Genomic DNA, 113,001 nt, shown 5'->3' on the forward strand with positions numbered 1-113,001 from the left:
GGTCGTACACCTCGTGGGCCGGCGGGGGCGGCGGCGTGGGCGGCCGCGCGGACCGCGCGCCCGGCGTGCGTGGCACCTTCACCGGGGGTACGCCGAAGGCGGCGCAGCTGGCCCAGCGGCTCGGTGTGGACGCCAGCCGGCTGACCACGGCCAGCGAGCTGCCGCAGGGGCCGAAGGTGGCCGCGGGCGACCGGGTCAACCACCAGCGGTACGGCCTGGGGCGGGTGCTCGCCGTCGAGGGGCACGGTCCGGGTGCCCGTGCGCAGATCGACTTCGGCGACCAGACGATGTGGCTGGTGCTCCGGCACGCCCCGGTCGACAAGCTCTGACCCGTCACGCGGGGTGACGCGCGCCCAGCTCGCTGCCCGCCACGATTTCGCTTGATCATGCAAAGAGTGGCCTTCAGGAGTGCTCACCGCGCCGCTGCTCGCGGCCGCGTCTACGGTGTGCAGCTCGCCGCCAGCGCGGCGTGGATGGCCCGGTTCCGGTACGGGCCGATGGAGTGGTTGTTGCGGGCCTGGACCGAGCAGCGGTGGCCACGGCTGCGCGCCGCGAGCCCGGCGTAGGTCTCCTGGTTGCTCCTGGGCCTGGCACCGGCGCCAGGCCCAGGAGAAAGTGAACCTACAGCGGTCTCAGCAGCCCAGGTCCACGCCGTGGGCCCGCATGTACGGGGCCGGGTCGATCTGGTTCCACATGCCCTGGTGCACCTCGAAGTGCAGGTGCGGGCCGGTGGCGTCGCCGGTGGCGCCCTCGTACCCGATGATCTGGCCGGCCTTGACCTTCTGGCCGACCGTCACCGCGATCCGGCTCTGGTGGGCGTAGTGGGTCAGGTACCCGTTGCCGTGGTCGATGAAGACGGAGTTGCCGTAGCCGTCGGCGGCGTCGCCGGCCTGGGTGACCGTGCCCGCCGCGGCGGCGTGGATCGGGGTGCCGGAGGGCAGAGCGAGGTCGATACCGGCGTGCAGGGTGCCCCAGCGCTGGCCGTAGCAGGAGGTGACCGCCGCGCCCGGCATCGGATCGACCCAGGCGGGGGTGGGTTTGGTGGTCTTCTTCGGCTTCGGCTTCGGCTTGGCGGTGGCCGTCTTCGCCGGTGTGGGGCTGGCGCTGGTCGTCGACGGGCTCACGCTCGGGGCGGCCGAGGGGGAGGCCGGCGCGGTCGACTCACGGGCGGAGCGGTCGGCCCGGCTGGCGGCCTCGGCCCGGGACTGCGCGTCGAGCGAGACGGCGGTGGGCGACGGGCGGTCCGGGCCGGTGGTGGCGACGGCGACTCCGCCCAGGCCGAGCGCCACCAGGGCGGCCGCGCCGAGCACGATGAGGCGGTTCCGCCGACGGGCGCGCTGCGGCTGCTCGACGGTGGTGTCGGGGGTGTTCTCGTTCTGGACGGGGCTGTCTTCCTGCACGGCGGACCTTCACAGTCGAGGGGCACTTGACCTCGAAATACTGGTGTCGGGTCGAGTCCGGCCGGGTACCGGGACCGCATCCGGGCCTGGCAGGTTGGCAGCGCTCTGCCCGGATACCTCCCGACCTGCGGTGATCCGTCCTTAAATATGATCATGGCGGCTCGTGTCGTCGGTCACAGTCGGCGGTGTGGCCCAGGTGACATCCGGCACGAAAAACCGCCCGGATCTGTCGATCCGGGCGGTCAACGGTCGTTACGCACCGTCAGGAGGCGGCTACCTCGCTGTAGATTGCCTCGACTTGCAGCTTGATGTCCACTCCGTGGTCCTGGAGGAACGTCACCGGGTCGACCGGCTGGCCCTTGACATGGATCTCAAGGTGCAGGTGGACGCCGTAGGCGTGGCCGGTCTGGCCCACGAGGCCGAGCTGGTCACCCGCCTTGATCTGCTGCCCCTCCTTGACGCTGACCGCGGCGGAGTGGCCGTAGATCGCCTCGCTGCCGTCGGCGTGCTGGACGATCACCGCGTTGCCGTACCCGCCGAACCAACCGGCCTTGGTGACCACGCCGTCGTGGACCGCCACGTACGGCGTGCCCTCGGGGACGACCAGGTCGACGCCGGTGTGCATCTTGCCCCAGCGGACCCCGTAGGGAGAGTTGAAGTCGTAGCCCTGCAACGGCAGCAGCCAGACCTCGGGCTCGGCGGCGTCCTTGCCACGGCCGTCCCGGGAGGCGCGGTCGGCGTTGTCCGCACGGGCCGCGGCGTCCTGGCTGGTGACCGACGCCTGCTTGAGCTCGTCGAGAACCGACGGGCTGACGTCCTTGGCGTCCGGCAGGGCGCTCGCGCCGAGCGCGACGATGCCGGCTCCGACGAACGCCGTGGTGACGACCGCGGCGTAGCGGCTGCGGGGTGGGGTGGGTACGCGGCGGCGACCGCGATATCGATCGGGCTCAGACGACAGGCGCTGGCGCACGCACACCCTCCGTTGTCGGGGTTCCGAGGCGGCCGGTGGACGTTCGTGAAGCTCCGGTGAACGTCCGCTGATCGCGTCATCACCCGTCCATGGACCTGATGACAACCGAGGACACGTTAGCCAACCACCAGGCGAGTCACAAGCCAGAGCGCCGAATTGGCGTGTCGATCTGTCCGTTTGCGTCCATGATTGTCATGCATCGCGACGTCGAACGGTGCCCTCGTTACTGCCCGTTCGTCGCCGAGCGTGACCGGTCCGGCGGAGTCGTCCGGCTTGACGGCGCGGTCTGTCGGGCCCCGCTCGGAGTCGACCGGGTCGAGCGGGTTGCCGGCCCGGATTTCCCGGGCCCGGTCGGCCGGGTTACCGTTCGTTCAGGTGAAGGCCGTGGAGCCGGTGAAAGGTGTGCGCTGATGAGCTCTCGTATTCGGGTCGTCGTCGCCAAGCCAGGCCTGGACGGCCACGACCGGGGCGCCAAGGTTGTCGCGCGTGCCCTTCGTGACGCCGGCATGGAGGTCGTCTACACCGGCCTGCACCAGACCCCCGAGCAGATCGTGGAGACCGCGATCCAGGAGGACGCCGACGCGGTCGGCCTCTCCGTGCTGTCCGGTGCGCACATGACGCTCTTCCGCCGGGTCCTGGAACTGCTCGGCGAGCGGGACGCCCGCGACATCGTCGTGTTCGGTGGCGGCATCATCCCGAACGACGACATCCCCGAGCTGGAGAAGCTGGGCGTCGCCAAGATCTTCACGCCGGGGGCCACCACGCAGGCGATCGTCGAGTGGGTCCGGCAGAACGTGGCGCAGCCGGTCGCCTGAGGCGTACCGGCTCGGGTCGTCGGGCGAGTCCGGGCACGGGGGAGGGGCCGGACGCACCCCTCACACGTCCGGCCCCTCTATGCACGATGCCCCGCCGCCACCCCTCGACCGACAGGGCATCGGCCGTCTCCCGTCATCACGCTGAATCAGCGCTCCGACACCTGACTCAACGACGCCCCGACGGGCGGGTTACGCACCCCCGGCAACATCGCCCGGACGGTTGACGCGGCACGTGCCGCGCCCGAAACCGGCCCCACGGGCTGCCGGGTTGTGCATTACCGCACACCGCGCACCCGCTCGGTTGCCGGCGGTGCCCACCTCGCTAGGCTGCGGCCAATGGCCTGTGTCAAGTGATGGCAGGCGTCAAACTGTTTTTCTGAACGCTGGTGGCGGCGCGACGGCGCGCCGCGGAGACGGGACGGGACGCGCAATCGTGGACCTGTACGAGTACCAGGGGCGGGACCTGTTCGAGCGGCACGGCTTGCCCGTGCTTGCCGGCGGCGTCGCCACTACCCCCCAGGAGGCCCGCGCGATCGCCGAACGCCTCGGCGGTCGAGTGGTCGTCAAGGCGCAGGTGAAGGTCGGCGGCCGAGGTAAGGCCGGCGGCGTCAAGCTGGCCGAAGGCCCGGATGAGGCGGTGGCCAGGGCCACCGACATCCTCGGCATGGACATCAAGGGTCACACCGTCCACAAGGTCATGATCACGGTGACGGCGGACGTGGCCGAGGAGTACTACTTCTCGTACCTGCTCGACCGGGCGAACCGCACCTTCCTCTGCATCGCCAGCGTGGCCGGCGGTATGGACATCGAGCAGGTCGCCGCCGAGACCCCGGACCGTGTGGTCAAGGCTCCGATCGACGCGAACACCGGTGTCGACGAGGCCAAGGCGCGGGAGATCGTCGCCGCCGCCGGGTTCCCGGCCGAGGTCGCCGACCAGGTGGTCGAGATCGCCGTGGGCCTGTGGCAGGCGTTCGTCGCCGAGGATGCCACCCTGGTCGAGGTCAACCCGCTCGCCAAGAACGGCGACGGGCGGATGCTGCTGCTCGACGCCAAGATCAGTCTGGACGAGAACGCCGCGTTCCGGCACCCGGACCACGAGGCCCTGGTCGACCAGGCCGCCGTGGACCCGCTGGAGCAGGCCGCCAAGGCCAAGGACCTCAACTACGTCAAGCTCGACGGCGAGGTCGGCATCATCGGCAACGGCGCGGGTCTGGTCATGTCGACCCTCGACGTGGTCGCGTACGCCGGTGAGCGGCACGGCAACGTCAAGCCGGCCAACTTCCTCGACATCGGCGGCGGCGCGAGCGCCGCGGTCATGGCGAACGGGCTGGAGATCGTGCTCTCCGACCCGGCCGTGAAGAGCGTCTTCGTCAACGTCTTCGGCGGCATCACCGCCTGCGACGAGGTCGCCAACGGCATCATCCAGGCGCTGGCCCTGCTGGAGCAGCGCGGCGAGCAGGTCACCAAGCCGCTCGTCGTCCGGCTCGACGGCAACAACGCCGAAGCCGGCCGGGCGATCCTGGACGGCGCGAACAACCCGCTCGTGCAGCGGGTGGACACCATGGACGGCGCGGCCGAGCGGGCCGCCGAGCTGGCAGCTGCGGGGGTCTGATCATGGCTATCTGGCTGACCAAGGACTCGAAGGTCATCGTCCAGGGGATGACCGGTTCCGAGGGTTCCAAGCACACCCGGCGGATGCTCGCCGCCGGCACCAACGTGGTGGGCGGCGTCAACCCGCGCAAGGCGGGCCAGAAGGTCGACTTCGACGGCACCGAGCTGCCGGTCTTCGCGTCCGTGGCGGACGCCATGGCCGAGACCGGGGCCGACGTCACGGTCATCTTCGTGCCGCCGCAGTTCACCAGGGCAGCCGTGGTCGAGGCGATCGACGCCGCGATCGGCCTGGCCGTGGTGATCACCGAGGGCGTGCCGGTGCACGACACCGCCGCGTTCTGGGCGTACAACCTGGCGCAGGGCGAGCGGACCCGGATCATCGGGCCGAACTGCCCGGGCATCGCCTCGCCGGGCGCGTCCAACGCCGGCATCATCCCGGCCGACATCACCGGCTCCGGCCGGATCGGCCTGGTCAGCAAGAGTGGCACGCTGACCTACCAGATGATGTACGAGCTGCGGGACATCGGCTTCTCCACCTGCGTCGGCATCGGCGGTGACCCGATCATCGGGACCACCCACATCGACGCCCTGGCGGCGTTCGAGGCCGACCCGGAGACCGACGCGATCGTGATGATCGGCGAGATCGGCGGCGACGCCGAGGAGCGGGCCGCCGAGTTCATCAAGGCGAACGTCACCAAGCCGGTCGTCGGCTACATCGCCGGCTTCACCGCGCCCCCCGGCAAGACCATGGGCCACGCCGGTGCGATCATCTCCGGCTCAGCCGGCACCGCGGAGGCGAAGCAGGCGGCCCTCGAAGCCGTCGGCGTCAAGGTCGGCAAGACGCCGACCGAGACCGCGAAGCTGATGCGGGAGATCATGTCCGGCAACTGAGCCGGCCAGGCGGCATCGAAGAGGGGGTCGACCGGAGACGGTCGGCCCCCTCTCGTCGTGCCGCACCCGCTCAGTCGTTGTTCCAGAACGGGTAGTTGCCGGTGAGACGCAGGATCGAGCCGCCGATGATATTGATCACGCCGAACACGATGGCGAGGTATCCGAGCACCGGCGACTGGCCGTAACGGCGGGCGTCGCGGATGGACAGGTAGCCGAAGACGATGCCGAGGATGCCGCAGCAGATCAGGCCCAGCACGATGCCCAGCACGCCCCAGAGCGTCGTCCGGTCCCGTCCCTGGGCCGGTGGCGGCGGGGGCGGCGGGTATGCGGTCGTCACAGCTACCTCCGGACGGTCGTGAGCGGCGGGCTGACCCGGGCCGACCCGGATGGCGGCGACGGCCACCCCCTCTGGGCCGACGCTAGACCGGAGCAGGCGTCCCGGACCGAGGTTCGTTCAACTCGCCGCCTTTCGGGGCGGGTTAACGGACTGCTCCCGCCCGCGCGACGTGCCAGAGTAGAGCGGATGTCCCCCGTCACCCCTGACCGTCCCAGCCGTCCCGGCGGTGTGCGCGCCGACGACCGGCCGGTCGACCGCGCCACACCGGGCCGACGGGTGCCCGCGCAGCGCCTCGGCGGGCCGCCGCGTGGGCGGGCGCCGCTGCCGGTCGCCGCGGGGGTGGCCGCCGGCTGGGCCGCCCTCACGTCGTACCTGCCGGTCGCCATCGTGCTCGCCCTGGTCCAGTTCGGCGCGGACGGCGCGACCCTCGGTGGTGCCCTGCGCACCGCGCTGGCCGGCTGGCTGGTCGGGCACGGCGTGCCGCTGCGCACCGAGGCCGGCCCGTTCGGGCTCGCCCCGCTCGCGCTCACCGTCCTCGCGATCTGGCGGCTCACCCGGGCCGGCGTGCACGTGAGCCGCGCGATAGGCGCCCGGGACACCCGCTCACCGCGCCGGGCGCTGCTCGCCGCGGGCGCGGTCGGCATCGCGTACGCGCTGCTCGGCACACTCGCGGCCGTGCTGGTCGGCGCGGGCGGCCCGGACGCGTCCCTGGTCCGTGCGGCGGCCACCTTCGCGGCGGTCGGCACGCTCGCCGCGCTGGTCGGCGCGACCCGGATCACCGCCGTCACCGGTGTGCTCGCCGCCCGGATGCCGACCCGGCTGCGCGACGGCGTACGCACCGGGCTGGTGGCCGGGCTCCTGCTGCTCGGCGCGGGCGCCGGTGCGGCCGGGCTGGCCGTGGCCACCGGCGGCGGGGACGCGGCCGACATGATCGGGGCGTACCGCACCGGGGTGGCCGGGCAGGCCGGGATCACCCTGGTCAGTGTGGCGTACGCGCCGAACGCGGCGATCTGGTCGAGCAGTTACCTGCTCGGGCCGGGCTTCGCGGTCGGCACCGACACCGCGATCCGGACGAGTGAGGTGTCGGTCGGCGCGCTGCCGGCCGTACCGCTGCTCGCCGGCCTGCCGCGCGGCCCGGTGGACGGCCTCGGTGCCCTGCTGCTCGCGGTGCCGGTGCTGGCCGGGATGGTGGCCGGCTGGCTGCTGGCCCGTCGGACGGCCCGGCACGTCGGGCCGGAGCGGGTCCGCAGTGGTCGGGTCGACGCCGAGCACGGCCGCGAGCGCGCCCCGAGGCGTTGGGCCGACCTGCTGGTGCCGGCGGCGCTGGCCGGGCCGGTGGCCGGCGTGCTGCTCGGCGTGGCCGCCGAGGTCTCCGGCGGCCCGCTCGGCGCCGGCCGACTCGCGCAGCTCGGGCCGGTGGCCTGGCAGGTCGCCGCCGTGGCCACCGGTGTCATCGCGGTCGGTGCGCTGCTCGGCGCCGCCGCGACCCGGGCGCTCACCCGGTCTCCCGCTTAGTAGACGAGCGCGGGGCGCCCCGAGACGATCCGGAGCGCCCCGTCGGTACCGAGCCCGTCAGGGCTGGGTCGGCAGCGCGACGTTCGCCACGATGCTCAGGATGATCAGCAGGATGCCCAGTCCGACGCCGACCGCACCGCAGATCAGGCCGGCCTTGGCCTGCCCGGCGTTGCTGGCCTGGCCCTGGGTGACCTTCTGCCGGGCGAGGTAACCGGTCACCACGCCCGCGATGCCGACCGGGATGCCCAGGTAGAGGCAGCAGACCAGCGGGATCGACGCGATGCCGAGGATCATCGACACCAGGCCGAGGGTGTTGTTCTGGCCCTGGGCCTGCGGGTAGCCGGCGTTCGGGTACGTCGGAGCGCCGTACGGGGGCTGCTGCTGGCCGTACGGGTCCTGGTACGGCTGCTGCTGACCGTACGGCTGACCCGAGGTGGGCTGCTGGCCGTACGGCGCCTGCGGTGCCGCGTACGGGTCCTGCGGCTGCTGACCGTAGGGCTGCCCGGAGATCGGCTGCTGGCCATACGGGGCGGCCGGCGGCTGGCCATACGGGGCGGCCGGCGGCTGGCCGTACGGCGCGGCCGGCGGCGGGGCGTACGGGTCGTGCGGCGGCTGGGGCGCGGTCGGGTCCTGGTTGGGCTGCTGGCCGTACGGGTCCTGACCGGGGTTACCGGGCTGCATTCGAAAAGCTCCTTGGACTGGTTCCGTCAGTTACTGCTGCTGTTCCCACCCATGATCGCGCCCAGACCACCCAACGCACAGCACAGCAACACGACGACATACCACCCGATGCCCACGATAAGGGCCCACTTCGACCATTTCCGCGACTCCGCGGCGGCGGCCTGGGCACCGGCGTAGTCACCCTGCTGAAGCAGCGGGTTGACCTTCGACGCGCTGATGATGGCCGGGATGGCCAGCGGCCAGAAGAGGAAGATGGCGACGATCGACATCGTCATGTTGTTGTTGATCGGCGGCTGCTGCTGGGGGTGGGTACCGGGCTGCATGGGGGTGCTCCTCATTCCGACGGCACGGCCGCCGTGCCGGATCAGTGACAGGGGTGCGGGCCGGCACGGTGTCCAGCCCGAGCGAGCGGCAGCGTATCGGGTCGATGCCCGCCGGCACTGTCAAAGATCGGCACCGCCCAGCCGGAGGGCGTCCTGACCTGCCCGATAGGGTGGCCCGGTGACCGAGCCCGCGTCCGCCGCCCGCATCGTCGTCCTCATCTCCGGCTCCGGGAGCAACCTCCAGGCGTTGCTGGACGCCGCCGCCGACCCCGCGTACGGCGCGCAGGTGGTCGCGGTCGGCGCGGACCGCGACGGCATCGCGGGCCTGGACCGGGCCGAGGCCGCCGGCGTGCCGACGTTCGTCGAGCGGGTCCGCGACCACGACACCCGGGACGACTGGGATGTGGCGCTCACCGCGCACGTCGCGAAGCACCAACCCGACCTGGTCATCTCCGCCGGGTTCCTCAAGCTGGTCGGCCCGCACTTCCTCACCGCGTTCGGCGACCGCTACCTGAATACCCACAACACGTTGCTGCCGGCGTTTCCCGGCATCCACGGCCCACGGGACGCCCTCGCCTACGGCGTGAAGCTCACCGGGGCCACCCTCTTCTTCGTCGACGCGGGCATGGACACCGGGCCGATCGTCGCGCAGGTCGCGGTGCCGGTGCTCGACGACGACGACGTGGACGCGCTCACCGAGCGCATCAAGGAAGCCGAGCGCCGCCAGCTCGTCGAGCAGGTCGGTCGCCTGGTCCGCGAAGGCTGGACCATCACCGGAAGGAAGGTCACGGTTCCGTGAGTCCCACTCAGGACGGGCGCCGCCCGATCAGGCGGGCGCTGGTCAGCGTCTACGACAAGACCGGGCTGGTCGAGCTGGCCCAGGCCCTGCACGCGGCCGGCGTGGAGATCGTGTCCACCGGCAGCACGGCGGGCACCATCGCCGCCGCCGGTGTGCCGGTGACGCCGGTGGAGACGGTGACCGGCTTTCCCGAGGTGCTCGACGGCCGGGTGAAGACGCTGCACCCGAAGGTGCACGCGGGCCTGCTCGCCGACCTGCGCAAGGACACCCACGTGGCGCAGCTCGACGAGCTGGGTGTGGCGGCGTTCGACCTGCTGGTCTCCAACCTCTACCCGTTCCAGGCGACCGTGGCCTCCGGCGCCGGCGTCGAGGAGTGCGTGGAGCAGATCGACATCGGCGGGCCGGCCATGGTGCGGGCCGCCGCCAAGAACCACGCCTCGGTCGCCGTGCTCACCGACCCGGCCGGGTACCCGGCGCTGCTCGCCGCGCTCGGCGAGGGTGGCTTCACCCTGGCCCAGCGTCGCGCGCTGGCCGCCCGGGCGTTCGCCGACATCGCCGAGTACGACGTGGCGGTCGCCCGGTGGTGCGCCCAGGAACTGGCTCCCGCCGACGACTCGTGGCCGCAGTTCGCGGGGCTGGCGCTGCGCAAGTCGACCGGGCTGCGCTACGGCGAGAACCCGCACCAGCCGGCCGCGCTCTACACCGACCCGGACGCCCCGGCGGGGCTGGCCCAGGCCGAACAGCTGCACGGCAAGGAGATGTCGTACAACAACTACGTCGACGCGGACGCCGCCTGGCGGGCCGCGAACGACTTCGCCGACCAGCCGGCAGTGGCGATCATCAAGCACGCCAACCCGTGCGGCATCGCGGTCGGCGCGGACGTGGCCGAGGCACACCGCAGGGCGCACGCCTGCGACCCGGTGTCGGCATTCGGCGGCGTGATCGCGGTCAACCGGCCGGTGTCGGTCGAGATGGCCCGGCAGGTGGCCGACATCTTCACCGAGGTGGTGGTCGCCCCCGGCTTCGACGAGGGCGCGGTCGAGGTGCTGCAGGGCAAGAAGAACATCCGGCTGCTGCGCGCGCCCGCGTGGACCCCGGCGCTGGTGGAGCTGCGGCAGGTGACCGGGGGTGTGCTGGCCCAGGTCGCCGACCGGGTGAACGCCCCCGGCGACGACCCGGCGAACTGGCGGCTGGCGACCGGCGAGGCCGCGGACGAGGAACTGCTGCGCGACCTCGCGTTCGCCTGGCGGGCGGTCCGCGCGGTGAAGAGCAACGCGATCCTGCTGGCCCGCGACGGTGCCACCGTCGGCGTCGGCATGGGTCAGGTCAACCGGGTCGACTCGGCGCGGCTCGCGGTCAGCCGCGCCGGCGCCGACCGGGCGAGGGGTTCGGTCGCGGCGTCGGACGCGTTCTTCCCGTTCGCCGACGGCCCGCAGATCCTCATCGACGCCGGCGTCCGCGCCATCGTGCAACCCGGCGGCTCGATCCGCGACGAGGAGGTCATCGCAGCGGCCAAAAAAGCCAACGTGACGATGTACCTAACGGAAACCCGCCACTTCTTCCACTAACGAAGTCCCCCGTCGATCATGGAGTTGTGGTGCCTCACAAAAGGGGCTCCAGCGGCTGAACCGCCCACCACAACTCCATGATCGACGCGAACGTGCGGGCCTACGCCGCGGGGGTTGCCGGGCGGAGTTCGGCGAAGTGGCAGGCGGACGGGTGGGGGTCCGCGGCGCGGGGCACCGTCTGCGGGTCTTCCTTGGCGCAGATGTCCTGGGCCTTCCAGCAGCGGGTGCGGAAGTGGCAGCCGGACGGCGGGTCGGCCGGGCTGGGCACGTCCCCGACCAAACGGATCATGTTGCGCTGGTCGCGGACCTCCGGGTCCGGCACCGGCACGGCCGAGAGCAGAGCCTGGGTGTACGGGTGGGTGGCCCGCTCGTAGATCTCGTCCTCGGTGCCGATCTCGACGATCCGGCCCAGGTACATGACCGCGACGCGGTCGGCGATGTGGCGCACCACGGACAGGTCGTGGGCGATGAAGATGTACGACAGCCCGAACTCGTCCTGCAACTGCTCCAGCAGGTTGATCACCTGGGCCTGGATGGAGACGTCGAGGGCGGACACCGGCTCGTCGCAGACGATCACCTCCGGGCGTAGCGCGAGGGCGCGGGCGATGCCGATGCGCTGGCGCTGACCGCCGGAGAACTGGTGCGGGTACCGGTTGATGTGCTCCGGGTTGAGCCCGACGACGTCCAGCAGCTCCTGGACCCGCTTCTGCTTGCTGCCCTTCGGCGCCGCGTCGGGGTGGATCTCGAACGGCTCGCCGATGATGTCGCCGACGGTCATCCGCGGGTTCAGCGAGGTGTACGGGTCCTGCATGACCATCTGCATGTTGCGGCGCAGCCGGCGCAGCTCGGACCCGGAGGCCTTGAACAGGTCCTTGCCCTCCAGGGTGGCCCGCCCGGAGGTGGGCGTCTCCAGGCGCATCAGCAGCCGGGCGAGGGTGGACTTCCCGCAGCCGGACTCGCCGACCACGCCGAGCGTCTCGCCCCGGCGCAGCTCGAAGCTCACCCCGTCGACGGCCTTGACCGCGCCGATCTGCCGCTGGAACAGCACGCCCTGACTGATCGGGAAGTGCTTCACCAGGTTGTCGACGGAGAGGATGGTCTCGCCCCGGACCTTGGTGGAGCTAGCGGGCGCTGTCATCACGGACCTCCTGCGCGAAGTGGCAAGCGCTGGTCCGGCCATCGCCGAGGACCAGGTCGTGCGGTACCACGTCCACGCAGACCTGCTGGACGTACGGGCACCGGGGGTGGAACGGGCAGCCGGACGGGATGCGCATCAGGTTCGGCGGCAACCCCTTGATCGTGGACAGCTCCTGGCCGCGCACGTCCATCCGCGGGATCGACTCCAGCAACCCCTTGGTGTACGGGTGGGCGGGCGCCTTGTACAGCGAGCGGACGTCGGCGTGCTCGACGATCCGGCCGGCGTACATGACGGCGATCCGGTCCGCGACGCCGGCGACGACTCCCAGGTCGTGGGTGATCAGGATCATCGCCATGTTGAGGTCCCGGCGCAGGTCGGCCAGCAGGTCCATGATCTGGGCCTGCACGGTGACGTCGAGCGCGGTGGTGGGCTCGTCGGCGATCAGCACCTTCGGGTCCAGGGCCAACGCCATGGCGATCATGACGCGTTGCCGCATGCCGCCGGAGAACTGGTGCGGGTAGTCGCCGATCCGCTTCGCGGCGCCCGGGATCTTGACCAGGTCCATCAGCTCGATCGCACGACGGCGGGCGTCGCCACGGGACATGCCGGCGCGCTGGCGTAGCGTCTCGCCGATCTGCCAGCCGACCGGGAACACCGGGTTCAGTGCGGAGAGCGCGTCCTGGAAGATCATCGCGATCTCCTTGCCGCGGACCTGCCGGCGCTGCTCCTCGGAGCCGGTGAGCAGGTCCTGACCCCGGTAGAGGATCTGGCCGGAGCGGACGAACGCGGGCGGCGTGTCCAGGATGCCCATGATCGCCTGGGCGGTGACGGACTTGCCGGAGCCGGACTCACCGAGCACCGCCAGGGTCTCCCCGGCATCCAGGTGGTACGACACGCCGTTGATCACCCGGGCGACACCCTCGTTGGTCCGGAACTCGACGTGCAGGTCCCGCAGCTCCAGCAGGTGGCCGTCCGCCGGGGTGGCGGAGGCGGGCGTGGGTTCGACGGTCATGGCTGTGCCTGCCTTTCGCTCACGACTGCGGGGCTCGCTTCGCTCACTCCTCGCGCTCGCATGGAGTTGATCACCGCAGCTTCGGGTCGAAGGCGTCACGGATCGCGTCGCCGAGCATGATGAACGCCAGCACGGTCAGCGCGAGGAAGGCCGACGGGACGATCAGCGGTGTCGCCGCCTCCCGCATGTGGATGCGACCGGTGTCGATGTCCTGGCCCCACGAGATCGTCGGGGACTTCAGGCCGATGCCCAGGAAGGACAGCGTCGCCTCGGCGGCGATGAACGAGCCGAGCGCGATGGTCAGCACGACGATGGCCGGGGCCAGCGAGTTCGGCAGGATGTGCCGCCACATGATCCGGCCGTTGCCGGCGCCGAGCATCCGGGCCGCCGCCACGTAGTCCTGCTCCTTGGCGGTGATCACCGAGGACCGCACCACCCGGGCGGCGGTGGTCCAGCCCAGGATGGCCAGAACGAAGATCACCGCGGCGATCCGGGCGCTCGTGCTGTCGCTGGACACCCGCTTGAGCAGCACGATCGCGGCCAGCAGCAGCGGGATGCCGAGCACCACGTCGATCACCCGGGAGAGCACGGCATCGACCCAGCGGCCGAAGTACCCGGCCAGCATGCCGACCACCAGCGCGATGATGCCGGTGCCCAGCGCGGCGAGCGCGCCGACCAACAGCGAGGCCCGCGTGCCGTAGACCGCCCGGGAGTACGTGTCGCAGCCCTGGAAGTCGTACCCGAAGATGGCCCCGCCGGACGGCCCGGCGTGCTGCCGGGAGAGCAGGCAGTCGTTCGGGTTGTTGGCGGTGAACACGCCCGGGGCCAGTGCCATCAGCGTGAAGATGACGACCAGCGTCAGCGAGATCCAAAAGATCGGGTTGCGGCGCAGGTCGCGCCAGGCGTCGCCGGCCAAGCTGCGCGGCTTGTGCGGTGCGCCGACCTGGTTGGGTGTCCCCGGCTCGCCCGAGGGGCCCCGCCGTGCGGCCTGGTTCTCGCTGGCCGCCACAGTCTCGAAATCACTCATGCCGGCACCTCGCTGCGCGCGATGCTGGCCTGCGAGCCCAAGCACGCTGCGCTGATGATTCGTTCGCTGCGCTCACTCATAGCGGATCCTCGGGTCGAGTACGGCGTACAGGACGTCCACCACCAGGTTCGAGACCAGGTAGACCACGACCAGCACGCTGACGATGCCCACCACCAGGGGGCCGTCCTCGGTGCGGATGCCGCGGAAGAGGTTGAAGCCCACGCCGGGGATGTTGAAGACGCCCTCGGTGATGATCGCGCCGCTCATCAGGTTGCCCAGTTCCACACCGAGGAAGGTGACCACCGGGATGAGCGAGTTGCGCAGCACGTGGACGGTGACGATGCGGCGCTTGACCAGGCCCTTGGACCGGGCGGTCCGGACGTAGTCGGCGCGCAGGTTCTCCGCCACCGAGGTACGGGTCAGCCGCAGCGCGGTGGCCAGCGACAGCGAGCCGAGCACGATGCCCGGCAGCAGCAGCGCGTAGAACGTCGGCTGGGAGCCGGCGGTGGGCGGGAAGAGTTGCCATTTGACGCCTAGCAGGTACTGAGCCAGCGGCGCCAGCACGATGGTCGGGATGCCCAGCACCAGCAGGGTCAGCACCAGGGTCGAGTTGTCGAAGATGCTGGCCCGCCGGATGCCGGCGACCACGCCGGCGGTGACCCCGAAGATGATCGCCACGGCGAGCGCGATGAGCGCGAGCTTGACGGTGACCGGCCAGGCCGCCTGCAGGATGTCGCCGATCTGGCGGCCGGTCAGGGACTGGCCGAGGTCGCCCTGGAGCAGGCTCTTGACGTAGTCCAAGTAGCGGTAGAAGAACCCGCCGACGCCGGTCGCGTCGAGGTGGTACTTCTCCGTCAGGTAGGCCCGTTGGGCCGCCGTCACCGGGCGTTCGCCCGCGAGGGCCTGGATGGGGTCGCCCTGGCCGGCGAACATCAGCGCGTAAACGATCAGGGTGGTCCCGAAGAACGCCAGGACCATCTGCAGTAGGCGCCGCAGGATGTAGCGGAACATGCTTAGCAGTCTCTCCGGAAATGTGCGAAAGGGTCGCAGGACGGCATCTCTGGTCGTACCCGAAATGTCTGGCACGTGCCGTCCGGCCCGGGGGAGGCCGGCACCACTCGTTCCGGGCCCCGCCTGCGCGGGACCCGGCCGGGACAGCGCGGTCCGGGCCACCCGGGGCGTCGTCGCCCCGGGTGGCCCGAAATCCGTAGGTCAGCTCAGCTGGCCGCTTCGATCTTGATGAGGTTGACCCGCTGGAACAGGTCCATCTCCACGTTCTTGACCTTGGTCGAGTGGCCGAACACGTTCTGGCCGAAGCGCAGCGGGATCGTCGGCATGTCCTTGGCCAGGATGTCCTCCGCCTGCTGGTACTTGGCGATCGCCTCGGCCTGCGTCTTGGCGGCGGAACCCTCCTTGACGAGCTTGTCGAACTCCGGGTTGCTGTAGCCGTAGTAGTTCGACGAGCCGTTGGTGCTGTACAGCGGGCCGAGGTAGTTCTCCATGCTCGGGTAGTCCATCACCCAACCCAGCCGGAAGGCGCCCACCGGCTGCTTGGCCTTGACCTTGGTCAGCAGGTCGGCGAACTTCGGCTCGGCGACACCGACGGCGTCGACACCCAGGTTGGCCTTGAGCTGGTTGACCGTGGCGTCGACCCAGTCCTTGTGGCCGCCGTCGCCGTTGTAGGAGATGAGAATCTTGGACGGGCCGCCGGCGGCCTGGTAGAGCTTCTTGGCCTCGGTCGGGTTGAACTCGCCCGCCTTGCCCGTGGTGTTCTCCCGGTAGCCCGGCAGGACCGGCGAGACGAAGGAACGCGCCGGCGTCTGCGAGCCCTTGAAGACCGACTTGGTGATCTCGTCACGGTCGATCGCCATCGAGATCGCCTTGCGCACGTCCGGGTTCGCGAAGTTCTTGTCGAACGTCGGGAACGCCAGGAACTGGAACGACGACATCGGACTGGTCTGGTACCGGTCGCCCAGGTCGGTCGGCGCGCTGCTCAGGCTCTCCGTCGGCAGGATCGGCAGCACGTCCAGGTTGTCCGCCAGGACGTCCGCGTAGGCCGCGGTGAGCTGCTGGTAGATCCGGAACTCGATCTCCTTCACCTTGGGCTTCTCGCCCGGGTACGCGTCGTAGCGCTCGACGTTGATCTTGCTGTCGTGCTGCCACGTGCCCTTCATCTTGAACGGGCCCTGCCCGATCGGCGCCTGCTCGTAGGAGTCCTTGAGCACGCCCGGCGCGGAGAACGCGGCGTCCGGCATCGGCAGGAACGCGTTGTAACCGAGCATCGACCGGAAGTCGATGTACGGGTCGGAGAGCGTCACGGTGAAGGTGAGGTCGTCGACCTTCTTCAGGCCGGACATCTCCTTGGCCTTCGGCTTATCGCCCTGCAGGTCGGCGTAGCCAGCGATCTTCTCGAAGAAGTAGTTGCTGTCCTGGCCGTTCGGGGCGTACGCGCCGTAGTTCCACGCGTTGATGTAGTCCTCGGACGTGACCTTCTCGCCGTTGTGGAAGGTGTAGCCGTCCTTGAGCTTGATCGTCCAGACCTTGTTGTCGGACGAGGTGACCGACTGCGCGGCGACCTCGAACGGCTTGTTCTGGGCGTCGTAGTCGACGAGCGGGGCGAACAGGCCAGCGAGCACCTGCGCACCGTTCGTCTCGGCGGTGTTGGTGGGAACCAGGTGCTTCGGCTCGCCGATCTGGATGCTGACCGCCGAACTGGTGCTGCCGCCGGATCCACCGTCTCCGCCGCTGCCGCAGGCCGCGAGGCCCAGCGTCACCGCGAGCGGGAGGGCGGTCCAGGCGGCGAGTCTACGAACTCGCATTGGAACCTCCTCATCTCCTCACGCTGCGCAGTCAGGCCCGACGCTGGGTTTACGCTGCGCAACAGGGGGCAAGGGTATGTTGATGTCCCGGCCGTCGACAACGGCCGGGTTGCGGATGCGTTGGTTCGGCAGGCGCCGTGCTTGCGCGGTGCCGCAGTGCCGTGCTATCGCAAGCCGCATTGCATTCTCTGAGCTGCCAGATTGGCGGCAAGTAGGGGGCTCATTGTGCTCTGCTGGGCCGGACTCAGCGCCCACTGCCGCATCGCCCGATCTCAGCCCCTCGCGCACCGTCTGACCGTTTCGACGGTGACCGGTCACACAGGTATATCACTCATAGTGATGAAGCGCACTTCACTCTGAGTTACCGATTGGCGTGTGGCTGGGGTCTCGCAAGGCATCCAGAGTGAGGTCGTCGGAACGTTAGGCGCTGGACATGAGACGATCGGGTCGTGACGGCGACGCTTCTGGACGGCAAGGCAACCGCGGCGGAGATCAAGGACGAGCTGCGGATACGCGTGAAGGCACTCGCGGAACGCGGCATCGTCCCCGGGCTGGGCACGGTCCTGGTCGGTGCGGACCCGGGCAGTCAGGCGTACGTCAACGGCAAGCACCGCGACTGCGCCGAGGTGGGCATCGCCTCGATCCGCCGGGAGCTGCCCGCCGACGCCACCCAGCAGCAGGTCGACGACGTGATCGCCGAGCTGAACGCCGACCCGGCCTGCCACGGATACATCGTCCAGCTGCCACTGCCCGCCCACCTGGACACCCAGCGCGTGCTCGAGCTGATCGACCCGGACAAGGACGCCGACGGCCTGCACCCGGTCAACCTGGGCCGGCTCGTCCTCGGCTACGACGGTCCGCTGCCCTGCACCCCGCGCGGCATCGTCGAGCTGCTCCGCCGCCACGACGTCGCCCTGCGCGGCGCCACCGTGGCAGTCGTCGGCCGGGGCAACACCGTCGGCCGCCCGCTCGGCCTGCTGCTCACCCGGCGCAGCGAGAACGCCACCGTCACCCTGTGCCACACCGGCACCCTCGACCTCGCCTCGCACACCCGTGCCGCCGACATCGTCATCGTCGCGGCCGGCGTACCGGGCCTGCTCACCGCCGACATGATCAACCCGGGCGCGGTGGTGGTGGACGTCGGCATCACCCGGGTGATCGGCCCGGACGGCAAGGGCCGCTACACCGGCGACGTCGACCCGGAGGTGGCCGAGACGGCCGGCGCGCTGGTGCCGATGCCCGGCGGTGTCGGTCCGATGACCCGCGCCATGCTCCTCACCAACGTCGTGGAGCGTGCCGAGCGCGGTTGAGGTGTAGGGCCGTAACCGTCCGCCCCTGGCCCGATCGGTGCCAGGATGACTGATACGGTCCGGAAAACCGACTGGTATCAGGGAGTGGGACGACCATGGGTAAGAAGGTCACTGTCGTCGGGGCTGGCTTCTACGGCTCCACCACCGCACAGCGCCTGGCCGAGTACGACGTCTTCGACACCGTTGTGATCACCGACATCGTGGAGGGCAAGCCCGCGGGCCTCGCGCTCGACCTCAACCAGTCGCGGGCCATCGAGGGCTTCGAGACCAAGGTCGTCGGCGTGACCACCGGCCCGAACGGCGAGGGCTACGAGGCCATCGAGGGCTCCGACGTCGTCGTGATCACCGCTGGCCTGCCGCGCAAGCCGGGCATGAGCCGGATGGACCTGCTCGAGACCAACGCCAAGATCGTGCGGCAGGTCGCCGAGAACGTCGCCAAGTACGCCCCGAGCGCCGTCGTCATCGTGGTCTCCAACCCGCTGGACGAGATGACCGCGCTCGCGCAGCTCGCCACCCAGTTCCCGAAGAACCGGGTGCTCGGCCAGGCCGGCATGCTCGACACCGCCCGGTTCAGCAACTTCGTCGCCGAGGCGCTGAACGTGCCGGTGGCGTCGGTCCGCACGCTGACCCTGGGCTCGCACGGCGACACCATGGTCCCGGTGCCGTCGAAGAGCACGGTCAACGGCAAGCCGCTGCGCGACGCGATGCCGGCCGAGCAGATCGAGGAGCTGGTCGTCAAGACCCGCAACGGTGGCGCCGAGGTCGTCGCGCTGCTCAAGACCGGTTCGGCGTACTACGCGCCGTCCGCGGCCGCGGCCCGGATGGCCAAGGCTGTCGCCGAGGACTCCGGCGAGGTCATGCCGGTCTGCGCGTGGGTCGACGGTGAGTACGGCATCTCCGGCGTCTACCTGGGTGTCGAGGCCGAGATCGGTGCCGAGGGCGTCAAGCGCGTCGTCGAGACCGACCTGGACGCCGACGAGCGCGCCAGCCTCCTGGAGGCCGCCGAAGCCGTCCGCGCCAAGCAGGGCGACATCTCCAGCATGTAATTCCCGAACCACCGCATCGCGGAGGGGCGCGCCGGCAAGCCGGCGCGCCCCTCCGCGCTCCACCCCCACCCGCCCACCCACCCACCGGTCTACCCACCGTTGATCATGAGGTTAGCGGGGGTGATGGGGATCAACGACCTCGTTAACCTCATGATCAACTGGCCTTCAGGGCGCCTGGTCCTCCTCATGGGCGTACGCCAGGTCCGGGTCGACGAGTTGCACCATGTGCACCAGCAGGTCGCCGGTGAGCAGCATCCGGTCGTCGACCGAGCTCACGAGCACCGACTGGTGGCCGGGCGTGTGGCCGGGGGTGGGCAGCAGTCGTACCGCCGGGGTCAGGGTTGTCGCACCGTCGACCACCCGGAGCTGGCCGGCGGCGCGCAACGGCGCGATCAGGCCGGCCGGCAGCCCCGGGTTGATGGACTGGGCGGCGTCGAGTTCGGCGCGCTGCACCAGATAGTCGGCGTTCGGGAAGTAGGGCCGGCCCGGTGCGCCGGTGACCGCCCAGCCGATGTGGTCGCTGTGCAGGTGGGTCAGCACCACCGTGTCGACGTCGGCGGGGTCGATGCCGGCGGCGGCCAGTTCGGCGGGCAGCCGGCCGGGTACGGGTGCCCAACTGGCGGCGGGCGCGTCGGCCGGGCCGATGCCGGCGTCGATCAGGGTGACCGGCCCGTCGCCGGAGCGGACCGCGAAGCTGCGGAACGTCAGCCACCACTGCCCGTCGGCGGTCACCGAGGCCGGGTCGCGCCGGTCGGCCTCCGCCCACTGGGCCGCCGTGGCGTGCGGGAACGCCTGCGTCCGGGGCTGGAAGAAGGCACCCTCGGAGTCGGTGAGGGCAGTGACCGTGATAGACCCGAGGGTGCGGCTCACTGGCATCGGGCGATGATGCCAAGCATTTCCGCGCTGCGCAGCCCGGTTTCCGCCGGCCGGTCGAGGCCGGCTGGGGGCTGCCGGCCCAATTGCAGTACGCTCGTACTGCTTGAGCACGTGTCCCCCGAGAGGAGCGCCGGCCGATGGCGAAGATCAAGGTAAACAACCCGGTCGTGGAGCTCGACGGCGACGAGATGACCCGGATCATCTGGAAGCAGATCCGGGAGCAGCTGATCCTGCCCTACCTCGACGTCGACCTGCACTACTACGACCTGTCGATCCAGCACCGCGACGAGACCGACGACCAGGTCACCGTTGACGCCGCCAACGCCATCAAGGAGCACGGCGTCGGCGTCAAGTGCGCGACCATCACCCCGGACGAGGCCCGGGTGGAGGAGTTCGGCCTGAAGAAGATGTGGCGGTCGCCCAACGGCACCATCCGCAACATCCTCGGTGGCGTGGTCTTCCGCGAGCCGATCATCATGTCCAACGTGCCGCGGCTGGTCCCCGGCTGGACCAAGCCGATCATCATCGGCCGGCACGCCCACGGTGACCAGTACAAGGCCACCGACTTCGTCGTTCCCGGCCCGGGCACGGTGACCATCACCTACACCCCGGCCGACGGCGGCGCGCCGATGGAGATGGAGGTCGCCAACTTCCCCGGCGGTGGCATCGCCATGGGCATGTACAACTACGACGAGTCGATCCGGGACTTCGCCCGGGCGTCGTTCCGGTACGGGCTGGACCGCAACTACCCGGTCTACCTGTCCACCAAGAACACCATCCTCAAGGCGTACGACGGCCGGTTCAAGGACATCTTCGCCGAGGTGTTCGAGACCGAGTTCAAGGACGAGTTCGCCGCCGCCGGCATCACCTACGAGCACCGGCTCATCGACGACATGGTCGCCGCCGCGCTCAAGTGGGAGGGCGGCTACGTCTGGGCCTGCAAGAACTACGACGGTGACGTGCAGTCCGACACCGTCGCGCAGGGCTTCGGCTCGCTGGGTCTGATGACCTCCGTCCTGCTCTCCCCGGACGGCCGTACCGTCGAGGCGGAGGCCGCGCACGGCACCGTCACCCGGCACTACCGGCAGTACCAGAAGGGCGAGAAGACCTCGACCAACCCCATCGCGTCGATCTACGCCTGGACCCGGGGCCTGGCCCACCGGGGCAAGCTGGACGGCACGCCGGCGGTCACCGAGTTTGCCAACACCCTGGAGCAGGTCATCGTCGACACCGTCGAGGGCGGCCAGATGACCAAGGACCTCGCGCTGCTCATCTCGCGCGACGCCCCGTGGCTGACCACCGACGAGTTCATGAACGCGCTCGACGAGAACCTGGCCCGCAAGCTCGCCTGAGCCGGCAGATACCACAGCACCGGAGCCCGTCGGCAGGTGTCGGCGGGCTCCGGCGTGTCCAGTGCTCGACACACGGCCTCGGCGTCACCGCGCCCGGCGCGCCTCGTTGACCAGGGTGGACGAGATGCCAGTCGCGTCCAGGAAGGTTGACTTCGGTCGCCTCGCGGCAACGCCTGCCGATCAGCCAGCCTTCCCGGCTGTGTCGTGCACAGCCAGCCGTCCCTTCCCTGCGGGGGGCCCTGTCCCGGGCCCCCCGCGCCCTGTTTCCCGCCGGGGGGGTCAGGCGGCGCGCAGCAATTCGGCGGCCCGCTCCGGCGAGATGTCGTTGATGAAGACACCCATCCCGGACTCGGAGCCCGCCAGGTACTTCAGCTTGTCCGTGGCCCGCCGGATGCTGAACAGCTGCAGGTGCAGGTGGCCCAACTCGCGGTCGACCCGCACCGGCGCCTGGTGCCACGCCGAGATGTACGGCATCGGCATGTCGAACAGCCCGTCGAAGCGGCGCAGCAGATCCAGGTAGAGCGGCCCGAAGGCGTCCCGCTCGCTGTCGCTGAGCGCCGGGATGTCCGGCACCACCCGGCGTGGTGCCACGTGCACCTCGAACGGCCAGCGGGCCGCCGCCGGGACGAACGCCGTCCAGTGCTCGTTCTCGGTGACCACCCGGTCGCCGGAGGCGCGTTCGGCGGCCAGCACGTCCGCGTACAGGTTGCCGCCGGTCCGCTCGGCGTGCCGGCGGGCCGCGGCCAGCAGCGCCCGGGTGCGCGGCGTCACGAAGGGGTACGCGTAGATCTGCCCGTGCGGGTGGTGCAGCGTGACACCGATCTCCACGCCCCGGTTCTCGAAGCAGAACACCTGCTCGACGCCCGGCAGCTCGCCGAGCACCTCGGTCCGGTCGGCGAGCGCGTCCAGCACGGTGCGGACCCGGCTCGGGGGGAGGCTGGCGAACGAGGCGTTGTGGTCCGAGGTGAAGCAGACCACCTCGCACCTGCCCAGGCCGGGGCGGACCGGTGTGAACGGCGTGATCTCCCCGGGTTCGTCGGCCACCCGTCCGCTCAGCGACGGGAACCGGTTCTCGAAGACGACCACGTCGTAGTCGGGGGCCGGGATCTCGGTCAGCCGGTCACCGACGGACGGGTCGAGCGGGCACTCGTTCGCCGGCGGGAGAAAGGTGCGGGTCTGCCGGTGCACGGCCACCGCCACCCATTCGTCGGTCAGCGGGTCGTAGCGCAGTTGGGAGGTGGGGGGCGGCGGCGGCAGGTCGCGGCGGTCCGGCTGGTCGCGTACGGCGTCGTCGCGCTCGTCGAAGTAGATCAGCTCCCGGCCGTCGGCCAGGTCGATCGCGGTGCGCTTCACGGCGCCGTCCCCTCACTCGTCGGCGTGCGCGTCGCGCGGCCCGCCCCCGTCGCCTTCACGATGATCAGTTCACCCACCTGTTCGTCGAGTACCCGTCGCGCGGGCGGAGGCAACGCCTCGTCGCTGACCAGTACGTGTGCCGCCGCCAGCGCGACGATCGAGGAGATGCCCACGGTGCCCCACTTGGTGTGGTCGGCGAGCACCACCAGCCGGTCGGCCGCCGCCACCAACGCCCGGTCGGTCTCCGCCTCCATGAGGTTGGGGGTGGTGAAGCCGGCCCGTGCGGTGATGCCGTGCACGCCCAGGAAGAGCAGATCCAGGTGCAGCGTCCGGATGGCGTCGACCGCGAGGGGGCCGACCAACGCGTCCGACGGTGTGCGTACGCCGCCGGTGAGCACGACCGTCTGGTCCGGTCGACCGCCGGCGTGCAGGATCTCGGCCACCGGCAGGGAGTTCGTCACCACGGTCAGGCCGGGCACGTCCACCAGCCTCCGGGCCAGCTCGGCGGTGGTGGTGCCGGCGGACAGCGCGACCGCCGCGCCGGGCCGGACGAGCTGTGCCGCCCGGTCGGCGATGGCCGCCTTCTCCGCCAGTTGGCGGACCGACTTGGCGTGGAAGCCGGGCTCGTCGGTCGAACTCGGGCCGGCCGTCGTGGCGCCGCCGTGCACCTTGGCCAGCAGGCCGCGCTCGTGCAGCGCCTCCAGATCGCGCCGGATCGTCATGTCGGAGACGCCGAACTCGGTGGCCAGGTCGGTCACCCGGACACCGCCGGCGGACCGGACCCGCTCCAGGATGGCCGTCTGCCGCTGCTGAGCGAGCATCTGCCGTGCCTCCCCGGGGTCCACACGTACTCTCACGCGGTCGAACGTGTTCCAACAAAGATGAACACTAGCGCGTGGCGGGTACCGGCGGAAGAAACGGGGGTGCGACGACGCCTCAGCTGGAGGGGATCTTCAATTCGACCCAGCCGGTCTCGGTCAGGTGGCTCAGCACCGCCTCCACCGCCTCCGGCACGCTCACATCGGTGGTGTCCAGCACCAGATCGGCGTCCGTCGGCACCTCGTACGGGTCGTCGATACCGGTCATCCCGGTGAGCAGGCCGGCGCGGGCCCGCGCGTACAGGCCCTTACGGTCCCGCTGCTCGCACACCTCCAGCGGGGTGGAGACATGCACCAGCACGAAGCCCGCCCCGGCGGCCAGGGCCATCTCCCGGGCGGTGGCGCGGGCCGCCGCGTACGGGGCGATGGGGCAGCACACGGCGACCCCCCGGTGTCGGGCGATCTCGGCGGCCACCCAGCCGATCCGGCGGACGTTGAGATCCCGGTCGGCCTTGCTGTAGCCCAGCCCGGCGGAGAGCTCCCGGCGCACCACGTCCCCGTCGAGCAGGGTCACCGTCCGCTCGCCGCTCTCCCGCAACGCGTCCGTCAGCCCCCGGGCCATGGTCGACTTGCCGGAGCCGGAGAGCCCGGTCAGGAAGACCACCAGCCCGCGATGCCGGCGCGCCGGACGGGCCTTGGCCAACTCCTTCGCCACCGCCGGCGGGGTGTGCCACTCCGGCAGCGGGAAACCCCGGTCGAGCAGATCGTCGATCTCATCCTGGGTCAGCGCGAGGCGACGGTTGCGCGGCGGGATGTCCTCCCGCCACCGCCACTGCCCGTCCCGGTTGTCGTACGCCAGCTCGCGCGGCACCAGCACCCGCAGCCCGGCACCGGAGAGCATCTCACCGGTGGAGAGCAGGTGGGTGACCCCGTACGCGGCGGAGACCCGGGCGCGCAGCAGCGCGTCGCTGATCTCCTCCCGCCGGTGCGACAACGGCACCGCGACCAGGGTGGCGGGCGGCATCCGGTCCCGGGCGGCGAAGATCGTGCGGACCAGCGCCTCCGGGGTGAGCCCACCGACCCCGCCCTCACCGACCGGGATCATCACCAGCAGGTGCGCGGCCAGGGTACGGGCGGCGTGGGCGATCTGGGCGAGCTGCGGCCGGTGCAGGGGCCGGTCGGCGATCACGCCGAGCACCCGGCCCGGGGGCAGCAGCGCGCGCACCTCCTCCGGGCTGCGGCGCAACCGATGGAACGGGCCGTGGCCGCCGTCGCCCAGCCGCCGGACCTGGCCACCGACGCCGGCCACGCCGTCGCGCACCGGCCAGACGTCCGACACGTCCAGGCCGGCGACGGGCGCGCCCTCGCCGTCGGTCAGCACCAGCGCCCGGCGGGCCGGGTCGCGGGGATCGAAGCCCTGGGCCAGCGCGGTCGGCACCTGGAGGGTCACCGCGACCTGCCACGGAGTGCCGTCGGCCAACCGGCCACGGCGGCTGACCGAGACCAGGTCGGCGCGGGTCATGAAACCGGTCAGCGGGGCGTACGCGCCGGTCAGCAGCAGCTCAAGATCCGCCAGCTCACCGGGACGCGGCGTGTACGCCGGCGCGCCCCGGAGCACCTCGTCGGGCAGCACCCAGCCGTTGCTCATCCACACCCCCCACTCGCTGACCGGCACACAGTTTCGCAGCCGACGGCCAATCGGTCGAGGGCGCCACTCCACGACCCGGGCGGGCGGATCAGCCGCGGATCCTTCGGCCCACCGCCGAGCGCACCCGGTTCCACACCCGCTCGTCGCGGATCCGGTTCCACACCCTCCGCTCGTCGCGGATCCGGGGCCGCGCGCCGTCGGCCCGGCAGATGAACACCAGCGGCAGCCGCGCGTCCTCGGTCCAGCCGGCGTTGGTGATCCGGGCCTTGAGGAGCCAACTGCCCCGGGTCCGGCCACCGTTGAGGGCACCGAAGTCGATCGTGGTGGTGGCCCGGTGCACCAGGTGGACGGTGTCCGCTCCGGACGGCGCGGCGACCCGCTCCGTCCGGTAGGTCACCGGCAGGAAGATCTCGTCACCGGTCTCCCGCCGACGGGCGACCACATCCAACCGGGCCTTGCGGACCTGCGCGGTGGAGTCGAGCACCTCAGGGGTGATCTCCTCGATCGGAAGCACCAACACGTCCCGGCCCTCGTCGGAGCGGAAACTAACCGGCTGGTCCACCGAGCGCAACTCGGCGGCGACCGTCATCGTGACGGCCCGGTCGGCGTGCTGGATTTCGTCGATCGCGCCGTGCGCGGCGATACCCGCCTCCCAGCGGGCCAGCCGACGCAGGTCCGCGATCCGGCCCCGCTCGGCCAGGTACGCCACGGCCCGCAGCAGGGGCGGCAGACCGGCCGCGACGCCCGGCGCGAACCGGTCCTGGATGACCTTCTGGGTCTCCAGCGCGATCTGCTCCAGCCAGTCCTCCGGAGCGGACAGCAGCCGCCTGCCGCGCAGCCGGTTGAGCATCTCGTTGCGCAGCCACCGCCGGTGCAGCCGGTCGCGCAGCGGACCCGGCTCGGTGTTGGCGTCGACGATGTCCAGGGCGTCCCGCACGCTCTCGAAGTAGCTCGACGGGTCCAGCCGGGCGGCGGTGACGTTGCGCGCGTCGGCGCGCTGCGCGTGGTGGTAGCAGGTGTAGTCGGACAATACGCAGGTGCGGCGGGACAGGAAGTAGGCCCGCACCACCACCGAGTGGTCCTCCAGGCGCCGCTTGCCGCCCTCCGGGAACCGCAGGCCGTGCTCGTCGAGGAACGCCCGGCGGAACAGCTTGTGGCAGGTGAGGCTGTCGATCAGCGGGGAGTTCTCCAGGGTGGCGTCGAAGCGGTTCTTGCGGAACAGCTCCCGCGGCACGGCGCGCCCGTGCCCGGCCATCTTTCCGACCACCACGTCCGCGTCGTACGTCTTCGCGCAGTCGTAGAGCCGCTCCAGCGCCTGGTCGGCGAACCAGTCGTCGTCGTCGGCGAAGAAGACGTACTCGCCGCGTGCGTGGTCGATGCCCAGGTTGCGCGGGCGCGACGGCCATCCCGAGTTCTCGATGTGCAGCACCCTGATGTGCGGGTGCTCGGCGGCCAGCCGGTCCAACCGCGCCCCCGTGCCGTCGGTCGAGCCGTCGTCGACGAAGATCGCCTCGAACTCACCGGCGGGTAACGACTGGCGCAGCAGCGAGTCGGCCAGCTTCTCGATGTGTGGACCGCAGTTGTACGCCGGCACCACGACACTCACCTTGGGGACGCCCACCTCGACCATCACGATCCCTCCCGCGTCGGCGACCGCCGCGACACTGCCCGGTGAACGGGAAGTGAATGGTGCCACCCCGGAGGAGACTTTCCCGAAGCGGGGTCGGGCCGAACGCGGGACCGGCGAAAACGTCGCGAACGCCCGTCGGCGGACCCTAGGGGTCCTGAGCCGCAAGGATCAGGGGGGTACCGGGGGCGCGCCGGTGTCCCCGGTGGGCATCGACTCCCTACGCTGAGCAGCGTGACACTGATCGCGACCCAGTCGCTCACCAAGACGTACGGAGGTCGGGTCACCGCGCTGGCCGACCTCACCGTCGCCGTCGAGCCCGGGATCATCGGCCTGGTGGGCGCGAACGGCGCCGGAAAATCCACGCTGATCAAGATCCTGCTCGGCCTGATCGCCCCGACCAGCGGCCAGGTCTCGGTGCTCGGCATCGATCCGACCGTCGACCCCGCGGCGGTCCGCGCCCGGGTCGGCTACATGCCGGAGCACGACAGCCTCCCACCGGACCTGTCCGCTGCCGAGCTGGTCACCCACCTCGGCCGGATGAGCGGCCTACCCCGCACCGCGGCACGCGAGCGGGCCTCGGAGGCGCTGCGCCACGTGGGGCTGTACGAGGAGCGCTACCGCCCGGTCGGCGGCTACTCCACCGGCATGAAGCAGCGCGTGAAGCTGGCCCAGGCGCTGGTGCACGACCCCGACCTGCTGCTGCTCGACGAGCCGACCAACGGTCTGGACCCGGCCGGCCGGGACGCCATGCTGGCGTTGGTGCACCGGATCGGCACCGAGTTCGGCATCTCCGTGCTGGTCTGTTCGCACCTGCTCGGAGAGGTGGAGCGGATCTGCGACACGCTCGTCGCCATCGACGGCGGCCGGCTGCTGCGCGCCGACCGCATCGACGCGATGACGACGGCCACCGACGTGCTCGCCGTGGAGGTCAGTGAGGGCACCGAGGAACTGGCCGCCCGGCTGGCCGCGCTCGACCTGCCGGTGGCACGCGACGGCCGGCTGCTTCTCGTCCCACTCGCCGACGACGGCACCTACGACCTGATTCTCGGTGCGGTCGCCGAACTGGACCTGCCGCTGCACCGACTCGACCAGCGTCGGCACCGGGTGGCCGAACTCTTCGCCACGAGGGAGCTCACCCATGCCTGAGCCGTCAACCACCGCCGTGCGCTCCGCGCCGAGCGGCGTCATCCACGACATCGGCTACCAGCGCTACGAGGGCCCGCGGCTGGGCCGGCGGCACGTGTTCGGCGCCCTCTACCTGCACGGGTTGCGGACCGCGTTCGGGTTCGGGCGCAGCGTCAAGGCCAAGATCTTCCCGTGGCTGGTGGTCGGGATCGTCACCCTGGTCGCGGTGGCCCTGGCCGCGATCCGCAGCCAGATCGGTGAGCCGGTCGCCACGTACGCCCAGTTCGCCGACTCGATGAGCTGGCTGGTCATCTTCTTCGTTGCGGTGGCCGCGCCCGAGCTGGTCTCGCGGGACCTGCGCAGCGGCGTCCTGCCGCTGTACTTCTCCCGACCCCTGCCGCGTGGCGACTACGCGCTGGCCAAGCTGCTGGCGCTGGTGACCGCGCTCTGGCTGCTGCTCAGCGGACCGCAGTTGCTGATGTTCCTGGGTGCCGCCCTCACCACCAAGCAGGGCATGCGCGGGGTGTGGAACGAGCTGCTCGACCTGCTGCCCGGGCTGCTCTACGCCGGGCTCTGGGCGGTGGTCTTCGCCTCGGTCGGGCTGCTGGTCGCCTCGCTGACCGGCAAGCGCGCCTTCGCCGCCGGTGGGGTGGTGGCGGTCTTCCTGATGACCACCCCGATCGTCGGGGTGCTGAGCATCCTGCCGTCGCGCGCCGCCAACGAGCTGGCCGGGCTCGCCTCGCCCTCCACGCTGGTGCAGGGGGTGGGCATCTGGTCGCTGGGTGACCTGCTGGTCGAGGGCGATCCGGGCGAGATGATGATCGGCGGGTTCGGCCCGGTCTACGCCCTGGCCGCCGTGCTCCTGGTCGCCGGCGCGACCGCCCTCCTGCTGGCCCGCTACCGGAAGGTCGCCTCCTCATGAGCACGCTGAGCCTGACCGGGGTGTCCCGGTGGTACGGCAACGTGGTCGCGGTCAACGACATCAGCATGGCCCTGGGGCCGGGCGTGACGGGGCTGCTCGGCCCGAACGGCGCCGGCAAGACCACGCTGCTGCACATGATGGCCGGGTTCCTCGCCCCGTCGCGCGGCACGGTGACCCTCGACGACGAGCCGACCTGGCGTAACCCGGACGTCTACCGGCGGTTGGGGCTGGTCAGTGAACGGGAGGCGGTGCAGAGCTTCCTCACCGCGTACGAGTTCGTGCTGGCCTCCGCGAAGCTGCACCGGCTGGCCGACCCCGCGGCGGCGGCCCGGCGCGCGATCGACCTGGTGGAGCTGGAGTCGGCGCAGGACCGCCGCATCGGCACGTACTCCAAGGGCATGCGGCAACGGGCCCGGGTGGCCGCCGCGATGGTGCACGACCCGCAGGTGCTGCTGCTCGACGAGCCGTTCAACGGGATGGACCCGCGGCAGCGGCTGCACATGATGGACCTGCTGCACACCCTGGGTGACGCCGGCCGGACGATCCTGTTCAGCTCGCACATCCTGGAGGAGGTCGAGCAGATCTCCGGGACTGTCCAGGTGATGGTGGCGGGCCGGCTGGCGGCCTCCGGCGACTTCCGGACCATCCGCCGGTTGATGACCAACCGGCCGCACGTCTTCGCGGTGCGCTCCACCGACGACCGGGCGCTGGCCGTCGCGCTGATCGCCGAGCCGTCGGTGAGTGGTGTCGAGTTGGACCGCACCGGCCTGACCGTGCGTGCCGGCGACTACGGCGCCTTCACCCGGGCGCTGCCCCGGATCGCCCTGAACCGGGGCATCCGGGTGCGTCAGCTGGTGCCGTCCGACGAGTCCCTGGAGAGCGTCTTCTCCTACCTGGTGGAGGCCTGAGAACATGTCGACCATTACCTGGATCACCGCGCGCGGGCTCTTCGGCCGGCGCCGGTTCCTGCTGCTGCTTCCGCTGCCGCTGGTGCTGCTCGGGTTGGCGGTGCTCTGCCGGTCCCTGAACGTGGACCCGGGCGAGTGGGGGCCACCGGTGCTGGTCGGCCTCGGCCTGGCCGTGGTGCTGCCGGTCGTAGCGTTGATCATCGGCACGGGTGTGCTGGGCGCCGAGATCGACGACGGCACGGTGGTGCACATCCTCACCAAGCCGCTGCCGCGCTGGCAGATCGTGCTGCCCAAGCTCGCGGTCGCCGCCGGGGTCTCCGCGGCCACCGTCGCGGTGCCGATCTACGTCGCGGGTGTGCTGGCCGATTCGGTACGCCTCGGGCTGGCGCTCGCGGTGGCGTCGGCGCTCGGCGCGCTGGCGTACTCGGCGCTGTTCCTCGCCCTCAGCCTCGTCACCCGGCGACCGGTCCTGCTCGGCCTGGTCTACGTGCTGATCTGGGAGGGCCTGCTGGGCAACTTCGTCAGCGGCACGAAGGTGCTCTCCATCCAGCAGTACGTGATCGCCCTCGCCGACCGGCTCGCCCCCACCGGGCTGCTGGAGACCAGCGTGTCGGTACCGGTGGCGGCGGTGATGACCGCGCTGGTCAGCGTCGGCTTCACCGTCCTGGCCGTCGACCGCCTGCGCTCGTTCAGCGTGGCCGGCGAGACGAGCTGACGGTGCGCCGTGCTGTTCCGGCCAGCCACCGCCCGGCGGTAGTGCTGGCCGGATGGACGGCCGGGGGCGCGACGGGCCACGCTGGTGGGCGTGAGCGTCGAAGCGGAGCGGATGTCGTTGTCTGACCCGTACTCCCGGAGCAGCCGGCCCTGGCTGACCAGCCTGGCGGTCGCCGGGCTGGCCTGCGCCACGGTCGCGACGGCCGCCCAGGGCAGCGGACGGTTCCACTGGTGGGCCGGTTTCATCCTGATCCCGGCCGCGTTGATCGCCGCCAGCGGCGGGCCGCTGCTGGCCCGGGGTGGTGGCCGGGCCTTCGCCGGGTACGTCATCGCCTGCGTCGGCACCCTGGTGTTCGCGGTGGGCGCGCTGCTGATGTTCGGTGTGATGGGTCGGGGGTGGCCGCTGCTGGTGGTGCTGCCCTGCCTCGCGGTCGCCGGCACCTACCAGTGGCGGGCCGCCCACCCGCTGGCCCGCGGCCTGCACCGGGCGGTGGCTCTGCTCGCGCTCACCGGCGCGTTGCTCGGGCTGACGCTGCAACTGATCCGGGTGGAGCTGATCCACCAGGAGACCGGCTGGTGGGGTGCGTTCCTCATGCTGGCCGGGGCGATAGTGCTGGGCAACGCGGTTGAGCTGACCCGGCACCGGATGCCGTACCGGCTCCAGGCGATCACGTTGCTGGTCGGGCCGGCCGTCGCCTCGATCCTGCTCGGCCTGCGCTTCCTGCGCGGCTGGTGACGACCCGTCCGCCGCCGCCCCCGGGGGGGTGGGCGGCGGCGGACGCGGGTCAGAAGGCGCAGGCGATGACGAGTTCCGGGGTCCGGTCCGGGAGCAGGTCGAGTTTGCCGATCCGGCCCGCCGCACGCACGTCGTCGGCGACCAGGGTGAGCTGTTCCAGCAGCGCCGCCGGGCCGAGCGCCTCGGCCAGCGGCACCTCGGCCTTCATCGACAGCTTTCGCTCAGACTTGGCCCTCCGCACCTGGCCCAACGCGTCACCGGCGAGCCGCAGCAGCGCGGGGTCTCCGGTGCCCTCGATCGTCCGGGCCACCTCGTACGTGGTGGGCCACGGCGCCCGGTGCACCGAGCCGTACCGCCACCAGGACCAGACCTCCTCGGTGACGTACGGCAGCACCGGTGCGAACAGCCGCAACTGCACCGACAGCGCGGAGGCCAGTGCCGCCCGCGCCGAGTCGGCCGCCGCCCCGGTGCCGTAGGCGCGATCCTTGACCAGCTCGATGTAGTCGTCGCAGAACCGCCAGAAGAACGCCTCGGTCACCTGCAACGCGGTCGTGTGGTCGTACGCGTCGAAGGCGGTGCTCGCCGTGGCGACCACGGTGGTCAGCTCGGCGAGCATGGCCCGGTCCAGGGGGGTCGTCGCGGGGGCGCGCAGTGCGTCCGCCGCGCCCAGCCCGAGTGCGAACTTGGACGCGTTGAGCAGCTTGGTGGCCAGCCGACGGCCGACCTTGATCTGCGCCGGGTCGAACGCCAGGTCCGTGCCGGGCTTGCCACTGGCCGCCCAGTAGCGCACCGCGTCCGAGCCGTGCTGCTCCAGCAGCGCGAGCGGGGTCACCACGTTCCCCTTGGACTTGGCCATCTTTTTCCGGTCCGGGTCGAGGATCCAACCGGACAGGACGGTGTCCCGCCAGGGCAGCACGCCGTGCTCGAAGTGCGACCGGACCACGGTGTCGAACAGCCAGGTCCGAATGATCTCCTGCCCCTGCGGGCGGAGGTCCATCGGGAAGACCCGCGCGAACAGGTCCGGGTCGGTCTCCCAACCGCCGACGATCTGCGGGGTCAGCGACGACGTGGCCCAGGTGTCCAGCACGTCCGGGTCGCCGATGAAGCCACCCGGCCGGCCGCGCTGGGACTCGTCGAACCCGGGCGCCGGGTCACTGGACGGATCGACCGGCAGCGCGGACTCGTCCGGCGTGAGAGGGTGGGACCAGTCCGGCTCGCCAGCGCTGTCGAGCCGGTACCACACCGGCACCGGCACCCCGAAGAAGCGCTGGCGACTGACCAGCCAGTCCCCGGTCAGGCCACCCACCCAGTTGTCGTAGCGGTGTTTCATGTGCGCCGGCACCCAACGCAGCTCCTCGCCCCGGGCCAACAGCGTCGCCCGCAGCTCGGCATCCCGGCCGCCGTTGCGCAGGTACCACTGCCGGGTCGAGACGATCTCCAGTGGCCGGTCGCCGCGCTCGTAGAACTTGACCGGATGGGTGATCGGGCGCGGTTCGCCGACCAGGTCACCCGCGTCGGTGAGCATCCCGACGATCTCCCGGCGGGCGCCGTTGACGGTCTGCCCGGCCAGCGCCGCGTACGGCTGGGCCGGCACCCCGGCCGGCGGCTCGGGGAGCAGGCGGCCGTCCCGACCGATCACCACCCGGGTGTCGAGGCCGAGATCGCGCCACCACGTCACGTCGGTCAGGTCGCCGAACGTGCAGACCATCGCGATGCCGGTGCCCTTCGCCGGGTCGGCGAGCGGATGGGCGTGCACCGGCACGTCGACGGCGAACAGCGGGCTGCGCACCGTGCCGCCGACCAGGTCGGCGTACCGCTCGTCGTCCGGGTGGCAGACCAGCGCCACGCAGGCCGGCAGCAGCTCCGGCCGGGTGGTGTCGATGAGCACCTCACGGCCGCCGGGCGCGGTGAACCGCAACCGGTGGTACGCGCCGGGCCGCTCCCGGTCCTCCAACTCCGCCTGCGCGACCGCGGTGGCGAAGCCGACGTCCCACAACGTCGGCGCCTGGGCCTGGTACGCCTCGCCGCGCAGCAGGTTGCGCACGAACGCCCGCTGGCTGGTCGCGCGCGCCACCCGACCGATCGTCGTGTACGTCAACGACCAGTCCACCGACAGCCCGAGCCGCCGCCACAGCGCCTCGAAGACCTGCTCGTCGGCGACCGTCAGCTGCTCGCACAGCTCGATGAAGTTGCGCCGGGAGAGCGGGGTGGGGTCGCGGCGTGCCGCCTCGTCGACCGGCGTCGCGGGTGGCCGCCACACCGGGTCGTACGGCAGCGCCGGATCGCAGCGCACCCCGTACACGTTCTGCACCCGACGTTCGGTGGGCAGACCGTTGTCGTCCCAGCCCATCGGGTAGAAGACCGCCTTGCCGCGCATCCGCTGATACCGCGCCACGGTGTCGGTGTGCGTGTACGAGAACACGTGGCCCATGTGCAGCTCGCCCGATACGGTCGGCGGCGGGGTGTCGATGGCGTACACGTCACCGCGCTGCTTCGCGCGGTCGAACGCGTACGTGCCCTCCTCCTGCCAGCGGTGCGCCCAGGTGTCTTCGAGCCCGTCCAGGGTCGGACGTTCGGGGACACCGGCGCGGGCCGTCCTCGCCGTATCGGTCATCCTGCGATCGTAGGCATCACCGGAGGGCCCAGCCACGTAGTTGCGTATCGCTGGCTCAGACCAACGAGTCGCGCCACTGGCGGTGCAGGGCCGCGTACCGTCCGTCCGCCTCGGCCAGCACGGCCGGCGGGCCGTCCTCGACGATCCGTCCGCCGTCGACGACGAGCACCCGGTCGGCGGTTTCCACGGTGGAGAGTCGGTGCGCGATCACCAGGGCGGTGCGGTCGTGCAGGATGGTGCCGAGCGCCCGCTGCACCAGCCGTTCGGTCGGCACGTCCAGCGACGACGTCGCCTCGTCCAGGATCAGCACCGCCGGGTCGGCGAGGAACGCCCGCGCGAACGCGACGAGCTGCCGCTGCCCGGCGGAGAGCCGGCCGCCGCGCCGGTGCACCTGGGTGGCGTACCCGTCGGGTAGCGCGGCGATGAAGTCGTGCGCGCCGATCGCGCGGGCGGCGGCCTGCACCGCGGCGTCGTCCGCGCCGGGCCGGCCGAACCGGATGTTCTCCGCCACGGTCCCGCTGAACAGGTGGTTCTCCTGGGTCACCAGCACCACCGCGCGGCGCAGGTCGGCGTCGCCCACGTCGCGCAGGTCGATTCCGTCGAGGCGGACCGTGCCGGTGTCCGGGTCGTGGAACCGGGCGACCAGCTTGGCGATGGTCGACTTGCCGGCGCCGGTCGGCCCGATCAGGGCCACGGTCTGCCCGGCCGGCACGGTCAGTTCCAAGCCGGCGAGGATCGGGGTGCCCGCGCGGTAGCCGAAGGACACCGCCCGGAAGGTCAGTTCGCCGTGACCGGGGCCGGCCGGCAGCGCCACCGGCCGGGCCGGCTCGGCGACGCCGGGCCGCTCGTCGAGCACCCCGGCGAGTTTCTCCAGGGCGGCGGTGGCCGACTGGAGCGAGTTGTAGAACTGGCTCAGCTCCTGCATCGGCTCGAAGAAGCGACGCAGATAGAGCAGGAACGCGGCGAGCACCCCGACCTCGGTCCGTCCGCCGAGCACCCGCCAGCCGCCGTAGCAGAGCACCACCGCCACGGTGACGTTGCCGATCAGCTTGATCGCGGGGGAGTAGGTGGCGATCAGGCGGAACGCGTGCAGGCTGGTCCGCCGGTACTCGTCGCCGAGGGCCACGAAGATCCGTTGGTTGCGGGGTTCCCGGCGGAACGCCTGCACGGCCCGGATGCCCCGCATCGACTCGACGAAGTGCACGATGACCAGCGCGACCGCCTCGCGGGTCCGCCGGTACGCGCCGGCCGACGCCCGGGCGAACCAGCGGGAGAGCCAGAACAGGAACGGGAACGCGAACAGCGTCACCGCGGCCAGCGGCAGGTCCAGCCAGAGCAGGATGGCGGCCACCGACAGGATCGACAGCGCGGCCAGCACCAGGCTGTCGATGCCGCCGTCGACGAGTTCCGCGATCGAGTCCAGGTCACTGGTGAGCCGGGAGACCATCCGACCGGACGTGTACCGCTCGTGGAAGCCCACCGACAGTCGCAGGAAGTGGCCGAACACCCGCTGCCGCAGGTCCAGCAGGACGGCCTGGCCGATCCGGGCGGAGAGGGTCAGGAAGCCCCGGCGGGCCGCATACTCGGTGACGGCGGCGGAGGCGAACGCTCCCGCGACGGCGGTCAACGGGACCGGGTCGCCGGCCCGCAGCGGCGCGATGCACCGGTCGATGCCGACCATGACCAGATACGGGCCGGCCATCGCGGCGGCGTTCTGCGTCAGCAGCAGGCCGACGGCGGCGGCGAGCCGGCGTCGGTGCGGGCGGAGCAGGTCGGCCAGCAGGGTACGACTGAGTCGACGCAGTCGTTGCACCGCCTCCGGGCTGCTGTCCTCGGCGCGGCTCCGGTCGGCCTCCGGGTCGGTGGCCGTCCCGCGCCAGCGGGTCAGCTCCGGTTCGTCCCCGGGTGGCGGGTCGGCCTGCTCGGGCACCGTCACGAGCGCACCAGCCCCCACCCGTCCGGGGTGGACGCGGCCGGCGGTGGCTCTCCGGCCGGCGGTTCGGCGGCGAGCAGTGCCCGGTACGCCGGCACGCTGGCCAGCAGCTCGGAGTGCCGGCCGATCGCGGTGATCCGCCCGTCGTCGAGCAGGGCGACCCGGTCGGCGAGGGCGATCGTCGACGGGCGGTGCACCACCAGCAGTGCGGTGCTGCCGCGCAGGACCCGCCGCAGGGCCGCCTCGACCAGCGCCTCGGTGTGCACGTCGAGGGCGGACAGCGGGTCGTCCAGCACCAGCAACGCCGGATGGCCGAGCACGGCGCGGGCCAGTGCGAGCCGCTGCCGTTGCCCGCCGGAGAGCGACAGCCCCTGCTCACCCACTCTCGTGGCCAACCCCCACGGCAGGTCGTACGCGAAATCGGCCTGCGCGAGCGCGAGCGCGGCGCGGACCTCGTCGTCGCCGGCGTCCGGGCGCCCCAGGGTGAGGTTCTCCCGGATCGACATCGAGAACAGCGTCGGCTCCTCGAACGCCATCCCGACCAGCCGGCGCAGCGAGTCCAACCGGAGGTCGCGCAGGTCGTGCCCGTCCAGGGTGATCCGGCCGCCGGTCACGTCGTACAGGCGGGGCACCAGGGAGAGCAGGGTGCTCTTGCCGCAGCCGGTGGCACCCACCAGGGCCAGCGTCTCGCCCGGCTCGATGGTCAGGTCGACCTCGCGCAGCACCGGGGTGGCGGCGCCGGGGTAGCGGAACGCCACCCGTTCGAAGCGGAGCCGGCCGACGACCGCGTCGCGGGGCAGCACGAGCGCCTCGGGCGTGTCTACGATCTGCGGCGGGGTGTCCAGCACCTCCTGGACCCGGTCGGCGGCGGTGGCGGCCTCCTGGCCGTTGGCGATGATCCAGCCGAGCGACTGCACCGGCCAGATGAGCATCAGTTGCAGACTCACGAACGCGACCAACTCGCCGATGGTGAGTGCGCCCCGCGCGGCGGCGGCCGCCCCGGCGACCAGCACCACGCCCAGGGTCACGTTCGGCACCAGGTCGAGCAGCGCCGAGGTGTTGGCCATCAGCCGGCCCTTGCCCACGCCCGTGTCGTGCAACGTCCGGGCCCCGCCGGCGAAGCGGGCGGCCAGCTCAGGCCCCCGGCCGTACGCCTTCATGGTGCGCAACCCCTGCGCGGTCTCCTCGACCAGGGTCGCCACGTCGCCCTGCTGGTCCTGCATCCGGCGCGACGCGGCGTGGTAGTGCCGGCCGAACCGGCGGCTGATCAGCAGCAGGGGCACCGCGCTGGCCGCGACCAGCAGCCCGAGCGCCGGGTGCAGGTGCACGAGCAGCGCCACGACCACCACGTAGGTGGTGAGGTTGAGCAGCAGGAAGAACACGCCGAAGGAGAGGAACCGGCGGATCACCGACAGGTCGCTGGTGATCCGGGAGAGCAGCTGACCGGACTGCCAGCGGTCGTGGAAGCTGGTCGGCAGCCGTTGCAGGTGGGCGTAGACGTCGGCGCGCAGTGCCGCCTCCATGCCCACCGCGGACGAGGACTGCACCCACCGGCGGATGAAGATGAGCACCGCCTCGACCACGCCGAGCAGCAGCGCCAGGCCGCCGAGCTGGACCAGCCCGCCGGGCTCGTGCCGGGCCACCGGCCCGTCCACGACCCGCTGCACCACCAGGGGTACGGCGATCCCGGCGGCCGTGCCGGCGAGCCCCGCGACGAGCAGCCAGGCGAACTCGGCGGCGAACGGGCGCAGGTAGTGGCGCAGCCGCCAGAGGTTGTGCACGGGGTGGGGGCCCGCGGCGACCCGGGCGGCCGGGTTGCCGTCGTTCTCCGCAGGCACTATCCGACGGTAGCGTCAATAGCTGTCGATGCCAGTGTCAGCTTGTTGTCAACCGCCGCTCATGACCGAGAAGCCACTTCTTCACGTCCAGCCCCCAGCGGTAGCCGCCGAGTGTGCCGTCGGTGCGCAGCACCCGGTGGCAGGGCACGAACAGTGCGGCGGCGTTGCGGGCGCAGGCGGCCGCGGCGGCCCGTACCGCCGGTGGTCGACCGGCCAGCGCCGCGTACCCGGTGTAGGTGACCGGGGTGCCCGGGGGCACGTCGCGCAGCACCTGCCAGGCGTGCGCCATGAACTCGCCGCCGGTGCGCTGCCGCACCGGGACCGCGTCGATGGCGGCCAGGTCACCGTCCAGGTAGGACCGGACGGCCGCGCTGATCGGGCCCAGGTCGTCCCGCTGACGCAGGGGCGCGCGCAGCGTGGGGTGCACCAGGGGCAGCAGCGCCGCCGGGTCGGGAGTGAAGCCGGCCGCCCGTACGTCGCCGTCCGGGCCGGCGAGGATGCTCAGTGGGCCGGCCGGGGTGCTCACCACGGTGCTGTCGATGCTCATGCCGCTCTCCAGAGTCTGGTCGTGGCGTAGGACCGCCAGGGACGCCAACGCTCGGCGTACCTCTCAAGGGTTGTGGGGTTGTCGGACAGGCCGAGCGCGGCCGCGCCGCGTCGGACCGCGAGGTCGGTGCCGAGCAGGACGTCCGGGTCGCCGAGGGCGCGGATGGCCAGATAGTTGGCGGTCCACGGACCGATACCGGGCAGCGCGAGCAGCCCGCGAACGGTCTCCTCCCGGTCGACGCCCGGCGCAAGGTCGAGGCTCCCGTCGACGACCGCCCGAGCCAGAGCCCGCAGGGTCTCGCGCCGCCCACCCGGCATGCCGAACCCCGCGTCCGGCACCCTCAGTAGTTCCTCCGCGCTCAAGAACCCCCGCAGGTCCCCCCGGTGATCATGAGGTTGGCCGGGAGTTCGATCTCCGTTGGCCTCGTCAACCTCATGATCAACGCGGTGGGCGGTGAGGCGGGTGAGGGTTTTCTGGGCGGAGAGCACCGAGACCTGTTGGCCGATGATGGCTCGGACGGCCATTTCGAAGCCGTCCACCGCCCGGGGGACCCGGATGCCGGGCTCGGCTGCCACCGCCCGGGCCAACGCCGGGTCCGTTGCCAGCGTGGCGTCGATGGCGGCCGGGTCCGCGTCCAGGTCGAGCAGGCGGCGGCAACGGGCCACCGCCGGCGCCAGGTCGCGCAGGTCGGTCAGGCGCAGCGTCGCCGCCACGTAGCCGTCCGCCGGGGTCAGGGCCACCTGGCCGGCACCGTGCGGCAACCGCAACCCCCGGTGGTACGTCCCGTCGCGCACCTCATCCACACCCGGCAGCGCCCGCAGCGCCAGGAAGTCCAGCAACGCCCGGGCGTGCAGCGGCGGGCGGTACGCCAGCCGTAGCGAGATGGTCCCCGCCCCAGATGGTGCCCGCTGCCGGCCACGGGCCGTGCGCAGCTCGGACGGCGCGCTCGCGTACACCTCGCGGACCGTGTCGTTGAACTGCCGCACGCTGCCGAAACCCGCGGCGAACGCGATCTCGGCCATCCCGAGGTCGGTCGTCTCGATCAGGATCCGGGCGGTCTGGGCCCGCTGGGCCCGGGCCAGCGCGAGCGGGCCGGCACCCATTTCGGCGCGCAGCATCCGGTGCAGGTGCCGCTCGGTGTAGCCGAGCCGGGCGGCCAGCCCCGGGACGCCACCGCGGTCGACCACACCGTCGGCGATCAGCCGCATCGCCCGGCCCACCACGTCGGCGCGGACGTCCCACTCGGGCGAGCCGGGTGCGGCGTCCGGCCGGCAGCGGCGGCAGGCGCGCAGCCCGGCACCCTGCGCCGCGGCGGCGGACGGGAAGAACCGGACGTTCTGCCGCTTCGGTGTGGTGGCCGGGCAGGACGGCCGGCAGTAGATCCCGGTGGACGTCACGCCGGTGTAGAACCAGCCGTCGAACCGCTGGTCACGGCTGTCCACGGCCCGGTAGCACCGTTCGAAGTCCATCTCCACGTCACCGATGATGCCCCGTTCGGTGGGGCCTCGGCTGGCGGGATTCGGACGTGAGCGTGCGCCCGTCCCGTCGCTGACCGGCCCGCCGACCGTCAGCGGCGGCGGCGGTGGGGCTGCCCGGACCGCTGCCCGGACCGCGCGGGCTGCCCGGACCGCTGGGGCTGGCCGGACCGCGCGGGCTGCCCGGACCGCTGGGACTGGCCGGTCAGCAGGGCCGAGCGGAACACGCCGTCCGGGTCGTACCGCTTCCACAGCCGGCGCACCCGGGCACCGGTCTCACCCGGGTAGATCCGGGCGAACGCGGCCGGGTTCGGTCGGCTCTCGAAGTTGACGTACGCGCCGTCGGCCCGAGCGCCGACGGTCCGCCAGGCGATGTCCAACGCCGCGCCGCCCTGCGGCGGGAACGTCGACGCGATGACCAGGGTGTTCTGGTGCCGGTGCGGATAGGCGGTCGCGTCCGCGGCGACGTCGTTGACCGCGCCGCCCATCGAGCGGAGCTGGATCACCGCCCGCCCCGGGCCGGTCGCCGCCCGTGTCACGGCCCGCGCGCCCGCGTCGTCCAGGTCGGTGAACAGGCCGTTGGTGGTGGTGCCCCGCTGCTGCCCCACGTTCGGGTGCAGGTGCGCGGTCGGCACCAACGTCGGGTAGGGCAGCAGGTCGGTGCGGTGTTCGAGCACCTTGCCGATGGCCAGCAGCGGCTCCACCACGGGCCGGACCCGGCGCAGGCTCTCGGCGGCGACCACGGCGGTGATGGACATCAGCGCCGAGCGGCCCTCGGCGAACAGCACCGCGGCGGCGGACAGCTCCCGGGGGGGCCTGCGCGAGGCAGCTCGCCCACTCCCGGACGGTACGGCCGTCCGCGTGCGCCTCGACGACCAACTGCGCCACGCCGACGTTGCGCTGCTCGGCGGCCTCGATCTCGAACGCCACCACGATGCCCGCCCCCGCGCCGGCGCCCCGGACCAGCCAGAACAGCTCCGGCTCGTACTCCGCGTCGGCGCGGACCAGCGTGCCGTCGGCGAGCACCACCTCGACCGCCCGGATCCGGTCGATGGTGAGGCCGTGGGCGCGTACCAGCCAGCCGACGCCGCCGCCGGTGGCCAGACCGCCCACGCCCACGCCGCCGTAGTCGCCCGAACTGATCACCAGGCCGTACGGGGCCAGCGCCTTCGCGACGTTCGCCCACCGGGCGCCGGCCTCGACCCGGACCAGCCCGGCCCGCTCGTCGAGCACCTGCACCCGGTTGAGCATGGACAGGTCGATGACCACGCCACCGTTGTTGGAGGAGGCTCCGGAGAAGCCGTGCCCCCCGCTGCGGACCGCGATGGGCAGCCGCTGCTCCCGCGCGTAGCGGATCGCGTCGACCACCTGCGCCGTGGTCTTCGGCAGCAGGACGGCGGCCGGCGACGCCGACGTGGTGTACGTCGAGCGCAGCTGCGCGTACCGGCGGTCGCCGGGCGTGACGATCTGCCCGGTGAGTGAGCTGGGCACCCGGCCCAAGGCGTGCGTCATCATCCCCCCTCTCCTGCGCAACCCTCCCACCCCAACCGCCCCCTCCCATCCCGATGATCAAGAGGTTTGCGTCACGACACGCCGTGGCCCGTGACGCGAACCTCTTGATCACCAGGGGAAAGAGGGTCTGGTGGGGGGTTTACGCCCGAAAGTGTCGGTCGTGGCGGGTAGCGTCCGGCCACCAACTCAAGAAGGGGTGCGGCGATGACGAGCGTGGCGGGTTGGGCGGCGGCGTCGACACAGGGCTCGTTCCCGCCGCTGCCTCGCGCGGTGGCGCAGTCCTTCTACCGCCGGATGCGAGCCGTGGCGCCGGCCGCCGTGGGCGCCATCGAACGGGACCGGGCGGGCGACGCCGAGCGTCCCTTCGCCGAGACCGCCTGCGGCCGGCTGGCCCGTTCGCTGGACGACGCGGGTCTGCGGGCGCTCGGCATGTGGACGCATCACCGGTGCATGCGCTTCTACGACGACGACACGCGGGTCGGCCGGCGGTTGATCCGGGAGATCGCCGCACGACCCGGGCTGGGCTGGACGGCCGACGAGGTGCGGTGGATGCTGCGCGAGTCGGTCTCCGCCGGCCCCGCCGCCGCGGACCGGTTCACCCTGCCCCGCGCCGCGGCGGCCCACCTGCCGCCGGCCGAGCGGCCGCTCGACGAGCTGCCGCCCGAGGTCGTGGTGCCCCGCCAGCGGCGACCCGGCTGAGCCACCCGACTGAGCCACCCGACCGAGCCACGCGGCTGACCGCCCGGCGACCGACTGGGGCAGGATGGACGCCGCCCCCGCCCCGACGGAAGGACGCGCCCGATGCCCGCCAGCGACCCGACCATCCTCGCCACCAGCATGGGCTTCCTCCGGGGCGACCGAGGCCCGTCCGACCTGCGTCCCGGGCCGGTCTTCGAGCTGGCGGCCGAGCTGGCCGAGGCCGGTACGCAGCCACGGGTGTGCTACCTCGGGCAGGCCGTCGGCGACCAGCCCACCTCGCTGACCGCCGTCTACGGCGCGTTCGCCGACACCCGCTTCCGCCTGTCGCACCTCGCCCTGTTCCCCATGCCGAACGTCGAGGACGTCCGCGCCCACCTGCTCGCCCAGGACGTCATCTGGGTCGGCGGCGGCAGCGTGGCCAACCTGGTCGCGGTCTGGCGGGTGCACGGGCTCGACGAGATCCTGCACGAGTGCTGGCAGGCCGGCGTCGTGCTGGCCGGCGTCTCGGCCGGGTCGATCTGCTGGCACGTCGGCGGCGCCACGGACAGCTTCGGCCCCCGCCTGCGCGGCTTCACCGGAGGGCTGGCCTGGCTGCCGTACGGCAACGGGGTGCACTACGACAGCGAGGACCAGCGGCGACCGCTGATGCACGAGCTGGTCGGCGACGGGACGCTGCCGACCAGCCACTGCACCGACGACGGCGTCGGCCTGGTCTACCGGGGCACCCGCCTGGTCGAGGCCATCGCGGACCGCGAGGGCGTCTCGGCGTACGAGGTGAGTCGCGGTGCGGACGGCAGTGTGCGGGAGGCGGTCATCGCTCCCCGCCTGCTCGGCTGAGAGCGGGTCAGACCCGGTCCTCGAACGCGGCACACACGGTCGCCCGTACCTGCGGCCCCTCGATCGCCCGCAGCAACTCCCGGGCGAGGGCGATCTGGTGCCCCTCGTCGACCGTCCGGTCTATCGGGGTCAGCTCCACCCGCCACCGGAAGTAGAGGTAGTCGTCCTCGTCGGTGGCGGCGAGCCGCGGGTCGGCGTCCTCGTTGGGGTTGATCTCCAGCAGGTTGCCGCGTACGTCCACCGAGTCCCGTCGGTACGGCACCGCGTCGGGCAGCCGGGTGCGGATCAGGTCCAGCAGCTCCGCCGCCGTCAGCGGACCGTCGACCATGATGAGGAACTGCAACGTCGTCTGCACGTCTGCCACCTTGCCAGATGCGGAACCGCTCAATCGAGCGGGAGGAACGGGCCGTTGTCGAACTTGCCGCCCCGACGCAGCACCGAGAACTGCACCTTGTGGGGCACGTGGGTGTCCATCAGCTCGCGCCGCAGATGGGTGAAGTCGGTGCCCAGGTCGAAGCTGGCGAGCTGACCGTTCTCGTTGATCCGGCGCAGCATCGTCTTGCGCAGCCGGGTGCCGTCCGGGGCCCGGGACAGGGACCGTTCGGCCAGGTCGAAGAAGGTCTTGTCGTCGACGATGAGCGCCACGTCGATGTCGGAGTCCGGGCGGGCGGTGCCGCGTACGCGGCTGCCGTGGGCGACCAGGTCCCCGTCGGGCAGCCCGGCCTGCCGCTGTGTCTGCCGGGCACCCCGGGCGAACCGGGTCCACTGCCGTTCGGTGAAGCCCTGCGGAACCCGCCGCGCAGCCCGGGTGGCCGCCGCCTCACCCGCCTCACCCGCCACGTCGTCGGCCCGCCGCATCATGCTCCGGGCGGCCTGCGCCACGATGCCCCGGGCGGCCGTCGTGGCGCCGTCCGGCAGGTCCCGTCGACGGCCGGTCACGTCGGCTCGCCCGACTGCTCGCGGGGCGACACCGCACCCGCGCCCTCGTCTGCCTGCTCGTGGGGCGACACCGCGCCCGCGCCCTCGTCCGCCTGCTCGTGGGGCGACACCGCGCCTTTGCCCGCCTGCCGACGGCGTAGCACCGCGTCGAAGACCTGCGCCAGTTCGGCGGCGTCCTCGCCGGCGTGGTGCGTGTGCGGCACGTCGTGCAGACCCAGCTCGTACTTGATCTTGCCCTTGCGGGTCTGGACCCACTCGCTGCCGGTCAGCCCCATCCAGTAGCTGCGCAGGTCGACGCCGGAGCCGGTGGCACCGAACGGGCTGTGGCCGACGAAGCGCACGAAGTACCAGTGCACGAACATGCCGTCCCACACCGCGGGTGCGGCGAGGAAGACCGGCCGGCCGATCCGGCGCAGCCCGTTGACCCAGGCCGCCGCGGCGGACATCGCCTCCTGGGCGGTGGGTGCCTCGCGGAGCAGGTGGTCCCGGTCCAGACCCGACACGGCCAGCGCGGCCGGGACGAACTCGTCGGAGATGGGGCGCAGCTCGGTGTAGAACGTCAGGTCCGGGCGACCGGTCACGGCCATGCCCAGCGAGATCATGCTGTACGGCCCGGGAATCGGCCCGTCCGCCTCGACGTCGACGCCGATGTACAGCTCGGGCAGGGGTGAGGTCATCCCAGCACCACCCCGATGGCCTGGTCGATCAACATGTTGAGGACGATGTCGGTGAGCTTCTTGAAGACCGGGATCTCCAGCAGTGAGGCCCCGAATGTCGGCGCCGCCGTCGCGAGCGCCTGGATGATCTGCACCAGCAGGATGATCAGCTGGACGATCACGTTGATCTTCAGGGCGAGGACGATGAGCGCGCACACGAAGAGCGTCGCGGCCACCATCTGCGCACCGGTGCCACCGTCGCGCAGCACCGACATCGCCGAGCCGTCAGCCTCCCAGCGCTCCTGGAACGCGGTCAACGCGTCGCCCTGATTGCCGGCCAGCACCCGCTGGGCGGCCGCCGTACCCTCCGCCGCCGCGTTGTTCAGCGAGTCGGCCATCTCCATCCACATCTGGCCGAGCTCGTACATCTTCGTCTCGTCCGACTTGGGCCAGGTGTAGCCCAACTCGTTGAGCAGGCCGGCGAGTTCGCCGGGCAGCATGATGCCCATCGACCCCGCCTTACCAGCTCTTCGTCGTGAACTGGGCGTCGTTGTCCTGCTCGACCAGGTCGTACTGGTCGGCCATCAGGCCCAACCCGTCGCCGAAGCCCCGCAGCCCGTCGACGACCGACCCGAGGCACTCCGCGGCGATCTCCTCGGCCACCTGGTACGACATGCCGATCAGACCGCCCACGTCGTCGTCGCCGAAGATGTCGCCCATCGAGGCCGTCCGCGCGCGCAGCGCCTCCCACTGCGCGGCGAGCTGCTCGGCCACCGTCGTCAGGTGGCCGCCGCCCTGCCGCAGCGCGGGTGGGTGCACCTGCAGGTCGTTCTGCATTCCGTCACCTCGCTGCCTGCTGGATGCGCCGCACCGCGTCGGTGAGCGCGTCGGTCATCGCGGCCATGCTGCGTACCGACTCGTTCTGTAACTCGTCGAGCTGCTGGCCCAGGGCCACCGGGTCGACCGCGGGCGCGTCCGCCGCCTCGCCGGCCGCAAGGCGCAGGTCGTCCAGCGCGGCGTTGACCGCCATGGTGATCTGCTCGCCGAGCATCTCGGCGCCCATCCGCAGGGCGCGCGGGTCCACCGTCACCGACTCGACGCGTTGGCCGACCGCCACCACCTCGACCTGGCCGCCCGCTGCGGAGCCGGTGCCCCGCGCCGGCTGGACGTCCAGGTCGTCGGGAACCTGCCCGGTCGAGCGCATCGACGCCAGTGCCTGTCGCGTCTGCTGGAACAGCCGGTCGAATTCCGTCACCTGATCCACAACGCCCCCTAACGCCGCACGCGACATCGAGAGGGTAGCAACGGGATTCCAGCGCCGGGACCCACCGAGGCGCGACCAGGGCCGACGTCCGGGCCGCCGGAATCGGAGCCGCCTGGACCGGTCCGCCCGGCACCGGCGTAAGCTGGCCCGTCGTGAGTCTCACCATCGGCATCGTCGGCCTGCCCAACGTCGGCAAGAGCACGCTTTTCAACGCGTTGACCAAGAACGACGTGCTGGCGGCGAACTACCCGTTCGCCACCATCGAGCCCAACGTCGGCGTGGTCGGGCTGCCCGACGAGCGGCTGGGCAAGCTGGCCGAGATCTTCTCCTCGCAGAAGGTGCTGCCCGCCCCGGTGTCGTTCGTCGACATCGCCGGCCTGGTCCGCGGCGCGTCGAAGGGGCAGGGTCGGGGCAACGCCTTCCTGGCCAACATCCGCGACGCATCGGCGATCTGCCAGGTCGTCCGGGCCTTCTCCGACCCGAACGTGGTGCACGTTGACGGCAAGGTCTCCCCGGCCGACGACATCGAGACGATCAACACCGAGCTAATCCTCGCCGACCTGCAGACCCTGGACAAGGCGCTACCCCGGTTGGAGAAGGAGGCCAAGCTCCGCAAGGACCGGGCCGCCGCGGTCGCCGCGGCGAAGGCCGCCATCGAGGTGCTCGACGGCGGCACCACCCTGTACTCCGGGGCCGCCGCCGCCAAGATCGAGCTGGAGCACCTGCGCGAGCTGCACCTGCTCACCACCAAGCCCTTCCTGTACGTCTTCAACGTCGACGAGGCCGAACTCGCCAACGAGACGTTCCTCGACGAACTGCGCGCCCTGGTCGCCCCGGCCGAGGCCGTCTTCATGGACGCCAAGATCGAATCCGAGTTGGTGGACCTTCCCGAGGAGGAGGCCCGCGAGCTGCTGGAGTCGATCGGGCAGAACGAGCCCGGCCTCAACCAGCTCGTCCGGGTCGGCTTCCGCACCCTCGGGCTCCAGACGTACCTCACGGCCGGCCCCAAGGAGGCTCGCGCCTGGACCGTCCCGGTCGGCGCCACCGCGCCGGAGGCCGCGGGTGTCATCCACAGCGACTTCCAGCGCGGTTTCATCAAGGCCGAGGTGGTCTCCTACGGCGACCTGGTCGAGCACGGTTCGATGGCGGCGGCCAAGGCGGCGGGCAAGGTCCGCATCGAGGGCAAGGAGTACGTCATGCAGGACGGCGACGTGGTGGAGTTCCGCTTCAACGTCTGACGCCGGTGGCCCGTCCCAGCTGAACCTCATGTGTGGGCGCAGGGAAGCGTGCAGCCTGAACCGACGTCGTCCCGAGGTTCACGGCATCGTCCACACTGATCGTGCGAGGATGTGCGGCCGTGAGCACGGCCTGACCCCGATGTCGCCTGGGAGACGAGAGAGCGTGCACTCCGCGAAGGTGGTCACGTATCTGGAGATGACAGGCCCGGCCCAGCTGCGGTGGGCGAAGGCCGTGAAGGGCGTGGCGTTGGTGCCGGTCGAGGACCCTGTCGGGGCCAGCCTGTCGCAGGTGCGGCAGGTGCACGATCGCATCGCGGCGGCGCATCGTTGGTCGAGCCTGGCATGGTCGACACAGGACTGGGTCGACTGGCTCAGCGCTCCGACATTGCGGCACTGGTGGATCCACGTGCGGGACGAGGTGGCCGGTTGGGGTTGCCTGCGTCGGCATTCAGGGCCAGAAGTGGAGCTGGATACCTTCGGCCTCAGCCCGGAGTACATAGGCCACGGATACGGCGGCTACTCCTTGTCACTGCTGACGCAAGTCGCGTGGAACCTTCCGTGGCCGGAGAACGGTGGGGAAGCGGACGGCCGGACGCGGCGCGTCTGGCTCCACACCTCACGTTGGGATCATCCGCACGCCCTGGTGAACTATCAGGCTCGCGGCTTCGTGCCGGTCAGCGGCTCGCGACCCTGATCTCCGCGGTGCGGGCGGTCGACCCGATGCCGGCGGCGATCGTCGTCACCTGCCGGAGGTCGTCCCCGGCAGGGCTTGCCGGACCGGGCCGGTGCCGCTCACGCCGCATCGGCCGATCACGCCAGCGTGACTGTGCCGGCAACCCACGCTGTCGGCATGCCTGTCCGGACCTGTGGCCGCTACGGGTGCGGCCCTGTCGCGAACCGTGATTGCCTCCGACGCGCCGTGGAAAGCGGGTGGCCGGTGGGCAACCGCCCTGACGGCAGCCGGTTACCTAGGCTCTCCTGCGCAGGTAGGCCCCGGCCAACTGGTGAAGGCGTGCCCTGTCGAAGCTGTGCCCGTGGCCGGGGTGGACGACGGACACGTCGAGGTCGGCGAGGAACTCCATGCTTCGCCGGTAGGCAGCCACGTCGGAGTTCGGCAGGTCGTCGATCAAGGCGCCGTCGTAGACGATGTCGCCGGAATACAGCGTCCCGGTGCGCTCCTCCAGCAGGGCGATGCTGCCCGGTGTGTGGCCGGGAAGGTGTAGCACGGTCAGTACCTGCCCGCCCAGGTCGATCCGGTCGCCGTCGTCGATCGTGCGCTTCAGGGTCAGGGGTTCGATGCGGTAGGTGGCCGGGTCGTAGTCCGGACCGGGCAGGACGTCGATCATGAGCTCCGGGACGGGTTCTGCCGATGCGTCGATCCCGAGTTTGTCGTAGAGCTCCGCGCCGTACAGGCTCGCCGGCACACCCGCCGCCAAGAGTCCCGCCTCGGCGGGATGGGCGGCCCGGTCGGCAAACTCGGACGCCCCACCGACATGGTCGAGGTGCGCATGGGTGAGCAGGACCATCGGATCACGCGCGAACAGGCCCGGAATCGCCTCCCGCAGGGCGACGACACCGAGCCCGGCGTCGACCACGATGTCACGGTCGGTGCCGCGCAACCACCAGAAGTTCGCCGACAGCAGCTCGTTGACGTGCGGTTCCGAGATCCGGATGACGTCATTTCCCGCATCCGCCTGCGTGTACCAGTCGACCATGCCCGCCAGTGTGCCAGCGCGGCGACGCCGTTTCGGTCCCGTCGGACCGGAACCCGGCCAGCCGCTACACAGTGGACGCTGGCGGGTGGAGCGACGGTCTGATGTCCGCCCCGATCGATGACCCAGGCCGGCCGACCGCACTCCCTGGGCGTCGCACGGCGGTAGGGTGAGCGCGTGGAGGAACGGATGCTCAGCTCGTCGTTCGGCGCGGCGGCTACCGCGTACGCCGAGCATCGCCCGGACTACGCGCGGGCCGCGGTGTGGTGGGCACGTGAACTCGCGCCCGGCCCACGAGTGCTCGACCTCGGTGCCGGCACCGGCAAGATGTCCGCCACGCTGGTCGCGTCGGGCGCGGACGTCGTGGCGGTCGAACCCGACCTGGCGATGCTCGCCGAGCTGCACCGCGCGCTGCCGTCCGTGCGCGCCCTGTCGGGCAGCGCCGAGGCGATCCCGCTGCCGGACGCGTCCGTCGATGCCGTGCTGGCCGGCAACGCCCTGCACTGGTTCGACATGGCCGTCGCGGGGCCGGAGATCGCCAGGGTCCTCGCGCCCGGAGGCATCCTGGCTGGTCTGTGGAACGTCCTGGACGACCGGATCGACTGGGTTGCCGACCTCGAACGGGTCAGCGGGAGCGCGGCCATCGGCCCCCGCGACACGCTGAGCAGTTGGCGCACGGCTACCGCGGATCTGCTCGTGCCGAGCACCGGCCTGGTCGCGCATTTCGGCCCGGCGGAGCAGGCCGAGTTCGCACACGGGCAGGGACGCACCGCCGACTCCCTCGTCGCGACCCTCGCGACGCGGGCAGGGATGCTGGTCATGTCGGATCCGGACCGGGAGGCGGCGCTCGGCCGGATCCGCGCCTTCCTCGGGAGCAGACCCGAAACGGCGCGCGGCGAGTTCACTGTGCCGATGCTGACCGGAGTGCTGCGCGCCCGGCGACGCTGACGGTCATCGACCGGCACGCCCAGGCTGCGCGAGGCCGCGGATGCGCTGCGCCAGAGCGGCCTGAGCCACGTCGTCCACCATGAGGACGCCGTTCTCGGCCATGAGCGCGTGAAACTGCTGCTGCTCGTAGGGCACGTCGGAAGGTGGTGGGGCGACGTGCCAGTGCAGGTGGGCGTTGCCCTGCTGGCTGCCACGATGCCCTCGGCGGGCGGGTACCTTCCAAGCATCGCCATAAGGACGGGTGCGGGCCGTGAACGAAGCAAGCGTTCTGATCAAAGATGCGCGGTCGGGGCGCACCCGCCGCGGAGTCTGGCTTGCGGGGCTCGTCGTGATCGGATGTCTTGCGTCGGATGGCACGGGCGTGAACCCTCCGGGCGAAGAGTTCGATGTGTCCCAAGGAGCGTACGGGTGGTGGGCCGCCAAGGATGTCGGCACGACGTTCACCGATGGGATCAACGCCATCACGGTGTCGCCGCAGGCCCGCGGGCCGCTGCGTCTCATCTCGGCGAGGCCACTCATGGATGGCGGCGGGACCCTGCGTGTGGTTGGCATTCTGGCGCGGATCAACCCCGACATGATGCCGCCGAAAGCGCCCGGATCCTTCCAGGTCGCACCGGGGTTTCCGCCTACGATGCCGCGCGCGGCAGGCGCCGTGCCCGTCGAAGGTCTCATCGTCCAGGCGCCGAAGCAGGGCGAGGTTCGCTGGATCGAGTTGCAGATCGGATACGAGGTCGTCGCAACGGGTCGGTCCGCACGCCGCGGCGTCGAGCTTGTGTACGACTACGAAGGTGCCCGGCACCGGGTGGTCATTCCGAGCTACCTGGCGATCTGCGCACCTTCGACTGTCACGTGTGAGCCGGAGTACGACACGTAGCTGGCATCGCGTGGTGCGTCAGCGATCCGGGCTCCGGGTTCACCGCTACCAGCAGGGTGTGCATGGGTGTGCCGCCCTCCTACCGTTCGGCCCAGGCGCCCAGCTCGTTGCCGCTGGGGTCGGTGAAGTGGAATCGTCGCCCGCCCGGGAAGTCGTACGGCCCGTTCACCACCTGGCCGCCGGCCTCCGTCACGGCCTGCACGGACCGGTTCAGGTCACCTGAGTAGAGCAGCACGAGTGGGCCACCGGTGTGGACCTGCTCGTCCAGGCGGAGTCCGCCCACCTCGGGTGCCGCGTCGCCGTGTGGGCTGCGGATGCCGGCGTACCCCGGCCCGTAGTCGGTGAACTGCCAGCCGAACGCGTCTGCGTAGAAGCGCTTGGCCTCGCCGAGGTCGGTCACCGTGAGTTCGACGTAGTCGATGGCGTGGTGTCGGTGCGGAGTTGGCTCGGACATGCCCGCGATTGTGCGCCCCGGATACGACACCGACGCGACATGCAACAAAAGGTTGCGCCGCGACTCGGTGCTGCCGTAGGTTCAGTGCAACCAAAGGTTGCGAAAGGTTGGTGACATGGAACAGGGAACCATCGAGCGTGACATCCACGTCGACGCGTCGCCCGAGGTCGTCTTCGAGGTCGTCAGTCAGCCGGAGCACATGCGGGAGTGGTGGCCGGACGACGCGCGGTTCGAGTCGGTCGCCGGCGCACCCGGCGAGCTGGTGTGGCGCAACGGCGACACCGGCGAGACGACGACCGTCGCCCTCGCCGTCGTCGAGGTCGACCCACCGAGGAGGTTCTCCTTCCGGTGGTGCTTCACCGACGCCGACCGGGGCGGGGAGTCGCTGCTCGTCACCTTCGACCTGGCGCCGAGCGGCGCGGGGACGCTGGTGCGGATGACCGAGACCGGGTTCCGCGAGATGGGGTGGGAGGTCGCCGTCCTGGAGGAGCAGTACCGCGACCACGAGAACGGCTGGAACCACTACCTGCCCCGGCTCGGCGCGTACGTCGCGCGGCTGGTCGCCATCGCATGAGCACGACCGTCGACGACGAGCTGTGGTCGGCGATCGGCGACCCGACCCGCCGTACGATGATCGACCTTCTTCTCTCCGACGGGCCGGGCACCGCCACCTCGCTGAGCAGGCGGCTGCCCGTCACCCGCCAGGCCGTCTCGAAGCACCTGGCCGTCCTGGACCGGGTCGGCCTGATCCACGCCGAGCCGGTCGGGCGCGAGCGGCACTACCAGGTCGACGAGGCGCAGCTCGCTCGCGCCGTCGCCCAACTGTCGGCGGTCGGTGCCACCTGGGACGCCCGTCTTCGCCGGATCAAGCGGATCGCCGAGGCGATCGAACGCACCCGCGCCAACACCGAAGGAGACTGAACATGGTCGACATTCTGCACCGGGTCGGCGTCGTCGCGCCGCTCGACGACGTCTACCGAGCGGTGACCACTCCGGAGGGCCTCGCCGGCTGGTGGACCACCGACACGGTGGGCAAGAGCGAGGTCGGTGGGCAGTTGGCCTTCCGGTTCGGCGATGTCGGCGGTTTCGACATGGAGGTCCTGGAGCTGGACCCCTCCGGCCGGGTGCGGTGGCGGGTCGTCGACGGCCCCGGGGAGTGGGTCGGCACCGAGGTCGACTGGCGTCTCGACCAGCGCGGCGAGTACACGATCGTCCAGTTCGCGCACCAGGGCTGGAGGGAACCGGTCGAGTTCATGCACCACTGCAGCACCAAGTGGGCGCTGTTCCTGATGAGCCTCAAGGATCTGGTGGAGACCGGTCGAGGCCGGCCCGCGCCGGACGACGTGAGCATCAGCGACTGGCACTGACAGCGGCTGGCCGAGATCGACTCCGGTTCCGTGCAGGTGGGGGGTCGAGGAGACCTGGACACCCCGGATTCCTGGAACCGGAGTCGACCAACCGTTACTCCGCCCGGTAGACGGAGATGTGCGACGGGCTGTCGGCCTGGAAGGGTCGTCGGTGCCAGTCGGTGTACCGCTCGGTGAGCCGGAGCTCGGCCTGCTGCGCCATCTCGTCGATCTGGTGCGGCCAGGCGTACCGCATGGCGAACGGCTTCAGGTGCACCCCGTCAGCGTCGAAGGTGATGGTCTGCCGGATGAATGTCTGCGCCGGCCGGTCGTACCGGTGCAGCCGGATCGTCGCGGAGTCCTCCGTCACGGCACGCACCTGCACCTGCTCGTCCGAGTCGAAGCTGCGCGGGTCGGGCACGAACGTCTCGATGACGAACGCTCCGCCCGGCGACAGCACCCGGGCGACGTTGCGGAAGCAGTCCGCCTGCCGCTCGGCGTCCACCAGGTTGAACAGCGTGTTGAACACCAGGTACGCGAGCCGGAAATCACCCGTCACCGGCACGTCCGCCATGTCGGCGACGACGACCGGGATCCGATCGCCGCCGGGTTTTGCCCGCATCTGCGCGAGCATCTCCTCGGATGCCTCGACGCCGTGCACGGTGAGGCCGCGTTCGGCCAACGGCAGTGCGACCCGGCCGGTGCCGATCGCCAGTTCGAGAACCGGACCGCCGGCGGCCAGGTCGGCCAGGAAGTCCACGGCGGGAGCCGGGTCGGGGTTGTTGCCGCCGTCGTCGTAGCCGGCGGCCCACAGCCGGCCGAAGAGGCCGGGGTCGTCGAAGACCGACATCAGCGGCCTCCGGGGTTGGTGTCAGTGGCGTACGGCAGCGCCGCAGCCAGGGGAACAGTCCTGCTCACGAAGTCTCGATTCCTCAGATCGGATGACGATGGGTTCGGGGGACTTCGTCGTGTTGGGCATGATGGCTGCTCCCTTCGCGTGGCTGTCGACCGAGGACACCAGAGACGGCGAGGGCCCGGCAAGGCAATTACGCCCGCCGGGCCCACCGCGCGACGCGGTCAGGAGATGTGGTGCAGGATCACGTTGTGGACGTGGTGGCTCTTCTGCGCGCCACGGAACTCGACCTCGTAGGTGTGCGTGCCGACGTGGATGGCGATGGCGCCGGTGGAGAAGAACGAGCCTCCCCAGGACTTGTTGCTGACCACGCTCACGCTGGTGATCTTCGAGTACGGGATGCTGGTGATCGCGAACCGCTTGCCGACGAACGAGCGGTCCTGGATGATCACGCGCCGGTCGGTCAGCCCGATGAACCCGGTGCCGGTGCCGACGGCGTCGTAGACGGCGATGATCTGCTCACCGTCGAGCAGGCCGCTCTGGATCTGCTGGACCTGCTCCTTGCGGTCGTACGCGATGTTCCCCATGCGCACCAGGTTAGGAAACCTGTGCCAACGTGCCGGCCCGGGCGAGGACGACGAACTCGCCGTGGCCCACGGGCTCGTGGTGCCAGCCGCCGTAGATCCGGTCCACGCCGAAGCCCGCCACGGCCAGCGAGTCGCGCAGCTCAACCTCGGTGCGGAAGCGCAGGCTCGCCGAGCTGAGCAGTTCCTCGCCGTCGCCGAAGTGGTAGTGGTGGGTGAAGTCGACCACCGCGTCGCGTACACCGGTGACCTCGGTCCACGCGCGGACCTCGCCGCCGTCGCGCAGCGTCACCAGGCGCTGCGAATCCGTCGGGTTCCACCGCTCCCAGCGGCGGTCTGCCGGGTCGCGGGCGTCGAACACCAGCCGGCCGCCGGGCACGAGCGCCCGGTGCAGGTCGGCGAGGGTACGCGACCACTCCGCGTCCTCGACGAAGAACTGCGCGACGTGGCTGGTCAGCACCACCACGTCGAACGCCCGGTCCGGCAGCAGCGCCGAGGTGCCCTCGATCCAGGTGACCCGTCCACCGCCGGGCCGGGTGCGGGCGGCGGTCAGGGACGCGCCGGCGGGGTCGACCCCGGTGACGGTGTGGCCGGACGCGGCCAGGGCGACGGTCAGCCGGCCGGTGCCGCAGCCGAGGTCGAGGACCCGGGCTGCCGGGGTTTCGTCGACGACCGCTCGGAAGAAGTCGTCGTCCGGCCCCCACGGGCACTCGGCATCGTAGACCTCGACCAGGCGGGGATGCCGGAACTCGGCGTGTCTCATCTCATCGGGCGTTCGCGGGGACGTCAGGCTTCGGTGACAGCCCGGTACGCGTCCTCGATGCGGGCGGCCAGCAGGACCTCGCCCTCGGTCAGCGGCTCGCCGTTGCCGTGCCCGACGCGGATCTGGGTGCTGTCGGACCGGCGGCTGATCTCGGGTCGCAGGTGCAGCGCGTCGGCGACCACCTTCACCCGTTCAGTCAGCGCCGCGTGTTGGGTATCGTCGATCACGAGAGTCCGTCGGATCTGCTCGCCTTCCCGCGTCCAACCAGATAGCAAGGTCAACGCGTCGGAAAGGTAGTCGTGCTTGGCTCGGCTGTTGAACAGCACGCGCATCACCGCACCCCCCAAGCGCCGTTGCCGGCTTGTGGCCAAATCGTCGCCATCCCGTGTCTTGTCGGTGCCCTCTAGTCTTCCTTCGCTCGTGAGGGGTGTCCACGCCCACACTTCCGGGTTCTATTGGCCTAGCGGCCGGTTACGGTACCCAAACCGCCGATTGATCTGGCACCCTGGACGCCCGTGCGGACCGAACGGGCGAATGGTGGCGGGCAGACCGAGCGACGGGACCTGAAGGTGATCGTCGGTGCGGCGATCATCCGGGACGGGCGGGTGCTCGCCTGTGCGCGGTCCGCGCCGCCGGAGATGGCCGGCATGTGGGAGTTCCCGGGCGGGAAGGTCGAGCCGGGGGAGGCCGAGACCGAAGCGCTGATCCGGGAGTGCGCCGAGGAGCTGGCCGTACGCGTCGAGATCGGCGACCGGGTCGGCCGCAACGTGCGGATGGCCCACGGCCGGTCGGTGCTCAAGGTGTACGCGGCGCGCCTGCTCGACGGCGACGAGCCGCAGGCCCTGGAACACGAGGCGCTGCGCTGGCTGGGTGCCGACGAGTTGAACGAGGTCACCTGGCTCCCGGCCGACGCCCCGATCGTCGCGGCCCTGCGCCCCCTGCTGAACCCCCACACCCCGAACTCAACGAGTTGACCATGGGTTTGGCGGGTCGGTTGAGGCCGGACGCGCCTGTCAACCTCATGATCGACGCCGGACATGGGAAACGGGGCCCGGCTCAGCCGGGCCCCGTTCTGTTGGTCGTCCTCAGTGCTTGTCGTCCTGCTCCGGGTGCGCGAAGTTGAGGTGCTCCGGAGGCAGCGGGAAGGTCACGTCGTCGCCGAACGGCGACGGCGCGGCGGCCCGGTCGAAGGTGAGCTCGGTCAGCGGCAACCGGCCCCGGTCGTCGACCGCCGGCGCGGTCGGGTGGGGCACCTCCCGGTCCCAGTTGACGCCGCTCTGCGCCTGCGCCTCGGCCCGCGGGTCGTGCGAGCCACCCGCGTGCGAGTGGACCCCGCGCCGGGTCGCGCCCGACGACGTCGCCGAGCCCTGACGGGCGGTGGTCACGCTGGTCTGGGGCGTCTCGCCCCGACGGAAGATCTTGCTACCAAGCCACACAAGGGGATCGTACCTGCGGTCGACGACCCGTTCCTTCATGGGGATGATCCCGTTGTCGGTGATCTTGATGTGCTCGGGGCAGACCTCGGTGCAGCACTTGGTGATGTTGCAGAATCCGAGGCCCTGTTCGGCCTGGGCGTACTCCTTGCGGTCGGTCCGGGCGTCCAGCGGGTGCATGTCCAGCTCGGCCGCCCGGATGAAGTACCGCGGCCCGGAGAACGCCTGCTTGTTCTCCTCGTGGTCACGGATCACGTGGCAGACGTTCTGGCACAGGAAGCACTCGATGCACTTGCGGAACTCCTGCGAGCGCTCCACGTCGACCTGCTGCATCCGGTAGTCACCCGGCGCCACGTCGGCCGGCGGGGCGAACGCCGGCGTCTCCCGCGCCTTCTCGTAGTTGAACGAGACGTCGGTGACCAGGTCCCGGATGATCGGGAAGGTGCGCAGCGGGGTGACCGTGACGGTCTCCTCGTCGCCGAAGGTCGACATCCGCGTCATGCAGCCCAGCCGCGGCTTACCGTTGATCTCCATGGAGCAGGAGCCGCACTTGCCGGCCTTGCAGTTCCACCGGCAGGCCAGGTCCGGAGCGTCGGTCGCCTGAAGGCGGTGGATGACGTCGAGGACGACCTCGCCCTCGTTCACCTCCACCATGTAGTCCTGCAGGTCACCGCCGGTCTCGTCACCCCGCCAGATCCGGAACTGACGCTTCGCGCTCATCGGTTGTCCGCCTCTCCAGCGTCGGCGACGAGAGCGTCGAAGTCGGCGAGCTCCTCGTCGGTGAGGTACTTGCCTAGCTCGGCCCGGTCGAAGAGGCCGATCAGCTCCGGCCGCATCTTCGGCAGCGGCTTGCGGGTCAGCCGAACGTGGTCGCCCTCCAGCGAGCAGACCAGGTTGACCTGCCGCCACTTCGGTTCCATCGCCGGATAGTCCTCCCGGGTGTGCCCGCCGCGCGACTCCTGCCGCTCCAGCGCCGCCTTCGCGGTGCACTCCGAGACCACCAGCATGTTGCGCAGGTCCAGGGCCAGGTGCCAGCCCGGGTTGTAGCGCCGGCCGCCGGCCGCGCTCACCTTTGCCACCCGCTCGCGCAGCTCGGCGAGCCGCACCAGCGCGTCGGCCAGCTCACCCTCCCTTCGGATGATGCCCACCAGGTCGCCCATCACCGCCTGAAGGTCCTGCTGCAGGGTGTACGGGCTCTCGCCGGTGTCCCGCTGCAGCGGAGCCAGCGCGGTCTCCACGGCGGCCTCGACCGCGTTTACGGCCACCTTCGGCCGGGCGGCCAGCCCGTCGGCGTAGCTGGCCGCGTGCCCGCCCGCCCGCTTGCCGAAGACCAGCAGGTCGGACAGGGAGTTGCCGCCCAGCCGGTTGGAGCCGTGCATGCCGCCGGAGACCTCACCGGCGGCGAACAGGCCGCGGACGTGGCCGAAGGCGGCACCCGAGTCCGGGTCCACCTCGACGCCACCCATCACGTAGTGGCAGGTCGGCCCGACCTCCATCGGCTCGGCCGTGATGTCGACGTCGGCCAGCTCCTTGAACTGGTGGTACATCGACGGCAGCCGGCGGCGGATCTCGTCGGCCGAACGCCGGCTCGCGATGTCCAGGAAGACACCACCGGCGGGGGAGCCCCGGCCGGCCTTGACCTCGCTGTTGATCGCGCGGGCCACCTCGTCGCGGGGCAGCAGCTCCGGCGGGCGGCGGTTGTTGTCCGGGTCGGTGTACCAGCGGTCCGCCTCCTCCTCGGTCTCCGCGTACTGCTTGCGGAAGACGTCGGGGACGTAGTCGAACATGAACCGCTTGCCCTCGGAGTTCTTCAGGACGCCACCGTCGCCGCGCACCGACTCGGTGACCAGGATGCCCTTCACCGACGGCGGCCAGACCATGCCGGTCGGGTGGAACTGGAGGAACTCCATGTTGATCAGCGTCGCCCCGGCGCGCAGCGCCAGCGCATGCCCGTCCCCGGTGTACTCCCACGAGTTCGAGGTGACCTTGTAGGAGCGTCCGACGCCACCGGTGGCCAGCACCACGGCCGGCGCCTCGAAGAGGATGAACTCGCCCGACTCCCGGTAGTAGCCGAACGCGCCGGCCACCCGGTCACCGTCGAGCAGCAGCTCAGTGATGGTGGTCTCGGAGAACACCTTGATCCGGGCGTCGTACGAGCCGAACTCCCGGTGGTCCTCCTGCTGCAGGGACACGATCTTCTGCTGGAGGGTGCGGATCAGCTCCAGGCCGGTCCGGTCGCCCACGTGCGCCAGCCGCGGGTACTCGTGGCCACCGAAGTTGCGCTGGGAGATCTTGCCGTCCTTGGTGCGGTCGAAGAGCGCACCGTACGTCTCCAGCTCCCAGATCCGCTGCGGCGACTCCTTCGCGTGCAGCTCGGCCATCCGGAAGTTGTTGAGGAACTTGCCGCCGCGCATAGTGTCGCGGAAGTGCACCTGCCAGTTGTCCCGGCTGTTCACGTTGCCCATCGCGGCGGCGGCGCCGCCCTCGGCCATCACCGTGTGGGCTTTGCCGAACAGCGACTTGGAGATGATCGCGGTCTTCTTGCCGGCGAGCCGGGCCTCGATCGCCGCGCGCAGACCGGCGCCGCCGGCCCCGATGACGACGACGTCGTAGTGGTGTCGTTCGATACGAGTGGTAGTGGTCATGTCAGGGGCCCTTTAGTTGATGAACCGCAGGTCGTCGAACCAGCCGGCCGCGAGCGCCATCACGTAGAAGTCGGTCAGCGCGAGGGTGCCGAGGGTGATCCAGGCGAGCTGCATGTGCCGGACGTTCAACGCCGAGACGAAGGTCCAGGCCCGGTAGCGCACCGGGTGCCTGGAGAAGTGCTTGAGCCGGCCGCCGATGATGTGCCGGCACGAGTGGCAGGAGATCGTGTACGCCCAGAGCATCACCACGTTGAGCAGCAGGACGAGGTTGCCCAACCCGAAGCCGAAGCCCTCGGGCGAGTGGAAGGCGAGGATCGTGTCCCAGGTGTTGATCAACGAGATGATCGCGGCGGCGTAGAAGAAGTAACGGTGCAGGTTCTGCCCGAGCAGCGGGAAGCGGGTTTCACCGCCGTACTCCTTGTGGCCGTCCGGGACGGCGCAGGCCGGCGGCGACAGCCAGAACGACCGGTAGTACGCCTTGCGGTAGTAGTAGCAGGTGAGGCGGAACAGCAGCAGGAACGGCAGGGTCAGCGCGGCGTCCGGGATGATCCACCAGCCGGGCAGGAACCGGCCGAAGTGCGAGGCTTCCTCGACGCACCGGTCCGTCACACACGGGGAGTAGAACGGAGTCAGGTAGTGGTACTGGTCGACCCAGTACCACTTGTGCATGAAGACCCGGACCGTCGCGTACGCGACCCAGGCGCTGAGCCCGATCACGGTGATCAGCGGGGCGAACCACCATCGGTCGGTACGCAACGTCTTCGCCGCGATGGCGGCGCGCGCCCGCGCTCCCCGCGGCCTCGTTGCCGTTGAAGTCATTCGAGTCGTCTCCTCGACGGGCCCGTACGGGCGGGCTGATCTCTCTCCGGTCGGCACGCGGACCGGCGAACCCGCACCCGCTGCCACGTCATGCGCACACCAACGACCACGCCGGATCGACCGACGCAGCTAAGTGACACACGTTACGCCGATCTTTGCGAGCCGTCCGCGCAAGGGAGTGTCCCGTGTGTCCGGCCTGCGGAAAAGCCCTGGCACGGCGATCGATGGCACGGTGTTAAGAACGTCACTGCCCGCCTCCGGCCGCTCAGCCGGACGCGCCCCCGGTGAAGTGCCAGGACGCGAGTCGCACCGAGGGCGCGGCCCACCAGGCACCGTCCACCCGGTCCGGTTGGCGCACCGGCCGCGCGCCCAGCCCGAGGACCGCGCCCGGCCCGAGGGCCCGGGGGTACGACTCGGTGAACCGCAGGTCGCGGACCGCCCGGACGACCGTGCCGTCCTCGATCAACCAGACGCCGTTACGGGTCAACCCGGTGACGACGAGGCTCTTCGGGTCGAGCACCCGCGTGTACCAGAGGTCGCTGACCAGCAGCCCTCGGCGTACCCCGGCGACCAGCGCGGCGGTGTCCCCGTCGACGACCGCACCGGCCGCCGCGCCCGTGGTGGCCCGGCCCGCCGCGCTGACCGGCCCGGCCACCGCACCGGACAGGTGCAGGTTACGGGCCATCGGGCCCCAGGTGGCGCCGCCGGCGACCGCGTGCCCGGTGGACTCGGCACCCGCCTCGGCGGCGGTCCGCCGGTCGTGCGCCACCGCCCGGGTGGTGCCCGCCTCGACCAGGGTCAGCGCCCGCCGGCCGGTGCCCTCGGCGTCGAACGGCAACCCCGACGCGCCCAGCGGGTCGTCGACCAGGGTCACCGACGGGTCGAACTGGGCCGCGCCCGGCTCGGCGAAGGACTGCCGCTCGGCGTACCGCTTGCCGTTGAAGCCGTACCAGGACAGGTTCTGCAGCAGGTCCGCCACCGCGGCCGGCTCGAACACCACCTCGTAGCGCCCCGGCGGCAGCTCGACCGGGTCGGTCGCGGCCTGCGCCTTCGCGGCGGCGCGCGCGCCCAGCTCGGCTCCGTCGAGGTCGGACAGCCGGTCGGCGCTGTGCCGGGCCATCCCGTCCGCGCCGTCGCGACGGGCGATGCCGTCCATCGCGGCCTCCGCGGAGCGGCCGCGCGCCGAGTGCCCGGCCGAGTTGGCGAACGCCGACGAACGGTGCGCGGTACGGCAGTAGCCGGCCGTGTTGAGGCCCCCGGCGGCGGCCACGAACGCGCCGACCCGGTCGGCCCGCTGATCCGGCTCGGCGTACGCGGTCGCCTCGTCGACGGGTGGCGCGACCGGCGCGGGCGTGGGCGGCGCCAACCCCGGCCAGCCCGGGTCGGGCGGGCAGAGGCGCGCCGCGGTCAGGGTGCGCTCGACCAGCGCGCGCAGCCCGTCGGTGGTGATCACGCTGCCGCTGCCGGCGGCGGTCCGCCCGTCGATGTGCAGTCGCAGCCGGACGCCGACGGTCGACTCGGAGACGTTCTGGTGGATGGCCGAGTTGGCGAAGCGGGTCAGGGCCAGATCCGCCCGGGTCACCACCGCCTCCGCCTGCGCGGCCGGCCCGCCGAGGTGCCGGACCAGCTCGACGACCTGCCCGGCCAGCTCCAGCTCGCTGGCCCCGTTCACGCGGAGCCGCCTTTCGTTCGCGACTGCGGGGCTCGCAAACCCGGCTCACTCCTCGCGCTCACGCTGAAACCCCCACCCGCACGTTGCGGAAGCGGGCCGGTGCCGCCGGATGGCCGGTGTGGCCGATCTGGCCGGGTTGGCCCTTGCCGCAGTTGGGCGTCCCCCAGGGCACCGTCTCGCCGGAGAGCATGTCCATCGAGCGCCAGAAGAGCGGGCCGATACCGGTGTACGTGGGGTTGCGCAGCATCCGCCCCCGCCGCCCTTTCTTGATCTCCCAGCCGACCTCGCAGCCGAACTGGAAGTTGAGCCGCTTGTCGTCGATCGACCAGGACCGGTTGAGGTCCATCAGTACCCCGTCGTCGGTGGCCGCGATGATCTCCTCCAGGGTGTGCGGGCCGGGTTCCAGGCCGACGTTGGTCATCCGCACCATCGGCAGCCGGACCCACCCGTCGGCCCGTACGCTGCCGCCGTAGTCGAGGCTCGCCATCGCGGCGGAGTCCCGCCCGGCGAGCACACCCACCCAACGACCGTCACGCACCGCGTCCCGTTTGACCGCGGGGGAGCCCTCGTCGTCGAAGCCGAAGCTGCCCAGCGCGCCCGGGATCGTCGGGTCGATGGTGATGTTCATCAGGTCGGAGCCGTAGCGCAGCGAGCCGAGCTGGGCCAGGTCCAGCCAGGACGTGCCGGCGAACGCGGCCTCCCAACCGAGAATCCGGTCCAGCTCGATGGCGTGCCCGACCGACTCGTGGATCTGCAGGGCCAGCTGCTCGCCGCCGAGGATCAGATCCGTCTCGCCGGCCGGGCAGGGTGGCGCGGTGAGCAGCGCCCGCGACTCCTCGGCGATCTGCGCGGCGTGCGCGGCGAGATCCAGCGACTCGACCAGCTCCCACCCGGTGGTGCCGTACTGGCCCCGGTAGCTGGGCCAGGAGCGGCGCTGCGTCTCGCCGTCGCCGATCGAGGTCGCCGAGATGCCGCCACCGCACTCGCGGATCCGTTGGTCGATGCGGTGCCCCTCACTGGAGACGAACCACTTCGCGGTGTCCCAGATCTGGTACAGCCCCTCGGCCAGGTCGGCGCCGTGCTCAGCCATCGTGCGGGTCGCGGCGACCAGCAGATCGCCCTTGTCCGACAGGGCCACCCCGAGCGGGTCGATCTGGCAGCCGGACGCCCAGCTCGCGGTGACCGCCTCGACCGGCACCAGGTCGACCGGGGGGCCCGGCACCCGCGCGCTCGCCATGGCCGTCCGCGTCGCACGTCGGCCGGCGTCGCGGGCGGCGGCGTCCGACAGATCGGGTACGGCGTGGAAGCCCCAGCTCGCGCCGACCAGCGCCCGGACGCCCAGCCCGATGCTCTCGTCCTGGGTCAGCTCCTCCACGTCGCCGTTGCGCGCGGTCATCGACTCGTAGCGGCGGTGCATTACCCGCGCGTCGGCGTACCGGGCGCCCGCGTCGAGGGCGGCCTGGACGGCGGCGGTGGCAGCGTCGAACTCGGTCATGGACCGACCCTAGGCCAGCCAACCGACACCCGTCAGGGGAGCAGATCTTCCGGCCGAATGGCGACCTTCACCGGCTCGGTCGCACCCGACGTGCGAGTACGCCCGACGGGCCGCACGATTCGCGCAACATCCTGGTTGTAGTGGTATCGCCGCGTCGGTGATGCCACTAGATCCTGGTTCGAGCGTGACCTTGACGACGAAGGGCGTGCCGCGCGCGCCGTGCGAGATGAACGGGCGTGGATGGCGAGGTGACGGGGGTGCGGTGCCGATGCCGACTCGTTACGCTCGGGCCCGCTGACACGTGCCGACTTTGTAGCTTATTTTCACCCTCGGGACTTTGTTGTAAGTTCTCTTCGTCACTGAGGGAGGTGGCCGTGGACAGCTCGGAACCGTCGCCGTCCGGGGAACCGGACGACCGCCCCGCCGTGCCGGCACAGCGCTCCGACCAGGACGCCTACCTGCGGGTGAGTGATCTTCGGGTCCGGTTCGACACCTCCGACGGCGTGGTGCGCGCGGTCGACGGGGTGTCGTTCGCCGTCGAGCGGGGCCGCACCCTCGGGATCGTCGGCGAGTCCGGTTCCGGCAAGAGCGTGACCTCGCTGGCCATCCTCGGTCTGCACGATCCCAAGCGGACCACCATCACCGGCGAGATCTCCGTCGGCGGCCGGCAGGTGGTCGGCCTGCCGGACGAGGAGGTACGCCGGCTGCGCGGCCGCGACATGGCGATGATCTTCCAGGATCCGCTGTCCGCGCTGCACCCCTACTACACCGTGGGCCGGCAGATCGCCGAGGCGTACCGAGTGCACCACCCGAAGGCCAACCGGCGCGAGGCCCGGCAGCGGGCGGTGGACATGCTGGACCGGGTGGGCATCCCACAGCCGGCCCGCCGCTTCGACCAGTACCCGCACGAGTTCTCCGGCGGCATGCGCCAACGGGCGATGATCGCTATGTCCCTGGTCAACGACCCGGCGCTGCTGATCGCCGACGAGCCGACCACCGCGCTCGACGTCACCGTGCAGGCGCAGATCCTGGACCTGCTCGCCGACCTGCAGGCCGAGTTCCACTCCGCGATCATTCTGATCACCCACGACCTCGGCGTGGTCGGCCAGGTCGCCGACGACGTCCTGGTCATGTACGGCGGACGTGCCATCGAGCGGGGCAGCGTGCAGCAGGTGCTCCGCTCGCCGCAGCATCCGTACACCTGGGGGTTGCTCTCCAGCGTGCCGTCGCTGCACGGCGACGCGGACGCGGACCTGGTGCCCATTCCCGGCAACCCGCCCAGCCTGATCAACCTTCCGTCGGGCTGCGCGTTTCACCCCCGCTGCCGCTACGCGGACCGCGCCGGCAGCCGGTCCCGCAGCGAGGTGCCCGAGCTGCGCCCGGCCGGGGACGACGGTCACCTGGTCGCCTGCCACCTGAGCGCCGAGGAACGCGCCGCGTTCTACGCCGAGGACATCGCACGAGTGGGGGTGGCTGTGTGAGGGCGAGGAACGCGGCGCAGCGGAGTACCGCAGTCCCGAACGGAGGACTGTGCAGATGACCGACGAACCACTGCTGCGGGTACGCGGGCTGACCAAGCACTTCCCGGTACGCCAGGGGCTGCGCGCGACCGGTCTGGTGCGGGCGGTCGACGGGCTCGACTTCGACGTGCGCCCGGGTGAGACGCTCGGCCTGGTGGGGGAGTCCGGCTGCGGCAAGACCACCACCGGTCGGATGCTGGTGCGGCTGTTGGAGCCGACGAGTGGCAGCATCGAGTTCGCGGGACGGGACATCACCCACGCCGGCCGGCGGGAGTTGCGCCCGCTGCGCCAGGAACTCCAGATCATCTTCCAGGACCCGTACGCCTCGTTGAACCCCCGGCACACCGTGGGCCGGATCGTGGCGATGCCGTTGCAGGTCAACGGGATCAACCCGCCGGGTGGGATCAAGGCCCGGGTGCAGGAGTTGCTGGAGCTGGTCGGGTTGAACCCGGAGCACTACAACCGGTATCCGCACGAGTTCTCCGGCGGGCAGCGTCAACGCATCGGCATCGCCCGGGCGCTGGCCCTGCGGCCCAAACTGATCGTCGCCGACGAGCCGGTGTCCGCGCTGGACGTCTCGATCCAGGCGCAGGTCGTCAACCTGCTGCGTGACCTGCAACGGGAGCTTGGCCTGGCGTTCGTGTTCATCGCGCACGACCTGGCCGTGGTCCGGCACTTCTGCCAGCGGGTCGCGGTGATGTACCTGGGCCGGATCGTCGAGATCGGCGACCGCGCCGACATCTACGAGCGCCCGCAGCATCCGTACACCCGGGCTCTGCTCTCCGCGATCCCGGACGTCACCCAGCTCGGCCCGGCGGGCCGGATCCGGCTGACCGGCGACGTGCCGACGCCGCTCGACCCGCCGTCGGGCTGCCGGTTCCGCACCCGCTGCTGGAAGGCGCAGGACGTCTGCGCGACCGAGGAGCCCGCGCTGGTGGCGCGCGACGGCGGTAACCAGGCCACTGCGTGCCACTTCCCGGAACCCGCCGGTGCCGCGTCGCAGGCGGAGGCCGCCGTGGTCGGCGCCGAGCCGGCGGGGCGCGGGGTCGAAGCGAACGTCGAGGAGGTGTCGTCGTGAGCCTGTCCCCGGTGGAGGGTGTGGCGCTTGCCGAGATCGAGTCCGACGGCGGCATGGGCGAGCCCGCGGCCAAGGGGGTCGTCCGTCGCTCACCCGGGCAGCTCGCCTGGCTGCGGCTGCGCCGCGACCGCACGGCCGTCGTCAGCGGCGTACTCCTGGTCTTCTTCATGGTGTTGGGGTTGTCCGCCCCGCTGATCGAGGTGGTCTACGGGGTCGGCCCGCGCGAGCAGTTCCAGAACCTGCTGGACGGCTTCGGCATGCCACTGGGCTACGCCGGCGGCGTCACCGGGGACCACTGGTTCGGCCTGGAGCCGGGGTTGGGCCGTGACATCTTCATCCGGTTGATCTACGGGCTGCGGACGTCGCTGTTCATCGCGTTCGCCGCCGCGCTGATCACCGCGACGATCGGCATCGTGCTCGGCGCGCTCGCCGGCTACCTCGGTGGCTGGCTCGACGCGGTGATCAACTGGATCACCGACCTGACCCTGGCCATGCCGTTCCTGATCATCGCGTTGGCGCTCACCCCCACCATCACGCTGCGCTTCTACGGCGAGCGGGGGCAGGTGTCGTCCGCGTTCGGGGTGGGCGTGCTGATCGCCGTCTTCGCCATCTTCGGCTGGACCAGCACAGCCCGTCTGGTGCGCGGGCAGGTGATCGCGCTGCGCGAGCGGGAGTTCGTGGAGGCCGCCAAGGCCAGCGGCGCCGGGCTCGGGCACATCATCTTCCGGCAACTGCTGCCGAACATCTGGGCGCCGATCCTGGTCTCGTTCTCCCTCGCCGTGCCGCAGTTCATCACCAGCGAGGCCGCGCTGTCGTTCATCGGTGTCGGCCTCAGCGACGAGACCCCGAGCTTCGGCCGGATGATCTACGACAGTCTGGACTTCCTCCAGACCGACCCGGCGTACGTGTTCTTCCCGGGCATCACGATCTTCGCGCTGGTGTTCGCCTTCAACCTCTTCGGCGACGCGTTGCGGGACGCGCTCGACCCGAAGTCCTCCCGGTAGGGGTTCGTGTGAGCGCGAGGAATGCAGCGAAGCGGAGCCCCGCAGTCGCGAACGAAAGGTGGCTCTCATGTCGCGATTCCTGATCAAGCGGCTGTTCTCCGCCACACTGACCCTCTTCGCGGTGAGCGTGCTGACGTTCCTGATGTTCTTCGCCCTGCCGCGCGACCCGGTCAGCAGCATCTGCTCGAAGAACTGCAACCCGGAGCGGCTGGAGCGCGTCCGCGACGACCTGGGCCTCAACGACCCGCTGGTCAGCCAGTACGCCGGCTACATGAAGGGCATCGTCACCGGTCGGGACCTGGGCAGCGCGCAGGGTGGCCGGTGCGATGCGCCCTGCCTCGGCTGGTCGTACGTCACCAACGAGGCGGTCTCGGACACGATCGCCCGGGTGCTGCCGGTGACGCTGAGCATCGTCATCCCGGCGGCCATCCTCTGGCTGCTGCTCGGGGTCGGGTTCGGCATGGTGTCGGCGCTGCGGCGGGGCACCTGGCTGGACCGGGCCGCCATCGGCTTCTCGCTGACCGGCGCGTCGTTGCAGCTCTACTTCGTGGGCGCGGTGCTGCTGCTGGTGTTCGTCTACAACCTGCGGCTGTTGCCGGTGCCCAGCTACACGTCCCTCTTCGACAATCCGGCGAAGTGGGCCAGCGGGTTGGTGCTCGCCTGGGTGGCGCTGGCCTTCCTCTTCGCGGCCATCTACGCCCGGTTGTCGCGGGCGCAGATGCTGGAGACGCTGTCCGAGGACTTCGTCCGGACCGCGCGGGCGAAGGGCCTGGCCAAACCCAAGGTGTACGGGCGGCACGCGCTGCGCGCGGCGATCACCCCGGTGGTGACCATCGCGGGGCTGGACGTGGGCGGGGCGCTGGGCGGCACGGTGATCACCGAGACGACGTTCGGCATCCAAGGGCTGGGGCGTACGGCGGTGGACGCCGTGCGCTCGGGTGACCTACCGACGATCATGGCCACCGTGCTGATCGCGGCCGTCTTCGTGGTGTTGGCGAACGTGCTGGTGGACCTGCTCTACGCGGCCATCGACCCCCGGGTGCGGCTGCGCTGAGCCGAGCGGTGGCCAGCGCGTGGCCGGTGGCGAAATTTATCGACAACTGTTACACAACTCGTAGGTTTTCTTCCTTACGATCCTCGGGACGTCGGCGGTTCGCGCCCCGACGGACCGCACGGCACATGGGTGAAGGAGGTACTTCATGCGACCACGCGTGGCGGTTGCCGCAGGCGGCGCGATCGCTCTGGTTGTGGCATTGGGTGCGTGCTCGAAGAACACGGGCGAGGGCACCACGGTGGACACCGAACGGCAGCAGACCGGGGTCATCGCGACCGACCCCAAGGACTCGCAGGGCCCGGCGGCCGAGGTGAGCGGCGCCGCCAAGGGCGGCACCTTCACCATCATCCGGGAGTCGCCGATCTCCCACCTCGACCCGCAGCGGACGTACTCGTTCGCCGGGTTGATGACCAACCCGCTCTTCGCGCGGTACCTGACCACGTGGAAGGACGACGGCAAGGGCGGCCTGGTCCTCGTCGGCGACCTGGCCGAGACACCGGGCAAGAACGTCAACAACGACTGCAAGGTCTGGGAATTCACCGTCAAGGACGGGGTGAAGTTCGAGGACGGCCGGCCGATCACCTCCAAGGAGATCGCGTACGGCATCGCCCGGTCCTTCGACCCGGACCTGTCCGGCGGCCCGACCTACATCCAGGAGTGGCTGGCCGACACCCCGCAGTTCGACACCAAGTGGGACTTCAAGAAGAACAAGACGTCGCTGCCGCCCGGCCTCTCCACGCCGGACGCCAAGACGCTGCGCTTCGAGTTCGCCAAGCCCCGCTGTGACCTGCCGTTCGCGGCCTCGCTGCCGACCACCGCGCCGCTGCCCGCCGACAAGGACACCGGTGTCGACCTGGACAAGCAGCCGTTCTCGTCCGGCCCGTACAAGGTCGCCAAGAACCAGGTCGGCGTGCAGATCACCCTGGACCGCAACCCCAACTGGGACCCGAACACCGACCCGGTCCGGCACCAGTACCCGGACCAGTTCGTCTGGAGCTTCGGCCCGACCGCGGACGCCGCCAACAACCGGGTGATCGCCGACAACGGCGCCGACCAGAGCGCGCTCGCCTTCAACTTCGTGCCCGCCTCGCTGGTCGCCAAGGTGGCCGGGGACGCGTCGCTCAAGTCGCGCAGCATCCTCTCCCCGACGCCCAGCGCCAACCAGCTCGTCATCAACAACCAGCGGGTCACCGACCTGAAGGTCCGCCAGGCGCTCAACTACGCCATCGACCGTGAGGGCTTCATCAAGGCGATGGGCGGGCAGACCGTCGCCGCGCCGCTGACCACGCTGATGCCGCCGGCCACCATCGGCTACAAGGCGTACGACGCGTACCCGGCGGGTGCCAACGGCAACGTCGACAAGGCCAAGGAGCTGCTCGGCGGAAAGACTCCGGAGCTGGTCCTCGGTGTCGCCGACAACTCGACCGAGCAGCAGCAGGGTGCCCAGCTCAAGGCCAACCTGGAGCGGGCCGGCTTTAAGATCACGCTGCGGAACATCTCGGACGACGCCAAGCTCGACGAGATCAAGAAGAAGGACAACCCCTGGGACCTGTACATCGGTAACTGGGCGGCCGACTGGCCGAGCGGCGCGTCGATCCTGCCGGTGCTCTACGACGGCCGCACCATCAAGGCCGAGGGCAACAGCAACCAGTCGTACTTCAACGACCCGACGATCAACGCCGAGATGGACCGGATCCTCGCCCTGGAGCCGGCCGCGCAGGGTCCCGAGTGGGCCAAGCTCGACGAGCGGATCATGAAGGAGTTCGCACCGGTGGTGCCGCTCTTCGTCGACGTGGCCTACAACGTGCACGGGTCCAAGGCCGGCGGGATCTTCATCTCCAGCGTCTTCGGCTACCCGTCGTTCGTGAACGCGTACGTCAAACCGTAAGTCACACCGCAGGCCAGATGGGCCCTCTTCCGACAACGCCGTCGGGAGGGGGCCCATCTGTTCCCGCGTGGCATCTCGACGAGATCCCTCACCGGTCAGGCGGCAGCCGTGGTGAGTGTCTGGTCCAGTGCCGCCAGGCCATCCCGGTAGATGCCGCGGAACAGGGCGACCGCATCCGCATCGCTGACGCCGTCCGGCGTGAAGGTGCCGGACCACTGCACGCGGGCCGTGTTCTGTCCGGGCACGGCGTGCACGGTGAGGGTGGCGAGGTAGCCGGTAACGGGGAAGGGGGCGTCGACGATGGAGTAGGTGTAGGTGCGTGCCGCGTTGTCGAAGGCTTCGAGACGCTCGACGATGACGCCGCCGTCCGCGCTCTCCAGGGTGCGGACGCGTCCACCCTCGCTGAGTTTGCTGGTGGGGATGTAGGGCAGCCAGTCGGGAAGCGAGTTGAAGCCGCCGATGAGCTGCCAGGTGCGGTCGGGCGAGGCGGGAACGTCAACGAACTCGGTGGCTGTGGCCACGGGATTCTCCTGGGGAACTGAATCAGTGGGATGCGGGTTCACGCTGCGGGTACGGGCGCGGAGTCGGCGATCAGCTTCTCCTCGCGCAGGGCCGCCCAGAAGGCGGCCGGCACGGTTTCGTCGAGGGCGGCCAGGTCTTCCGCGATGCGGCTGGGCTTCGTGGCCCCTGGGATCACGGCAACCGTGGCCGGGTGGGCGAGACAGAAATGCAGTGCGGCGGCCTTGACGCTGACCTGGTATCGCTCCGCGAGTGCCTTGATCCGCTGCACCTTGTCGATGATGGCCGCGGGCGCCTTCTGGTACTCGAAGTGCGTGCCTCCGGCGAGGATTCCCGAGCTGTAGGGGCCACCGACGACGATGTCCACGTTCTGGGCCGAGGCGCCCGGCAGGAGGCGCTGTAGGGCCCGGCCGTGGTCGAGGAGAGTGTAGCGGCCGGCGAGGAGGAAGGCGTCAGGCTTCGGTTCGTCGAGGTCAAGAGTGATTTCCAGGGGTTCTACGCGGTTGACGCCCAGCCCCCACGCCTTGATGACGCCCTCGTCGCGCAGCCTCTGCAGGACCCGGAAGGCGCCCGTGCGGGCCGTCTCGTAGACGGCCAACCACTCGTCTCCGTAGAAGTCCTGCGCGACGTCGTGCACCCACACGATGTCGAGGCGGTCGGTCTTGAGGCGCTTGAGGCTGTCGTCGATGGAACGCATAGTGGCGTCGGCGGTGTAGTCGTTGACGACCTTGTTCGGACGGCCGTGCTCGAAGAGGCCACCCTTCTCGCCGAGGTCGCGGGCGGCGGGGTTTTCGATCTCGTCGAGGATGACGCGGCCGACCTTGGTGCTGAGGACGTATTCGTCGCGGGGGTGCTCGGACAGGACGTTGCCGAGCCGGATCTCGGAGAGACCCGCGCCGTAGAAGGGCGCGGTGTCGAAGTAGCGGATGCCCTGGTCCCATGCCGCTTGGACGGTGGCCGCAGCCTCCTCGTCGGGAATGTCGCGGAACATGTTGCCGAGCGGCGCGGTGCCGAATCCAAGCGCGCCGGGAAGGAGATTCCTGATAGTCATGGGATGGACCTCTTTATGGTTGTTGATCAATCTATATGAGAGAACTTACGGCTAACTGACCCCGCAAGGTCGAGGTTAAGATCCAAGCATGAGACTGTCCAAGACTTCCCTGGGCTCACTTGAGTCCTTCGGGGTCTCAGATGCTTGATCTCCGACAACTCCGGTACTTCGTGGCCGTTGCCGACGCCGAACACGTCGGACGCGCTGCTGCCCAGCTGCACATCTCCCAGTCGCCGCTCAGCCGGCAGATCGCCCAGTTCGAGAAGCACCTGGGTCTCACCCTCTTCGAGCGGAGCCAGCAGCGCATCCGGCTGACCCCCGACGGCCGGGTCTTCCTGACCGAGGCCCGCGCTCTGCTGCGCCACGCGGACAGGCTGGAGAACCTCGGCCGGCGGCTCGGCCGCGGCGAGGAGGGCGGCCTGTGCATCGGGTACGTTGCCGAAGCCATGCATTCGGGCGTCCTACCCACTGCCCTTCGCGCTCTACGTCAGGAACGCCCCGGGATCCATGTCGCACTGTACGATCAGGAGTCTGCCGACCAGTTGGAAGGCCTGCGTCAGCGCAGTCTGGACATCGCGCTGGTCCGCACGCCGCCGTCGGAGGACGATCCGGATCTGACGGCGTCTCCGCTGCTTCAGGATCCGCTGCTGCTCGCACTGCCTGCGAATCATGAGCTTGTGGAGCGGGCGGAGGTGACGCCCAATGACCTGACCGGGCAGCCGTGGATCGCGGTGGCCACCACACAGGACCCGGCTGGGCGTGACTCGTTCGTCGCGTCGTGCGTGGCCTCCGGCTTCACACCGGACATCCGCCTCAACGCGGCTGATCCGCTCACCGCGCTGGGCCTGGTCGCCTCCGGTCTCGGCCTCGCGCTCGTCCAGCGGAGCATGACGCGTGGCGTGACCGAGGGCATCCTGGTGCGTGAACTTCCCTGGTACGGGGGGTCCGTGCAGATGTGGGCGGCCTGGCACCGGGTCGATCTTCGGCCCGTGGTGGGGTCATTCCGCGAGACAGTTCTCGCGGCACAGGGAGCAATCTGAACGGAGGGAAGCAGGAGAGGTCTGCACGGGGTCACGGCGGCTGTTGAGTTGGTCGACGGGCCGCAGGCGGTCGCCCGGCACGAGGAGGCGATCGGGTGGGACGGATGGCGGTGGCTGCCGGTCGAGCACCGTGCCGCGCACCTGATCGACGCGGCGCGCGCCTACTTCCTGACGGACGACCTGACCAACGCGGCCCGAGTCCTGTTGCGGGAGAACAGCGTCGCGCCCGCCGAGATCCGTCAGCGGCCAGCCGCGCGGGACGTGGTCGCCCTGGTCGCCCGTGACCCGGACGCCCCACCGACGATCACCCAACTCGCCATCAGCCACGGGGTGCTGTGAGTACGGCGGCTTACTCCTCATGGCGCCCAAGGTCACGCTCGAACATGGATCGAGTGGCTATGTGCCGCCGGGATGCCACTCGATCCTGGATCGAGCGCGATCTTGGGGGGCGGGCTGGCGGTTACCGCGTTTACGAGGGCTCGGCCGGGCTGCTGCTCGCGTTGTACGAGATCTTGGCGGCGAGCACGGCCGCCTGGAGGTGCTCGGGGCTGACGCCGTGCACGTTGAGCGGCGGGTGCAGACGCCGGACAAGTTCGGCCTCGGTGGTCGCCGGCTCCGTGTCCTCCGCCCAGGTCAGGCGCAGGTGCTCGTGCATCCAGGCGGTCAGCCGCGCCTCATCCTCGGCGACCAGGACGACGCGATCCGTCCACGTCGTCCGGTATCCCTCGGCGACGAGGAGGCCGGCCAATGTACGGCGCAGTGTCGAGCTGCCCGAACGCCTCAGGTGGTTGCGCAGGATCCGGCCCCGCAGGCTGGTTGCCCGCCCTAGGTACAGCAGCCGTAGCGACGGGACGCTGTCATTCGCCGGCCCGGGGAGATCGGGAAGGATCGAGGGACCAGCCCACCAGGCGTAGACACCGCTGCCACGGCTGAGGCGCTTGACGGCGACGTCGAGTCCGACCGGCTCGCCGGAGAGCAGCCGCAGGGCCTCCTCGACCCGGGCTTCGTCGGTTGGGGCGTCGTCGGGTCGCGTTTCGGGAGTGGTCATCGGGGCCAGCCTAGACGTCCCAGGCGGAGCGTGGCCGGGGCCGCCACGTCATCTCGTTCACTCGGGTGTCGGCTGGCGCGCGAGGGTTGCGGGCACCAGGTTGGCTCGACACCTGGCGGCCTTCACGAACACGGGATGGGGCGGGGCATGAACCAGGGCACGCGGGACGAGTTGATCGGTCACCTGGCTGAGGCGGTCGGGTCCGTCACCGTCGCGCATCCGACGCGGGTCGCCATCGACGGCCCGCCCGCCGCCGGCAAGACGACGCTCGCCGACGAACTGGCCGTCGTCCTACGCGACCAGGGCCGCGACGTCATCCGCGCGACGATCGACGATTTCCTCTTCCCCCGGGCGCGGCGCTATTCGCGCGGCGAGTACTCGGCCGAGGGGTGTTACTTCGACACCCACGACTACGACGCGCTGAACCGGGTCCTGCTCGATCCACTCGGCCCGGACGGAGAACGGCGCTTCCACCACTCGGCGTACGACCGCACCACGGATGCCGCCCTGTCCCCACCGGCCATGACTGCCGGCGCCGACGACGTGCTGCTCTTCGACGGCGTCTTCCTGCTGCGCCCGGAACTGATTGATCGGTGGGATCTGCGGATCTTCGTGTCGACCGCGCTCGACAAGACCGTGGATCGTGCCGTGATCCGAGAGCGCCGGGTGTCATCCCAGGCCGACGTCGAGCGGCGCTGGCGCGAGCGTTACATCCCCTCCCAGCAGCTCTACTTCACCACCGTCCACCCGACCGATCACGCCGACATCGTCGTGCACAACGACGACCCGCAGCGGCCGGCCTGGGAGATCAGGCACCGTGGCTGCCGCGTCTCGACCGCTTGAACCGTTGACCCCGCCGCGTCGGTCTGTTTGGCTGCCTCCGCGATGACCTTGAACACCCCTCGATAAACCGGAGATAGTCATGTCCTTCATTGCCGCAATCAAGTCCGTCTTCAACCAGTACGTCGGCTTCAAGGGCCGGGCACGGCGGTCTGAGTACTGGTGGTTCGCCCTGTTCAGCGTCCTTGTCAGCATTGTCGCTGCCATTCTGGACAGCGCGCTGGGACTGACCTTCGGGGAGGGCTCCTCCACCGGTTTCATCGCCCTCATCGCCTACCTGGTGCTGCTGCTGCCGTCGTTGGCGGTCGCGGTGCGACGCCTGCACGACACCGACCGGACGGGGTGGTGGGTGCTGATCGGCGTGGTGCCGCTCGTGGGCGCCATCGTCCTGCTCGTGTTCTTCGTGCTGGACGGCACGCCCGGGGCGAACCGCTTCGGTGCCAGCCCCAAGGGCTGACCCGCTGTCCGTGCTCCAACGGGCACGGATCACACGCTGGGCAGACAGGTCCCCTTCCGGCAGGACTGCCGGGAGGGGACCGCTTCCGTTCACCGCCGTCGGAACCAGTTATCCGTCAGGCTCGGGGTGCGGTGAGCATCCCCAGGTGGGTGCGGAGGAAGTCCAGCTCCAGCGGGAGCAGACGTTCGGCGGTGCCGTTCGCGGCCATGTGGGTGGCGCCGGTCAGCGGCAGCACGGCGTGCGGGCGGCCGGTGCTCAGCAGCGCCGCCGAGAGCCGCAGCGTGTGCGCGGCCACCACGTTGTCGTCGGCCAGACCGTGCACCAGCAGCAACGGGCGGGCCTGGTCCGGCCCGGTGACCGGCTCGGCGGCCAACTCGATGAGCGAATGGTGCGCGTACACGTCCAGGCCGTCCTCCGGCAGCCCGAGATAACGCTCGGTGTACGCGGTGTCGTACAGCGCCCAGTCGGTCACCGGAGCGCCCGCGATCCCGCACTTGAACAGCTCCGGGTGGCGCAGCACCGCCAGGCCGGCCAGCCAGCCACCGAACGACCAGCCGCGCACCGCCACCCGCTCGAGGTCCAGATCCGGGTGCTTGCCGGCGAGGGCGGTCAACGCGTCGATCTGGTCGGTCAGGATCACGTCGGCGACCCGCCGGTGGATCGCCTTCTCGAACGACGGCGCCACGCCCGGCGTACCCCGGTTGTCGATGGTGACCACCGCGAACCCGGCGTCGGCCCACCACTGCCGTTCCAACCACGCGGCCCGCGCCGCCACCACCTCCTGGTGCCCCGGGCCGCCGTAGATGTCCAGCAGCACCGGCAGCCGCCGGCCCGTCACGTGGTTGTCCGGGTACAGCACCGCGGCCGGAAGCCGCCGGTCGGTCACCCGCTCCAGCAGCGGCAGCGGTGAGTACGGCGGGTTGGCGGCCAGCGACCGCAGCTCGGCCAGTTCCTGATCGCCGCGACGGACCGTCCAGCGCACCCCGGCGTGGTCCAGCGAGGCGACCCCGACGACCAGCACGTCCCCGCCCACGGCGGCCGTGTGCCAGCCGGAGTCGGTGGTGATCCGGCGCGCGTCCACCCCACCGCCGATCGTGGTGCGGACCCGGAACAGGTGCCGCTCGCTCGGCTCGCCGTCACTCGCCTCGACCAGCAGGTCCGCCGGGCCGGACACGGCCGGCAGCCGACCCACCACCCGCCGCACGTACAGCGACGGGGGAGTGAGCAGCGTGCCGTCGGCGAACAGGCACCGCGCGTCGTACCCGTCGTGGGCCAGCTCCCCGCCGACCAGCACCCGGCCGTCCGGCAGGTGCGCCGGGGTGCCGGCGATCGGCTCCACCCAGCGCGGATCGGCCAGTTCGGCGTGCACCTGCGTCTCACCGGTGCGCGGGTCCACCGCGAGCACCAGCCCGTGCTGCTGCGAGCGGCGCAGCACGGTGATCAGCGGGCTGCCCTCACCCCAGCTGACCCCGGTCAGGTACGGGTAGGTTTCCCGGTCCCAGTGCACGTCGACCCAGCCGTCGTCCAGGTCCAGCAGGTGCAGGCTGACCTCCGCGTTCGGCCCACCCGCCCGGGGGTACGCGACCGCCGTCGGTGGGCTCGCCGGGTCGGCCGGGTCGTGCAGGTGCCACCGCTCCAGGCGGGACTCGTCGACCCGGGCGGCCAGCACCATGCGGCCGTCCGGCGCCCACCAGTAGCCCCGGAACCGGCCGAACTCCTCGGCCGCGATGTGCTCGGCCAACCCCCAGCTCACCCCGGCGTCCTCGCCGGCCAGCAGGGTGTCGGTGCCGTCGGCCTCGATCACCCGCAGCTCGCCCCGGCGGACACCCTCGGCGGCGTCGGTCACGTACGCCAGCCGCTGCCCGGTCGGGTCCGGACGTGGGTCGAGCACCGGGCCGACGGCGGCCACCTCGACCACGTCGCCGTGCACCAGATCGGCCCGGAAGAGGCGCCCGGCCAGCGCGAACACGGCGACGCGGCCGGCGGCGTCCAGCGCGTACGACCCGATGCCGGCGGCGTTGAGCCGCAGCCGCTCGCGCAACGCGCGCTCGCCCGGGGAGAGTGACCGGGGGTCGCCGCCCTCACCCAGCAGGGTGGCCGGGTCGGCCACCAGATGCTCCTCGCCGGTGGCCACGTCGAGCTGCCACAGCGCGTCCGCCGGGTCCTCCGGACCGGCGGAGCGCAGGAAGATCACTCGGGAGCCGTCCTCGGCCACGGCGACGGCGCGCGGCGCGCCGTGGGTGAACCGGCGGGTGCGGGCGGCCAGCTCCGGAAAGTCCACAGGCCAAATCGTAGAGCGGTACCGGAGGTGATGTGGCCGACCTGGGCGGACGCGTCAGCGCCGGCCGGGGGAGAACCGCCGGTTAGAGTGACTGACGTGACGACGCTGCCCGACCGCCGCCTGCTGCTGGTCCACGCGCACCCGGACGACGAGTCCATCGGCACCGGTTCGACGATGGCCCACTACGCCGCCGCCGGCGCGCACGTGACGCTGGTGACCTGCACCCTCGGCGAGGAGGGTGAGATCCACGTACCGGCGTTGTCCCAGCTCGTCGCCGCCGAGGCCGACCAGCTCGGCGGGTACCGGATCGCTGAGCTGGCCGCCGCCTGCGCGGCGCTCGGCGTCAGCGACCACCGCTTCCTCGGCGGAGCGGGCCGCTACCGCGACTCCGGGATGATGGGGCTCGCGACCAACGAGCACCCCCGCGCCTTCTGGCAGGCCGACCTCGACGAGGCCGCCGGGCACCTGGTGGAGATCATGCGGGAGGTACGCCCGCAGGTGCTCGTCACGTACGACCCGAACGGCTTCTACGGCCACCCCGACCACATCCAGGCGCACCGGGTGGCGATGCGTGCCGTCGAGCTGGCCGCCGCCGAGGGCTGCGCCCCGGCCAAGGTCTACTGGACGGCGATGCCGCTCAGCGTGCTGGAGGCCGGCATGGCGCATTTCGCCGAATCCTCGGACAACCCGTTCGCCGGCATCCAGGACCTCGCCGAGCTGCCCTTCGGCACCCCGGACGGCCAGATCGCCGCCCGGATCGACGGCACCGACCAGCACACCGCGAAGGAGGCCGCGATGCGGGCGCACGCCACCCAGATTCCGGCCACCTCCTGGCTCTACTCGATCGCCGGCAACTTCGGCGGCGAGTTCATGGGCGTGGAGTTCTTCACCCTCGCGGTCGGCGAGAAGGGCCCCGGCTCCGGCCCGTACGGGTGGGAGGACGACCTGTTCGCCGGGCTGCCCGACGAGACCGGACTGCCCGACGGGGCCGGCGCCGATCGTCGCCCGGTGGCGGCGGCCGGTCTCCGGTGACCCTGCCCGCCGCGCCGATGTCGGTCGTGCACGATCAGGACACCCCGCCGGAGGCGGGGCCGCCGCCGCGACTGCTGGACCTGGGCCTGCGGGTGGCCGGCGGGGTCGTGGTGGTGCTGGCCGGGGTGCTGACCGGGGTGCTGGAGCTGCTGCTCGCCACGGTCCGCGTCGGTGGCCAGTTGATCGGCGTGTCGGTGCTGGTCGCCGTCGGCGCCAACATCGCGCTGAGCTGGTTCGCGCACGAGGCGGTGGGCCGCCGGTGGGCGGTGGCACTGCCCGCGGTGCCGTGGTTCGCGCTGATGGCGGTGGCCGCCATCCGGACCACAGAGGGTGACCTGCTGCTGGCCGGCGACAACTGGGTCGGTCTGGCCATGATCGTGGCCGGCGCGATGACCTTCGCGGTGATGGGTTTCCGGCAGATCCTCGCCCCGCCGCCCACCCTCCTCGGCTGATGACGCCACCCAGGTACGGGTGGTAGATATTCCTGCCAGGGATGCGGCCCCGCGATGGGGCGTACGGCAGGAGGTCGCGCGATGGACAGACGGTGGCGGGATGTCGGAGTGCTCACGGGGGCCCTGTTCGCGGCGAACGTCGCCGCCCGGCTGATCATCCGGTTCGGCTTCGACGGTGACGACACCGCCGCCGATCGGATGTCGCTGGCGATGTTCGTGGTGATCGGGTTGATCCTGGCCGTGGTCGCCTTCCGCTGGGGCAGCCGGCGGCCACTGGGTGCCTGGGCGGGCGACGTGGCCGTCGTGGTGGGGGCCGCGATGGCGCTGACCGTGCTGGTCGGGCCGCTGCTGGTCGGCCACGATCCGTTCGCCGGTGGGGCGGGGACGTTCTTCGCCCAGATCTGGCTGTACCTGCTCGCCACCGGCGCCGGGGTGCTGATCGGGTACCTGGTGCTCACCGCGCTCGGTCGCGACTACCGCTCGCAGCAGCTCAAGCGGTACGCCGAGGTCAAGGCCGCCAAGCCGCGCCGAGTCGTCCGCCGCTGACCCGTCGGGGCGGTCGGATCGTCAGTGCGGGGCGACGCGGGTCAGGTAGGTGTGGTGGGTGGTGAAGCCAAGCTTCTGGTAGAGCGCCACCGCCGCGCTGTTGCGCTGCTCCACCTGGAGAAACGCGCGCGTCGCGCCGGCTGACTCCGCCCAGGCGGCCAGCTCGTGGATCACCTGCCGGGCCAGCCCCCGGCGGCGGGCCGCCGGCAGCACCTCGATGAGGCTCAGGCCGAGCCAGCGTCCGCCGCCGGTCACCGTGCCCCGGCCGGTCGCCACCAGTTCGCCGTCGACGTACGCGTGGGCGAAGCGCACCTGGGCCACGGCGGTGAGTACGTGCCGTGCGGCGTCCGGCAGGCCACCCTTGCGGCCGGCGGCGACGGCCAACCATTTCTCGCTGGGTGCGGTGTTCAGCTCGACGTCCGCGCCGGCGGCGGCGTCGGCCGGGGTCGACGTGGGCAGGGGGAGCGGCGCGGTCTGCACCAGCGTGGGCGGGCGGCTGCCCCATCCTCGGGCGTCCAGCTCGGCGCCGACCGGCGCGGCGAGCGGCAGTGGTGTGTTGACCATCGCCGGCTGGCCCTGCTCGGCGTACCAGCGCTCCACCGCGTCCACGGCGGCCGGCAGCGGCCGGTCCGGGTCGCCGATCGGCAGCGCCGAGTTGGCCCGCCCGGTCCAGCCGTCGGCCGATCTGAGCAGCCAGTCTCCCAGGCGGCCACGGGTGGTCGCCGGCCAGGCCTCGTCGGCGGCCCGCTCCAGCGCCACGACTGCCGCGGCGGTCGGTCGACGCGTCGGCGGCACCCGCTTGGCCCGGTGGACCTGTGTCACCGGCACCCGCAGCCGACCCTGCGCGGTGGCCAGCGTGAGATGAGTCTCGCTCAGCTCCACCAGTTCGCCGAGAGCGTCGGAGAACAGGGGGCGGCCTTCGCGAATCCCCACAATCCGGCGAACCACGATCCGGTGTCCCACATCCTGCTGTCGGAGCACGATCGACCCCCTCCCCGGCGAGATACTAGGCTCTTACCGTCGCGGGAGATCGCGACGTGTCTTGCGGAGGAGAAGACCGGTGACCTACATCATCGCCGAGCCGTGCGTGGATGTGCTCGACAAGGCATGCATCGAGGAGTGCCCGGTCGACTGCATTTACGAGGGCAATCGGATGCTCTACATCCACCCCGACGAGTGCGTCGACTGTGGTGCCTGTGAGCCGGTCTGCCCGGTGGAGGCGATCTTCTACGAGGACGACGTCCCGGAGCAGTGGAAGGACTACACGGGCGCCAACTACGAGTTCTTCGAGGACCTGGGCTCGCCCGGGGGCGCCTCGAAGATCGGCAAGGTGGAGAAGGACGCGACCTTCGTCGCCGCGCAGCCGCCGCGCGGCGAGGGCCACTGAGCACGCCCGCGCCGGTCTCGTCGCGGCTGCCCGAGTTCACCTGGGACACCCTGGACGCCGCGGCCGCTCTGGCCGCGGCGCATCCGGAGGGCCTGATCAACCTCTCCATGGGTACGCCGGTCGACCCGGTGCCCGAGGTGATCCGCCAGGCGCTGGCCGACGCGTCCGACGCTCCCGGCTATCCGCTGACCGCCGGCACCCCGGCGCTGCGTGCCGCGATCGCCGCGTGGGTCGCCCGCGCCTGTGGCGCCGGGGTCGACGGTCTCGGTGTGCTGCCGACCATCGGCTCGAAGGAGTTGGTCGCCTGGCTGCCCACCCTGCTCGGCATCGGTCCGGGTGACGTCGTCGTCGTGCCGTCGGTCGCGTACCCCACCTACGAGGACGGGGCACGGCTGGCCGGCGCCACCGTGGTCCGTACCGACTCGCTCACGTCGGTCGGGCCGACCTCGCGGGTGCGGTTGGTCTGGGTCAACTCGCCCGGCAACCCGACCGGCCGGGTGCTGCCCGCGGCGCACCTGCGCAAGGTGGTCGACTGGGCCCGGGAGCGCGGCGCGGTGGTCGCCAGCGACGAGTGTTACCTGCCGCTCGGCTGGTCGGCCGAGCCGGTGTCGGTGCTGTCCCCGCAGGTCTGCGGTGGCACCTACGACGGTGTGCTGGCTCTGCACTCGCTCTCCAAGCGTTCCAACCTCGCCGGCTACCGGGCCGGTTTCGTGGCCGGCGATCCGGCGCTCGTCGCCGAGTTGCTGAAGGTCCGCAAGCACGCCGGCATGATCGTGCCCGCGCCGGTGCAGGCGGCGATGGTGGCCGCCCTGCAGGACGAGCGACACGCCGACGAGCAGCGGGAGCGCTACCGCGCTCGTCGTGAGGTGTTGAGGGCCGCGTTCACCGGTGCCGGCTTCACGGTCGAGCACTCGGAGGCCGGTCTCTACCTCTGGCTCACCCGTGGTGAGGACTGCTGGGAGACGGTCGACTGGCTGGCCCGACGCGGCATCCTGGTCGCCGCGGGCGTCTTCTACGGCCCCACGGCCGCTCAGCACGTCCGGGTCGCGCTGACCGAGTCCGACGAGCACGTCGCGGCGGTCGCCGGCCGGCTGCGGGCCTGACACCGGCGGGCCGGCGATGACCGACGGCACGTCCGGGCGGTACGCCAGGGTGCGGGCGGCCGTCGTCGGCACCGGGCTGATCGGCGGTTCGGTGCTGCTGCGCCTCGCCGACGCCGGCCTGGACGTGGCCGGGTGGGATCCCGACCCGGCCACCCGCGAGCGGGCACGTGCCAGCGGAGTCGCCGCGCCGGACACGATCGAGCAGGCCGTGGCCGACCGGGACGTGGTCTTCCTCTGCGGCCCCCTGCCCACGCTGCCCCGGACGCTGGCCCAGGTGGCCGCCGCCACGGCACCGGGCTGTGTGCTCACCGACGTCGGCAGCACCAAGTCAGAGGTGACCGAGGTGGCGGCCCGGCTCGGGCTCCTCGACCGCTTCGTCCCCGGGCACCCGATGGCCGGCGCGGAGTCGACCGGCCTGTCCGCCGCCTCCCCGAGGCTGCTGGCCGGTGCCGCCTGGGTGCTGTGCCCGGCGCCGGGCGCCGCGACAAACGCCTTCCGTTGGCTGACCGGGCTGCTGGTGGAGGTGTTCGACGCCCGGGTGGTGCCGATGTCCGCGCCGACGCACGACTCGGCGGCCGCCCTCGCCTCACACGTGCCGCACCTGCTGGCCGGCGCTTTGGCCGGTGCGGCCGAGCGAGCGCCGCTGCGTGACGCGGTGTTGGCACTGGCGGCCGGGAGCTTCCGCGACGGCACCCGGGTGGCCGGCACCCCCGCCGAGCGGACCGCGAATATGCTGCTCGGCAACCGGGAGCGGGTGCTGCACGAGCTGACCGAGGTCACCGCCTTCCTGGACGCGCTGGGCGCCGCGCTCCGGGCCGGTGACGCGGCGGCTCTCACCGCCCGGTACGCCGAGGCCGCCGCCGTGCGGTCCGCGCTGCTGGGTCGGCGGTTCGCCGAACGGGACCGGGAGTTCCCGGTCGGTGGCGACCACGCCGCCGAGGTGACCTGGCTACGCGGGTTGGGCGACGCCGGTGGACACCTGACCGGGTGTCGGGTCGGCTCGGAGGCCGTCTCCTACACCGCGTGGACGCCGGCGGCTGACTAGGCTGAGCACATGGCAGTGGATGGCCCGGTGGTGCAGGTGCGCGGCGAGGCGTACCGGGAGGTGCCACCCGAGCTGGCCCGCTTCGCGGTCACCGCGACGGCTCGGGACCGGGACCGGGAGGCCACGTTGACCCGGCTGGCCGAGCGGGCCGCCGCCGTACGGGTGCTGCTGGACGGCTCCGGCCCGGTGGTGGCCCGGCGGGAGACCGGCGACCTGCGGGTGCGGCCGGAGACCCGACGCTCGGGCGAGCGGGTGGTGGCCTGGCACGGCAGCGTCACCACCACCGTCACCGTCACCGACTTCACGGCGCTCGGCGAGCTGATGCTCAGGTTGGCCGACCAGGATCAGGTCGAGGTGGCCGGTCCCTGGTGGGAGCTTCGTCCGGACAGCCCGGCGCATCGCGAGGCACGGCACGCCGCGATCGGTGACGCCCTGCTGCGCGCCCGGGAGTACGCCGAGGCGCTCGGCGCGCGGGTCACCGCGTTGATCGAGCTGGCCGACGCCGGCCCGGCCGAGCGTCCGATGTTCGCCCGCGCCGCGTTCGGCGGGGCTGGCGGGGGCGGCGGCGCACCGGAGCTGGAGTTGGACCCGCAGCCGCAGACCGTGCAGGCCGCCGTGCAGGCGCGCTTCACCATCAGCGACCCGGTCCTGGGCTGATGCCACCGGCTCAGGTGCTGTCCGCCGACGAGCTGGTGGCGCGGGCGTTGGCGTTGGCCGAGGCCGGCCCGCGACAGCTGCTCGGCATCGCCGGTGCGCCGGGCGCCGGGAAGTCCACCCTCGCCGAGCGGATCGTGGCCGAGGTCGGGCCGACCGCCCGGCTGGTGCCGATGGACGGTTTCCACCTCGCGCAGTCGCAGCTGGTCCGGTTGGGCCGCGCGGACCGCAAGGGCGCGGCCGACACCTTCGACGCCAACGGGTACGCCTCGCTGCTGCGCCGGCTACGCCGGCTGGAACCGACCTCGGTGTACGCGCCGGAGTTCCGGCGGGAGCTGGAGGAGCCGGTGGCCGGGGCGATCGAGGTGCCGCCCTCGGTCCGGCTGGTGGTGACCGAGGGCAACTACCTGCTGCTGCCGGACTTTCCGTGGCAGGAGATCCGGCCGCTGCTGCACGAGGCGTGGTTTCTCGACCTGGACGCCGAGGTGCGCCAGCGCCGGCTGACCGCCCGGCACGAGGCGTTCGGCCGGTCACCGGAGCAGGCCCGGGCCTGGGCGTTGGGCACTGACGAGGCGAACGCGGCCCTCATCACCCCCACCGCCGAGCGCGCCGACCTGGTGGTCCGCCTCAGCGAGCCGCCGGCGGTCTGAACGGGACCGCCGGGGCACGCCGGGTCTGCCTCAGTCCGTGACGCCGCGGTCCTCGCGGGACATGTCGCCGGTGGCGGGCGTACCGGCTCCGAGGCGGTAGCGCAGGAGCACCGCGCCCTTGTCCGTGGTGACGGGCGGCTCGACGAGGGTCAGGTTGGCGGGGACGGCGCCGCCGTCGAACACGGTCTTGCCGACGCCCAGCACGATGGGGAAGATCCACAGGTTGAGCTGGTCGAAGAGGCGTTCGCGCAGGAGGGTCTGCACCAGGTTCAGGCTGCCGATCACGTGGACCTTCTCGTGCTTGTCCCGCACCTCCCGCACGGCACTCGCCAGGTCGGGGCCCAACTGCGTCGAGCCCGCCCAGTCCAGGTCGGGGGTGCCGCGAGAGGCCACGTACTTCGGGATGCTGTTGAAGAGGGTGGCGATCCCGCCGTCGACGCCGTCGGTCTGGTGCGGCCAGTACCCGGCGAAGATGTCGTAGGTCCGGCGGCCCAGCAGCAGCGCGTCCATGCCCCGCATGCCGTCCACGACCTGTCGGCCGCCGGTCTCGTCGAACAGGGGCGCCTGCCATCCCCCGTACGGGAAGCCGTCGGAATCCTCGTCCGGACCGCCCGGTGCCTGGCCGACCAGGTCGAGCGTCGCGAACAGGTCAATGTGGATCACGCCCATGCTGTCCTCCGTGTACTCCGACTCGAACAAGGCCTCGGGGCCGCACCCTAGTCGAGTTCGCGGACCGGCCGGGCCGGGTTGCCGACCGACACCACGTTGGACGGCAGGTCACGGGTCACCACCGCGCCGGCGCCGACGACCGTGTTGGCGCCGATCGTCACACCCGCCAGCACGATCGCGCCGCCGCCGAGCCAGACGTTGTCGCCGATGGTGATCGGCTTGGCCGCCTCCCACTTGTCCCGCCGTGGCCCGGGCTCCACCGGATGCGTCGGGGTGAGCAGCTGTACGTTCGGGCCGACCTGGACGTCCGCGCCGAGGGTGATGGGGGCGACGTCGAGGAAGACGGCGTTGTAGTTGACGAAGCTGCGTGGGCCGATCCGGATCCGTGAGCCGTAGTCGCAGTAGAACGGTGGGCGGATCCAGGTGTCCGTGCCCAGGTCGCCGAGGAGTTCGCGCAGCACCGCGAGTCGCGCCCGCGGATCGGCCGCCGGGCTGGTGTTGAAGCGTTCCATCAGCCGGGCGGCCCGGTCCAGGTCGGCGATGATCTCGGGATCGTCGGCGATGTACGGCTCACCGGCGAGCATTCTGTCCTTCATGGAGGTCACCGCCCGATCATGCCGGCCCGGTTGGTCGGCTCGTGGCGGGTCCGTCATCTTCCGGCCTTAATTTTGCATACTCGGTATGCAATTGTAGGAGGTCAATGTGACTCCCGTACATCAAGACGCTTGACGAGGAGGATCCGTTGCACCAGGGAAGAAGATTGGCCGCCCTCGGCCTCGTGTTCGCACTGGCGCTCTCCGCGCCGGTTCCGGCGGCAGCCGCCGCGCCCACCCCGCCGGACGGCACCGGCCGACCGGCCGCTCCGGGTGGACCCACCGCCAACCGTTCGACCACCGTCACGCTGATCAGCGGTGACCGGGTCACCGTCACCGCTTCCGGTGCCGCGGTCCGACCCGGCGCCGGTCGCGAGGACGTGCGGTTCCTGATCCGGCGCGAGCGCGGACGCCTCTCGGTGACGCCGACGGACGCGCTGCCACTGCTGCGCTCGGGCCGGGTCGACCGGCGGCTCTTCGACGTCACCGGGCTGGTCGAGGCGGGCTACGACGACGCCCACCGGAACACCCTGCCGCTGCTGGTGGCGTACCGCTCGACGGGCATCGCCCGGCGTGCCCCGGCCGCGCTGCCGGGCTCGCGGGTGACCCGCGACCTGCCGGCGATCCGCGGCGCGGCCCTGACCACCGGCAAGTCCTCCCTCGGCGCGGTCTGGACGACGGTCACCACCGGCCCGGCCGGTGCCCGCCTCGACGCGGCGGGGGACGTCGAGCGGATCTGGCTGGACGGCCGCCGCAAGGTGACCCTCGATCACAGCGTGCCGCAGATCGGCGCGCCCGCCGCCTGGGCGGCCGGGTTCACCGGCAAGGGGGTGTCCGTCGCGGTGCTGGACACCGGCGTCGACGCGACCCACCCGGACCTGGCCGGCAAGGTGGCCGAGGCGCGCAACTTCACCGAGGTGCCCGACGCTCGGGACACGGTCGGCCACGGCACCCACGTGGCCTCGACCATCGCCGGCACCGGCGCCGCCTCCGGCGGAAAGTACCGGGGCGTGGCGCCGGACGCGACGTTGCTGGACGGCAAGGTCTGTGAGGGCATCGGGTGCACCGACTCGGCGATCCTCGCCGGCATGCAGTGGGCCGCGGTGGACAAGAAGGCCGCCGTGGTCAACATGAGCCTCAGCGGCTGGGACACCCCGGAGGTCGACCCGCTGGAGGAGGCGGTGCAGACCCTGACCGCGCAGACCGGCACGCTGTTCGTCCTCGCCGCCGGCAACGACGGCTCGGACGGCTCGGTCGGCTCCCCGGCCACCGCCGACGCCGCGCTCGCCGTGGGCGCGGTCGACCGCGACGACGAGTTGGCCGACTTCTCCAGCCGGGGCCCGCGGGTCGGTGACGAAGCGCTGAAGCCGGACATCACCGCGCCCGGCGTGGACATCGTCGCCGCCCGGTCCGCCAACGGCGTCATCGGCGATCCGGTGGGAGACCGCTACGTCACCCTCTCCGGCACCTCGATGGCCACCCCGCACGTGGCCGGGTCGGCGGCGCTGCTCGCCCAGCAGCACCCGGGATGGCGGGCCGACCGGCTGAAGGCCACCCTGATGGCCGCCGCCAAGCCGCACCCGGACCAGACCGCCTACCAGCAGGGCGCCGGGCGGGTCGACGTCGCGCACGCCATCACCCAGCAGGTCACCAGCGACCCGGTGAGCGTCTCGTTCGGGCGTACGCTCTGGCCGCACGGCGACGACGAGCCGATCACCCGCACGGTCACCTGGCGCAACGACGGTCCGGCACCGGTCAGCGTCGACCTGAGCGTCGAGGGCGCCGGCCCCGGCGGTCGGGCGCTGCCGGCCGGCCTGTTCCAGTTGGGCGCCAACCAGCTCACCGTGCCGGCGGGCGGCACCGCCGCCACGACCATCACCGCGAACACCCGGATCGGCGACGCCGACGGCTACTGGACCGGGCGGATCGTGGCCCGATCCGGTGCGGCGGTCGCGGTCACCCCGCTGGCCGTGCACCGGGAAGTGGAGAGCTACACGCTGACCGTGGAGCACCTGAACCGGGCCGGCGAGCGCACCGCCGACCATTGGAGCACCCTGGTCGGGATGGACACCTTCAGCTACTGGGACCTCGTCAGCACCGACGGCGTGGCGACCGTGCGGGTGCCCAAGGGGCACTACGGCCTGAGCGCTCTCGTGCTCGAGCCCGCACCGGAGGGTGAGCAGGGCGGGATGTCCCTGTTGGCGCAGCCCGACGTGGCCATCGAGCAGGACACCCGGATCGTCGTGGACGCCCGCTCGGCCAAGCCGGTACGGACGACCGTTCCGGACCGGAACGCCGTCCCACAGCTGATCGACCTCAGCGGCAACTTCACGGCCGAGGACGGCAGCGCGTACGGCATCGGGCTCTGGGCCGAGACGTTCACCGGCCTGACCAGCGGTCAGCTCGGCAAGCCGGTCGCCGCCGACCGGTTCGTCGCCACGGTCAGCAGCCAGTGGACCACGCCGGACACGGCCAACAGCCCCTACCTGTACGCACTGGCCGAGGCGATCCCTGGCCGGATGCCGACGGGGTTCGTCCGCGACTACGCCCGACGGGACCTGGCCACCGTCGTGCACCGGTTCCACGATGGCTACCCGGGCACGGAGGCCGAGCGGATCGTGTACCCCGTGCTGGAGTACAACGTCGGCGGCTCGGCCCTGATCCTGCCCACCGCGGTGCCCGGCCAGCGGGTCGAGTACTACAACACCAGGGGTGTGCGGTGGGAGTCCGAGCTCGACTTCGGAACGCGGGACGAGGAAGGCTGGCTGAACGCGCAGGCCGCGCTCTTCTCCACGGCGACCGCGTACCGGGCCGGGCGGACGGTGCAGGAGGTCTGGAGCCAGGCCCCGTACGGACCGTCGTTCCCGACCCCGCGCTGGCCCGAGGAGAGCGTCACCCGGGTCGGTGACACCGTCTGGGTCGGGCTGCCGATGTTCAGCGACGCCGCCGGGCACCCGGGCGGGTCACTCGCCGACAGCGAGCGGACCGAACTCTGGCGCGACGGCAAGCTGGTCGGCGAGAGCGAGTACGCCGGCTACGGCGAGTTCGCCGTGCCACCGGGTGCGGCGAACTACCGGCTCGTCACCTCGGCGAAGCGCAGCTTCACCGACCTGAGCACCGAGGTGGAGTCCAGCTGGACCTTCCGGTCCCGGCACGTCGCCGGTGACACGCCGGCCCGGCTGCCCCTGTCGGCGATCCGCTTCGCGCCGCCGTTGCGGGTCGACAACAGCGCTCCGGCCGGTCGGAGCTTCGTCGTCCCGGTGCGGGTGCAGCGGCAGCCCGGCGCGGCGGCCGCCCGGGTGGAGAAGCTCACCGTCGACGTCTCGTACGACGGCGGGAAGACCTGGCGCGCGGCGAAGCTGGTCCGCACCTCCGGCGACGGCTGGTCGGCCCTGGTGCAGCATCCGACCGGCACCGGGCACGTGTCGCTGCGGGCCACCGCGCGGGACGCCGCCGGTAACACGGCGACGCAACGGATCATCCAGGCGTACCGGTTGCGCTGAGGCGTACCCCGTCCGGGTCCGCGGCGCGGTGCCGCGGACCCGGCGGGTGCGTCAGTCGTTGGCGTGCAGGGCGGCGTTCAGTTCGATGCCCCGGCCGGTCCGCGGACGGGCTTCCAGCGTGCCGGTCACCGAGTTGCGCCAGAACAGCAGACCGTCGATGCCGGACAGCTCTCGGGCCTTGACGACCCGGCCGTCCGGGAGGGTGACCTTCGAGCCGGCCGTGACATAGCAGCCGGCCTCCACCACGCAGTCGTCGCCCAGCGAGATGCCGATGCCGGCGTTCGCGCCGACCAGGCTCCGCTCGCCGATGCTGACCTTATCGGTGCCGCCGCCGGAGAGGGTCCCCATGATCGACGCTCCCGCGCCCACGTCGGAGCCGTCCCCCACCACCACGCCCTGCACGATCCGCCCCTCGACCATCGAGGTGCCGAGCGTGCCGGCGTTGAAGTTGCAGAAACCCTCGTGCATCACGGTCGTGCCGGCGGCCAGGTGCGCGCCGAGGCGGACCCGGTCCGCGTCGGCGATCCGCACGCCGGACGGCACCACGTAGTCGGTCATCCGGGGGAACTTGTCCACCCCGTAGACGGCGAGGTGGCGGCCGGCGGCCCGCTCGATCACCCGCAGCTCGTCGACCCGCTCCGGCGGGCACGGCCCGGCGGAGGTCCACGCCACGTTGGCCAGCTTGCCGAAGATGCCGTCCAGGTTGAGCTGGTTGGGTCGCACCAGGCGGTGCGATAGCAGGTGCAACCGGAGGTACGCGTCCGGGGCGTCCTTGATCGGGTCGTCCAGCGAGCCGACCACGGTGACCACCTGCACGGTACGCAGACCGGGCAGGGCCCGGTCGCCGAGCGCACCCGGCGGCAGATCGAGCACGTCCGACTCACCCTCGCCGGCGACCAACGGCAGCTCGCCCAGGCCCAGCTTGCCGGTCGGGTACCAGGTGTCGAGCACCTGCCCGTCGGCGGTGACGGTGGCCAGGCCGATGCCCCAGGCGGAATCTGCGGACGTCACTGTTACACCTCTCGGTCTGGGCCGCGCCGGCCTCAGCTCACTCCTCGCGCTGACAGACCTGAAGGTACCGTGCGAACCATGGAGAACCCGCTGACCCCCGAGGTCCTCGCCGATCCGGTGGCGCTGACCCGCGCTCTCGTCGACATCGAGTCCGTGTCCCTCAACGAGAAGGCGATCGCCGACTGTGTCGAGGAGGTCCTGCGCGGTGTGCCACACCTGAGCACCCACCGGCACGGCAACACCGTGATGGCGCGCACCGACCTCGGTCGGTCGCAGCGCGTCGTGCTGGCCGGGCACCTGGACACCGTGCCACTGAACAACAACTTTCCGTCGACGATGCGCGGCGACCTGATGTACGGCTGCGGCACCTCGGACATGAAGTCCGGCACCGCGTACGCGCTGCACCTGGCGGTGACCCTGCCCGACCCGCGCTACGACGTGACGTACTTCTTCTACGAGGCGGAGGAGATCGAGTCGCGGTACAACGGGCTGAACCTGGTCGCCCAGGCGTTCCCGGAGTGGCTGGAGGCGGACTTCGCGGTGCTGCTGGAGCCCACCTACGGCATCGTCGAGGCGGGTTGCCAGGGCACCATGCGGTCGGTGGTCACCACGACCGGGGTGCGGGCGCACTCGGCGCGTTCCTGGCACGGCGTGAACGCCATCCACGGTGCCGGTGAGGTGCTGCGGCGCCTCCAGACGTACGAGGCCCGGCGGGTCACCATCGACGGCTGCGACTACCGCGAGGGCATGAACGCGGTGCGGATCAACGGCGGGGTCGCCGGCAACGTGATCCCCGACCACTGTGAGATCGAGGTCAACTACCGGTTCGCGCCGGACCGCACCCCGGCCGAGGCGGAGGCGCATCTGCGCGAGGTCTTCGCCGGCTTCGACCTGGTCGTGACGGACTCGGCGGCCGGCGCCCCGCCCGGGCTGGAGGCGGCCCCGGCGAAGGAGTTCCTGGCGGCGGTCGGCGCGGCCCCGATCGGCAAGCTGGGCTGGACGGACGTGGCCCGGTTCGCGGCCATGGGCATCCCCGCGCTGAACTTCGGGCCGGGCGACCCCAACCTGGCGCACCACCCGGACGAGCACGTCGAGATCAGCAAGATCCGTGACGGCGCGGCAACCCTGCACCGCTGGCTGGCCCCGGCCTGACCGGCGCACCGGGCGTATCGCGCCCGGTGATCAAGAGGTTTGCGTCAGCCGGGCCCGTTGTCGGCGACGCAAACCTCTTGATCAGCTCCGGAGGTGGCGGGGGCCGTGGGGGAGGGGGTCAGGTCCCGGATGTGGCGGCGCTCGGCCACCACGTCTCTGATCCGTCGCTGCATCTGGCGGCGGATCCGGATCATCTCGCTGTTACTGATCACGCTGTCTCCTCCCCCGAAGGCGCGCGCCGGGGCATACCCGGTATGTGAATAGTAAGACGTACGGGCGAGCCGAATAGTTGCGTTGATCGCGAACTATTTCTCGGCGTCCGCGCCCCGCACACCCGGCGGGTGCTGCTCCACTACGGTTGCTCCATGAGCCACAGCAACGGGCGGGAGGCCGGCCGCGGTCCAGCGCAGGAGCGGCACCGGGGCGCGGTCACGCTGCGCCGGGGGGCGATCCCGAGCAGCACCGCCGACCAGCGACTGCTGGACTCGCGCGGGCGCGGCGACTGGAAGACCAGGGACGCGTGGCGGGCGCTGCGCATCCTCAGTGAGTTCGTCGAGGGTTTCGACACCCTCGCCGACCTGCCGCCGGCGGTCAGTGTCTTCGGTTCGGCGCGTAGCGGTCCGGCCACCGCCGAGTGCAAGCTGGCCGAAGAGGTCGGCGGGGCACTGGCCCGGGCCGGTTACGCCGTGATCACCGGTGGTGGGCCGGGAGTGATGGAGGCCGCCAACCGGGGTGCCACCGAGGCCGGCGGTCTGTCCGTCGGGCTCGGCATCGAGCTGCCGTTCGAGCAGGGCATCAACGACTGGGTCGACCTGGCCATCGACTTCCGCTACTTCTTCGCCCGCAAGACGATGTTCGTGAAGTACGCGCAGGCGTTCGTGGTGCTGCCCGGCGGCTTCGGCACCATGGACGAGCTGTTCGAGGCGCTCACGCTGGTGCAGACCGGCAAGGTGACCCGGTTCCCGGTCGTGCTGATGGGCGTCGCGTACTGGCAGGGGCTGCTCGACTGGCTGCGCGACACGATGGCCGCCGGCGGCAAGATCGGCCCGGTCGACCTGGACCTGATCTGCCTCACCGACGACGTCAACACGGCGGTTCGGCACATCGTCGAGTCCGAGGCGGCGCTCTCCGTCGAGCAGGACGCGGTCCGCGACGAGGCCGTCGCGCGTACCGGCGCCGACCGGCAGGCCGCCGCCGACCAGGCCGCCGACCAGCCACGGGACAACTGATGGCGGCGATCTGCGTCTTCTGCGCGTCCTCCCGTACCCTCGACCAGCGTTTCCTGGACCTGGCCGCGGAGACCGGCGCGGAGCTGGCCCGGCGTGGGCACACGCTGGTGAGCGGCGGTGGCTGCGTCGGCATGATGGGTGCGCTGGCCGATGGTGCCCGCGCCGCCGGCGGGCGCACTGTGGGTGTGATCCCGCAGGCGTTGGTCGACCTGGAGGTCGCCGACCTGGCATCGGACGAACTGCTGGTCACCGACTCGATGGCCAGTCGCAAGACGCTGATGATCGAGAAGTCGGACGCCTTTCTCACCCTGCCCGGTGGGCTGGGCACGCTCGACGAGCTGTTCGAGGTCTGGACCACGGCCACCCTCGCCCTACACGGCAAGCCGATGGTGCTGATCGACACCGACGGCTTCTACCGCCCCCTGCTGGACTGGCTCGACACCCTCACCGACCAGCACTTCCTCAAACCCGCCGGCCGCGACCTGCTGACGGTGACCACCACCGTCCCGGACGCCCTGGACGCCCTGGAGTCCGCCCTGACCTGACGCGGGCTCCCAGCCTTCCCGGTCGATCATGAGGTTGGCGGCGAGGCCGTCGGCGTGTCGCGCCGCTAACCTCAAGATCGACGGAGCGTGATGGGGTGGGGTGGGGCTCGGTGGGTGTCGTACTCCTCTGATGGGATGAGCTGATGCAGGCGTACCGGTTGGTGCGGCGGTCCGAGGGGCCGGCGCGGGGGGACGGGGCGGCGCCGGCCGACAGTTCCGTGCCCGCCGCCGGCGGTGCGTCCGCCGACACCGAGCCGGTGCCCGCCGGGTGGCGCGTCGACCGCTCGCAGGCCGAGGTGGTGGCGCACACCGACGGGCCGCTGCTGGTGCTCGGCGGTCCGGGCACCGGCAAGACCAGCACCCTGGTCGAGGCGGTCGCCGCCCGGGTGCGCGAGGGCGTCGACCCCGAACGGGTCCTGGTGCTGACCTTCGGCCGTCGGGGCGCCACCGCACTGCGTCAGCGCATCGAGGCCCGGGTGGCGCAGGACGGCCACCGGGTGCTGCGCGAGCCGTTGGTGCGCACCTTCCCCGCGTACGCCTTCGGGCTGCTGCGCCGGGCCGCCGCCGAACGGGGCGAGCCGTCACCGCGCCTGCTCACCGGCCCCGAGCAGGATCTGATCATCCGCGAGCTGCTCGACGTGGTGGGCGAGGAGCCCGACGACGACCCGGTCGGCTGGCCGACCGACCTGCGCCCGGCCCTGCGGACCAGGGCCTTCGCCGGTCAGCTGCGCGACCTGCTGATGCGCGCCGCCGAACGCGGGGTGGGCCCGATCGACCTGGCCCGGCTGGGTGACAAGCTCGGCCGCGCCGACTGGCCGGCGGCCGCCCGCTTCCTGCGGGAGTACGTGTCGGTGCTCGCACTGCGCGACGTCAGCAACCGGGGCTCGATCGCGTACGACCCGGCCGAACTGGTCCGCGCCGCCACCGGGTTGTTGCGCGACGACGAGGAGTTGCTGACCGCCGAGCGTCGCCGGCTCGCCCACGTGTACGTCGACGAGCTGGCCGACACGGACCCCGCCCAACTCGACCTGCTCTCGGTGATCGCCGGTGGGGGCAAGTCCCTTGTCGCGTTCGCCGACCCGGATTCGTCCACCTACGCGTTCCGGGGCGCCGACCCGGCCGGGGTGAGCACCTTCGCGCACCGATTCCGGACCGCGTCCGGGGCACCCGCGGCGCAGGTGCTGCTCACCACGTCGTACCGGGCCGGGCCGGGCCTGCTCGCCGCGATCGCCCGGCTGGGTCGTCGGCTGCGTGGCCCGTCGGCGCACCGCCGGCTGCACCCACTGCCGGACGCGCCGCCCGGTGTGGTCGAGGTGCACACGTTCCGCTCGGCGACCAGCGAGGCCGCCTGGCTGGCCCACGCGCTGCGCTCGGCCCACCTGCTCGACGGTGTGCCCTGGTCGCGGATGGCGGTGCTGGTGCGGTCCACCGCGTTGCAGCTGCCCACCCTGCAACGGGCGCTGCACGCTGCCGGTGTACCCACCGTGGTGCACGGCGAGGACCTGCCGCTGCACCTGCAACCGGCGGTGGCACCGTTGCTGCTCCTGCTGCGCTGCGCCCTGGAACCGGAGCACCTGGACGAGGAGGCGGCGGTCGCGTTGCTGCACTCGCCGCTCGGTGGTGCGGATCCGCTGGCCGAACGGCGGCTGCGGCAGGGCCTGCGGGCGTTGGCGCTGTCCGGCGGCGACCGGCGACCGTCCGGTGAGCTGATCGTCGAGGCGTTGCGCGACCCGACCGAGCTGGCCGGCATCGACCGGCGGTGGGCGGAGCCGGCGCAGGCGGTGGCTGGTCTGCTCGCCACCGCCCGGGACGCGGCCGCCCAACCCGGTGCGACCGCCGAGACCGTGCTCTGGGAAGTCTGGGACGCCAGCGGCCTCGCCGAACGGTGGGCCGGCGCGATCGGCCAGGGCCGGCCCGCCCCCGGCGAGGGGGACCTGGCCCGACGGCGGCGCGCCGAGGCCGCCGACCGCGACCTGGACGCCGTGCTGGTGCTCTTCGACGCGGCGGCCCGCTTCACCGACCGGCTGCCCGGTGCCCGTACCGAGGTCTTCCTCGACCACGTTCTCGCCCAGGACCTGCCGGCCGACACCATCGCGCCGACCGCCGACCGGGGCGCGGCGGTGCGGCTGCTCACGGCCCACGCGGCGAAGGGTCTGGAATGGGACCTGGTCGCGGTGGCCGGTGTGCAGGAGGGCATCTGGCCCGATCTGCGGCTGCGTGGCAGCCTGCTCGGCTCGGAGCGGCTGGTCGACGTGCTGGCCGGCCGGTCCGTCGGCGGCGCGACCGCGGCGAACGTGGTGGGTCAGACCTCGGCGCTGCTGGACGAGGAACGCCGCCTCTTCCACGTCGCCATCAGTCGTGCCCGGCACCGCCTGCTGGTGAGCGCCGTGGCGTCGGCCGCCGTCGGCGGTGACGACCACGAGGAGCAGCCGAGCCGTTTCCTGCACGAGCTGGGCCCGAGCGCGCCACCGTCCACCCCGCCACCCGCACCGCCCGTCCCGCGCAACGGCCCGCCACCCGACGACGGCGGTCCGCCGCCCACCTCGTCCACGGCCGCCAGCGCACCCGGCGACGGTGGCGCGACGGCCCGCGACGGTGGCTCGGCAACCGGCAACGGTGGCGCGGCAGGCCGCGACGGTGGCTCGGCAACCGGCAACGGTGGCGCGGCAGGCCGCGACGGCGGCTCGGCAACCGGCAACGGTGGCTCGGCATCCGGCAACGGTGGCTCGGCATCCGGCAACGGTGGCGCATCCGGCGACGGTGGTGCGGAGGGGGAGGACGGTGACGGGGAGTCGGACGGCCCCGGCGCGCTGCCGGTGACCCGGCCACCCCGGGCGCTCACCCTGCCGGCGTTGGTCGCCGAGCTGCGTACCGCCATCACCGACCCGGCCGCGCCGGCGGCCCGGCGGCGCGCGGCGGCGGCCGAGCTGGCCCGCCTCGCCGCCGCCGGAGTGCCCGGCGCGCACCCGGACGACTGGTGGGGCCTGCGGGCGCTCTCCGACGACCGGCCCCTGGTCGATGACGGCAAGCCGGTGCGGGTCACGCCGTCGGCGATGGAGAGCGCGCTGCGGTGCAGCCTGCGCTGGCTGCTGGAACGGCACGGCGGCAGCGGCCCGACCAGCACCGCGCAGGGCGTGGGCAACCTGGTGCACGCCGCCGCGATGCTCGCCGAGGACGCCAGCGCCGACCGGGGTGCCCTGCTGGACTACGTGGCGGCCCGGTTCGACGCGATTGAGCTGGCCGCCCGGTGGATGGCCGGGCCGGAACGGGAACGCGCCGAGGCGATGGTCGACAAGCTGCTGCGCTGGCTGGCCACCAACCCGCGCCGGCTGCTCGCCATCGAGCACGAGTTCGCGGTCCGGCTGGACGACCCGCATCGGCCGGTCGACCTGACCGGGCGGGTCGACCGGCTGGAGGTCGACGAGGCCGGCCGGCTGGTGGTGATCGACCTGAAGACCGGCAAGTCCACCGCCGTCACCGGCAGCGAACTGGCCGAGCACCCGCAGCTCGGCGCCTACCAGGCGGCGGTGGAGGCGGGGGCGTTCGCCGAGTTCGGCGACGAGTCCGGGGGCGCGGCGCTGGTGCAGCTCGGCACCTCCGCCAAGGACGCCCGGGAGCAGAACCAGCCGGCGGCGGGTGAGGGCCCGGCGGCCGGCTGGGCGACCGTGCTGGTCCGGCGGACCGCCGATACGATGGCCGCTGCCACGTTCGCCGCGGTGGCCAATTCGAAGTGCCGGGTCTGCCCGGTGCGCACCAGCTGCCCGGTCTCCGGGCAGGGGCGCCAGGTCGTCGAGCCGCCGACCACCCGGGGTGCCACCCATGAGGGCGAGGAGTAAGCCGGTGTTGGGAGCCGAGGCGACACCGTGACCCAGCCAACCCTGTTCGGCGCCGGCCCGGCGCCGACGCCCCGGCTCGCCGACTCCGGCCCCCGGTACACCCCGGTGGAGCTGGCGAAACTCCTGCGGCTGCCGGCACCCACCCGGGAACAGGCCGCGATCATCGCCGCCCCGGTGGAGCCACTGCTGGTGGTCGCCGGGGCCGGTTCCGGCAAGACCGAGACGATGGCCGCTCGGGTGGTCTGGCTGGTGGCCAACTCGTACGTGCGCCCGGAGCAGATCCTCGGGCTGACGTTCACCCGTAAGGCCGCCGGCGAACTGGCCCACCGGGTCCGTACCCGTCTCGACCAGTTGATCCGCCGTCTCGGCCGGCAGGGTCGGGACCCGCTGGACGACCCGCTGGCCGGTGAACCGACCGTCTCGACGTACCACTCGTACGCCGGGCGGATCGTCACCGAGCACGGGCTGCGGGCCGGCTACGAGCCGTCCACCCGGCTACTCACCGAGGCGTCCCGCTGGCAGTTGGTCGACCTGCTGGTCCGTAACTACGACGGCGACATGTCCGAGGTGGACCGGATGCCGAGCACCATCACCGACGCGGTGCTGGCGCTCGCCGGGGAGCTGGACGAGCACCTGGTCGCCCCGGACGAGTTGGCGGCCTGGACGGGTCGGTTCTTCGCCGAGGTGCAGTCGCGGCCGGGGCGGGTGTACGCCGACGTGCGCAAGGCGCTCGCCCTGCAGCAGACCCGGCTGCGTCTGCTGCCGCTGGTGCGGGCGTACGCCCGGCGCAAGGAGGACTTCGAGGCGATGGACTTCGCCGACCAGCTCGCCCGGGCGGCCCGGGTGGCCCGGGATCACCCGGCGGTCGGCGAGATCGAGCGGGGCCGTTTCCGGGCGGTGCTGCTCGACGAGTACCAGGACACCAGCCATGCCCAGGTGGTGCTGCTCAACGCGCTGTTCGGTGGCGGGCATCCGGTGACGGCGGTGGGTGACCCGTGTCAGTCCATCTACGGCTGGCGGGGGGCCAGCGCCGGCACCCTGGACCGGTTCCCCACCGAGTTCGCGCGCGCCGACGGTCAGCCCGCGCAGGCGCTGGGGCTCACCACGAGCTGGCGCAATCGCCCGGAGATCCTGCGGGTGGCGAACGCGCTGTCCACCCCGCTGCGCGCGGCGGGTGCCCGGGTGCCAGAGCTGCGCTCGGCGCTGACCGTTCTGGAGCCGATCCCGCACCGCAGCCCCGGCGGGGCGGCCGGTGGCACGGTGCACTGCGCGCTGCTGCCCACGTACGCCGACGAGGCGGCCTGGATCGCCGACAGTGTGCTCGCCGCCTGGCGCGGCGCGGCCCGGATGCCGGGCGTGGCACCGGAGCACATCCCGGTGGCGCAGCGCCCGACGACGGCCGTGCTGGTCCGGGTCCGCAGCCAGATCCCGGCGATCGAGTCGGCGCTGCGCGAGCGTGGCCTGCCGGTGGAGGTCGTCGGGCTGGGTGGTCTGCTGGACACTCCCGAGGTTCGCGACGTGGTCTGCACGCTGCGGGTGTTGGCCGACCCGACCGACGGGGCGGCGCTGCTGCGGTTGCTCACCGGTGCCCGCTGGCGGATCGGGCCGCGTGACCTGGTGGCGCTGCACCGCCGGGCCCGGGCCATCGCGAACGCCCGGCGGCAGGTGGCCGCCGACGAGAATGCGGAGATCAGCCCCGATCTGCTCGACGAGGCGACCCTGGTGGAGGCGCTGGCCGACCTCGGTCCCGCGCAGGCGTACTCGGCGGAGGGTTTCGCGCGGTTGCGCGCGTACGGCACGGAGTTGGCGCTGCTGCGCTACCGGCTGGACCAGGCGTTGCCGGATCTGATCGCGGACATCGAACGGACCATCGGCCTGGACGTGGAGGTGGCGGTGCGCGCCGGCCGGGACGGCGCCGGTGACGCCGGTCTGGCCCGGGGTCACCTGGACGCCCTGGGTGACGTCGCGGCCCGCTTTAGCGGGGAGACCCCGGGTGCGACCCTGTCCGGCTTCCTGTCCTACCTGGCTGCCGCCGAGGACGAGGAGCGGGGCCTGGCCCCCGGCGAGGTCGAGGTGGTGGAGGGCGCCGTCCAGGTGGTCACGGCGCACGCCGCGAAGGGTCTGGAGTGGGACGTGGTGGCGGTGGCCGGCCTGTGCCGTGGGTCGTGGCCGGGGCCGGTGCGCAACTCCGACCACTGGCTGGGCGGGCTGGGTGTGCTGCCGTTCCCGCTGCGGGGCGACGTCGACGGGTTGCCGGAGCTGGCGCTCGACGAGGCGGGGGACCAGCGGGCGGTGGCCCGGGCGGTGGCCGACTTCACCGATGCCTGGCGGGCGCACGACGAGCGGGAGGAACGCCGGCTGACATACGTGGCGGTGACCCGACCGCGCCGGTTGCTGCTGTGCTCCGGCTACTGGTGGGGGGAGGGCACGAAGCGGCCGCGCGGCCCGTCGGTCTTCCTGCGCGAGGTGTACGACGCCTGCCTGGACGGCGGCCCGGGGCACCTGGTCGACGCCTGGGCGCCGGAGCCCACCCCGGATGCCACGAACCCGACGGCCGAGGTGGTGCTCCGCGCGGAGTGGCCGGCCGACCCGTTGGGTGGCCGGCGTCCGGCGCTGGCCGAGGCGGCCGGGCTGGTCCGCCGCCTGATGACCGACGGCCCGGCTTCGGTCGCTGTCGGGCCGGTCACTGTCGGGCCGGTGGCTTCCGCGCCGGTGGCTGTCGGGCCGGTGGCTTCCGCGCCGGTGGCTGTCGGGCCGATGGCTTCCGGGCCGGTGGAGGCGGATCCGGAGGTGGCGCGCTGGCGGCGTGAGGCGGATCTGCTGTTGGCCGAGCGGGCCGAGCTGACCCGGCTCTCCGGCGCGGTCGAGGTGGCCCTGCCGGGGCAGTTGAGCGTCACCCAGCTCGTCGCGTTGCGCAACGATCCGGCGGCGCTGGCCCGTACGCTGCGCCGGCCGGTGCCCGCCGAACCACATCCGTACGCCCGCCGCGGCACCGCCTTCCACGCCTGGCTGGAGCAGCGCTTCGGCGCCGACCGGCTGCTCGACCTGGACGAGCTGCCCGGCGCGGCGGACGCGGACGCCGCGCCGGACGAGGCGCTGGCCGAGCTCCAGGAGCGGTTCCTGGCCAGCGAGTGGGCCGACCGGGCGCCGGTGGAGGTGGAGGTGCCGTTCGCCACGGTGATCGCCGGTGTGGTGGTCCGGGGGCGGATGGACGCCGTCTTCGCCCGACCGGGGGGCCGGTTCGACGTGGTCGACTGGAAGACGGGCCGGCAGTTGACCGGGCCGGCGGCGGAGGTGGCGGCGGTGCAGTTGGCCGTCTACCGGCTGGCCTGGGCGGAGCTGGCCGGGGTGCCGGTCGACCGGGTGGGTGCGGCGTTCCACTACGTCCGGGACGGGGTGACGGTGCGCCCCGCGGACCTGCTGGACGTGACCGGGCTCACCGCCATGATCGCCCAGTTGCCCGAAGATTCCGCCCAAGCTTGACCGCTGCGGGCAAAACCGTGGTAGGTTGATCGGGTTGCAGTTTTGGTTACCAGAGACTCTGTGTGCGCCTGGCGGGATTGTGGCCCCAGGCGCTCTTTGTTGTGTCCGGAGTTCTCCGGGCGGGGCGACCAGAAGCGACAGGCGATTCGCGCATTCCCGCGCGGAGCGCTCCTCTTCGGGCGCGCAACACGTGCGTGTCCGACGTTCCGTCAAGGAGACGAAACACATGGCTATTGGCACCGTGAAGTGGTTCAACGCTGACAAGGGCTTCGGCTTCATCACCCCGGACGGCGGCGGCGCCGACGTCTTCGCCCACTTCTCGGCGATCCAGTCCTCCGGCTACCGGAGCCTGGACGAGAACCAGCGGGTCGAGTTCGAGGTGACCCAGGGTCAGAAGGGCCCGCAGGCGGAGAACATCCGCCCGCTCTGATCTTCGGATCGGTCAGCATTACCTGTCGCGCCCTCCGGGTGTGACGGTGACGGGACCGGCCCGCCCCGCCGCCGCCTGCCTCCGCAGGCGGCGGCCTGGCGGCGGGCCGGCCTGTACTCCAATCGGTTCGTGCTTGTGAGTCCCGGCTGCCTGTGGCCGCCGGTGACAGCGCCGACATCGGCGCCCTCCCTCGACACGTGCCGCGTCGAGGAAGGCTTCTGCATGACCACGGTTATTCCGTCGTTCGCTCATACCGGTCTGGCACCGGCGTTGCTCACCGCGCTGACCGCGCAGGGCATCACCGAGCCGTTCCCGATCCAGTCGGCGACGCTGCCCGACTCGCTCGCCGGCCGCGACGTGCTCGGCCGGGGCCGCACCGGCTCCGGCAAGACCCTCGCCTTCGGGCTTCCGCTGCTCTCCCGCACCGCCGGCCGCAAGGCCCGCCCGGGTCGTCCGCTGGCCCTGGTGCTGGTGCCGACCCGCGAGCTGGCCCAGCAGGTCACCGCCGCGCTGGCCCCGTACGCCCGCGCTGTCGGGTTGCGCTGCGCCACCGTCGTCGGCGGGCTGTCGTTGCAGCGCCAGGCGGACGCGCTGCGTGCCGGCGCCGAGGTGGTCGTGGCGACCCCCGGCCGGCTGCACGACCTGATCAACCGCGGTGACGCCCGGCTCGACCAGGTCGAGATCACCGTGCTGGACGAGGCCGACCAGATGGCCGACATGGGCTTCCTGCCGCAGGTGACGAAGCTCCTGGAGCAGGTCGCGCCGCAGGGGCAGCGGATGCTCTTCTCCGCCACCCTGGACGGTGGCGTGGACCGGCTGGTCCGCCGCTTCCTGAGCAACCCGGTGACCCACTCGGTCGACCCGGGCACCGCCACGGTCACCGCGATGACCCACCACGTGCTGCACGTCGACGCGGTGGACAAGCCCGACGCGCTGACCCGGATCGCCGCCCGCGACGGCCGCACCATCCTGTTCATGGGCACCAAGCACCGCGCCGACCGGCTCGCCCGCCAGTTGCTCTCCAAGGGTGTACGCGCGGCCGCGCTGCACGGCGGCAAGTCCCAGCCGCAGCGCACCCGGATCCTGGAGCAGTTCCGCAACGGTCAGGTGACCGCCCTGGTCGCCACCGACGTGGCGGCCCGGGGCATCCACGTCGACGGCCTGGACATGGTGGTCAACGTGGACCCGCCGACCGAGGCGAAGGACTACCTGCACCGGGGTGGCCGTACCGCCCGGGCGGGCGAGTCCGGCACCGTGGTCACCCTGGTCCTGCCGGAGCAGCGTCGGGACGTGTCCCGTCTGATGGCCACCGCCGGCATCCGACCGCAGTCGGTCCAGGTGCGCCCGGGTGACGAGGCGCTGGTCCGGGTGACCGGTGCCCGTGAGCCGTCCGGCGTGCCGGTGACCATCGCCGCGCCGCCGGCGTCGCCCGGTCGGGTACGCGCCTCCGGTGGCTCGGCCACCGACGGTGGCGCCCGGCCGGCGCATCGCGCGTCGGGCCGGTCCCGCCGTCCGCGTCGGCCCCGTACCGTCTGATCTTCTGCGCACCGAGACCGACCCGTCCCGCTTCTGTTGGGCGGGTCGGTCTCGTCTGTCCGCGGCAGCGATCCGATGGCCGGTCGGTCACGCCGCCCGCCTGAATATCTGAGTCGGCAATCAGCCCTGGCTCGGTCGGTTGGCCGACTGCGCCCCGCCCCGGCCTGGTCGAAGCTGGCCAACGGGGGAGGCCGGGCGGGGGGCCCGGCACGGGAGGGGTGACCATGGCGGGCGAGGCCGGCTCGGGGGCGCTGCGCGAACTGATCCTGGTGGTCGCTGTCGCGCTCGCCGGTCTGTTGCTCGCCATGGTTGCGGCCTTCGCACCCTGGCATGCCACCCCGGCGGGCAACGCTCCGGCCGGTCTGGTGGAGCTGCGCAGCCCCGGCGGCCCGGGCCCCGGCCCGACGGTCGCGCACGTGGGCTGAGCAGCGACCGGCCGACCGGAGCCGGCGAGGGGCAGGCCCGGTCAGGATCGGTACGAGGTGTGGTCGGGTCGGCGGGGCACCGGCCCGACCACACCGCCCCGGCGCTTGCCCGCGCCTGGTCGCACTCACCCGCGCCCGCCGGTGCCTGATCGCGCCTGGTCGCACTCACCCGCGCATGATCGCGCTCGATCCAGGAAACAGGCCCCTTCCAGCATGGACGAGGGCACTACATCCATGATCGAGCACGATCATCCAGGGGAGATCGCGGAGCAGGGGCGGACCGGGACCGCGCTCAGGAGGCGCTGCGGGCGTGGCCGGTCGGGTCGCGGGCCAGCAGGTCGGCCAGGTTCGTGCTGTCGACGACGGTGGCGATGGCCCCGTGCACCGCCAGCCAGACGTCGGTGAGCCCGGCGGCGACCCCGTGGTAGCCGGCCCGCTCGGCCGGTAGGCCGCGCACGGTGGTGAGCGAGCCGCCGACCGCGCGCAGCACGTCCCCGACCGTGATCTCCGCGGCTGGCCGGGTCAACGCGTACCCGCCCTCGGCGCCGCGGTGGCTGTGCAGCAGGCCGGCCCGGCGCAGGTCGAGCAGAATGCCCTGGAGGAAGCTCAGCGGGATGTCCTGCACCTCGGCCAGGCTGGCCGCCTTCACCAACTCGCCGGCACCGTCCTCGCCGCCGCCGCCACTGGCGGCGGCGACGGCGAGCATGGCCCGGAGCGCGTAGTCGCTGCGCGCGGAGACGTACACGTCACTGACCAGCCTGGTCCAGTACGCCCCAGCGGCGCCGGATCGCCTTGTCCGCCGCGCCGAACGCGGCGTCGACGACCAGACCGACGACCAGGATAACGATCATGGTGGAGAGCAGCCAGGGCGCGTCGGACAGTTCGCGGGAGTAGGTGAGCTGCGCGCCGAGCGAGGTCTGCGAGATGCCGACCACGATCAGCTCACCGGCCATCAGGCTGCGCCAGGAGAACGCCCAGCCCTGCTTGAGGCCGGCGACGATGGCCGGAAGGGCGGCCGGTGCGATGACGTACCGGTAGAGGTTGAGCCCACGGGCGCCCAGGTTACGCCCGGCGCGCTTCAGCAGTGGTGGCACGTAGTCCACACCGGAGATCACCCCGTTGGCGATGGACGGTGCCGCGCCGAGCACCACCACGAAGAAGATCGCCTTCTCGCTCAGCTCGAACAGCAGGATGGCCAGCGGGAACCAGGCGATCGACGGCATGGTCTGCAGCGCGGTGATCATCGAGCCGATGGCGGCCCGGAGCACCGTGGACCGGGCCACCGCGAGGCCCAGCAGCAGGCCGACCGCGACCGAGAAGACATAGCCGACGGCGGCGCGGCGCAGCGTGGTGAGCAGGCCCTCCCAGAGCTGCGGGCCCTGGGCCTGGGCCAGCAGCTCGCGGCCGACGACCAGCGGGCCCGGCAGTGAGTACGGCGGCTTCCAACCCGACCAGACCACCAGCTGCCAGGCCAGGATGGCGATGGCCAGCGCGGCGAGTTTGGGCCACGTGCCGGCCCAGATCCGGGCGCCCCGGGAGACCTCCTTGTCCCGGCCGGCGATCTCCAGCGCGTCGAGGCCGGAGATCTGCGCGTCGGTACGCGCCGAGCTGGTGAGGGTGTCACTGGCCATGGCGGCCCACCTCCGTACGGAGCCGTTCGGTGACCTCGGCGGCGATGGCGGCGACCTCGGGGGAGTCGATCCGTCGCGGGCGTGGGATGTCCACCTCGGTGGAGTAGATGATCCGGCCGGGTCGGCTGGAGAGCAGGATGATCCGGTCGGCCAGCCGGGCGGCCTCGCGGACGTTGTGCGTCACGAAGAGCACCGAGAGTTTGCGCTCGGACCAGATCCGTTCCAGCTCGTCGTGCAGGATGTCGCGGGTCATCGCGTCCAGCGCGCCGAACGGCTCGTCCATCAGCAGCACCGGGGTGTCCAGGGCCAGGGTGCGGGCGAGCGCGACCCGCTGCCGCATCCCGCCGGACAGCTCGTGCGGGCGTTTGCGGCCGAACTCGCCCAGGTGCACGGTGCGCAGCAATTCGGCGACCCGTTCCCGCCGCTCGGCCCGGGGCAGTCCGCGCAGCTTGAGCGGCACCTCGACGTTCGCCTCGACGGTCAGCCAGGGAAACAGCGCCGGCTCCTGGAACATCAGCCCGGGGTTGACGCCGCCGGCCAGGCCGATCTCTCCGCCGCTGGGCCGATCCAACCCGGCGACCAGGTTGAGCAGGGTGCTCTTGCCGCAGCCGGAGGCGCCGACCAGGCAGACGAACTCGCCCGGCGCGACGTCCAGGGACACGCCGTCCAGGGCCAGTACGGCGTTCGCCCCACGTCCGTACACCTTGGTCACGCCGGAGAGCGCGACCGCGGTGGTCGCGCTCTGCGGCGTCGTCGTGGTCGACGTCATGGCTGGGTGACCTCGGGCTTGCCGGCGGCCTTGAGCGCGGTGTTGAGGTACGTGAGGTCGTACAGGCCCTTGAGGTCGACCGGCTCGGTCAGCCCCACCTCGACGGCGTGGTCGAGGCCGGCCTTGAGCGAGGCGGGGATCGGGTCGTTGGTGAACTCCAACGTCGGCCACGCCTGCTTGATCAGCTTCAGGTCCAGCGGCTTACCGGTGATCTTGCCGATCGCGTCGGAGATCGCCTGCTGGGCCTCCTCGGGCTTGCTGTTGACGAACTCGTTCGCGGCCACCTGGCCGTCGACCAGCTTCTGCACCACGTCCGGGTGCGCCTTGAGGAACTTGGTGCTGACCAGCAGGTTGGTGATGACGAACTTCTTGTCCGGCCACAGGTCACGCTCGTCGACGAGCACCTTGCCGCCGGCGTTGACGAGGCGGGACACGAACGGCTCGGGCACCCACGCGCCGTCGATCGCGCCGCTGTTGAACGTCTCCACCGTCTGGGCGTTCTCCTGCGGCACGATCTTGACGTCGCCGCCGCCCTCCTTGGTGGTGGTGAGCCCCTGCTGCTTGAGCCAGTAGCGGATCGCCACGTCCTGGGTGTTGCCCAGCTGCGGGGTGGCGACCTTCTTGCCCTTCAGGTCCTGCGGGCCGTTGATGCCGGGCTTGACCACCAGCGCCACGCCACCGGACGCCGCGCCGGAGACGACCCGGACCGCCTCGCCCTTCGACTTGGAGAACGCGTTCACGGTCGGGTTCGGACCGATGTAGGTGGCGTCCAGCGCACCGGAGAAGACGGCCTCGATGGCGGCCGGGCCGGCGTTGAAGGTCTTCGGGTCCAGCTTGACGTCGGCGCCGAGCTTCTCGGCGAAGATGCCCTTCTCGACGCCGACGACCGCCGGCGCGTGGGTGATGTTGGGGAAGTAGCCGAGGCGCAGCGTCACCGGGCCGGAGCTGCCGCCCGCGCCCTCGCTGTCGTCGCCGCACGCGGCGGTGCTGCCCAGGGTCGCCGCGCCGAGGGCGGCGAGAGTGGCCAGGGTGACCAAGCGGCGCAAGGGAAGCCGTCTCATCGTCCATCCAATCCGCAGTATTCCTACTTAGTTGGTAGGAAGAGTGGGCCAGGGCGTGGTCAGCGTCAAGAGGCATCCACATGCCGGGACGCGGGGTCTCAGATATGTCGGTATTTCCTACTAGTTTGCTAGGGTAAGCCGGTGACTGGATCACGGACCTTCCACTGGTTCCTGCCCACCTCCGGCGACGGCGACCAGGTCGGCGCGGCCACCGTCACGGCGGGCGCCGCCCGCCACGACCGGGCCGCCACCGTGGCGTACCTGGCCGAGGTCGGCCGCGCCGCCGAGGCGGGCGGCTTCAGCGCCGTCCTGACCCCGGTCGGTGCCGGCTGCCCCGACCCGTGGATCGTCTGCGCGGCCGTCGCCCAGCACACCGAGCGGCTCGGCATGCTGGTCGCCGTCCGCGCCGGCTTCGCGCTGCCCACCCTGATCGCCCAGCAGGCCGAGGCGTTCCAGGCCGTCTCCGGCGGTCGGCTGTCGCTCAACATCGTCACCGGCGGCGACCCGGCCGAGCAGCGGGCGTACGGCGACTTTCTCGGCCACGACGACCGCTACGCACGCACCGGCGAGTTCATCGAGGTGCTCCGCCGCGCCTGGGCCGGCCGGCCGTTCGACCACTCCGGCGCGCACTACCGGGTCGAGGGCGGTGGCCTGGCCACCCCCCTGTCCGAGCCGCCGCCGGTCTACTTCGGCGGCGCGTCCCCCGCCGCCGAGGCGGTCGCGGCCCAGCAGGCCGACACGTACCTCATGTGGGGTGAGCCACCCACGGCCATCGCAGCCCGCGTCACCCGTATCCGGGCGCTCGCCGCCGAGCACGGCCGCACCCTGCGCACGGGCCTCCGCCTGCACGTCATCGCCCGGCCCACCAGCGCCGAGGCGTGGGCGGAGGCCGACCGCCTGCTGGCCGGGATGAGCCCGGAACGGATCGCCGCCGCCCAGGCCAGGTTCCGCCGGATGGACTCCGTCGGGCAGGCCCGGATGGCCGCGCTGAACGCCGGCCGCACCGACGGGCTCACCGTCGCACCCAACCTCTGGGCCGGGGTCGGCCTGGTCCGTGAGGGCGCCGGCACCGCGCTCGTCGGCAGCTACGCCGAGGTCGCGGCCCGCATCGACGAGTACGCCGACCTCGGCGTCGACGAGTTCGTCCTCTCCGGCTGGCCGCACCGCGAGGAGGCCGAGCGGGTCGGCGCGGAGGTGCTGCCGCTGGTCACCAAACCGGTGGTGCCGGCTCCGCGGAGGACGCCGGTGGGGCGGGTGTCGACGCGCTAGGGTCAGTCCCGTGGCGGCGCGGAGATCCAGAATTCCAGCGACCAAGTACCCGGTCGAGCGGTTCACCCTCGACAACGGCCTGCGGGTGGTGCTCACCCCCGATCGCAGCGCCCCGGTGATCGGGGTGGCGGTGGTCTACGACGTCGGCATCCGCTCCGAACCGGAGGGGCGCACCGGCTTCGCCCACCTCTTCGAGCACCTGATGTTCCAGGGCTCGGAAAATCTGGAGAAGCTGGCCCACTTCCGGCACGTGCAGGGTGCCGGCGGCACCTTCAACGGCTCCACCCACCTGGACTACACCGACTACTTCGAGACGCTGCCGAGCAACGCGCTGGAACGCGCGCTGTTCCTGGAGGCGGACCGGATGCGCGGCCCCCGACTGACCGAGGAGACCCTGCGCAACCAGGTCGACGTGGTCAAGGAGGAGATCCGGGTCAACGTGCTCAACCGGCCGTACGGCGGTTTCCCCTGGCTCACCCTGCCGCCGGTCATGTTCGACACCTTCCCCAACGCGCACGACGGCTACGGCTCGTTCGACGACCTGGAGTCGGCGACCGTCGCCGACGCCGCCGACTTCTTCCGCCGCTACTACGCCAGCGGCAACGCGGTCCTCGCCGTCAGCGGTGACATCGACGTGGCCGAGGCGACCGAGCTGGTCAACCGGCACTTCGGCGACGTGCCGGCCCGCCCCGCGCCGAAGCGACCCGACTTCACCGAGCCCGACCTGGCCGCCGAGCGGCGCACCACGTACACCGATCGGCTGGCGCCGCTGCCGGCGGTGGCCGGGGCCTGGCGGGTGCCCGACCCGGTCACCGACTTCGCCGGCTACCTGCCGTACGTGGTGCTGGCCGAGGTGCTCACCGACGGCGACGCGTCGCGGCTCGTCGAGCGGCTCGTCCAGCGCGACCGCTCGGTGACCAGCCTCGGCGGCTACCTCGGTTTCATGGGTGACCCGTTCGACGTGCGGGATCCCACCGCGCTGCTGCTGCAGGCGCACCTGCCGCCGGGCGGCGACGTGGACAAGGTGCTGCGCACCGTCGACGAGGAACTCGATCGGCTGGGCACCGACGGCCTGACCGACGGCGAACTGGCCCGCACCCAGGCCCGGATGGCGACCCACCTGCTGCGCGACACCGACGCGGTGCTCGGCCGGGCGCTGCGGATGGCCGTCCTGGAACAGCAACGCGGTGAGCCGGGGCTGCTCAACGACCTGCCGAGGCTGATCGGCGAGGTCACCGAGGAGCAGGTCCAGACCGCCGCCGCCACCCTTCGACCGGAGCGCCGCGCCACCATCGAGGTCATCGCCGGAGGTGCCCGATGAGCGTACGCACGCTGCCCCCGCTCGGCCCCACCCGCAAGCTCAAGGTGCCCCGGCAGGCCGAACGCACGCTCCGCAACGGTCTGACCGTGATCGCGGTACGCCGGCCCTCCGTACCCCTGGTCGAGTTGCGCCTCTGGATCCCGTTCGGCCGGGCGCACCTGGCCCGCGGGGCGATGCTCTCGCAGACCATGCTCTCCGGCACCGAGTCGATGACCAGCGTGCAGATCGCCGCCGAGCTGCAGAAGGTGGGCGGTGGGCTGGCCGCCGGTGTCGACCCGGACCGGCTGATGCTCTCCGGCGCCGGCCTGGTCACCGGCCTGGACCGGATGCTGGAGCTGCTGGCCGAGGTGTTGACCGGCGCCAACTACCCGACCGACGAGGTGACCACCGAACGGGACCGGCTGGTCGACCGGATCCAGGTGGCGCAGAGCCAGCCGGCACACCTGGCCCGCGAGGCGCTGCTGAAGCGGATCTACGGCCGGCACCCGTACGCGACGCAGACCCCGGAGCCCGACCAGATCCGCGCGGTCCGGCCGGCGACGCTGCGCACCCTGCACGCCGAGCGGGTGCATCCGGCCGGTGCGCAGTTGGTGCTGGTCGGCGACGTGCAGCCGGAGAAGGCGCTGGACGCGGCCGAGCGGGCGCTCGGCGGGTGGTCCGGCGCCGGTCGCACCGCCGAACTGCCGCGGACACCCCCGCTGGAGCCGGGGCCGCTGCTGCTGGTCGACCGGCCCGGGTCGGTGCAGTCCTCGCTGCGTATCGCGCTGCCGGCCGTGTCCCGCACCGACCCCGACCACGCTCCGCTGCAACTGGCCAACCTGATCTTCGGCGGCTACTTCTCCTCCCGCTGGGTGGAGAACATCCGCGAGGACAAGGGCTACACGTACGGGCCGCACTCGGTGATCGAGCACTCGGTGGCCGGGTCGGTGCTGGTCGCCGCCGCCGAGGTGGCCACCGAGGTCACCGGTCCGGCGTTGCTCGAGACGACGTACGAGCTGGGCCGGTTGGCGTCGCTGCCGCCGAAGCCGGAGGAGTTGGAGCAGGCCCGCCAGTACGCCCTCGGCACCCTTCAGCTCGGCATGTCCACCCAGGCCGGGCTGGCCGCGTTGACCAGCGCGTACGCCGGCAACGGGCTACGTCTGGACTTCCTCGCCGAGTACGCGGCGAGGTTGGCCAAGGCGAGCATCGACGACGTCGCGGAGGTGGCGGCCCGCTACCTGGCGCCGGCCCGGGCCGCGGTCGTCGTGCTCGGCGACGCCGAACTGGTCACCCCGGGCCTGGCCGCGCTGACCACGATCCGTACCGAGTCCCTGCGGTGAGCGGCGAGACGGCGCCACCGTTGGCCCGGTCGACACTGGACCGGGCCGCGCACCGGCGGGGTGACTCGCAGTGGCTGACCGAGGCGTGGTTGCGCGCCCGGGTGCTGCTGCTCGACTCGACCGACGACGGGCGGACGCTGGCCCGTACCGACGTGTCGCCTCCGGCGCTGGTGCTGTTCGGCGCGGCGGACCTGCCGGCCGGGTCCGAGTCGATGGCGATGTTCCTCGGTGTCGAGCCGGACGGGGTGCCGGTCTTCGCGGTCGACGCGCCGCTGCCGGCGTTGTCGGGCACCCGGGCGGTCAACCTGCGCGAGGTCGGGCATCTGCTCGCCGACCGGGAGGCCGGCATCTTCACTACCGCGTTGGCGCTGGTCAACTGGCACACCCGGCACGGCTACTCGGCGAGCACCGGTGCGCCGACGGCGATGGACGAGGCCGGTTGGTCCCGGGTGGACCGCAACGGCGGCCGGATCTGGCCGCGCACCGACCCGGCGATGATCGTCCTGGTGCACGACGGGGTCGACGGGCCGGACGGGCGCTGCCTGCTCGGCAACAACGCCGGCTGGCCCGGCACCCCGGGTGGTCGGCGCTACTCGTGCCTGGCCGGCTACGTCGAGCCGGGGGAGTCGGCCGAGGCCGCCGTACTGCGCGAGGTCCGTGAGGAGGTGGGCATCGGAGTCGAGCGGATCGGGTACGTGGGCAGCCAGGCGTGGCCGTTCCCCGGCTCGCTGATGTTGGGTTTCCTGGCCACGGCCGACCCGTCGGATCCGGTGCGGGTCGATCCGTCGGAGATCGCGTACGCCCGGTGGTTCTCCCGGCAGGAGATCGGGGCGGCGCTGGCCGGGCGGACCGTGGACGTGGGCGACGGTGCCCGGCTGATCCTGCCGCCGCCGTCGTCGATCGCGTTGTTCCTCATCCACCGCTGGCTGGATGGTTGGGTGGACGGCGACCGCTGAGCACGGTCCCGGCCCGTGGCCGACGTTGCCGCGGCGGTCACGGGCCGGGAACACGGGCCGTCATGGTCGGAGGCAAGGAACACGGCGGGGGAGCCGATCCGGCCACGACGGACGTCTGGTGGGTCAGGGGCCGGTGCGGCCCGGTTTGTGTCGGAACGCGGGTCGGGGCTCGGTGAGCGGCAGGACCTTGACCCGTTGCTTGCCGGCGCGTACGGCGCCGACCGTGGCGAGCGCCCGGGCCAGCAACAGCGCGGCGTCCCGGTCCTCGGCGTGCACGATCTGCCGGCGCGGCTCAGGCTGGGTCGGCTCGTCGCGAAGTCGGTGGCCGTCCGCCCAGGCGGCGGCGATGTCTCCGTCGGCGACGGCGCGGATGTCGGTGCGAACGATCAGGAACCGCATGAGGGTCTCCGGATGAACCGCGACGGATGAGCCAGTGTGGAAGTTCCACGTACTCGAGGTCATGCTACGCCGCGTACTCGTCCCAGCAACTGAAACGCGCCTATCGGTTTCCAGCCTCGTCCGATCAACCGATGGGCTGGTCAGCGGGGTTGGTGGCGCACACGACGACGGGGCCGCCGGCGATACGCCGACGGCCCCGTCCCGGTCACCGGATCAGTTCAGATCGAACTGGCCCTCCTTGGCACCGGTGATGAAGCCGAGCCAGCCCGCGCGGTTGAACAGCAGCACCGGGCCACCCCGGTCCTTGCTGTCGCGCAGCGCGACCGCCGAGGGACCGGTGCCCAGGGGGGCGACCTCGACGCAGTTGGAGGTCTGGCTGCGTGTGCTCGTACGCCACGGGGCGTCTACCAGCGACTGCGCGGAGACGGACGGCGTGTTGCGGATGTCGTTCATGGTTCTGCTCCTGATGTGCAGCGATCCGATGGGACGAGTGGTGCCGCACGCCCCGACGGATGGTCCCCCGTGGATCACCGGTCCGTCAGTCGCCCCGCAGCCCGGCGGCGTTGGGTCGGCGCCGTTGCCGGCCCGAACGCCACTGTGGATGGGGGCGCCGCCTCGGTCAGCCGTCCCGTCGCCTCGATCAGCCAGGAGAGGGTGTCCGAGGCGTTCAGTGCCGCCGTGCATAGCCACTCGAACACCACTTTATAGCGATTTAGTGCAATAGCGTCGGACGACATGACGTCCGTGAAGCCCCCTTCGATGGCCAACGTCTCCGGATCGAGGGGATCGGCGAACCGATAGAGGGAGAACGCGGTCGGCGGAAGGTACCAATCTCCGATCTGCGTGTCGCGCAGGAGCACGTGCAGCGTCACGTTCGGTAGCAGGGCCAGCTCGCAAAGTTGGACCAACTGCTCGTGCAGCACCTCGGGCGGCCCGGCGCGGCGACCGAGGGCCGCCTCCTCCAGGACGGCGGTGTAGCGCGGCGCGTCGGTCTCCCGGGTCAGCAACGACTGGCGGGCCAACCGCGCCTGTACCTCGGTCTCGGGCTCGTCGCCGGGTTCCGGTTCGCCCGCGCCGGCACCCACCTGGCGGGCCGAGACGATCCGGACCTGGGCGTACCCGGGAGTCTGCAACAGCCCGGGGACCAGCACCGGGTTGTACTCGGAGATCTCCGCGCAGCCCGCCTCCAGTTCCGCCCAGCTGCGCTGTTGCAGCGTCATCACCGGGAAGTTCTTCAGCCAGGTCCGCATGTCGCCAGCCTCACCGGCGAACCCGAGCAACTCCTCGCGCTGCGCCGCGTCGGCGCCGTAGAGGTCGAGGAGGACAGCGACGTCCTGCGGGTCCGGACGGCTGCGACCGTTCTCCAGTCGGGACAGTTTGGACGCGGACGCCCAACCGATACGCTCGATGACCTGGTCCCCGGTCAGGCTCGCGGCCTCGCGAAGGCGGCGCAGCTCGACGCCCAACCGGCGACGACGCAGGATCGGGCTGGGTGCGGCAGGAGGCACGGTGTCCTCTTTCCCGTCGACCGACGCAGACGCGACGGTAACTGTATGAAATTCGCCCCCCACGGTCAGTATGGACGGCGCGACCGGCGTCGGAGGTTCCGGCGGGGGCGTGTCTTGCGAAAAATGGACCACGGGTACGCCGGAGCACGACGGACCCGTTGTCGGCCCCGTCGACCCCGCCCACCCCGGGCACACCATCCCGCCGGAGGGATCCCATGCGCACCGTCCTGCGCCGACCCGACTTCCGTCTGCTCTTCGGCGGCCTCCTGGCCAGCATGACCGCCGAGTCGATCCTGCTGCTCGCGCTCGCCATCTGGGTCAAGGACCTCACCGGCTCCGACGGGCTCGCCGGTGCCACGATCTTCGCCGTCATCGCACCGATGACGCTGGCGCCCCTGGTCGGCTGGTTCGTCGACCGCTACCCGCGTCGCCCCTTCTTCGTGGCCGCGAACCTGGTCACCGCAGTGCTGCTCATCCCGCTGTTCACCGTCCGAGACGCCGGCGACGTCTGGCTCGTGTACCTGGTGGCCGCCCTGTACGGCCTGTCGTACATCACGCTCAGCGCGGCGCTCAGCGGGCTGATCCGGCAGCTGGTGCCGGTGGAGCTGCTGGCCGAGGCGAACGGCGTCCTGCAGACCGTCCGCCAGGGGCTGCGGCTGATCGGCCCGCTGGCCGGGGCGGCGCTCTACGCGGCGATCGGCGGCTGGGCGCTGGCCGGTATCGGCATGGTCGGCTTCCTGACCGCGGCGGCGGTGGTGAGCGCGCTGCCCACCCCGCAGCCCGCACCACCGATGGTGCGGCTGCGCTGGCCGGCCGAGCTGGGTGCCGGACTGCGCCACCTGGCCGGTGAGCCGGCCCTGCGCCGGGCCCTGCTCGGGTACGGGCTCGGGTCGCTGGTGATGGGCTTCAGCGAGTCGCTGATCTTCGCCTACGTCGACCAGGGACTGGACCGGGACGCCGCCTTCGTGGGCGTGCTGGTCACCGTGCAGGGGGTGGGTGGGCTGCTGGGCGGGCTCTGCTCACCGGCGCTGGTCCGCCGACTCGGTGAGGTCGGCACACTGGCCACCGGGGTCGCCCTGTTCGGGCCGGCGGCGCTCGCGCTCGCGTACCCCGACCTGCGGCTCGGGTTCGCGGCGGTGCTGCTGGCCGGCGTGTCGCTCCCGCTGACCATGGTGGGCCTGCACACGCTGATCCAGCGACGTACCCCACCCGG

General features: G+C 71.7%; 112 protein-coding genes (2 of these 112 cut by a window edge). 58 read left to right on the plus strand and 54 right to left on the minus strand.

The features are described 5' to 3' along the window. On the plus strand, positions 1-329 hold the 3' end of the coding sequence (gene pcrA, locus O7620_RS29720; protein ID WP_278126423.1) for a DNA helicase PcrA. The gene continues 2,077 nt to the left of window position 1, outside the view; 329 of the gene's 2,406 nt are visible here — the last part of the coding sequence; its start codon lies off the left edge, out of view; it ends in the stop codon at positions 327-329. A gap of 66 nt (positions 330-395) precedes the next feature. Beyond that, on the plus strand, positions 396-566 hold the full coding sequence (locus O7620_RS29725) for a DUF418 domain-containing protein (RefSeq protein WP_278126425.1): 171 nt from the start codon (positions 396-398) through the stop codon (positions 564-566). Positions 567-632: 66 nt separating this feature from the next. Here O7620_RS29725 and O7620_RS29730 read toward each other — a convergent pair whose 3' ends face one another. Together O7620_RS29730 and O7620_RS29735 are read right to left on the minus strand one after the other, a co-directional pair. Then, positions 633-1,400: a M23 family metallopeptidase gene (locus O7620_RS29730; protein ID WP_278126426.1), complete on the minus strand. Its 768-nt coding sequence runs from the start codon at positions 1,398-1,400 to the stop codon at positions 633-635. 262 nt (positions 1,401-1,662) lie between these two features. Then, positions 1,663-2,370, minus strand: a complete 708-nt coding sequence (locus O7620_RS29735) for a M23 family metallopeptidase (protein WP_151488615.1) — start codon at positions 2,368-2,370, stop codon at positions 1,663-1,665. 410 nt (positions 2,371-2,780) lie between these two features. Here O7620_RS29735 and O7620_RS29740 point away from each other — a divergent pair, with 410 nt between their 5' ends. The 3 genes from O7620_RS29740 (at position 2,781) to sucD (ending at position 5,687) form a co-directional block, all read left to right on the plus strand. Beyond that, on the plus strand, positions 2,781-3,185 hold the full coding sequence (locus tag O7620_RS29740) for a cobalamin B12-binding domain-containing protein (RefSeq protein ID WP_151488616.1): 405 nt from the start codon (positions 2,781-2,783) through the stop codon (positions 3,183-3,185). A gap of 433 nt (positions 3,186-3,618) precedes the next feature. Beyond that, positions 3,619-4,797 carry an ADP-forming succinate--CoA ligase subunit beta gene (gene sucC, locus O7620_RS29745; protein ID WP_278126429.1) on the plus strand — a complete coding sequence of 393 codons (1,179 nt, stop codon included), beginning with the start codon at positions 3,619-3,621 and terminating at the stop codon, positions 4,795-4,797. A 2-nt stretch (positions 4,798-4,799) separates the two neighbouring features. After that, a complete protein-coding gene (gene sucD, locus O7620_RS29750; protein ID WP_151488618.1) occupies positions 4,800-5,687 on the plus strand; it encodes a succinate--CoA ligase subunit alpha in 888 nt (295 codons plus the stop codon). Between the two features lie 70 nt (positions 5,688-5,757). Here the strand turns inward: sucD and O7620_RS29755 are convergent, their stop codons facing one another. Beyond that, positions 5,758-6,024: a DUF4190 domain-containing protein gene (locus tag O7620_RS29755; protein WP_151488619.1), complete on the minus strand. Its 267-nt coding sequence runs from the start codon at positions 6,022-6,024 to the stop codon at positions 5,758-5,760. Between the two features lie 186 nt (positions 6,025-6,210). Between O7620_RS29755 and O7620_RS29760 the strand changes: the two genes are divergently transcribed. Beyond that, on the plus strand, positions 6,211-7,539 hold the full coding sequence (locus O7620_RS29760) for a DUF6350 family protein (protein ID WP_278126432.1): 1,329 nt from the start codon (positions 6,211-6,213) through the stop codon (positions 7,537-7,539). A 57-nt stretch (positions 7,540-7,596) separates the two neighbouring features. Here the strand turns inward: O7620_RS29760 and O7620_RS29765 are convergent, their stop codons facing one another. Continuing rightward, entirely contained in the window at positions 7,597-8,220 is a 624-nt protein-coding gene (locus O7620_RS29765) for a DUF4190 domain-containing protein (protein WP_278126433.1), read from the minus strand. A gap of 26 nt (positions 8,221-8,246) precedes the next feature. Beyond that, the gene (locus O7620_RS29770) at positions 8,247-8,543 is read right to left on the minus strand and encodes a CD225/dispanin family protein (RefSeq protein ID WP_278126435.1); all 297 of its coding nucleotides are present in this window, start codon (positions 8,541-8,543) and stop codon (positions 8,247-8,249) included. Positions 8,544-8,721: 178 nt separating this feature from the next. Here O7620_RS29770 and purN point away from each other — a divergent pair, with 178 nt between their 5' ends. Beyond that, on the plus strand, positions 8,722-9,342 hold the full coding sequence (purN, locus tag O7620_RS29775; protein WP_151488623.1) for a phosphoribosylglycinamide formyltransferase: 621 nt from the start codon (positions 8,722-8,724) through the stop codon (positions 9,340-9,342). Further along, a complete protein-coding gene (gene purH / locus O7620_RS29780) occupies positions 9,339-10,910 on the plus strand; it encodes a bifunctional phosphoribosylaminoimidazolecarboxamide formyltransferase/IMP cyclohydrolase (RefSeq protein ID WP_151488624.1) in 1,572 nt (523 codons plus the stop codon). The genes purN and purH overlap by 4 nt, the downstream gene beginning before the upstream one ends. A 100-nt stretch (positions 10,911-11,010) precedes the next feature. On the opposite strand, the gene O7620_RS29785 is transcribed toward purH, so the two are convergent. The 5 genes from O7620_RS29785 to O7620_RS29805 all read right to left on the minus strand — a co-directional run bounded on the left by O7620_RS29785 (position 11,011) and on the right by O7620_RS29805 (position 16,906). Continuing rightward, positions 11,011-12,048, minus strand: a complete 1,038-nt coding sequence (locus tag O7620_RS29785; RefSeq protein WP_278126436.1) for a dipeptide ABC transporter ATP-binding protein — start codon at positions 12,046-12,048, stop codon at positions 11,011-11,013. Then, positions 12,032-13,060 (minus strand): ABC transporter ATP-binding protein, encoded by a 1,029-nt coding sequence (locus O7620_RS29790; protein ID WP_278126438.1) that lies wholly within the window; start codon positions 13,058-13,060, stop codon positions 12,032-12,034. The genes O7620_RS29785 and O7620_RS29790 overlap by 17 nt, the downstream gene beginning before the upstream one ends. 70 nt (positions 13,061-13,130) lie before the next feature. Further along, positions 13,131-14,087, minus strand: a complete 957-nt coding sequence (locus O7620_RS29795; protein ID WP_151488627.1) for an ABC transporter permease — start codon at positions 14,085-14,087, stop codon at positions 13,131-13,133. 72 nt (positions 14,088-14,159) lie between these two features. Further along, on the minus strand, positions 14,160-15,098 hold the full coding sequence (locus O7620_RS29800; protein ID WP_278126440.1) for an ABC transporter permease: 939 nt from the start codon (positions 15,096-15,098) through the stop codon (positions 14,160-14,162). Between the two features lie 206 nt (positions 15,099-15,304). Next, positions 15,305-16,906: an ABC transporter substrate-binding protein gene (locus tag O7620_RS29805; protein WP_278126441.1), complete on the minus strand. Its 1,602-nt coding sequence runs from the start codon at positions 16,904-16,906 to the stop codon at positions 15,305-15,307. A gap of 449 nt (positions 16,907-17,355) precedes the next feature. Between O7620_RS29805 and O7620_RS29810 the strand changes: the two genes are divergently transcribed. Together O7620_RS29810 and O7620_RS29815 are read left to right on the plus strand one after the other, a co-directional pair. Beyond that, on the plus strand, positions 17,356-18,216 hold the full coding sequence (locus tag O7620_RS29810; protein ID WP_151488630.1) for a bifunctional methylenetetrahydrofolate dehydrogenase/methenyltetrahydrofolate cyclohydrolase: 861 nt from the start codon (positions 17,356-17,358) through the stop codon (positions 18,214-18,216). Between the two features lie 95 nt (positions 18,217-18,311). Next, entirely contained in the window at positions 18,312-19,262 is a 951-nt protein-coding gene (locus O7620_RS29815) for a malate dehydrogenase (protein WP_151488631.1), read from the plus strand. A 165-nt stretch (positions 19,263-19,427) separates the two neighbouring features. Here O7620_RS29815 and O7620_RS29820 read toward each other — a convergent pair whose 3' ends face one another. Further along, positions 19,428-20,138, minus strand: coding sequence for an MBL fold metallo-hydrolase (locus tag O7620_RS29820; RefSeq protein ID WP_278126445.1), 711 nt, complete (start codon positions 20,136-20,138; stop codon positions 19,428-19,430). A 137-nt stretch (positions 20,139-20,275) separates the two neighbouring features. Between O7620_RS29820 and O7620_RS29825 the strand changes: the two genes are divergently transcribed. Continuing rightward, on the plus strand, positions 20,276-21,490 hold the full coding sequence (locus O7620_RS29825) for an NADP-dependent isocitrate dehydrogenase (protein WP_151491133.1): 1,215 nt from the start codon (positions 20,276-20,278) through the stop codon (positions 21,488-21,490). A gap of 279 nt (positions 21,491-21,769) precedes the next feature. On the opposite strand, the gene galT is transcribed toward O7620_RS29825, so the two are convergent. From galT to O7620_RS29845, 4 genes are all read right to left on the minus strand, one after another. Beyond that, positions 21,770-22,843 (minus strand): galactose-1-phosphate uridylyltransferase, encoded by a 1,074-nt coding sequence (gene galT, locus O7620_RS29830; RefSeq protein ID WP_278126447.1) that lies wholly within the window; start codon positions 22,841-22,843, stop codon positions 21,770-21,772. Then, positions 22,840-23,664 (minus strand): DeoR/GlpR family DNA-binding transcription regulator, encoded by an 825-nt coding sequence (locus O7620_RS29835; protein WP_278127204.1) that lies wholly within the window; start codon positions 23,662-23,664, stop codon positions 22,840-22,842. Before O7620_RS29835 ends, galT begins: the two co-directional genes overlap by 4 nt. A gap of 115 nt (positions 23,665-23,779) precedes the next feature. After that, positions 23,780-25,309, minus strand: coding sequence for an adenylyl-sulfate kinase (gene cysC / locus O7620_RS29840; RefSeq protein WP_151491135.1), 1,530 nt, complete (start codon positions 25,307-25,309; stop codon positions 23,780-23,782). Between the two features lie 88 nt (positions 25,310-25,397). Further along, on the minus strand, positions 25,398-26,939 hold the full coding sequence (locus tag O7620_RS29845) for a glycosyltransferase (protein WP_278127206.1): 1,542 nt from the start codon (positions 26,937-26,939) through the stop codon (positions 25,398-25,400). A gap of 231 nt (positions 26,940-27,170) precedes the next feature. On the opposite strand from O7620_RS29845, the gene O7620_RS29850 reads away from it, so the two are divergent. The 5 genes from O7620_RS29850 to O7620_RS29870 all read left to right on the plus strand — a co-directional run bounded on the left by O7620_RS29850 (position 27,171) and on the right by O7620_RS29870 (position 31,344). Further along, entirely contained in the window at positions 27,171-28,085 is a 915-nt protein-coding gene (locus O7620_RS29850; RefSeq protein WP_278126449.1) for an ABC transporter ATP-binding protein, read from the plus strand. Continuing rightward, on the plus strand, positions 28,078-28,986 hold the full coding sequence (locus O7620_RS29855; protein WP_278126451.1) for an ABC transporter permease: 909 nt from the start codon (positions 28,078-28,080) through the stop codon (positions 28,984-28,986). The genes O7620_RS29850 and O7620_RS29855 overlap by 8 nt, the downstream gene beginning before the upstream one ends. Continuing rightward, complete coding sequence (locus O7620_RS29860; protein ID WP_151491138.1) at positions 28,983-29,894, plus strand: ABC transporter ATP-binding protein; 912 nt, start codon at positions 28,983-28,985, stop codon at positions 29,892-29,894. Before O7620_RS29855 ends, O7620_RS29860 begins: the two co-directional genes overlap by 4 nt. Positions 29,895-29,898: 4 nt before the next feature. Beyond that, entirely contained in the window at positions 29,899-30,609 is a 711-nt protein-coding gene (locus O7620_RS29865; protein WP_278126454.1) for an ABC transporter permease, read from the plus strand. Positions 30,610-30,699: 90 nt separating this feature from the next. Next, positions 30,700-31,344: a hypothetical protein gene (locus tag O7620_RS29870; protein ID WP_278126456.1), complete on the plus strand. Its 645-nt coding sequence runs from the start codon at positions 30,700-30,702 to the stop codon at positions 31,342-31,344. A gap of 49 nt (positions 31,345-31,393) precedes the next feature. Here O7620_RS29870 and valS read toward each other — a convergent pair whose 3' ends face one another. The 6 genes from valS to O7620_RS29900 all read right to left on the minus strand — a co-directional run bounded on the left by valS (position 31,394) and on the right by O7620_RS29900 (position 40,539). After that, complete coding sequence (valS, locus tag O7620_RS29875) at positions 31,394-33,958, minus strand: valine--tRNA ligase (protein ID WP_151491141.1); 2,565 nt, start codon at positions 33,956-33,958, stop codon at positions 31,394-31,396. A gap of 55 nt (positions 33,959-34,013) precedes the next feature. After that, entirely contained in the window at positions 34,014-35,894 is a 1,881-nt protein-coding gene (locus O7620_RS29880) for an ABC transporter ATP-binding protein (protein ID WP_278126458.1), read from the minus strand. Then, positions 35,891-37,729 carry an ABC transporter ATP-binding protein gene (locus O7620_RS29885; protein WP_278126460.1) on the minus strand — a complete coding sequence of 613 codons (1,839 nt, stop codon included), beginning with the start codon at positions 37,727-37,729 and terminating at the stop codon, positions 35,891-35,893. The genes O7620_RS29880 and O7620_RS29885 overlap by 4 nt, the downstream gene beginning before the upstream one ends. Before the next feature lie 37 nt (positions 37,730-37,766). Continuing rightward, positions 37,767-38,276 (minus strand): methylated-DNA--[protein]-cysteine S-methyltransferase, encoded by a 510-nt coding sequence (locus O7620_RS29890; RefSeq protein WP_151491144.1) that lies wholly within the window; start codon positions 38,274-38,276, stop codon positions 37,767-37,769. After that, positions 38,273-39,751, minus strand: coding sequence for an AlkA N-terminal domain-containing protein (locus O7620_RS29895; protein WP_278126462.1), 1,479 nt, complete (start codon positions 39,749-39,751; stop codon positions 38,273-38,275). The genes O7620_RS29890 and O7620_RS29895 overlap by 4 nt, the downstream gene beginning before the upstream one ends. Positions 39,752-39,843: 92 nt before the next feature. Continuing rightward, positions 39,844-40,539: a hypothetical protein gene (locus O7620_RS29900; RefSeq protein WP_278126463.1), complete on the minus strand. Its 696-nt coding sequence runs from the start codon at positions 40,537-40,539 to the stop codon at positions 39,844-39,846. Positions 40,540-40,612: 73 nt separating this feature from the next. Here O7620_RS29900 and O7620_RS29905 point away from each other — a divergent pair, with 73 nt between their 5' ends. From O7620_RS29905 to O7620_RS29915, 3 genes are all read left to right on the plus strand, one after another. Continuing rightward, the gene (locus O7620_RS29905; RefSeq protein ID WP_278126464.1) at positions 40,613-41,233 is read left to right on the plus strand and encodes a hypothetical protein; all 621 of its coding nucleotides are present in this window, start codon (positions 40,613-40,615) and stop codon (positions 41,231-41,233) included. A gap of 234 nt (positions 41,234-41,467) precedes the next feature. Then, positions 41,468-41,962: a hypothetical protein gene (locus O7620_RS29910; RefSeq protein WP_278126465.1), complete on the plus strand. Its 495-nt coding sequence runs from the start codon at positions 41,468-41,470 to the stop codon at positions 41,960-41,962. Between the two features lie 102 nt (positions 41,963-42,064). Then, positions 42,065-42,799 carry a peptidase E gene (locus O7620_RS29915; RefSeq protein WP_278126467.1) on the plus strand — a complete coding sequence of 245 codons (735 nt, stop codon included), beginning with the start codon at positions 42,065-42,067 and terminating at the stop codon, positions 42,797-42,799. 7 nt (positions 42,800-42,806) lie between these two features. Here O7620_RS29915 and O7620_RS29920 read toward each other — a convergent pair whose 3' ends face one another. From O7620_RS29920 to O7620_RS29945, 6 genes are read right to left on the minus strand one after another with little or no spacing between them, the layout of a single operon-like run. Continuing rightward, positions 42,807-43,154: a hypothetical protein gene (locus tag O7620_RS29920; RefSeq protein ID WP_278126468.1), complete on the minus strand. Its 348-nt coding sequence runs from the start codon at positions 43,152-43,154 to the stop codon at positions 42,807-42,809. A 29-nt stretch (positions 43,155-43,183) separates the two neighbouring features. Beyond that, complete coding sequence (locus tag O7620_RS29925; protein WP_278126469.1) at positions 43,184-43,738, minus strand: nucleotidyltransferase domain-containing protein; 555 nt, start codon at positions 43,736-43,738, stop codon at positions 43,184-43,186. Continuing rightward, positions 43,735-44,415: an exonuclease gene (locus tag O7620_RS29930; RefSeq protein WP_278126470.1), complete on the minus strand. Its 681-nt coding sequence runs from the start codon at positions 44,413-44,415 to the stop codon at positions 43,735-43,737. The genes O7620_RS29925 and O7620_RS29930 overlap by 4 nt, the downstream gene beginning before the upstream one ends. After that, the gene (locus O7620_RS29935; protein WP_278126471.1) at positions 44,412-44,903 is read right to left on the minus strand and encodes a hypothetical protein; all 492 of its coding nucleotides are present in this window, start codon (positions 44,901-44,903) and stop codon (positions 44,412-44,414) included. Before O7620_RS29935 ends, O7620_RS29930 begins: the two co-directional genes overlap by 4 nt. Positions 44,904-44,913: 10 nt before the next feature. Further along, entirely contained in the window at positions 44,914-45,231 is a 318-nt protein-coding gene (locus tag O7620_RS29940) for a hypothetical protein (RefSeq protein WP_278126473.1), read from the minus strand. A 4-nt stretch (positions 45,232-45,235) separates the two neighbouring features. Then, a complete protein-coding gene (locus O7620_RS29945) occupies positions 45,236-45,649 on the minus strand; it encodes a YbaB/EbfC family nucleoid-associated protein (protein ID WP_192580512.1) in 414 nt (137 codons plus the stop codon). A 161-nt stretch (positions 45,650-45,810) separates the two neighbouring features. Here O7620_RS29945 and ychF point away from each other — a divergent pair, with 161 nt between their 5' ends. Beyond that, on the plus strand, positions 45,811-46,896 hold the full coding sequence (gene ychF, locus O7620_RS29950; protein WP_278126475.1) for a redox-regulated ATPase YchF: 1,086 nt from the start codon (positions 45,811-45,813) through the stop codon (positions 46,894-46,896). 163 nt (positions 46,897-47,059) lie between these two features. After that, complete coding sequence (locus tag O7620_RS29955; RefSeq protein ID WP_278126476.1) at positions 47,060-47,590, plus strand: GNAT family N-acetyltransferase; 531 nt, start codon at positions 47,060-47,062, stop codon at positions 47,588-47,590. A gap of 274 nt (positions 47,591-47,864) precedes the next feature. Here O7620_RS29955 and O7620_RS29960 read toward each other — a convergent pair whose 3' ends face one another. Beyond that, a complete protein-coding gene (locus tag O7620_RS29960; protein WP_278126478.1) occupies positions 47,865-48,611 on the minus strand; it encodes an MBL fold metallo-hydrolase in 747 nt (248 codons plus the stop codon). Positions 48,612-48,797: 186 nt separating this feature from the next. Between O7620_RS29960 and O7620_RS29965 the strand changes: the two genes are divergently transcribed. Continuing rightward, a complete protein-coding gene (locus O7620_RS29965) occupies positions 48,798-49,556 on the plus strand; it encodes a class I SAM-dependent methyltransferase (RefSeq protein ID WP_278127207.1) in 759 nt (252 codons plus the stop codon). Between the two features lie 3 nt (positions 49,557-49,559). Here the strand turns inward: O7620_RS29965 and O7620_RS29970 are convergent, their stop codons facing one another. Beyond that, entirely contained in the window at positions 49,560-49,691 is a 132-nt protein-coding gene (locus tag O7620_RS29970; protein WP_278126479.1) for a hypothetical protein, read from the minus strand. Between the two features lie 115 nt (positions 49,692-49,806). On the opposite strand from O7620_RS29970, the gene O7620_RS29975 reads away from it, so the two are divergent. Continuing rightward, positions 49,807-50,430 carry a hypothetical protein gene (locus O7620_RS29975; RefSeq protein WP_278126481.1) on the plus strand — a complete coding sequence of 208 codons (624 nt, stop codon included), beginning with the start codon at positions 49,807-49,809 and terminating at the stop codon, positions 50,428-50,430. Between the two features lie 79 nt (positions 50,431-50,509). Here O7620_RS29975 and O7620_RS29980 read toward each other — a convergent pair whose 3' ends face one another. Continuing rightward, complete coding sequence (locus tag O7620_RS29980) at positions 50,510-50,884, minus strand: VOC family protein (protein WP_278126483.1); 375 nt, start codon at positions 50,882-50,884, stop codon at positions 50,510-50,512. A gap of 115 nt (positions 50,885-50,999) precedes the next feature. On the opposite strand from O7620_RS29980, the gene O7620_RS29985 reads away from it, so the two are divergent. Genes O7620_RS29985 through O7620_RS29995 form a run of 3 tightly spaced genes read left to right on the plus strand, consistent with a single transcriptional unit; the run spans position 51,000 to position 52,251 of the window. Then, positions 51,000-51,458, plus strand: coding sequence for an SRPBCC domain-containing protein (locus O7620_RS29985; RefSeq protein ID WP_278126484.1), 459 nt, complete (start codon positions 51,000-51,002; stop codon positions 51,456-51,458). Beyond that, positions 51,455-51,805 carry a metalloregulator ArsR/SmtB family transcription factor gene (locus tag O7620_RS29990; RefSeq protein WP_278126485.1) on the plus strand — a complete coding sequence of 117 codons (351 nt, stop codon included), beginning with the start codon at positions 51,455-51,457 and terminating at the stop codon, positions 51,803-51,805. Before O7620_RS29985 ends, O7620_RS29990 begins: the two co-directional genes overlap by 4 nt. Positions 51,806-51,807: 2 nt before the next feature. After that, on the plus strand, positions 51,808-52,251 hold the full coding sequence (locus tag O7620_RS29995) for an SRPBCC domain-containing protein (protein ID WP_278126487.1): 444 nt from the start codon (positions 51,808-51,810) through the stop codon (positions 52,249-52,251). 94 nt (positions 52,252-52,345) lie between these two features. On the opposite strand, the gene O7620_RS30000 is transcribed toward O7620_RS29995, so the two are convergent. From O7620_RS30000 to O7620_RS30015, 4 genes are all read right to left on the minus strand, one after another. Further along, on the minus strand, positions 52,346-53,080 hold the full coding sequence (locus O7620_RS30000) for a class I SAM-dependent methyltransferase (protein WP_278126488.1): 735 nt from the start codon (positions 53,078-53,080) through the stop codon (positions 52,346-52,348). 227 nt (positions 53,081-53,307) lie between these two features. Continuing rightward, positions 53,308-53,670: a PH domain-containing protein gene (locus O7620_RS30005; protein ID WP_151490473.1), complete on the minus strand. Its 363-nt coding sequence runs from the start codon at positions 53,668-53,670 to the stop codon at positions 53,308-53,310. A 10-nt stretch (positions 53,671-53,680) separates the two neighbouring features. Beyond that, positions 53,681-54,430 (minus strand): class I SAM-dependent methyltransferase, encoded by a 750-nt coding sequence (locus tag O7620_RS30010; RefSeq protein ID WP_151490474.1) that lies wholly within the window; start codon positions 54,428-54,430, stop codon positions 53,681-53,683. Between the two features lie 23 nt (positions 54,431-54,453). Next, positions 54,454-54,762 carry a 4a-hydroxytetrahydrobiopterin dehydratase gene (locus O7620_RS30015; RefSeq protein WP_151490475.1) on the minus strand — a complete coding sequence of 103 codons (309 nt, stop codon included), beginning with the start codon at positions 54,760-54,762 and terminating at the stop codon, positions 54,454-54,456. Between the two features lie 183 nt (positions 54,763-54,945). Between O7620_RS30015 and O7620_RS30020 the strand changes: the two genes are divergently transcribed. After that, complete coding sequence (locus O7620_RS30020; protein ID WP_278126491.1) at positions 54,946-55,404, plus strand: (deoxy)nucleoside triphosphate pyrophosphohydrolase; 459 nt, start codon at positions 54,946-54,948, stop codon at positions 55,402-55,404. 111 nt (positions 55,405-55,515) lie between these two features. On the opposite strand, the gene O7620_RS30025 is transcribed toward O7620_RS30020, so the two are convergent. The 5 genes from O7620_RS30025 to O7620_RS30045 form a co-directional block, all read right to left on the minus strand. Next, positions 55,516-56,583 (minus strand): succinate dehydrogenase/fumarate reductase iron-sulfur subunit, encoded by a 1,068-nt coding sequence (locus tag O7620_RS30025; protein ID WP_278126493.1) that lies wholly within the window; start codon positions 56,581-56,583, stop codon positions 55,516-55,518. After that, a complete protein-coding gene (locus O7620_RS30030) occupies positions 56,580-58,508 on the minus strand; it encodes a fumarate reductase/succinate dehydrogenase flavoprotein subunit (RefSeq protein ID WP_278126494.1) in 1,929 nt (642 codons plus the stop codon). Before O7620_RS30030 ends, O7620_RS30025 begins: the two co-directional genes overlap by 4 nt. Before the next feature lie 12 nt (positions 58,509-58,520). After that, complete coding sequence (locus tag O7620_RS30035; protein ID WP_278126496.1) at positions 58,521-59,327, minus strand: hypothetical protein; 807 nt, start codon at positions 59,325-59,327, stop codon at positions 58,521-58,523. A 265-nt stretch (positions 59,328-59,592) separates the two neighbouring features. Continuing rightward, the gene (locus O7620_RS30040; RefSeq protein WP_278126498.1) at positions 59,593-60,999 is read right to left on the minus strand and encodes a metallopeptidase TldD-related protein; all 1,407 of its coding nucleotides are present in this window, start codon (positions 60,997-60,999) and stop codon (positions 59,593-59,595) included. Between the two features lie 58 nt (positions 61,000-61,057). Then, positions 61,058-62,494: a TldD/PmbA family protein gene (locus O7620_RS30045; protein ID WP_278126499.1), complete on the minus strand. Its 1,437-nt coding sequence runs from the start codon at positions 62,492-62,494 to the stop codon at positions 61,058-61,060. A 425-nt stretch (positions 62,495-62,919) separates the two neighbouring features. On the opposite strand from O7620_RS30045, the gene O7620_RS30050 reads away from it, so the two are divergent. The 5 genes from O7620_RS30050 to O7620_RS30070 all read left to right on the plus strand — a co-directional run bounded on the left by O7620_RS30050 (position 62,920) and on the right by O7620_RS30070 (position 69,038). After that, a complete protein-coding gene (locus O7620_RS30050; protein WP_278127209.1) occupies positions 62,920-63,975 on the plus strand; it encodes an ABC transporter ATP-binding protein in 1,056 nt (351 codons plus the stop codon). Between the two features lie 55 nt (positions 63,976-64,030). Next, the gene (locus O7620_RS30055) at positions 64,031-65,092 is read left to right on the plus strand and encodes a dipeptide ABC transporter ATP-binding protein (protein ID WP_278126500.1); all 1,062 of its coding nucleotides are present in this window, start codon (positions 64,031-64,033) and stop codon (positions 65,090-65,092) included. Further along, entirely contained in the window at positions 65,089-66,096 is a 1,008-nt protein-coding gene (locus O7620_RS30060; protein WP_278126502.1) for an ABC transporter permease, read from the plus strand. The genes O7620_RS30055 and O7620_RS30060 overlap by 4 nt, the downstream gene beginning before the upstream one ends. A 67-nt stretch (positions 66,097-66,163) precedes the next feature. Then, a complete protein-coding gene (locus O7620_RS30065; RefSeq protein ID WP_278126503.1) occupies positions 66,164-67,150 on the plus strand; it encodes an ABC transporter permease in 987 nt (328 codons plus the stop codon). 145 nt (positions 67,151-67,295) lie between these two features. Continuing rightward, a complete protein-coding gene (locus O7620_RS30070) occupies positions 67,296-69,038 on the plus strand; it encodes an ABC transporter substrate-binding protein (protein ID WP_278126504.1) in 1,743 nt (580 codons plus the stop codon). A 95-nt stretch (positions 69,039-69,133) separates the two neighbouring features. On the opposite strand, the gene O7620_RS30075 is transcribed toward O7620_RS30070, so the two are convergent. Then, positions 69,134-69,559, minus strand: a complete 426-nt coding sequence (locus tag O7620_RS30075) for an SRPBCC family protein (RefSeq protein ID WP_278126506.1) — start codon at positions 69,557-69,559, stop codon at positions 69,134-69,136. Between the two features lie 38 nt (positions 69,560-69,597). Beyond that, positions 69,598-70,638, minus strand: a complete 1,041-nt coding sequence (locus O7620_RS30080) for an aldo/keto reductase (RefSeq protein ID WP_278126508.1) — start codon at positions 70,636-70,638, stop codon at positions 69,598-69,600. Between the two features lie 110 nt (positions 70,639-70,748). On the opposite strand from O7620_RS30080, the gene O7620_RS30085 reads away from it, so the two are divergent. After that, entirely contained in the window at positions 70,749-71,648 is a 900-nt protein-coding gene (locus O7620_RS30085; RefSeq protein WP_278126509.1) for a LysR substrate-binding domain-containing protein, read from the plus strand. 48 nt (positions 71,649-71,696) lie between these two features. Then, on the plus strand, positions 71,697-71,987 hold the full coding sequence (locus O7620_RS30090) for a hypothetical protein (RefSeq protein ID WP_278126510.1): 291 nt from the start codon (positions 71,697-71,699) through the stop codon (positions 71,985-71,987). Between the two features lie 130 nt (positions 71,988-72,117). On the opposite strand, the gene O7620_RS30095 is transcribed toward O7620_RS30090, so the two are convergent. Beyond that, the gene (locus O7620_RS30095) at positions 72,118-72,696 is read right to left on the minus strand and encodes a GIY-YIG nuclease family protein (RefSeq protein WP_278126511.1); all 579 of its coding nucleotides are present in this window, start codon (positions 72,694-72,696) and stop codon (positions 72,118-72,120) included. A 147-nt stretch (positions 72,697-72,843) separates the two neighbouring features. On the opposite strand from O7620_RS30095, the gene O7620_RS30100 reads away from it, so the two are divergent. Together O7620_RS30100 and O7620_RS30105 are read left to right on the plus strand one after the other, a co-directional pair. Beyond that, positions 72,844-73,539, plus strand: a complete 696-nt coding sequence (locus tag O7620_RS30100) for a uridylate kinase (protein WP_278126512.1) — start codon at positions 72,844-72,846, stop codon at positions 73,537-73,539. A gap of 79 nt (positions 73,540-73,618) precedes the next feature. Further along, a complete protein-coding gene (locus O7620_RS30105) occupies positions 73,619-73,993 on the plus strand; it encodes a DUF805 domain-containing protein (RefSeq protein ID WP_278126513.1) in 375 nt (124 codons plus the stop codon). A gap of 115 nt (positions 73,994-74,108) precedes the next feature. Here O7620_RS30105 and O7620_RS30110 read toward each other — a convergent pair whose 3' ends face one another. Beyond that, positions 74,109-76,274 carry a prolyl oligopeptidase family serine peptidase gene (locus tag O7620_RS30110; protein WP_278126514.1) on the minus strand — a complete coding sequence of 722 codons (2,166 nt, stop codon included), beginning with the start codon at positions 76,272-76,274 and terminating at the stop codon, positions 74,109-74,111. An 87-nt stretch (positions 76,275-76,361) separates the two neighbouring features. Between O7620_RS30110 and mshB the strand changes: the two genes are divergently transcribed. The 3 genes from mshB (at position 76,362) to O7620_RS30125 (ending at position 78,304) form a co-directional block, all read left to right on the plus strand. After that, a complete protein-coding gene (mshB, locus tag O7620_RS30115; protein WP_278126515.1) occupies positions 76,362-77,306 on the plus strand; it encodes an N-acetyl-1-D-myo-inositol-2-amino-2-deoxy-alpha-D-glucopyranoside deacetylase in 945 nt (314 codons plus the stop codon). Between the two features lie 17 nt (positions 77,307-77,323). Next, positions 77,324-77,758, plus strand: coding sequence for a hypothetical protein (locus O7620_RS30120; RefSeq protein ID WP_278127210.1), 435 nt, complete (start codon positions 77,324-77,326; stop codon positions 77,756-77,758). Between the two features lie 81 nt (positions 77,759-77,839). Continuing rightward, the gene (locus O7620_RS30125; RefSeq protein WP_151490732.1) at positions 77,840-78,304 is read left to right on the plus strand and encodes a hypothetical protein; all 465 of its coding nucleotides are present in this window, start codon (positions 77,840-77,842) and stop codon (positions 78,302-78,304) included. Positions 78,305-78,325: 21 nt separating this feature from the next. On the opposite strand, the gene O7620_RS30130 is transcribed toward O7620_RS30125, so the two are convergent. Continuing rightward, the gene (locus tag O7620_RS30130; RefSeq protein WP_278126517.1) at positions 78,326-79,285 is read right to left on the minus strand and encodes a GNAT family N-acetyltransferase; all 960 of its coding nucleotides are present in this window, start codon (positions 79,283-79,285) and stop codon (positions 78,326-78,328) included. A 79-nt stretch (positions 79,286-79,364) separates the two neighbouring features. Here O7620_RS30130 and fdxA point away from each other — a divergent pair, with 79 nt between their 5' ends. The 5 genes from fdxA to O7620_RS30155 are packed head-to-tail and all read left to right on the plus strand — an operon-like array spanning position 79,365 to position 83,143. Next, entirely contained in the window at positions 79,365-79,691 is a 327-nt protein-coding gene (gene fdxA / locus O7620_RS30135) for a ferredoxin (protein ID WP_007464872.1), read from the plus strand. Beyond that, the gene (dapC, locus tag O7620_RS30140) at positions 79,688-80,794 is read left to right on the plus strand and encodes a succinyldiaminopimelate transaminase (protein ID WP_278127213.1); all 1,107 of its coding nucleotides are present in this window, start codon (positions 79,688-79,690) and stop codon (positions 80,792-80,794) included. Before fdxA ends, dapC begins: the two co-directional genes overlap by 4 nt. Before the next feature lie 16 nt (positions 80,795-80,810). Then, positions 80,811-81,839 (plus strand): prephenate dehydrogenase/arogenate dehydrogenase family protein, encoded by a 1,029-nt coding sequence (locus tag O7620_RS30145; RefSeq protein WP_278126519.1) that lies wholly within the window; start codon positions 80,811-80,813, stop codon positions 81,837-81,839. 9 nt (positions 81,840-81,848) lie between these two features. Then, positions 81,849-82,496, plus strand: coding sequence for an SIMPL domain-containing protein (locus O7620_RS30150; RefSeq protein WP_278126520.1), 648 nt, complete (start codon positions 81,849-81,851; stop codon positions 82,494-82,496). Further along, positions 82,496-83,143 carry a nucleoside/nucleotide kinase family protein gene (locus tag O7620_RS30155; RefSeq protein ID WP_151490727.1) on the plus strand — a complete coding sequence of 216 codons (648 nt, stop codon included), beginning with the start codon at positions 82,496-82,498 and terminating at the stop codon, positions 83,141-83,143. The genes O7620_RS30150 and O7620_RS30155 overlap by 1 nt, the downstream gene beginning before the upstream one ends. 30 nt (positions 83,144-83,173) lie before the next feature. On the opposite strand, the gene O7620_RS30160 is transcribed toward O7620_RS30155, so the two are convergent. Together O7620_RS30160 and O7620_RS30165 are read right to left on the minus strand one after the other, a co-directional pair. Continuing rightward, a complete protein-coding gene (locus O7620_RS30160) occupies positions 83,174-83,812 on the minus strand; it encodes a dihydrofolate reductase family protein (RefSeq protein WP_278126522.1) in 639 nt (212 codons plus the stop codon). Between the two features lie 47 nt (positions 83,813-83,859). Then, positions 83,860-84,396: a sugar O-acetyltransferase gene (locus tag O7620_RS30165; protein WP_278127215.1), complete on the minus strand. Its 537-nt coding sequence runs from the start codon at positions 84,394-84,396 to the stop codon at positions 83,860-83,862. Positions 84,397-84,554: 158 nt separating this feature from the next. Between O7620_RS30165 and O7620_RS30170 the strand changes: the two genes are divergently transcribed. Continuing rightward, positions 84,555-87,908: a S8 family serine peptidase gene (locus O7620_RS30170; protein WP_278126523.1), complete on the plus strand. Its 3,354-nt coding sequence runs from the start codon at positions 84,555-84,557 to the stop codon at positions 87,906-87,908. Between the two features lie 51 nt (positions 87,909-87,959). Here the strand turns inward: O7620_RS30170 and dapD are convergent, their stop codons facing one another. Then, on the minus strand, positions 87,960-88,919 hold the full coding sequence (gene dapD, locus O7620_RS30175) for a 2,3,4,5-tetrahydropyridine-2,6-dicarboxylate N-succinyltransferase (RefSeq protein ID WP_278126524.1): 960 nt from the start codon (positions 88,917-88,919) through the stop codon (positions 87,960-87,962). A 78-nt stretch (positions 88,920-88,997) separates the two neighbouring features. On the opposite strand from dapD, the gene dapE reads away from it, so the two are divergent. From dapE to O7620_RS30215, 8 genes are all read left to right on the plus strand, one after another. Further along, on the plus strand, positions 88,998-90,071 hold the full coding sequence (gene dapE, locus O7620_RS30180; RefSeq protein WP_278126525.1) for a succinyl-diaminopimelate desuccinylase: 1,074 nt from the start codon (positions 88,998-89,000) through the stop codon (positions 90,069-90,071). Positions 90,072-90,436: 365 nt separating this feature from the next. Next, complete coding sequence (locus tag O7620_RS30185; RefSeq protein WP_151490722.1) at positions 90,437-91,300, plus strand: TIGR00730 family Rossman fold protein; 864 nt, start codon at positions 90,437-90,439, stop codon at positions 91,298-91,300. Then, positions 91,300-91,845 carry a TIGR00730 family Rossman fold protein gene (locus tag O7620_RS30190; RefSeq protein WP_151490721.1) on the plus strand — a complete coding sequence of 182 codons (546 nt, stop codon included), beginning with the start codon at positions 91,300-91,302 and terminating at the stop codon, positions 91,843-91,845. Before O7620_RS30185 ends, O7620_RS30190 begins: the two co-directional genes overlap by 1 nt. Before the next feature lie 143 nt (positions 91,846-91,988). Next, entirely contained in the window at positions 91,989-95,681 is a 3,693-nt protein-coding gene (locus tag O7620_RS30195; protein ID WP_278126528.1) for an ATP-dependent DNA helicase, read from the plus strand. 27 nt (positions 95,682-95,708) lie between these two features. After that, on the plus strand, positions 95,709-99,164 hold the full coding sequence (locus O7620_RS30200; RefSeq protein WP_278126530.1) for a UvrD-helicase domain-containing protein: 3,456 nt from the start codon (positions 95,709-95,711) through the stop codon (positions 99,162-99,164). Positions 99,165-99,390: 226 nt separating this feature from the next. Beyond that, positions 99,391-99,594, plus strand: coding sequence for a cold-shock protein (locus O7620_RS30205; protein WP_007464836.1), 204 nt, complete (start codon positions 99,391-99,393; stop codon positions 99,592-99,594). A gap of 222 nt (positions 99,595-99,816) precedes the next feature. Continuing rightward, positions 99,817-101,130 (plus strand): DEAD/DEAH box helicase, encoded by a 1,314-nt coding sequence (locus O7620_RS30210; RefSeq protein WP_151492995.1) that lies wholly within the window; start codon positions 99,817-99,819, stop codon positions 101,128-101,130. Positions 101,131-101,354: 224 nt separating this feature from the next. After that, positions 101,355-101,555, plus strand: a complete 201-nt coding sequence (locus O7620_RS30215; RefSeq protein ID WP_278126531.1) for a hypothetical protein — start codon at positions 101,355-101,357, stop codon at positions 101,553-101,555. A gap of 292 nt (positions 101,556-101,847) precedes the next feature. Here O7620_RS30215 and O7620_RS30220 read toward each other — a convergent pair whose 3' ends face one another. The 4 genes from O7620_RS30220 to O7620_RS30235 are packed head-to-tail and all read right to left on the minus strand — an operon-like array spanning position 101,848 to position 105,016. Beyond that, positions 101,848-102,300, minus strand: a complete 453-nt coding sequence (locus O7620_RS30220) for an Rrf2 family transcriptional regulator (protein ID WP_278126532.1) — start codon at positions 102,298-102,300, stop codon at positions 101,848-101,850. Position 102,301: 1 nt separating this feature from the next. Continuing rightward, positions 102,302-103,186 carry an ABC transporter permease gene (locus O7620_RS30225; RefSeq protein WP_151492541.1) on the minus strand — a complete coding sequence of 295 codons (885 nt, stop codon included), beginning with the start codon at positions 103,184-103,186 and terminating at the stop codon, positions 102,302-102,304. Further along, positions 103,176-103,955 carry an ABC transporter ATP-binding protein gene (locus O7620_RS30230; protein WP_151492540.1) on the minus strand — a complete coding sequence of 260 codons (780 nt, stop codon included), beginning with the start codon at positions 103,953-103,955 and terminating at the stop codon, positions 103,176-103,178. Before O7620_RS30230 ends, O7620_RS30225 begins: the two co-directional genes overlap by 11 nt. After that, complete coding sequence (locus tag O7620_RS30235; RefSeq protein WP_278126533.1) at positions 103,952-105,016, minus strand: ABC transporter substrate-binding protein; 1,065 nt, start codon at positions 105,014-105,016, stop codon at positions 103,952-103,954. The genes O7620_RS30230 and O7620_RS30235 overlap by 4 nt, the downstream gene beginning before the upstream one ends. A gap of 141 nt (positions 105,017-105,157) precedes the next feature. On the opposite strand from O7620_RS30235, the gene O7620_RS30240 reads away from it, so the two are divergent. Genes O7620_RS30240 through nudC form a run of 4 tightly spaced genes read left to right on the plus strand, consistent with a single transcriptional unit; the run spans position 105,158 to position 109,881 of the window. Then, a complete protein-coding gene (locus O7620_RS30240; protein WP_278126535.1) occupies positions 105,158-106,285 on the plus strand; it encodes an LLM class flavin-dependent oxidoreductase in 1,128 nt (375 codons plus the stop codon). Between the two features lie 10 nt (positions 106,286-106,295). Continuing rightward, positions 106,296-107,606 (plus strand): pitrilysin family protein, encoded by a 1,311-nt coding sequence (locus O7620_RS30245; protein WP_278126536.1) that lies wholly within the window; start codon positions 106,296-106,298, stop codon positions 107,604-107,606. Continuing rightward, positions 107,603-108,925: a pitrilysin family protein gene (locus O7620_RS30250; RefSeq protein ID WP_278126537.1), complete on the plus strand. Its 1,323-nt coding sequence runs from the start codon at positions 107,603-107,605 to the stop codon at positions 108,923-108,925. The genes O7620_RS30245 and O7620_RS30250 overlap by 4 nt, the downstream gene beginning before the upstream one ends. Further along, positions 108,922-109,881: an NAD(+) diphosphatase gene (nudC, locus tag O7620_RS30255; protein WP_151492532.1), complete on the plus strand. Its 960-nt coding sequence runs from the start codon at positions 108,922-108,924 to the stop codon at positions 109,879-109,881. The genes O7620_RS30250 and nudC overlap by 4 nt, the downstream gene beginning before the upstream one ends. A 123-nt stretch (positions 109,882-110,004) precedes the next feature. Here the strand turns inward: nudC and O7620_RS30260 are convergent, their stop codons facing one another. From O7620_RS30260 to O7620_RS30270, 3 genes are all read right to left on the minus strand, one after another. Next, positions 110,005-110,280 carry a hypothetical protein gene (locus O7620_RS30260; RefSeq protein WP_151492531.1) on the minus strand — a complete coding sequence of 92 codons (276 nt, stop codon included), beginning with the start codon at positions 110,278-110,280 and terminating at the stop codon, positions 110,005-110,007. 213 nt (positions 110,281-110,493) lie between these two features. Further along, positions 110,494-110,733, minus strand: coding sequence for a DUF397 domain-containing protein (locus O7620_RS30265; protein ID WP_278126538.1), 240 nt, complete (start codon positions 110,731-110,733; stop codon positions 110,494-110,496). A 74-nt stretch (positions 110,734-110,807) separates the two neighbouring features. Then, on the minus strand, positions 110,808-111,788 hold the full coding sequence (locus O7620_RS30270) for a helix-turn-helix transcriptional regulator (RefSeq protein ID WP_278126539.1): 981 nt from the start codon (positions 111,786-111,788) through the stop codon (positions 110,808-110,810). 158 nt (positions 111,789-111,946) lie between these two features. On the opposite strand from O7620_RS30270, the gene O7620_RS30275 reads away from it, so the two are divergent. Further along, positions 111,947-113,001, plus strand: partial view of an MFS transporter gene (locus O7620_RS30275; RefSeq protein ID WP_278126540.1) — the 5' portion only. Its footprint extends 298 nt past the window's final position; 1,055 of the gene's 1,353 nt are visible here — the first part of the coding sequence; the start codon lies at positions 111,947-111,949; its stop codon lies off the right edge, out of view.

The sequence above is a fragment of the Micromonospora sp. WMMD710 genome (assembly GCF_029626045.1).
GTDB lineage: Bacteria > Actinomycetota > Actinomycetes > Mycobacteriales > Micromonosporaceae > Micromonospora.

Coding starts and splice junctions, on each gene's coding strand:
- O7620_RS30235 (WP_278126533.1), bottom strand. CDS start 105,016: ATGAGACGGCTTCCCTTGCGCCGCTTGGTCACCCTGGCCACTCTCGCC.
- O7620_RS30100 (WP_278126512.1), top strand. CDS start 72,844: ATGAACCAGGGCACGCGGGACGAGTTGATCGGTCACCTGGCTGAGGCG.
- O7620_RS29930 (WP_278126470.1), bottom strand. CDS start 44,415: ATGACCTCACCCCTGCCCGAGCTGTACATCGGCGTCGACGTCGAGGCG.
- sucD (WP_151488618.1), top strand. CDS start 4,800: ATGGCTATCTGGCTGACCAAGGACTCGAAGGTCATCGTCCAGGGGATG.
- O7620_RS29760 (WP_278126432.1), top strand. CDS start 6,211: ATGTCCCCCGTCACCCCTGACCGTCCCAGCCGTCCCGGCGGTGTGCGC.
- O7620_RS30185 (WP_151490722.1), top strand. CDS start 90,437: ATGAGCCACAGCAACGGGCGGGAGGCCGGCCGCGGTCCAGCGCAGGAG.
- O7620_RS30215 (WP_278126531.1), top strand. CDS start 101,355: ATGGCGGGCGAGGCCGGCTCGGGGGCGCTGCGCGAACTGATCCTGGTG.
- O7620_RS30065 (WP_278126503.1), top strand. CDS start 66,164: ATGTCGCGATTCCTGATCAAGCGGCTGTTCTCCGCCACACTGACCCTC.
- O7620_RS29770 (WP_278126435.1), bottom strand. CDS start 8,543: ATGCAGCCCGGTACCCACCCCCAGCAGCAGCCGCCGATCAACAACAAC.
- dapE (WP_278126525.1), top strand. CDS start 88,998: ATGGAGAACCCGCTGACCCCCGAGGTCCTCGCCGATCCGGTGGCGCTG.
- O7620_RS30190 (WP_151490721.1), top strand. CDS start 91,300: ATGGCGGCGATCTGCGTCTTCTGCGCGTCCTCCCGTACCCTCGACCAG.
- O7620_RS29890 (WP_151491144.1), bottom strand. CDS start 38,276: ATGAGCATCGACAGCACCGTGGTGAGCACCCCGGCCGGCCCACTGAGC.
- O7620_RS30155 (WP_151490727.1), top strand. CDS start 82,496: ATGCCACCGGCTCAGGTGCTGTCCGCCGACGAGCTGGTGGCGCGGGCG.
- O7620_RS29815 (WP_151488631.1), top strand. CDS start 18,312: ATGGGTAAGAAGGTCACTGTCGTCGGGGCTGGCTTCTACGGCTCCACC.
- O7620_RS30095 (WP_278126511.1), bottom strand. CDS start 72,696: ATGACCACTCCCGAAACGCGACCCGACGACGCCCCAACCGACGAAGCC.
- O7620_RS30165 (WP_278127215.1), bottom strand. CDS start 84,396: ATGCTCGCCGGTGAGCCGTACATCGCCGACGATCCCGAGATCATCGCC.
- O7620_RS29855 (WP_278126451.1), top strand. CDS start 28,078: ATGCCTGAGCCGTCAACCACCGCCGTGCGCTCCGCGCCGAGCGGCGTC.
- O7620_RS29985 (WP_278126484.1), top strand. CDS start 51,000: ATGGAACAGGGAACCATCGAGCGTGACATCCACGTCGACGCGTCGCCC.
- O7620_RS29990 (WP_278126485.1), top strand. CDS start 51,455: ATGAGCACGACCGTCGACGACGAGCTGTGGTCGGCGATCGGCGACCCG.
- O7620_RS29915 (WP_278126467.1), top strand. CDS start 42,065: ATGCCCGCCAGCGACCCGACCATCCTCGCCACCAGCATGGGCTTCCTC.
- O7620_RS30025 (WP_278126493.1), bottom strand. CDS start 56,583: ATGAGCGCGAAGCGTCAGTTCCGGATCTGGCGGGGTGACGAGACCGGC.
- O7620_RS30030 (WP_278126494.1), bottom strand. CDS start 58,508: ATGACCACTACCACTCGTATCGAACGACACCACTACGACGTCGTCGTC.
- O7620_RS30015 (WP_151490475.1), bottom strand. CDS start 54,762: ATGCGCGTGCTGTTCAACAGCCGAGCCAAGCACGACTACCTTTCCGAC.
- O7620_RS29935 (WP_278126471.1), bottom strand. CDS start 44,903: ATGGGCATCATGCTGCCCGGCGAACTCGCCGGCCTGCTCAACGAGTTG.
- O7620_RS29740 (WP_151488616.1), top strand. CDS start 2,781: ATGAGCTCTCGTATTCGGGTCGTCGTCGCCAAGCCAGGCCTGGACGGC.
- O7620_RS30195 (WP_278126528.1), top strand. CDS start 91,989: ATGCAGGCGTACCGGTTGGTGCGGCGGTCCGAGGGGCCGGCGCGGGGG.
- O7620_RS29820 (WP_278126445.1), bottom strand. CDS start 20,138: ATGCCAGTGAGCCGCACCCTCGGGTCTATCACGGTCACTGCCCTCACC.
- O7620_RS30045 (WP_278126499.1), bottom strand. CDS start 62,494: ATGACCGAGTTCGACGCTGCCACCGCCGCCGTCCAGGCCGCCCTCGAC.
- valS (WP_151491141.1), bottom strand. CDS start 33,958: ATGACCGATACGGCGAGGACGGCCCGCGCCGGTGTCCCCGAACGTCCG.
- O7620_RS29765 (WP_278126433.1), bottom strand. CDS start 8,220: ATGCAGCCCGGTAACCCCGGTCAGGACCCGTACGGCCAGCAGCCCAAC.
- O7620_RS29980 (WP_278126483.1), bottom strand. CDS start 50,884: ATGTCCGAGCCAACTCCGCACCGACACCACGCCATCGACTACGTCGAA.
- O7620_RS29785 (WP_278126436.1), bottom strand. CDS start 12,048: ATGACAGCGCCCGCTAGCTCCACCAAGGTCCGGGGCGAGACCATCCTC.
- cysC (WP_151491135.1), bottom strand. CDS start 25,309: ATGAGCAACGGCTGGGTGCTGCCCGACGAGGTGCTCCGGGGCGCGCCG.
- O7620_RS29790 (WP_278126438.1), bottom strand. CDS start 13,060: ATGACCGTCGAACCCACGCCCGCCTCCGCCACCCCGGCGGACGGCCAC.
- O7620_RS29960 (WP_278126478.1), bottom strand. CDS start 48,611: ATGGTCGACTGGTACACGCAGGCGGATGCGGGAAATGACGTCATCCGG.
- O7620_RS29845 (WP_278127206.1), bottom strand. CDS start 26,939: ATGGTCGAGGTGGGCGTCCCCAAGGTGAGTGTCGTGGTGCCGGCGTAC.
- O7620_RS30055 (WP_278126500.1), top strand. CDS start 64,031: ATGACCGACGAACCACTGCTGCGGGTACGCGGGCTGACCAAGCACTTC.
- O7620_RS30260 (WP_151492531.1), bottom strand. CDS start 110,280: ATGCGGTTCCTGATCGTTCGCACCGACATCCGCGCCGTCGCCGACGGA.
- O7620_RS30225 (WP_151492541.1), bottom strand. CDS start 103,186: ATGGCCAGTGACACCCTCACCAGCTCGGCGCGTACCGACGCGCAGATC.
- O7620_RS30205 (WP_007464836.1), top strand. CDS start 99,391: ATGGCTATTGGCACCGTGAAGTGGTTCAACGCTGACAAGGGCTTCGGC.
- O7620_RS30070 (WP_278126504.1), top strand. CDS start 67,296: ATGCGACCACGCGTGGCGGTTGCCGCAGGCGGCGCGATCGCTCTGGTT.
- O7620_RS29825 (WP_151491133.1), top strand. CDS start 20,276: ATGGCGAAGATCAAGGTAAACAACCCGGTCGTGGAGCTCGACGGCGAC.
- O7620_RS30210 (WP_151492995.1), top strand. CDS start 99,817: ATGACCACGGTTATTCCGTCGTTCGCTCATACCGGTCTGGCACCGGCG.
- O7620_RS29865 (WP_278126454.1), top strand. CDS start 29,899: ATGTCGACCATTACCTGGATCACCGCGCGCGGGCTCTTCGGCCGGCGC.
- O7620_RS30035 (WP_278126496.1), bottom strand. CDS start 59,327: ATGACTTCAACGGCAACGAGGCCGCGGGGAGCGCGGGCGCGCGCCGCC.
- O7620_RS30120 (WP_278127210.1), top strand. CDS start 77,324: ATGTCGGTCGTGCACGATCAGGACACCCCGCCGGAGGCGGGGCCGCCG.
- O7620_RS29860 (WP_151491138.1), top strand. CDS start 28,983: ATGAGCACGCTGAGCCTGACCGGGGTGTCCCGGTGGTACGGCAACGTG.
- O7620_RS30010 (WP_151490474.1), bottom strand. CDS start 54,430: ATGAGACACGCCGAGTTCCGGCATCCCCGCCTGGTCGAGGTCTACGAT.
- O7620_RS30085 (WP_278126509.1), top strand. CDS start 70,749: ATGCTTGATCTCCGACAACTCCGGTACTTCGTGGCCGTTGCCGACGCC.
- O7620_RS29965 (WP_278127207.1), top strand. CDS start 48,798: ATGCTCAGCTCGTCGTTCGGCGCGGCGGCTACCGCGTACGCCGAGCAT.
- O7620_RS29805 (WP_278126441.1), bottom strand. CDS start 16,906: ATGCGAGTTCGTAGACTCGCCGCCTGGACCGCCCTCCCGCTCGCGGTG.
- O7620_RS29940 (WP_278126473.1), bottom strand. CDS start 45,231: ATGCAGAACGACCTGCAGGTGCACCCACCCGCGCTGCGGCAGGGCGGC.
- O7620_RS29795 (WP_151488627.1), bottom strand. CDS start 14,087: ATGAGTGATTTCGAGACTGTGGCGGCCAGCGAGAACCAGGCCGCACGG.
- O7620_RS30105 (WP_278126513.1), top strand. CDS start 73,619: ATGTCCTTCATTGCCGCAATCAAGTCCGTCTTCAACCAGTACGTCGGC.
- O7620_RS30160 (WP_278126522.1), bottom strand. CDS start 83,812: ATGGGCGTGATCCACATTGACCTGTTCGCGACGCTCGACCTGGTCGGC.
- O7620_RS30230 (WP_151492540.1), bottom strand. CDS start 103,955: ATGACGTCGACCACGACGACGCCGCAGAGCGCGACCACCGCGGTCGCG.
- O7620_RS30265 (WP_278126538.1), bottom strand. CDS start 110,733: ATGAACGACATCCGCAACACGCCGTCCGTCTCCGCGCAGTCGCTGGTA.
- O7620_RS29995 (WP_278126487.1), top strand. CDS start 51,808: ATGGTCGACATTCTGCACCGGGTCGGCGTCGTCGCGCCGCTCGACGAC.
- O7620_RS30145 (WP_278126519.1), top strand. CDS start 80,811: ATGACCGACGGCACGTCCGGGCGGTACGCCAGGGTGCGGGCGGCCGTC.
- O7620_RS29910 (WP_278126465.1), top strand. CDS start 41,468: ATGACGAGCGTGGCGGGTTGGGCGGCGGCGTCGACACAGGGCTCGTTC.
- O7620_RS30150 (WP_278126520.1), top strand. CDS start 81,849: ATGGCAGTGGATGGCCCGGTGGTGCAGGTGCGCGGCGAGGCGTACCGG.
- O7620_RS30000 (WP_278126488.1), bottom strand. CDS start 53,080: ATGTCGGTCTTCGACGACCCCGGCCTCTTCGGCCGGCTGTGGGCCGCC.
- O7620_RS29800 (WP_278126440.1), bottom strand. CDS start 15,098: ATGTTCCGCTACATCCTGCGGCGCCTACTGCAGATGGTCCTGGCGTTC.
- O7620_RS30125 (WP_151490732.1), top strand. CDS start 77,840: ATGGACAGACGGTGGCGGGATGTCGGAGTGCTCACGGGGGCCCTGTTC.
- O7620_RS30005 (WP_151490473.1), bottom strand. CDS start 53,670: ATGGGGAACATCGCGTACGACCGCAAGGAGCAGGTCCAGCAGATCCAG.
- O7620_RS29835 (WP_278127204.1), bottom strand. CDS start 23,664: ATGCTCGCTCAGCAGCGGCAGACGGCCATCCTGGAGCGGGTCCGGTCC.
- O7620_RS30250 (WP_278126537.1), top strand. CDS start 107,603: ATGAGCGTACGCACGCTGCCCCCGCTCGGCCCCACCCGCAAGCTCAAG.